Origin of the sequence: Pseudomonas sp. NPDC087342, assembly GCF_044744265.1 — a bacterium.
Lineage (GTDB): Bacteria > Pseudomonadota > Gammaproteobacteria > Pseudomonadales > Pseudomonadaceae > Aquipseudomonas > Aquipseudomonas nunensis.
On the sequence record NZ_JBIUXZ010000004.1, the window covers coordinates 248,236 to 363,578 of the forward strand.

Here is a 115,343-nt window from a genome sequence, read left to right on the forward strand (position 1 = left end):
CCATGGAAATAGTCGGTAAAGTAGGAGTGATCTCCGTTGAAGATGGCTCGGGCCTGGAAAACGAACTGTCGGTTGTTGAAGGCATGCAGTTCGACCGTGGCTACCTGTCCCCGTACTTCGTCAACAAGCCAGAGACCATGACTGCCGAGCTCGACGGTCCGCTGATCCTGCTGGTCGACAAAAAGATCTCGAACATCCGCGAAATGTTGCCAGTACTGGAAGCCGTTGCCAAAGCCGGCCGTCCACTGCTGATCGTGGCCGAAGACGTTGAAGGCGAAGCCCTGGCGACTCTGGTTGTGAACAACATGCGTGGCATCGTTAAAGTCGCAGCCGTCAAGGCTCCAGGCTTCGGCGACCGTCGCAAGGCCATGCTGCAGGACATCGCCGTCCTGACTGGCGGTACCGTTATCTCCGAAGAGATCGGTCTGAGCCTGGAAAGCACTACCCTGGAACACCTGGGTAATGCCAAGCGCGTGATCCTGTCCAAAGAAAACACCACCGTGATCGACGGCGCCGGCGTTGAAGCTGATATCCAGGCTCGCGTTCTGCAAATCCGTCAGCAAGTGGCTGACACTTCGTCCGACTACGACCGTGAAAAACTGCAAGAGCGTCTGGCCAAGCTTTCCGGCGGCGTTGCAGTGATCAAGGTTGGCGCTGGTTCCGAAGTTGAAATGAAAGAGAAGAAAGCCCGCGTTGAAGACGCCCTGCACGCTACCCGTGCAGCCGTTGAAGAAGGCGTGGTACCTGGCGGCGGCGTGGCACTGGTTCGCGCTCTGCAGGCTATCTCCGAACTGAAAGGCGACAACGCCGATCAAGACGTTGGTATCCAGTTGCTGCGTCGCGCTGTTGAAGCGCCACTGCGCCAGATCGTTGCCAACTCCGGCGACGAGCCAAGCGTAGTTGTCGACAAGGTCAAGCAGGGTTCGGGTAACTACGGTTACAACGCTGCTACCGGCGAATACGGCGACATGATCGAAATGGGTATCCTGGACCCGGCTAAAGTGACTCGTTCGGCTCTGCAGGCAGCGGCTTCCATCGCCAGCCTGATGATCACGACCGAAGCCATGATCGCCGAGATCAAGGAAGAAGGCTCGGCTGGCGGCGGTATGCCAGACATGGGCGGTATGGGTGGCATGGGCGGCATGATGTAAGCCAGCCTTACCCCTGTATTAAAAAACCCCGCCTGCGAAAGCAGGCGGGGTTTTTTATTGTCAGTCAAAAGGTGTGTTGTTTTTGATGGCCTCTTCGCGGGCAAGCCTCGCTCCTACAGGGGGTCGCGCTGAACCTGTAGGAGCGAGGCTTGCCCGCGAAGACGTCAGCTCAGACGCTGACAGGTTCTGCCTTGCCAACCCGCTCAACCTTGGATGCCGGTCGATACAGGATGTAGTAATACGACCCCAGGCAAATCAGCCAGCAGAAAATCGCCGTCCACACATTGTGCGAGAAGAAGTGCGCGCCCTGCATCATCCGGCTGATCGAGAACACCGTGCCGAGCGCCGCAGCGAAGATAAACGCCTTGCGCGCCAGCCGAGGGCGACGATCACGCAGCACGAAGAACAGCGCAAACAACGTGAAACCCGTCGCCGCATGCCCACCCGGCCAGCAACGACCAGGTTTGTCGGTGTGCGGACGCGGGCTCAGCAGTTCACTGTAGGTTTCGTGGCCGCCGAACTGTTCCAGGCTCCACGGGCATTGCACCGCCGTCACCACTTTCACCGGGGTAACAAAAGAAGTCGCCAGGCCCAAGGACAGCACCAGGCAACCCAGCTCCCGTTTGAACGGCTTGAGTTTCTCGACGAAAAACGAACAGATAAACCCGATCACCGCAAACACCGAGAACGCGATGACCACTTGCTTGGCCTTGTCGTGCAGGATGTTTTCCAGGAAGTAACTGTGCCGGCCGATGAAGTCACCGGCCGCCGGGTCATAAAAATACCTGGCCAGGTCCATGTCCAGGTCGGTCAGTTCGAGCAGCACCAGAACGATCGCCGCAATGGCGGGAACCCCGAGGCATACCCAGAAATTGAGTGGCCGGGAGACGGGGCGAACAGCGGTTGATGACATGGTGGATCCTGAGCATGGGAAAAAGCCCCGGGGCATCAGCCCGGGGCCATTCGGTTAACGTACGCTGACCTGGGGCGTGCCCTCCTTGGGCGCTTTCCAGCCAAGCAGCTGTTGCTTGAAGCCATAACTGACGGTTTGGTATTTGGTAATAGGTAATGGCGCGAGTTGTATTGAAGAAGTCCATTGGCTTCGGGATTTTCGCCGGGCCACTGTCGTCAGGTTGTGAACCGATAGTGAAAAACTTGTTAACACGGTCAATTGGTTGAACGAATGGATGGATGCAGTCTTCGGGCCTAGCCGTGCGCTCAGCTTGGCCGTAAGCTGCGCGAGCCGAAGATGGCCGTTACTGTGTACGGAGGAGTGCCCATGCGAATTTTATTGGTTGAAGACAACCGCGATATCCTCGCCAATCTGGCCGATTACCTGGGGCTCAAGGGCTATACCGTGGATTGCGCGCAGGACGGCTTGTCGGGATTGCACCTGGCGGCCACCGAGCATTACGACCTGATCGTGCTCGACATCATGCTGCCCGGCATCGATGGTTACACCCTGTGCAAACGCCTGCGCGAAGACGCCCGCCGCGATACGCCAGTGATCATGCTGACCGCGCGGGATCAACTGGATGACCGGTTGCAGGGCTTCAAGTCCGGCGCCGATGATTACCTGATCAAGCCGTTCGCCTTGTCCGAACTGGCTGCGCGCATCGAAGCGGTGATGCGTCGCGCGCAGGGCGGCGGTCGGCGTGCGCTGCAGGTCGGCGACTTGAGCTACGACCTCGATACCCTGGAAGTGACCCGCGAAGGCCGTTTGCTCAAGCTCAACCCGGTCGGCCTGAAACTGCTGGCGGTGCTGATGCAGAAAAGCCCCCATGTGCTGCGCCGCGAAATCCTCGAAGAGGCCTTGTGGGGCGATGATTGCCCGGACAGCGACAGCTTGCGCAGCCACGTTCACCAACTGCGTCAGGTGATCGACAAGCCTTTTGCCAAACCTTTGCTGCAAACCGTGCACGGTGTGGGTTATCGCTTGGCCGAGGGCCGAGATGGAGTTTAAGCAGAGCCTCGCTCAACGGATCATCATCGCCTTTGCGCTAATGAGCGCACTGGTGGCAGGGGCCTTCGCCATGGGTATCGTGGCGACCGTGCACCTGGTCGAAGAAAAGCTGATTTCGGCAGGCCTGGGCGGTGACTTGCAACGCCTGCTGCTGATGGACAGCGTCACGGACTGGAGCCATCGCCCGGAACCGGATCAGTTGTTTTATTTCAGCGGCGGGCCAGGGGACTTCGAACTGCCCAAGGATCTGCGTCATCTGGATTCCGGTTTCCACGAAGTGTTTCGTGAAAACCTGTCGTACCACGCGATGGTCGAAATCGTCGATGGCCGGCGCTATGTGCTGTTGCAGGATCAGAGCGATTTCGAAGAGCGTGAGCGCGTGCTGTTCGCCGTGGTGCTGGTGGGCTTCGTGCTGAGCCTGGCACTGGCGGTATTTCTCGGCTGGATCCTGGCACGCAAAGTCATGGCGCCCGTGGTGCGACTGGCTCGACAGGTGCGGCATCGCGATCAGTTATTGGGTTTGGCGCCGCCATTGGCGCCGGATTATGCCGCTGACGAAGTGGGCGAACTGGCGGTGGCCTTCGACGCCACCCTTGGCCGTTTGCGCCAGGCGTTGACCCGTGAACGCCTGTTCACCAGTGACGTCAGCCATGAATTGCGCACGCCGCTGATGGTGCTGGCCAGTTCCTGCGAGTTGCTGCTGGAAAACCCTGGCATCGACCAGCGCGGTCGGGCCCAGGTCGAGCGTATCGCCCGGGCCTGTGAGGAAATGCGCGAACTGGTACAAACCTTCCTGATGCTCGCCCGCGCCCAGCGTGAAGACGCCAGCATGTCGCCACAGCAGACCATCAGTCAGGTCGCCGACGGGCTGCTGTGTCTTTGGCGCGAGCCAATCGAGTACAAGGGCCTGGCCCTGAATTTCGAACCGGGCATTCCATCGAACAACCGCTACAACGCGACGCTGCTGCATGCGGTGATGGGCAACTTGCTGCGCAATGCGCTGCACTACACTGAAATCGGCTTCATTCGCCTGACGCTGACCGACACCGGGTTTATGGTCGAGGACACCGGCGTCGGCATCCCCGAGGAAAAACGCGAGGCGATGTTCGAGCCTTTCGTGCGGGGTAACGAGAAGCGCGGCGAAGGTCTGGGGCTGGGTCTGTCGCTGGTACAGCGGATCTGCGAGAACCAGGGCTGGACCGTCAGCCTCACCACCATGGAGCCCAATGGCTGCCGCTTTGAAGTGGAATTGGGTAAGCCTCGGGTCTGACCAGGTAAAAAGATCGCAGCCTTCGATTCCTGCGATCTTTTTGTGGTGGCCCTGCGCTATCATCTGATCCCTGTAAAACGTTGAAATACTTCACCGTTTTACTCAACGAAGTTTTCACAAAGTCATGACCTGACGCTGACACGGCGCTACCTAACGTAGGTGTCATCAGCAATTCAGGAGACTTTGATGATGGCAGGCCCGATCAAACTGGATTTTTCCGAGAAGTACGACGATCAACATGCGCAAAAATATTTGCGCAAGCATCAGGATGGTCTCGGCCGTCGATTGTCCCATTGGCGTGACGAACAGTTGGCCCGCAAGGCTCTGACCTTGGCAGGTGACCCTGGGTTGGTCCTCGATTTGCCATGCGGCGCGGGGCGTTTCTGGCCGTTACTGGCGCAAAAGCACAACCGCGTGATCATCGGAGCCGACAACTCCGAGTCGATGCTGAAGATCGCCACCCAGGCCCAACCCGCCGAAGTGGTGAAACGGGTACAACCCTTGCACACTTCTGCATTCGACATTGCTTTACCTGATAACGCCGTCGACAGCATTTTCTGCATGCGTTTGCTCCATCACATCGGTGAAGCCGAGCATCGACTGGCAATTTTGCGTGAGTTCGAGCGGGTCACCCGTGACAGCGTGATCCTTTCGCTGTGGGTGGACGGCAACTTCAAGGCCTGGAAACGCAAGCGCGCCGAGAAAAAGCGCGGGCAGGAAGGTTACCAAAATCGGTTTGTGTTACCGGCTGTTACGGTTGAAAAGGAATTCGAACAAGCGGGTTTCCGTATTCAGGAACAACTCGACTTCATACCGCTCTACGCCATGTGGCGGGTTTACGTATTACGCAAGAGGTAACAGGATGGCAGTGCAATATGCAGCAGAAACGGAAGTCGCTCCCCAGGACCGCTTCGACTATTTCTGGAATCAGCGCGGTGAATGGGTAGAAGAACCCAACGTTCGTCGCGGTGGTGAAAGTGGTGTGCAGCGCGTCAGGAGCACCGACGGACAGCTGCTGTATGCAAAGCGTCAGACCGGGCATATCTATCGCAGCTGGCTGCACCCCTTCGGCCGGCCGACGGTGTTGCGCGAGCGTGATGCGCTGATTGGTTTGACGGCACTGGGTGTGCGGGTACCGGAAATGGTGTTCTGCGGCGCCCAACGCGACCCTGTACACAAATGGCGCGCCTTGCTGGTCACCAAGTCCCTGGACGGTTTCGAAGAAATCGAACACTGGTACGCGGGTGGCGGTCGCGAGCGTCACGGCGAAGCGGTTCACGAGCGCGTCCTCAAGGAACTGGCCGAGAATCTGGCCCGCATGCACAAGGGCCGCTGGCAGCACAGCTGCATCTACATCAAGCACGTTTTCGTGCGGGTCGCCGGCGAAGGTGAGGCCGCCACGGTTGAAGTAGCATTGATCGATCTGGAGAAATGCCGCCAGCGTTTGACTGCCCAGCGCGCCGCCGCCCATGACATGAAGCAATTGCGTCGCCACTCGTCGTTCAGCGATACAGACTGGAAGAATCTGGTCTATTTTTATGAGACGGCGTTTGGCAGCGCTATCAAGGGTTTATAGCGATGAAACTCGAAATTGCACGAGGTGTGTTTCTACTAGGAGCCTTGGCAGTTGCTTCATTGGCGGTGGCGGCTTGGGAGCAGCCCCGCACGCAAGTCCTCAGTGCAGTGAACGGTGACGCTCACTGCCCGTTGCCACGGGTTGCCAAAGCAACCGTGGCGACACAACCTGATCATGACTTGTTGCTGTTCATGTTCGGACTATCACAAGGATTGAGGCCGCAAAGTTGAACAGATTGAAGCCAAAATAAAAGGCCTCGCAGATGCGGGGTCTTTTTTTTGCCCTATTCGGCAACAACAGAGAACCAATGTGGGAGCGAGCTTGCTCGCGATGAGGCCATGACATTCAGTATCAATGTTGGCTGATCTACCGCTATCGCGAGCAAGCTCGCTCCCACAGGGTAAACGGTGGTGTCAGGGTTTATCGGGCTTGGCCAGTAGCGTGTAGATGCACGGCAACACGAACAAGGTAAACAACGTCCCGATCGACATCCCCGTGGCGATCACCGTGCCGATGTCGAACCGGCTGACGGCACCCGCACCCGTCGCCAGAATCAGCGGCACCATGCCAAACACCATCGCTGCGGTGGTCATCAACACCGGCCGCAAGCGGATGGCCGCCGCTTCTTCCACGGCTTCCCGGGGCGTCAAACCCTTTTCCTTGCGCAGTTTGTTGGCGAACTCGACGATCAGGATCCCGTGTTTGCTGATCAGCCCGATCAGCGTCACCAGCCCGACCTGGGTGTAGATATTCATGCTCGACCAACCGAGGAACAGCGGGATCAACGCGCCACAGATCGACAGCGGCACGGTGACCAGAATCACCAGCGGGTCGCGGAAGCTTTCGAATTGCGCCGCCAGCACCAGGAAAATGATCGCCAGCGCCAGGGCAAATGTCACCCACAACGCACTGCCTTCCTGGACGAATTGTCGCGACGTGCCACCGTAGTCAAAGGCAAAACCCGCCGGGGCTTCTTCCTGAGCGATCTGGCGCACGACTTCGATGGCCTCGCCCATGCTTACCAGCGGGAACCCGGTCACGGCCGCCGCGTTGAGTTGCTGGAACTGGTTCAGCTGCCGTGGTCGCGCCCGGTCGGTGACGGTGATCAGGGTCGACAGGGGCAGCAGTTCGCCCGCGGTGTTCTTGACGTAGTAGTTGTTCAGCCAGTCGGGGTTATCCCGGTAAGCCCGCTCGACCTGGGCGATGACTTTGTAGCTGCGTCCTTCAATAGTAAACCGGTTGATCTCCGCCTCACCAAGCAGCGTCGCCAGCGTGCCGCCGAGGTCCTGCATCGACACACCCATCTGCGCCGCTTTGGCGCGGTCGATATCCACCACGACTTCCGGTTTGTCGAACGCCAGGTCGATATCGACGAAGGCGAACTTGCCGGACTCGAGTGCGCGCTTCTTCACCCGGTCCGCGACGTCCAGCAGCGACGCGTAATCGTTGGCGGTGTTGATGATGAACTGGAACGGCAGGCCTTCACCGGTGCCCGGCAAGGACGGCAGGTTGAAGCCGAAGATCTGCAAACCGGGAATGTTCCCCAGCCTGGCCTGGACCTCGGGCAGGATCTGCATTTGCGTGCGGCTGCGCTCGTTCCACGGTTTGAGCAGGAAACCGCCGATACCCGATTGCACGCCGTTGAAACCGTTAATCTGGAACGAGGAGTAGTACTCGGGAAACTCCTTGAAGATCTGGATGAACTCGTCGGTGTAGGCGTTCAGGTAATCGAGGTTGGTTGGCTGCGGCGCGTTGGCCATCATGAAAATGATGCCCTGGTCTTCGTCCGGCGCCAGTTCCGACTTGGCGAACTTGAGAAACACCGGGATCAGGCACAGCACGATCACTGCGAACACCAGCACCACCGGCCGGGTATTGAGCGTGCCGTGGAGCATGCTCTGGTAGCGGCGCTTGAGGCTTTCGAAGATCAGGTCCAGGCGATGGGCGAGGCCACTGGGGTTTTGATCGTGGCGCAGCAAAAAGGCGCACATCATCGGCGACAGGGTCAAGGCGACGATGCCCGAGATCACCACCGCCCCGGCCAGCGTCAGGGCAAACTCCTTGAACAGTGCCCCGGTGAGCCCGGTGAGGAAACCAATCGGCGCATACACCGCCGCCAGGGTGATGGTCATGGACACCACCGGCATGGCGATTTCCCGGGCGCCTTCAAGGGCAGCGTCCAGCGGTGTCTTGCCTTCCTCGATGTGCCGGTGAATGTTTTCCACCACCACGATCGCATCGTCCACCACCAGCCCGATGGCCAGCACCATCGCCAGCAGGGTCAGCAGGTTGATCGAATAGCCCATCATCTGCATGAAGAACATCACGCCGATCATCGACAGCGGGATGGTCACCACCGGGATCACCACCGAGCGCAGGGCCCCGAGGAACAGGAACACCACGACAATCACGATCAGCACGGCTTCGAACAAGGTCTTGATCACCTCGTTGATCGAGGCCTGGATAAACAGCGTGGCGTCGTAGGCGATTTCACTTTTCAGGTTGGGCGGCAACTGGGCTTCCAGCTCCGGCATGATCTTGCGCACTTCCTTGATCACGTCCAGCGGGTTGGCGCCGGGTGTTGCCTTGATGCCGATGTACACCGACGGCGTGCCGCCGAACGAGCTGATGGCGTTGTAGTTTTCGGCGCCCATCTCGACCCGCGCCACATCGCTGAGCAATACGCGGCTGTCGCCCGAGACCTTGAGCGGAATCGCGGCGAAGGCCTCGGCGGATTTGAGTTCGGTGTTGGCGTTGATGCTGGTGACCACGTACTCGCCTTTCACTTCGCCAGCAGCGGAGAGGAAGTTGTACTGGCGCACTGCGTTAGTCACATCGCTGGCACTCAGGCCGAAACCGGCGAGTTTCACCGGATCGAGCCACAGGCGCATGGCAAACACCTGGTTGCCGAGAATCTCGGCTTCGGCCATGCCGGGCAGTGTTGCCAGTTTTGGCTGGATGACCCGGGACAGGTAATCGGTGATCTGCGGGTTGTTCAATTCCTTGCTGAAGTAGCTGATGTACATCAGCGCCGAGGCGTCGGCGGCTTCCTTGCTCAGCACCGGGTCTTCGGCGTCCTGGGGCAGCTTGTTCTTCACCTCGTTGGCCTTGGCCAGCAACTCGGTGAACAAACGGTCGCTGTTGGAGCCGATGCGCGCATAGATCGAAATCACCGAGAAGTTCTGGCGACTGACCGAGGTCATGTAGTCGATGCCCTCGGCGCTGGCCAGACTCTGCTGCATCGGTTGGGTGATGTACCCCTGGATCGTTTCGGCGTTGGCTCCGGGGTAGGCGGTGGTCACCGTGATCAGGGCGTTTTCCATTTGCGGGTATTGGCGCAGTGGCAGCTTGCTCCAGGCCTGGAAGCCCAGCAGCACAATCAACAGGCTGACCACGGTGGCGAGCACCGGGCGGCGGATGAACGGATCGGTAAAAGCCATGAGGATTCCTTGATCAGTCAGTACGTGGCTGACTGTTCTTATCGGTCAGGGTCTTGTCGTCGCTGATGGCAATGTGGGCGCCGTTGTCCAGTTTGATCTGGCCGGCGGTGACCACTTGTTCGCCGCTCTGCACGCCTTTGTTGATCATCACCAGGCCATCACGGCGTTCGCCGGTTTCGATGAAGCGTCGCTCGGCGATCAGGATCGGTTGGCCCTTGTCGTCTTTTTCGACACTGCCGTCCTCGGCTTTCTTCTGCCCGACCACGTACAGCGAGTTGCCGTAGAGGGTGTAGGTGATCGCGCTTTCCGGTACGACGATATGCTGTTGCGGGTCCGGCAGCATGACTTGCAGGCTGGCGAACATCCCCGGCAGCAACTTGCCATCCGGGTTGGCCAGCGTGGCGCGGACCAGGATGTTGCGGGTGCTGTTCTCGACCTTCGGGTTGATCGCGCTGATGGTGCCGGGGAAGTTCTGCGTCGGGTAGGCCGAGACGATGACCTGCACGGGTTGGCCGAGAGCGATCTTCGGCACCGATTGCTCGGGCAGGAAGAAGTCGACATAGAGGCTGCTGAGGTCTTGCAGGGTGGCGATCATCGTGCCGCTGGCGAGGTAGTCACCGACGTCCACCTGACGAATGCCGATGGTGCCGCTGAAGGGGGCGAGGATGCGTTTCTTCGCCAGGGACGCCTTGAGCTGATTGACCGTCGCCTTGTTCTTTTGCAGTTGCGCCGAGAGCCGGTCGTACTCGCCTTTGGAGATCGCCCGGCTGTCGACCAATTGACTGCCGCGACCGAAATCCAGCTGCGCCAGACCGAGGTCAGCCTGGGCGGTTTCGAGCAGGGCGCTTTCGACGGCGCTGTCCAGTTGCAGTAGCGGTTGCCCGGCCTTGACCTTCTGCCCCGACTCGAACATCAGGTCCTTGACCGTGCCCGAAATCTCCAGGCTCAGGTTCACCCCTTGCAGCGCCTTGAGCGTGCCAACGGTGGGCAAGCGCATTTGCCACGGCTGTTCGGAAGCCGTGGCCACGGCGACGCTGATGGGCGGTTTCGGCTTGGAAAAACCCTGGATCATCGTGTAAATCGAAAAGGCCTTGTAACCGCCCAGGGCCAACACGATCAGCAACACAACACCCAACATGATCAGCATGCGGCGACGCAGCATATTTCCACTTCCTTGGAGAAAATCAGGCGAGACAGGCGGGAACATTACTCCGAGTGGGAAGGGGAATCCAACTGGCACTTATTACAGATAGTAATACGGCGTACACAAAACCTGTGGCGAGGGGGCTTGCCCCCGTTCGGCTGCGAAGCAGTCGTCAAACCATTGCACGCGGTGTGCCTGTGACACCGCAATCGCAGGTTTTGGGGACGCTTCGCGGCCCAACGGGGGCAAGCCCCCTCGCCACAGGTTGAGTCCAACACTTAGGGGGGAATCAGATCAGGTGCAGGTGGTTATCCCAAAGCCCCGCCGGCAGCTCCAGCGGTTTTGCAACCAGATCTGTCTGACGGCAATCGTAGTACCGGCAACGGCCCTGGCCCGAGGTCACGACGAACCCGTCCGCCACCGCACCGACTCCGGCGCAGTCCGGCAACGGCGCATCCAGGCGCACTTCGCCGCTGTCCAGGTCCCAGATGAAAAAGCGATTACCCCGTGGCGCGGTCAACGCGACCAGCCGCAGTTCGCTGTGCACTGCGACGCTGGCGGTGTAATGCCCCATGGCCTGCAACTGATGCTCCGGCACCGGGAACGCCACGAACGGCTGGCCCGGGCGCTTGATCGCCAGCAACTCCGACGACTCATGGGACGGCCCCATGAACTGCTGGCTGGCGAGGATCGTGCCGTCGCTGGCAACCCCCAGGTGACGCACGCTGTTCATCTGTTGAGCGAGGGTTTCCTTGCTCAACAAGGTGCCGTCGCGCTGCATCAGCACCAGGCTCGGCTCCATGGCGTTAAGGTTCATCTCGACCCGGCTTTCGGCCTCGGTGCGAATCCCGCCGTTGGCCACCACCAGGGTTTCGCCGTCGGGCATCCACGACACCTGATGCGGGCCGACGCCGTGTGTAGGAATCTCGCCGCTGTGGATAAGTCGTTCACCTTCGAACTTATACACACCCAGCAAGCCGCGACCCGGATCGCTGGTGTCGTTTTCGGTGGCGTACAAGAACTCGCCATCCTTGTGAATCACCGCGTGCCCATAGAAATGCCGGTTCGGCTGCGACGTCACGGTTTGCAGCAGCGTGCCGTCGCGCAGGTCGATCAGGTAACTTTCGGTGCCCGGACGCCGCGCGACAAACAGCGCAATCGCCAGCGTCGGGTGATTGATGATGTCGTGGCAACGCTGGCCGACCTGGGTGGCGAATACCCGGGTGCCGTCCAGCCGATAACCGACGGCGTAATGCTTGCCGTCAGTATCGTCCCGCGCCGACAGCAGCAGCGGGCTCTGATCCTTGCGCTTGAACAGCGTCCAGCCGCCCAGTGTCACTGCTCCCAGCAGCAAACTACCTAAAGTCAGAGCCTGACGTCGCAGCATGGCACTCGCCCTCATCAGTCACCGTCGTTGGCGTTGAAGCCCAGTTGGATGCCCAGCGCCTTGGCCAGTTCGCCTTCGTGCAGGCGATGGACGACGTTGAGGCTGTCGTAGATATCGTTGAGTTGCTGGCGACCGGCATCGTCGTTGAGCATTTCGGTGAGCGAGCGCTGGTTGCTGGCGAACAGCTTGAGCGAGGCAGCGTAGGCAGCGTCGATCTTGTCGGCCAACGGTTTCTGCTCGCTCGGCAACAGACCGCGCAGGCCTTTGTTGTCGACCCCGACCCAGACGGTTTTCGCCGCAGCCAGGCTGGCTTCCAAACCTTGCAGCGACGACTGGCTGCGCCACGCATCAGCCTGGAACGGCTGTGGAATACCTTTGGTCTGGCGACCCATCGGCGTGCCGAGTTTTTTCTTCAGGGTGTCCAGCGCCGTTACCTGAACCCGCAGCAGATCGGCGATCGCTTCGTGGGAATCGGCGTAGCGTTGGTTCGGGAATTTGCTCATCTGCGCGAGCATGCCGTCGTTGGTGTTCCAGCGTGACAGGATCTCTTCGGCCAGTTGCTTCTGACGTTCGCCAATGGCGGTCAGCAGCGGGCAGTACTTGGCTTTCTGCGTGGCATCGGCCATGTCGATCTTGCTGTCGAACAGGATGTATTCGTAGGCCGACAGGCCCTGAACCACCACGCTCGATTTGGCCAGGGCCGCGGCATCGATCTGCGGCTGGGCGGTGACCAGTTGCTCGACTTGACGGCCGACCAGGTTTTTCTTGTCCGGCCAGAACTGCACTTGCCATGCACGGTTGCCCTCGGCCAGCGGCCCGATCAGCAACGGTTGCAGCTCGGCCCAGGCTTTCTGCGCGTGCAGGAAATCGGCGCGGGCGGTGTCCAGGTCTTCTTTGCCTTGGCAGTAGGCGAGGGCGCTGACAGCCAGTTGGCGGTCGGCTTCGACCCAGCGGCTGTAGGTCGGCAGGATTACTTGCTTGGCGATGGCCGCTGAGGTGACGGCTTGCGGATCCTGCGGTGAACAGGCGCCGAGGGCGAGCGCTGCAAGGCTGGTGAACAACAATTTGGGACGGAACATGTCGGGCTCCCGATTCTTTTAAGTGCTTAGAGAGAATTCAAAAACGCCAGCAACTCACTGCGCTGCTCGGCATTGAAAGACAAAACCTGTTGCTGCGCCGCGCTCGCTTCGCCGCCATGCCAGAGCACGGCTTCAAGCAGGTTGCGGGCGCGGCCATCATGCAAAAACTGGGTGTGGCCACTGACCGCTTGCGTCAGGCCGATGCCCCACAACGGCGGAGTGCGCCAGTCGCGGCCGCTGGCCTGGAATTCCGTGCGGTTGTCGGCAAGGCCGTCGCCCATGTCATGCAGCAGCAGATCGCTGTAGGGGCGAATCACTTGATTGGCCAGTTCAGGTTCGGCAGCGTTGGCGGCGGTGGTGTATTTCGGCGTGTGACAGGACTGGCATCCTGCCTGGAAAAACAGATTCTTGCCCGCCAACACTTGCGGCGTGCCGACATCGCGGCGGGCCGGGACGGCGAGGTTACGGCTGTAAAACAGCACCAGTCGCAGAATGTTGTCGCTGACTTCCGGCTCGCCGTTCGGGCCATTGCCATTGGGCGCCTGTTTGCAGGCGGTTTGCGCGTCGGTGCAGTCATCGAAGGGCCGCAGGCTGGTGCTCAGGCCCATGTCACCCGAGAACGCGTGAACATTCTGTTGATTGAGGTTGGGCTGCCCGGCCTTCCAGCCGAAGCGGCCGAGGACGGTTTTTTGCTGGGCGTCATCCCAGACCTTGTTCGGGCGTCCGGCGATGCCGTTCTTTTCTTTGGCCTGGGCTTCGGCGTTGGCCAGGATCGCTTCGTCGGGGATCGCTTCGAGCAGGCCGAGGCCGATCATCGGCGGTGCAACCCGTGCCGAGAAACGGGTATCGGGGTGCATCGGGCCGTAGCCCAGTTGCGTGATCTGCAAGGTCGGTTTACGCAACTCGACTTCGGTGCCGTCCTTGAAACGAATCGGCACCGGCGTGTAGTCGACCCGGACCTTGCCTTCCGGCGCGACGCCGGGCACCGACATGTCCTGCAACTGACCGCCGTAGACCGGCTCGGGCACCACCCCCAAATGCTCGATGACTTTGGCGTAGACCGGCGCATCGGGAATCGACAGGCGCACCAGCATCGACACCGCGTTATTGGCGTCCGGCGTCGGCGGATGACCGCGACCGTCCTTGATGTGGCAGTTCTGGCAGGCATTGGTGTTGAACAACGGGCCGAGGCCATCCCGGGCGGTGGTGGTCGACGGGGCGATTACCCAGGGGCTGCGGAAAAAGCTGTTGCCGACGCTGAAATCCACCCGCCGTGACGGCGGCAGATTGGCCGAGGGCAGGGAAAACGCGTTCTGGTCGGTCTTGCGCACCGTCGCGCTGCCACCGGACCGCGCTTCACCGGGTTCGGCCTGGGTAAAACGCGGGGCGTCATCGCAGGCACTCAGGCCCAGGGCCATGAACAGGGTGCACCAACGAAGAGGCAACGACAGCATCAGGTTTCCTGAAAGACGAGCAAAACAAGGGCGCAAAGTCTAACAGGGCGGGGGAAATTGAATAAGAGGAATTATCGTTTGGTTGATGTGGGACATGATTTCCCTGCCCATCACAATTCACCTGTGGGAATGCAATCCAATGTGGGAGCGAGCTTGCTCGCGATGGGGTCATCACAGTCGACATTGATGTTGAATGTGCGACCGCTATCGCGAGCAAGCTCGCTCCCACATTTTTCCAGTGTGACATCCGATTTTGTGGTCGCCATCAATCCCCTGTAGGAGCGAAGCTTGCTCGCGAAGGCGGTGGGTCAGTCAGCAACAATGTTGAATGTGAGGCCGTCTTCGCGGGCAAGCCTCGCTCCTACAGGGGGGGCGGGTATGAAAAAGGCGACCCGAAGGTCGCCTTTTTTGTCACTCAGCCAGCGTTGATCAGAATTCGTGATCAGCGTTGTCCGGGTTCAGGTCGCTGATGCCCAGTTTGCCAGCGGCTTGTTCGATCGAACCGGTCTGCTTGACCAGCGACGCGATGGCGTCACGTACGATCTGGTTGCCCGCGGTGTTACCGGCGGCGATCAGTTGGTCGTAATGCTCACCCTTGTTGGCGTGATCGACCATGACCTGGATCTTGGCTTCGGTGGCGGCCAGATCAGCTTTCAGGGCGGTGTCGGCAGCCGGGTCGGCCTTGGCCACCAGGGACGACAGGCTCGCGCCGGTCATTTTGGTGCCGTCGACGCGGGTGTATTCGCCCAAGTACACGTTACGCACGCCTTTGGCATCGTAGAAGTGCGAGTTGTGGGTGTTGTCGCTGAAGCAATCCTGTTCGTCTTCCGGGGAGTTGGCTTCAAGGGAAACCTTCATGCGCTCGCCCGCCAGTTCGCCCAGGGATAGGCTGCCCATGCCGAACAGCATTTTGCGCAGGCCGGTTTCGGCTGGCTCGGTTTCCAGGGTGGCGCGGTAGTTGTCGGCCACGTTCGGCTTCCAGTTACCGACCATTTCTTCCAGGTCGCTGACCAGCAGTTGGGTCACGGACTTCAGGTAGGCACGGCGACGATCGTTGTGACCGCCGGTTGCGCCTTTGCCTTCCAGGTAGTCGGAAGCAGGACGGTTGCCGGCGCCTGGGCCGGTGCCGTTCAGGTCCTGGCCCCACAGCAGGAATTCGATGGCGTGGTAGCCGGTAGCGACGTTGGCTTCAGCACCACCCAGCTCGTTCAGGCTGGCGAGTTTTTCCGGGGTGATGTCTTTGACGTCGACCTTGTCTTCGCCGACCTGAACTTCAGTGTTGGCGATGATGTTGGCGGTAGCGCCCGGGTTACCCAGTGCGTGTTCGTAGGATTTGTCGACGTAGTCGATCAGGCCTTCGTCCAGTGGCCAGGCGTTCACCTGACCTTCCCAGTCGTCGATGATGGTGTTGCCGAAGCGGAACACTTCGCTCTGCAGGTAAGGAACGCGAGCAGCGACCCAGGCAGCCTTGGCGGCTTTCAGGGTGTCGGCGTTCGGCTTGGCGAGGAAGGCGTCGACGGCGGTTTGCAGGGTTTTCGCGGTAGATTCGGCATCGCTGTAAACGGCGAAGACCATGTCGGCGTAATGCGCGACCACGGCTTTGGCGGCGGCTTCGTCGACTTTACCGGCGGCGGCTGGCGCAGCAACCGGGGCCGCAGCGGTGGTGCTGGCGGCCGGCGCAGGCGTTGGCGCAGCGGCGGTCTTGTCTTTGCCTTCACCGCAACCGGCGAGGGAAATAGCGATGGCCAACAGACTGGCGGTAGCCAGAGGCATACGAATCATGGCGAACATCCTGCTTCGATAGGGGGTGGAATGGCGCCGGGGGCGCGCAAAACTGCGACATAATGCAAATCTTTCGCATTATGTGTAAAGGGTTGTGCTTGGAAATATTTCGTATTTAGCGGATGGAAGTGTTGTAGATCAAAAGATCGCAGCCCTGTAGCAGCTGGCGCAGCCTGCGTTCGGCGGCGAAGCCGTCGTAAAATCAGGCGCCTCGGTGTATCAGGCAGACCGCAGCGCCTAAATTTACGACGGCTTCGCCGCCGAACGCAGGCTTCGCCAGCTGCTACATAGGGCCGTTAGAGGATGGCGGCGTTACTGCGCTGGGCCTGCTTTAGATAAGCGCTCAACTCCCGCGCCGGCAGCGGTTTGCTGTAGTGGTAACCCTGACCTTCGTGGCAGCCTTCGGAAATGATGTAGGCCTCTTGCTCGGCGGTTTCCACGCCTTCGGCAATTACCTGCATGCCCAGGCTCTTGCCCAACTGGATGATCGCGCGAACGATGGTTGCATCGTCGTCGTCATCGAGCAGGTCCTGAACGAAGCTCTTGTCGATCTTGATCTTGTCCAGCGGCAGACTTTTCAGATAACTCAGCGACGAATAACCGGTGCCGAAGTCGTCGATGGCGATCAGCGCGCCGGAGCGACGCAGGCTCAGCAAATGCTGGGCGGCGGTGCTGATGTCTTCCATCAGGCCGGTTTCGGTGACTTCCAGCTCCAGGCTGCGCGGCGGCAGGCGATAGATCTGCAACAGGTTGTTGACCACTCGTGGCAACTCGGCGTGGTGCAGCTGCACGGTCGACAGGTTCACCGCCATGCGCAGGTCGGCAAAACCCTGGTCATGCCAGTCGCGCAATTGCTTGCAGGCCTGATCCAGCACCCACTCGCCGATGGCAATGATGGTGCCGTTCTGCTCGGCCAGCGGGATGAACAGGTCCGGCGGCACCAATCCGTGTTCGGGATGCTGCCAGCGAATCAACGCCTCGACGCCGACCACCCGGTGATCGCGGTAGCTGATCTGTGGTTGGTAGACGAGGTAGAACTGGTCGCGGATCAGTGCGTCGCGCAGGTCTTTTTCCAGTTCGCGACGCCGGCGCATCTCGCTGTCGACGCTGGCGATATAGAACTGATAGCGGTTGCGCGAGCGAGTCTTGGCCAGGGTCATGGTCTGCTCGGCTTTTTGCAGCAACTTCTCGGTGCTGTCGCCGTCCTCGGGGAACAGGGTGATGCCGATGGTGGCGCGCAGGCGGATTTCCTGATGATCGAGGGCAAACGCCGCTTCCAGGTCATCGAGAATGCTTTGGGCCAGTTCAGCCGCTTCGTAGGGTTGTTCGATGTCGGCCTGGACTAGCGCAAACTGGTCGCCACCGAGACGGGCGAGGGCGCCGAGGCGACCGCTGTGGGCCCGCAAGCGATCGGCCAGGGCCAGCAGCAGTTGGTCGCCGGTCTGGTAGCTGAATTGTTCGTTGATGCCCTTGAAGTCGTCGAGACCCACGACCAGCACCGCGACCCGGCGCTGCAGTTTGCCGGCGTCCACCAGGATCTTGTCCAGTTGCTGCTGCAATTGCTGGCGGTTCGGCAGGCCGGTGAGGAAGTCGTACTGGGCCATGCGCAGCAGGCTGTTTTCCGCTTCGTGGCGCAGATGCGTGTTGCGCTCGATGGACTCGAGCAACTGGTTGGCGGTGTTGATCCAGATCCCCAGCTCGTTCTTTTCGTGGCCCTTGAGCTGCGGAATCTTGTGTTCGCTGGGGCGGTCGGGGTTGATTTCGGTCAGGTGCTCGATGATCCGCGACAGCGGCTTGGTCAGCAGCCAGTGGTAAACCAGGTACAGCACCAGGCCCATGGCGAGGGCGCGCAGCACCCCGGAAATAAAGATGATCACCGAGCTGACGATGAAACCCTGGCCATAAGTGGCGGTGTCGAGGGTGATGCTCAGGTCGCCGTAATACTCGCTGTAGGGCCCGCGACCCACCAGTTGGGTGGTGAAAGTGCGTTCCTGGCCAAGGATCAGGTCGGTCAGCCAGCGGCTGTTGGAATGCTGCAGCTCGCGGGATTTTTGCGCGAGCATGGCTTCATTGGGGTGGCCAATGGAGGCCTGGCGCACGGCATCGTCCTGGAACAGGCCTTCGATCACCTGCATGCCCATCTCCCGGTCCAGGCTGTAGACGGCCTGGGTCGAGGGGTCGCGGAACATGTCGAGGATGCGTTGGGCATCACCGGCCACGGCCTGGCGTGTTTTATAGGCATCGAAAACGATCTGCGCGCAGCTCAAGACCACGCCGACGATCAATGCCGACAGGAGCACGACCCGGAGCAACTTCACCGACAAGCTGTTCTTGAGTTCCAGCTTCAAAGGGTTATTCCTTGTTCCGTGCGGGTAGCATCAAGTTGCCATGAGTATTGGCAATCCCGTGATGGCAGTCAAAGGGACAATTCAGCTCAGGGGATTTTGCCTGTAGCTTGGCCAATATGCTGGGATTTTGAGTGTTTGTCCTATTTGTACTGTGTCGGTAGTTTTGGCCTTCAACTTGAGGAGGTTCGGGAGTATTTTTCCTTTGGGTTGATGTTAGTCCGCTGTGGCTTGGGGGCAAGGCGCTCCTGTCTGGTTTCATTGTAGGAAATTGCGATTGGTCGCTTGGGGCTTGGCGGCCTCTGGGCCGACCATGTTTTGGGTGGTTTGGGGGGATATCCGTTGCTGCGGTTAGGGCTGCTGGCGGTTTCGCCCTTACGGCGAGTCCCTTTGGCAAACGCCCCAAAGGAACCAAAGGTCTTGCCCCTGGCGTCCGGCCCCTCGCTTAGGCTCGGCGTGCCTTCGTTCCGGTATTCATCTGGGGGCATCGCCTACGGTCGGCTTCGCTTCGACCTCCTCTCGATGTGTTCGACTTCGTCGAACGGCGCTGCGCGCCTGCCCCCCAGATGAACACCTCCTCTCAGCCTCCCGAAAGGGGCGGGTGGAGCAAGATCAATGGCAGGCGAGCTAACGCTCGGCCTTGAGTGGTTAGGAGCGGTGCGCGGTGTGGGTTGGGCTGCTTTTGCTTCTGTAGGAGCGAGGCTTGCCCGCGAAGGCGTCCTGACAGACGACCAATCTCTCCCGAATGCCCTCGATCAACTTGTAGGAGCGAGGCTTGCCCGCGAAGGCGTCCTGACAGACGACCAATCTCTCCCGAATGCCCTCGATCAACTTGTAGGAGCGAGGCTTGCCCGCGAAGGCGTCCTGACAGACGACCAATCCCATCCCGGATGTACTTTGATCAATTTGTAGGAGCAAGGCTTGCCCGCGAAGGCGCCCTGACAGACGACCAATCCCATCCCGGATGTACTTTGATCAATTTGTAGGAGCAAGGCTTGCCCGCGAAGGCGCCCCGGCAGACGACCAATCCCATCCCGGATGTACTTGGATCAATTTGTAGGAGCGAGGCTTGCCCGCGAAGGCGCCCCGGCAGACGACCAATCTCTCCCGAATGTACTCGTTCAAATGGTGGGAGCGAGCCTGCTCGCGAAGGCGTCCGCACAGGCAACGAATAGGTCTGTTTAAACATGGGTGAAAAAACCAGACCTTTCCCACGAGGTTTTCAGGTTGCCCGTAGGAAGCGGGTTGAATAACCTTTTGGGTGTCGCTGAAAACTCAGCGATCGGGCGTGAGAACCCGGCAACTTATGGTCATACAGCACCCGTACACGCATAATTGCCGCCAGCTTATCCTGTCGTAAATGCGTTATGGCGGCTGTGTGCGGGCAGACTTCGGTCTGGTCCGGGTGTCCATAACCGGTTTCTCACCCCGCACATAGCTGCCACCTCTCCACCGCGTGAGAACGGTAAGTGGTGGCCCTTAACGCGTGAGAATTTTTATGGATAAATTAATCCCAGACCCACCCTACAAACCCGACTCCATGTTCAATGTCTCCCTGGACAAGAACATCGAATCCCTCTTGGCTCACGCCTGTGAGTCGTTAGCCTCGGCGAATGTCATGGCCAATGATTTCGCCTCCTTCCTGAGCGGCTCCCAGCGCAGCACGGCGCTGGGTATTGCGCAGGTGGTCATGCTGGCGCAGCTGGCCGTTAACCGGGCGTTGGATATTGTCGATCCGCAGGATTAGGCATTTCGTCAGGTAAACCGCGTCATCGTTCTTCGCGGGCAAGCCTCGCTCCTACAGGGGAATACATCCCAAATTGTAGGAGCGAGGCTTGCCCGCGAAGGCGTCCGACCAGGCAACACCTTTCCAACGCCCATAAAAAAACCCGACCTAAGCCGGGTTTTTTTGGGTATCGATCTTAAGCGGTGAAGGTTTTGCCTTCGAACTGCTCAGCCACGAATTTCCAGTTGACCAGGTTCCAGAACGCTTCGACATACTTCGGACGAACGTTGCGGTAGTCGATGTAGTAAGCGTGTTCCCAGACGTCGCAGGTCAGCAGCGGGGTGTCGCCGTTGGTCAGCGGGTTGCCGGCGCCGATGGTGCTGGCCAGGGCCAGGGAACCGTCAGCCTTTTTCACCAGCCAGCCCCAGCCGGAACCGAAGGTGCCGATCGAGGTTTTGCTGAATTCTTCTTTGAACTTGTCGAACGAACCGAACGAAGCGTTGATGGCTTCAGCCAGCGCGCCGGTAGGTTGACCGCCGGCGTTTGGCGCCAGGCAGTTCCAGTAGAAGGTGTGGTTCCAGACCTGAGCGGCGTTGTTGAAGATACCGCCCGAAGAAGATTTAACGATCTCTTCCAGGGTCTTGCCTTCGAACTCGGTGCCTGGCACCAGGTTGTTCAGGTTCACGACGTAGGTGTTGTGGTGCTTGTCGTGGTGATATTCCAGTGTTTCCTTGGAAATGTGCGGCTGCAGGGCATCGTGTGCGTAGGGCAGCGGCGGCAATTCGAAAGCCATGATGATTCTCCTAATCAGGTCAGTTGCGGTGAGCGCAAGGCCGATCACGGGCGGCCAGACAAGCGCCGGGGAGTTTGTACTCTTTGCGGCGCATCGAACCGGATCATAGCACCGGGGGTGCGGCATAACCACGCAACAACTGTGTGGAATAGAGGTTCCAGAGCCTTTTGGAATAAATCACGCACTGGTGATCAGTTGGGCTGCTACGGTGAACATCATCACGGCCACCAACAGGTCGAGGATCCGCCAGGTGCTGGGCCGTGCGAGCCACGGGGCCAGCCACGCGGCGCCCAGCGCCAGGGTGAAAAACCATAACAATGAAGCACTCGCCGCGCCGACCACATAGGCGCCCGGTTCGGTCTGTTGCGCGCCGAGGGAGCCGATCAGCAACACCGTATCCAGATAAACGTGCGGGTTCAGCAGCGTTACCGCCAAGGCGCTGAGCAACACTGCCCTCAGCGAGCGCACGGTCTGGTTTTCGCCCTGTTCAAGGCTCTGTTTCGAGCAGGCCCGACGCAGCGCCTGGCTGCCGTACCAAATCAGGAATACCGCGCCGCCCCAACGGGCCACCGCCAGCAGCGTCGGATTATGCGCCAGCACCGTCGCCAGACCGAACACGCCTGCGGCCACCAGCAGCGCATCGCAAACGACGCACAGCGCCGCCACCGGCAAGTGATGTTCACGGCGCAGACTTTGCGCCAGCACAAATGCGTTCTGGGTGCCGATCGCCATGATCAGCCCCGCCGCGACCAACAGGCCGTTTACATAGCTTTGCCACATAAGTTTCTACTCCGCGTTGGCTGCCAGGTCCCGCAGCACTTGCATGGCGCGTTCGGCATCGGCCTGACCGACGAACAAATGGTCGTGGTAGTAGCCGGCAATCACGTTGCAACTGATTCCGGCCTTGCCCAGCGCCGAGGCGAATGCGGCAGTCAGGCCCACGGCTTCGAGGGCGGAGTGCACGTTCAAGGTGATCCACGCGGCGACGTAGTCGAAGCTGAAACCGGCCTGTTCGGCGTGGGATTTTTCCAGAATGACCGTCAGGCCTTCCTGTTCGCGAAAGCTGCCGATGATCTCAAGCTCTGTAGGCAACTTGCCGTCGGGCAGGGTGCAAAACACATATTCGCCGGCGTTGAGTTGCGGGCTCATGCTGCGCAGCAGGGTTGCCAGTGAAGTTTCGCCAGCCATGTTGGTATTCCTTGTTCAAGAGTTCTTGCTGGCCATTCTCCGGCGCGAAGCTGTATAAGAAAAACCAATAGTGCTGATCGCTCATTAGGAAAACTGATGTTCGACTATAAATTGCTTTCTGCCTTGGCCGCCGTGGTCGAGCAGGCCGGATTCGAACGTGCCGCCCAAGTGCTGGGTTTGTCGCAATCGGCGATCTCCCAGCGCATCAAGTTGCTGGAGGCGCGGATTGGCCAACCGGTGTTGGTGCGGGCGACGCCGCCAGCGCCGACTGAAATCGGTCGGCGTTTGCTCAACCATGTGCAGCAGGTGCGCCTGCTTGAACGGGATTTGCTGACCCTGGTACCGGCGCTGGATGAAGAAGGCCTGCCCGAACGCCTGCGCATTGCCCTCAATGCCGACAGCCTCGCCACTTGGTGGGCCGATGCGGTGGGGGATTTTTGCGCCGAGCAGCATTTGCTGATGGACTTGGTCGTCGAGGACCAGACCGTGGGCCTCAAACGCATGCGCGCCGGGGAAGTGGCGGCGTGTCTGTGTGCCAGCGAACGCCCGGTGGCCGGTGCCCGCAGCGTGTTGTTGGGCGCCATGCGTTACCGGGCGCTGGCCAGTCCGGCGTTCATTGCCCGGCATTTCCCCCAAGGTGTGCGTGCCGAATTATTGCCACGCACCCCGGCGCTGGTGTTTGGCCCGGACGATTTCCTGCAGCATCGCTACCTCGCGTCCTTGGGCGTGGACGGCGGTTTCGAGCACCATTTGTGCCCATCGTCCGAAGGCTTTATCCGCCTCACGGAAGCCGGGCTCGGTTGGGGACTGGTGCCGGAGTTGCAGGTGCGCGAGCAACTGCAACGTGGTGTTTTAGTGGAGCTTTTGCCAGATAAGCCAATCGATGTGCCGCTGTACTGGCATCATTGGCGCAATGGCGGTCAGCTTTTGGGTTTACTCACTGACCAATTGGTACGTTCGTCGAAGCAATGGCTGGTGCCGTTGGACTGACGGGCAGCGTCAAGACTCACGCATTACGCAAAACGAAAGACATCGGAGCTTTAAATGAAAATTCTGGTCACCGGCGCAAGCGGCTTCATTGGCGGACGCTTTGCGCGTTTCGCCCTGGAGCAGGGCCTGGACGTAAGGGTCAACGGTCGCCGGGCCGAAAGTGTCGAGCACCTGGTGCGCCGAGGCGCCGAGTTTATCCAGGGTGACTTGAGCGACCCGGAACTGGTACGGGGCCTGTGCTCGGACGTCGACGCGGTGGTGCATTGCGCCGGCGCCGTCGGTTTGTGGGGGCGTTATCAGGACTTTCACTTGGGCAACGTCCAGGTCACCGAAAACGTGGTCGAGGCCTGTTTAAAGCAGCGGGTTCGACGTTTGGTGCATTTGTCGTCGCCGTCGATCTACTTTGATGGCCGCGATCATCTGGGCCTGACCGAAGAGCAGGTGCCCAAGCGCTTCAAGCATCACTACGCGGCGACCAAGTACCTCGCCGAGCAAAAGGTCTTCGGCGCCCAGGAGTTCGGCCTCGAAACCATCGCCCTGCGTCCGCGTTTCGTCACGGGCGCCGGTGATATGAGCATCTTCCCGCGCCTGCTGAAGATGCAGCGCAAGGGACGTCTGGCGATTGTCGGCAACGGCCTGAACAAGGTCGATTTCACCAGCATGCAAAACCTCAACGAAGCGTTGCTCAGCAGTTTGCTGGCCAGCGGTTCGGCGCTGGGCAAGGCCTACAACATCAGCAACGGCGCGCCGGTGCCGTTGTGGGATGTGGTCAATTACGTGATGCGCAAAATGGACGTCCCACAGGTCACGCGCTACCGTTCCTACGGCCTGGCCTACAGCGTTGCGGCGCTCAATGAGGGTGTGTGCAAACTCTGGCCTGGGCGTCCCGAGCCGACGCTGTCGCGCCTGGGCATGCAAGTGATGAACAAAAATTTCACGTTGGACATCAGCCGCGCCCGGCATTATCTGGACTACGATCCGAAAGTCAGTCTGTGGACCGCCCTCGATGAGTTCTGCGGCTGGTGGAAGGCGCAGGACATTCGCTAAGTGGCGCCGGACCTGTCCCGACACTGAACCGAGTGCAGGGTTGAGGGTCAACCCATGCGGCTGTGGGGGGTATACTTCGCCGCATCAAGCCATTACCGAGTTTCACAAAGGTTGCCTCAATGTCCATGCGTAACGATGCCAACGACGACTTCGACGATGTACCGAGCCTGCGTGCCGACCCCCTCGATGACGACGATTTCCCGCCGACCGTGCGCACCACCGTGCATTCGCGGCCAGCACCCGTGGTTAAAGTCAAAAGCGCCAGCACCGGCCCGTTGTGGGCATTGGTCGGCGCTTTGTTCTTTGCGTTCGCGGGCTTGGCCTGGTGGAGCTTCCAGCAGATCTCGCTGATGGAGCAGCAACTGGTGGCGACCCAGGAAAGTTTCGCGCGGATCAGCGAGGAAGCGGCGGGGCGTTTGCAGGACATTTCCGGCAAAGTTGTCGCCAGTCAGTCCAACGTCAGCAGCGACAGCGAAGCGCTGAAACTGCAGATCAAGCAACTGGAAAGCAAACTTCAGGATCAGAGCCAGGCCCAGCTGGGCGTGGTCGGTCAGACCAGCGAGCTGGACAAGCGCCTGGCCCAGATGACTGCGCAAACCACCGCGCAAACCGCTGCCAACACGCAGTTGCAGACTCAGGTCAAAACCCTGAGCGATGAACTGACGGCCCTGAAAAGCGCCCCGGCCGACACCAGCAAAGTCGACGCCGAGCTGAAAAACCTAAATGCCGATATCGCTGCGCTGAAGAAACAGGGCAACCCGACGGCGGCGATTGATCGCCTGGAACAGGAAATCGTCGTGCTCAAAAGCGAGCAGGACAACCGCCCGGCCGCCGTCGCCCCAAGCGCCGCCAACACCGCCGAGTTCGACGCCTTCCGCGCGCAGACCACGCGCAACCTCAACACCCTGCAAGCGCAGATCCAGAACCTGCAACAACAGATCAACGCCCGGGCGAAATAGCCCGGCATACCCACTTGTGGCGGGCAGGCTTCTGTGGCGAGGGAGCTTGCCTGTGGCGAGGGGGCTTGCCCCCGCTGGAGTGCGAAGCACTCCCCAGCAGAGTGTCAGGCATACCGCATTCTCAGGGTTTACGACTGCTTCGCAGCCGAACGGGGGCAAGCCCCCTCGCCACAAAGGCCTGCGGCACAACCCGCATACCACGCCCTCCTGAATACCCATACATATCCCCAACCCGTCTACGCTCTTGAAACATCAACAAGAACGAGGGATGCGCTATGGGGTTTGTGCATAAGATGGCCTGGCTGGTGGGGATGCTGTTGCTGAGCCTGGGTCAGGTTCAGGCGGCCACCGCGCCGAAGGATGACAGTCAGGCCGCCCGGGCCTTGCTGGAGAAAGCCCTGGCGTACTACCACGACAACGGCGACAAGGCCTTCGCGGCGTTCAGCCGTCAGGGCGAGTTCGTCGACAAGGACCGCTACGTGTTTGTGGTCGACACCAAAGGCGTGATGCTCGCCAGCGGTGGGCCGTCCTCGGCGTTGATCGGCCGGGATGTGTCCGAGATGCTCCCACCGGATATGCAGAAAGCCTTCAAGGACGCCTTGAAAGTGCCGGAAGGCAACGGCATCCAACAGGCCGAATACCGTTGGCAGAACTGGGCCGACGGCAAGGTCGAACGCAAGCATGTGTTCTATCAGCGCATCGGTCAGCGAATTCTGGCGGTCGGTTACTACGTGCCCCGCGCCTCGGCGGAACAGGCGATGGCTTTGCTGAATAAAGCGGCCATTGATTTGGGCAAGGACGAGAAGGGCACACTGACGGCGATCAATTCCCTCAAGGGCGGGTACTTGCAGGACGATCTGTATGTGTTCGTGGTGGACCTGGATAACCAGCGCTACGTTGCCCATGGCACCAATTTGCGACTGATCAATACCGACTTCAGAAAGGTCAACGACCCGGAAGGCAAACCGGTGGGTGAGCCGATTTTGGCGTTGATCGCCAAGCAGGATCAGGGTGAGTACGCCTATCGCTGGAAGAATCCGGTGACCGGGAAGGTTGAGGACAAGCATGCTTACCTGAAAAAGGTTGGGCATTTCCTGGTGGCTGTCGGGTATTACAGCCCTTGATTTGATGGTGTCGGTGATGACGCCTTCGCGGGCAAGCCTCGCTCCTACAGGTTGATCGCATACTCCTGTAGGAGCGAGGCTTGCCCGCGAAGGCCGCGACTCGGTCTAACTACCGAACCTTATCCTCGCGCCCGCGCAACACCTTGTTCGGCATCGCAATCGCCGCCGCTAACCCCAGCAACGACACCGCCGCGCTGACCATCAGCAAATGCCGGAACGTCAGCAACAACTCTGCACGCAAGGCATTCTGCGCATCCCCCGGCGCGGCGTTCAAACCATCCAGCAACACATTCCCCGAATGCCCCTCGCCAATCAGTGTCGAGCCGCTCAAGTGGGCGAAGCTCGAATCCTGCAACAGCGCGAGCAACAGCGCCGACATCAATGCCACCCCCACCGCGCCGCCCAGCGAGCGGAACAGGTTGGTGGTGCTGGTGGCGACGCCGATGTCCCGTTGCTCCACCGAATTCTGCGTCCCCACCAATGAGGTCGGGAACTGCATGCCGCTGGCGATCCCGCTGAGCAACATAAACAGGCTGCTGAGCACAAACGCCTGGGGCGCACTGAACGCCATGCCGAGAATCGAGAGCGGCATCAACAGCGCGCCGGTCAGGATCATCGGCTTGTAGCGCCCGGTCACTGAGGTACGACGGCCGGCAAAATAAGCGCCGATCGGCAAACCAATCGCCAGTGGCAGCAGGTGCAACGCGGCGCTGTCGGCCCCGGCGCCGGTGACGCTCTGGAAGCGCAACGGCATCAGCACGATCAACGAAATCGCCTGGAAACTGGTGAAGAAAATCGTGCACCAGCAAAAGATCGCGTTGCGGTTGGCGAACAAATGCATCGGCAGCAACGGCTCCCGCGCTCGCCGCTCATGCCAGACGAACACCGCCAATACCAACACCGCGCAAGCGAGCAACCCGAGCACTTCGGCGCTGCGCCACGAATGGCCTTGGCCAACTTGGGTGATGCCGAGTAACAGCGCGGTCAAGCCAATGATCATCAGCACCGTGCCGAGGTAATCGATGATCGGTTTGCGCTGCGGCACTGGCAGCCCCACCAACGTTCGATTGGCCACCAGCCACGCGCCCAGGCCCAACGGCAGGTTGATCAGGAACACCCAGCGCCACGACAGGTATTCGGTCATGTAACCGCCCAACACCGGCCCGGCGACGCTGGCCACCGCGTACATGCTGCTGAAGTAACCCTGATAACGACCGCGCTCCCGGGGTGGGACGATGTCGCCGATGATCGCCTGGCTGACCGAAATCATCCCGCCGGCGCCAATGCCCTGAATGATCCGCGCCAGCACCAGTTGCTCCATGCTCTGGGCCATGCCGCAAAAGAACGAAGCGATGGTGAACAGCCCCATGCCGAACAGCATCAACTTGCGCCGACCGTACAGGTCGCCGAGCTTGCCGTAGATCGGCACTGCCACCGTCATCGCCACCATGTAGCCGGAAATCACCCAGGCCAGCAGGCTGACATCCTTGAACTGCGCGGAAATCGCCGGCATCGACACGGCAACGATGGTTTGGTCCAGCGCACCGAGAAAGATCGCCAGCATCAGGGCGATCAGCACGCTGCGAATGGCCGGTTTGGGCGTGTCAGGCTGGTTCAGATTGGTCACGGTAAAACCTGCGGGCAGTGATTGTCCCGCAAGAGGCAAGGCGAGCGGGATAGTGCTCGCCAGTGTAAGTCGGTAGCAGGCTATTCGATAGCCTCGTATGGAAGTCCGACGTAATTTTCTGCAATGGTTTTTCGGCCGGCTTCGGAGTTGACGAAGTAGTCCAGCTCCGAGGCGCTGATGCGCTGGGCGAAAGCATCGTGCTCGTCGAAGCGGTGCAGCATCGAAGTCATCCACCAGGAAAAGCGCTCGGCTTTCCAGACTCGGCGCAGGCAGATGTCGGAGTATTTCTCCAGCAAGTCCACGCGCCCGTCGCGGTAAACCTTCAGCAGAATATTGAACAACGTGCTGACGTCGCTGGCGGCCAGGTTCAAGCCTTTGGCGCCGGTCGGTGGGACGATGTGCGCGGCATCGCCGACCAGAAACATGCGTCCGTATTGCATTGGCTCGACCACAAAGCTGCGCAGCGGCGCGATGCTTTTTTCGATGGACGGGCCAGTGACCAGTTTGTCCGCCAAGGCCTGTGGCAGGCGGGATTTGAGTTCATTCCAGAAACGCTGATCGGACCAATCTTCGACCTGCTCCTCGGCCGGCACCTGAAGGTAATAGCGGGTGCGGGTCGCCGAACGCATGCTGCACAGGGCAAAGCCCCGTTCGTGGCGGGCGTAGACCAGTTCTTCGTGGACCGGCGGAGTGTCGGCCAGAATCCCCAGCCAGCCGAACGGATAAACCCGTTCGAACACCTTCAGGCTCTCGGCGGGAATCGACTGACGCGCCACGCCATGGAAACCGTCGCAGCCGGCGATGTAGTCGCAATCGAGGCGATACGTCTCGCCGTCCTTGTCGAAGGTGACAAAGGTTTCATCGGTTTTCATGCCGTGGGGAACGACATTGCTCGCTTGATAAATTGTCTGCGCGCCAGCGTCCCGACGGGCGGCCATCAGGTCGCGGGTGACTTCGGTCTGACCGTAGATCATTACGGTTTTGCCGCCGGTCAAGGCCTGCAGATCGATGTGCACCTGGCGACCGTCGAGGGCCAGGTCGAAGCCGCCATGCACCAACCCTTCGGCGTCCATGCGCTGACCCACGCCAGCCTGGCGCAGCAGCTCTACCATGCCTTGTTCGAGGACGCCGGCGCGAATTCGGCCGAGCACATAATCGGGTGTCTGGCGTTCGAGAATGACGGTGTCGATGCCGGCGTTGTGCAGCAATTGGCCGAGCAATAAACCGGACGGACCGGCGCCAATGATGGCGATTTGGGTTTTCAGCGTTTTCATTGTTTTTATGACTCGCAAGCTTCACGCGACCAGGGCCGGTGAATAATTTTTATGGATCGAGTGCTTGCATTTTTCCCTCGCGAGTCTGTCAATTGAAGGTGAAAACTGAGCCGATACCTGTACATTCTGCCAATCGGTGCGATTATCGCCCCGTCTACCTCGAGGCCTGGATTGAAGTGATGAACAAGCCTGACCTGCCTTCGATTCCGGTGTTCAAGCTCTACGGTGAAAGCCTGGACTGGCCGACCCCCGACTTGTTGCACTGTGAAACCATTTCCAAACGCAGCCGCGAACATCAATGGGAAATCAAACCCCACCGCCACGCTGATCTGTGCCAATTACTCTTCGTCTTCAAAGGTCAGGCAGAGCTTGAAATCGAAGGTAAACGCACACAACTGACCGAGCCGGCGATGCTGATCCTGCCGCCGCTGTCAGTCCACGGTTATCGTTTTTCCGAGGACGTCGAAGGATTTGTCGTAACCCTCGCCGCGCCGCTGGTGGCGCATTTGCAGTCACAACTGGGCAATTCGGTGAATGCCCTGGCCCAGGCCGAAAGCTATCCGGCGGGCAAGGACAGCGAGTACCTGAACAGCCTGTTTGCCGCGCTGCAAAGCGAATACACCGGCCATCAACCGGCCCGGGAAATGCTCATGCATTCCCTGGTCAGCGTGATCATGGTCTGGGTCAGTCGCCAGGTGCTCCAGCGCCGCAGCGCCACTCAGCGTCCGCAGCGGGCGCGGGAATACCTCAACGGCTTTATTCAACTGGTGGAAGAGACCTACCGCCAGCACGTCAAGGTCGAGGACCTGGCCCATCGGCTGGGGATTTCCGTGTCCCACCTCAACGGCACGTGCCGAGAGCTGGCGGGGCAACCGGCGTTGCAGATCATGCATGAGCGGCAGTTGCTGGAAGCCAAGCGCCTGCTGACCTATACCAGCATGACCATTTATGAAATGTCCGACGTGTTGGGGTTTTCCGATCCGACCAACTTCACGCGTCTGTTCCGACGACGGGTGGGGATCTCGCCCAAGGCCTTCCGCGACCGCTTGAAGGCCGATCAGGACAACGAGGCCTGACGGGCTGCGTTAGCGCAGGGCGTTGAGGGTCGCGTTGTGGGGAATGCAGCGCTCGTAGTTGCAGCTCGCAAACTCACGGGGCAGGTTTCGCAACTGCTCGACCCGCCAGGCAGCGGTGCCATACAGCGCCAGCGTCGCCGCGCAGGTGATGAAAATGGCGAGGTATCTTCTTGTTCTGATGTTCATGGCGTTGACCTCTGAACGAATACCCTTGGGTACTTACATTCAGCATAGGTCAGCGCTCATGAGTTGCCAGCCAGTCGGGTTTTGTATGTGCCGTGATATTCAGAGCACTGATGAACCCCTGTGGGAGCGAGCTTGCTCGCGATAGCGATTGTTCAGTCAACATTGATGTCGACTGGCCCACCGCTATCGCGAGCAAGCTCGCTCCCACAGGGGATTTGTGTGTTTAGAAGGATGGCATTCATTCCACCAGCCAATTGTGGGAGCGAGCCTCTTACAGTCCTATATCCCAGGCAGGTTCTTCAGGGAATCTGAGCACCAGGAAGTCGAGCATGCTGCGCATTGTCGACGGCATGTGCTTGCGGGAGGCGTAGACCGCGTACATGTTCATCTGCCGTGGTTCGGCATGGGGAAGCAGGCGTATCAGTTCGCCGCTGTAGATGTGCACGCCGGCCTGGTAGCTGGGCAGCATCGCCACGCCGGCACCGGCCATGGTCGCGCGCAGCAGGGTGCTGGCCTCGTTGGCGCTGATGTTGCCCTGCACCGGCACCGACACCTGCTCGCCGTCCTGTTCGAAATGCCAGAGGCTTTTGCCGAAGTAGGAGTGGGTCAGGCAGTTGTGCTGGCTCAAGTCCTCGACCCGTTGCGGCGTCGGGTGTTCTTGCAGGTAAGCCGGGGAGGCGCAGATCACCGAGCGGCACACCGTCAGTCGGCGGGCGATCAGGTTTGGGTCCAGGTCGTTGCTGGTGCGGATCGCCAGGTCGATGCGCTCGTCCACCAGGTTCACCGTGCGGTCGATCATCTGCATGTCGATGCTGACGCCGGGGTAGCGCTTGACGTAGTCGGCCATGGCGTCCGCCAGTTGTGCCTGGCCGAACGAGGTGCTGACGCTGATGCGCAGCAGGCCACGGGGCGCTTCGTCCGGTTCGCTGATGGCGGCTTGCATGTCGGTGGACAGATCGAGCATCTGCCGACAGCGCGGCAGGATTTCGCTGCCCGCCGCCGTAAGGCTCAATTTGCGCGTAGTGCGGTGCATCAGCCGGGCGCCGACCCAATCTTCCAGTTCCGCCAGATAGCGCGACACCACGGGCCGTGACAGGTCCAGGTGATCAGCCGCCGCCGACTGGCTGCCCAGGTCCACCACCGCGACAAACACTTGCATTGCTTGAAGCCGATCCATGATTTGCCCACTTTTAGAAACAAACTATGTTCCAGCATCGCATTTTTTGTACCGAGTTTGGCAACTAAGCTCTGTGCCCATCGCCAAGCACGGCATTTGGACAACGGAGCTACAGATGATCGGTTTCACCGCACTCAAGCGCATTCTTCTGGCAACCGCCACCCTCGGTTTCGCGGCCCACGCGGCAGCGGCCTCGACCCTGACGCTGGATGTCTACAACCCCGGCGACAAGGCGATCTTCCCGGTGACCTCGGTGCTGGTCAGCGGCGAGAAAGACGCGATTCTGGTGGACGCGCAATTCGGTAAATCCCAGGCCGAGCAAGTGGTGCAGAAGATCCGCGCCAGCGGCAAGCAACTGACCACCATCTACATCAGCCATGGCGACCCGGATTACTACTTCGGCCTCGACACCCTGACCACCGCGTTCCCGAACGCCAAAGTGCTGGCCTCGCAGCCGACCGTGGATCACATCAAAAAAACTGTCGAGGGCAAACTGGCGTTCTGGGGCCCGAAAATGGGCGCTGACGTGCCGGCCAAAACCATCGTGCCGGGCGTGCTCAAGGGTGACAGCCTGCTGCTCGAAGGGCAGAAATTGCAGGTGATCGGTCTGGACGGGAAGCAGCCGGATCGCAGCTTTGTGTGGATTCCGTCGATCAAGGCTGTAGTCGGTGGTGTGGTTGTCGCGGAGAACATCCATGTGTGGATGGCCGACACTCAAACCGCGCAGTCCCACGCCGATTGGCTGACGACGCTGCATGCGATCGAAACCCTGAAACCGACAACCATCGTGCCGGGTCACTACCTGGGTGAGAGCGCTCGGTCCCTGGCGGCTGTGAAGTTCACCGCCGAGTACATCAAGGCTTTCGACGAAGAAACGGCCAAGGCCAAGGATTCTGCTGCACTGATTGCGGCGATGAAAAAACGCTACCCGAGCCTGGGCGAAGAAAGCTCGCTGGAGCTGAGCGCCAAAGTCGCGAAGGGCGAGATGAAGTGGTAACCGGACTTAGTGATTGAAGGGCTTTTTGTGGCGAGGGAGCTTGCTGTGGCGAGGGGGCTTGCCCCCGTTGGAGTGCGAAGCGCTCCCCCTGCATTCTTTCAGTCATTCCGTATCTAGATGTTTTGCGACTGCTTCGCAGCCGAACGGGGGCAAGCCCCCTCGCCACAAAGGTTTCGTTGTTCACACGCTTCACATATCCCCAAACTGGAGAACGTCATGAGCAAAATCGCAATCATCGGTGCCACCGGTCGTGCCGGTAGCCAACTGTTGGAAGAAGCCCTGCGTCGCGGTCACAGCGTTACCGCCATCGCCCGCGACACCTCGAAAATCGGCCAGCGTGCCGGTGTGGTCAGCAAGAATGTCGATGCCCTGGATGCCGAAGCGCTGCAAGCCGCGGTCGCTGGTCATGATGTGGTGATCAGCGCTGCACACTTCTCGACCCTGCCGGCCAGCGCCGTGATCGGGCCAGTGAAAAAGGCCGGGGTTAAGCGTCTGTTGGTGGTGGGTGGTGCCGGTTCGTTGTTGCTACCGAATGGCGGTCGCGTGATCGACAGCGAAGGTTTCCCGGAGGAGTACAAGGCTGAGGCCAGCGCTGGCGCGTTGTTCCTGGAAAATCTGCGCAAGGAGCAGGAACTGGACTGGACGTTTGTGTCGCCGTCGGCTGAGTTTGTTGAGGGTGAGCGCACCGGCAAATTTCGCATCGGCAAGGATGATTTGCTGGTGAGTGCGCAAGGGCGCAGCTGGATCACCTTCGCCGATTATGCGATTGCGCTGCTGGATGAAGTGGAAGCGCCGAAGCATTCGCGGCAGCGGATTGCGGTCGGTTACTAAGCGACTGATGGACGCTAACTTGTAGCAGCTGGCGAAGCCTGCGTTCGGCTGCACAGCAGTCGTAAACCCGTTATCTACGGTGTTTCTGACATACCGAGGTGAATGGTTTTACGACTGCTGCGCAGCCGAACGCAGGCTTCGCCAGCTGCTACAGGGGGCTTCGGTTCAGCGGGCTTGAGCCTGCTCCACCAACCACCCCAACAATTCCTGCAACTTCGGTGAAGGTGCGGGCTTCTGCGGCAATACCAGGTAGTACCCCAACCCGGTTTTCACCTTCAATTCAAACGGCATGACCAGCCGCCCAGCGCTCAGATCGTCGCCGATCAACGACCAATCCCCAATCGCCACACCCGTCCCTTGAGACGCCATCGACATCGCCAGATCCAGCGTCTCGAAGTGCTGACCCTTGCTGACATTGTTCAAGTGCACATCAGCGCTGGCCAGCCACGCCTTCCAGTCCCGTTCGTCGCGGGTGGGATGCAGCAGCATGTGTTGTTCCAGATCTTCCGGCGCCTGCAACGGCACCGGTCCTTCGAGATACGGCTTGGAACACACCGGCGTCAGTTGCTCGTCGAACAGCCGATGGGACGCCAGTGACGTCTCCGGCGGTACGCCGTAAATCACCGCTGCATCGAACTGCTCGCGATGAAAATCCACGCCATGGCGCACCGTTGTCGTCAGTTCAACCGGCACGTCCGGGCGTTCCTTTTGCCATTGCATCAGGCGCGGCAACAACCAGCGCATGACGCAGGTCGGGGCCTTGAGTTGCAGGGTTTCGCGCTTGGCGCCGATCTGTTCCACCGCCTCGCCGATCAGGCCGAAAATCTGCTGCACCCGTGGCAGCCACTCACGTCCTTCAGCGGTTAAATCGAGGCCGCGAGCCTGGCGGATAAACAACTCATAACCCAAATGATCTTCCAGCCCGGCGATCTGCCGGCTCACCGCGCCTTGGGTGATGTGCAACTGCTCGGCGGCCCGGGTGAAGTTGCAGCACTGTGCCGTGATCAGAAAAGTGTGCAGGGCGGGCAGGGGAGGCAGTCGTTTCATGAGGACCCAAGGTATGACGTGAGGACATGGCTAGTATGACTTTTTATCCATTGTTGCGGCTACGTGTCGCCCGTTCCAATGAGGCCATCCCTGGGCTTGCCTTCGCATCATAAACACTGCGCAGGCCCGGCGTCTCAAACGAACAAAAAGGGCAAAGACATGGCGACGTGCGGCGAAGTATTGGTCAAGTTACTCGAAGACTACGGGGTCGAGCAGGTGTTCGGCATTCCGGGGGTGCATACCGTTGAGCTGTATCGCGGGCTGGCCCGTTCGAGTATCAACCACGTCACCCCGCGTCACGAACAGGGCGCCGGTTTCATGGCCGACGGCTATGCGCGCACCAGCGGCAAACCGGGCGTGTGCTTCATCATTACGGGTCCTGGCATGACCAACATCACCACGGCGATGGGCCAGGCGTATGCCGATTCGATCCCGATGCTGGTGATCTCCAGCGTGCAGACCCGCAACCAGTTGGGCGGCGGTCGCGGCAAGCTCCACGAATTGCCGAACCAGAGCGCATTGGTCGGCGGCGTGGCGGCGTTCTCCCACACCCTGATGTCGGCGTCGGAATTGCCGGGCGTGCTGGCCCGTGCATTCGCGCTGTTCCAGGCCGGTCGTCCGCGCCCGGTGCACATCGAAATCCCGTTGGACGTGTTGGTCGAAGAGGCCGACGACCTGCTCGCCAGCGTCCCGGTCAACATCGACCGCGCCGGTGCTGCGCCGAGCGCCGTGTCGCGCATGACCGAACTATTGGCCGGCGCCAAACGCCCGCTGATCCTCGCCGGTGGCGGCGCCATCGACGCCGCCGCCGAGCTGACGGAGCTGGCTGAATTGCTCGACGCGCCGGTCGCACTGACCATCAACGCCAAAGGCATGCTGGAATCCAACCATCCGCTGCTGATCGGCTCGACCCAAAGCCTGGTCGCCACTCGCGCCCTGGTGTCCGAGGCCGACGTGGTGCTGGCGATCGGCACCGAGCTGGCCGAGACCGATTACGACGTGACCTTCGCTGGCGGTTTCGAAATCCCCGGCAAACTGCTGCGTGTCGACATCGACCCGGACCAGACCGTGCGCAACTACCCGCCGCACGTGGCGCTGGTGTCTGACTCGCGCAATGCCGCCCAAGCCTTGCTCAGTGCCTTGTCCCACAAATCCCTGGCCGAGCGCCGCAACGATTGGGGCCAGGTGCGTGCCGCGCGTTTGCGTGAAGAACTCGCCGCGTCCTGGGATGCGCCGACTTTGGCCCAGACCCGATTCCTCGAAACCGTTCTGCACGAACTGCCGGACGCGGTGTTCGTCGGCGATTCGACCCAACCGGTGTACACCGGCAACCTGACCTTCAACCCCGAGCGTCCGCGCCGCTGGTTCAACTCGTCCACCGGTTACGGCACCTTGGGTTACGCCTTGCCGGCAGCGATTGGCGCCTGGCTCGGTGGCAGCGTTGAGGGCGGTTCGCGTCCTCCTGTTGTGTGCCTGATCGGCGACGGTGGCCTGCAATTCACCCTGCCGGAACTGGCCAGCGCCGTGGAAGCGCGCACGCCGGTGATCGTGCTGCTGTGGAATAACCAGGGCTACGAAGAGATCAAGAAGTACATGGTCAACCGCGCCATCGAACCGGTCGGCGTGGACATCTACACCCCGGACTTCATCGGTGTGGCCAAGGCCCTGGGTTGTGCGGCCGAAGCGGTCAACGGCGTCGAGCAACTGCGCAGCGCCTTGCGTGCCGCCACGGATCGCCAGGGCCCGACCCTGATTGAAATCGATCAGACCCAGTGGATGAAGGCGGTGTCTAAATGAGTTTTCCAACCACCCTCGACGGCCTGTACATCGACGGCCAATGGTCTGCTGGCCAAGAACACTTGCGCGTGATCAACCCGGCCACCGAAGCCCTGCTGACCACCGTAAATGGCGGCGATGAAAACGCCGTCGATCAAGCGGTTCGCGCCGCGACTAATGCGTTCAGCGATTGGTCGAAAACCACCGGCACCGAACGCGGTGCGATTCTGCGCCGCATCGCTGCTGGCGTCGCGGCGGGTCGCGAACAACTGATGCATTTGCAGTCGAGCAACAACGGCAAGCCACTGTTCGAAGCAGCCATCGACGTCGATGACGTGATCGCCACGTTCGAGTACTACGCCGGTCTGGCCGAAGGTCTGGATGGCAAGCAGGACAGTAATGTCGAATTGCCAACCGACGACTTCAGCGCACGCCTGCGTCGTGAGCCGTGTGGCGTCGTCGGCCTGATCGTGCCGTGGAATTTCCCGATGGTCACCACCGCCTGGAAACTCGCCCCGGCCTTGGCTGCCGGCTGCTGCGTAGTGCTCAAACCGTCGGAAGTCACGCCGCTGCCGGAGCTGGAACTGGCGGCGATCATCGCCGAGGCCGGTTTGCCTAAAGGCGTGTTCAACCTGGTCTGCGGCACCGGTTTGGCGGTTGGTGCGCCACTGTCCGCTGACCCGCGCATCGCCAAGATTTCCTTCACCGGCAGCAATGCGGTGGGCGTTCAAGTGATGCAACGCGCCGCTGAAAGCGTGAAAGGCGTGAGCCTGGAACTGGGCGGTAAGTCCTCGCTGCTGGTGCTCAAGGACGCCGACCTCGAACTGGCTGTTGAAGTCGCTTGCGGCGGCGGTTTCTTCAATGCCGGGCAGATGTGTTCCGCCACAAGCCGTGTGCTGGTCGCCGATGAGCTGGCGGATGAGTTCCTGATTCGTTTGCAGGCCCGTGCCGAAGCGATTCGCGTGGCCGACCCGTTCGACCCGAACGTGGAAATGGGCGCGCTGGTCAATCAGGCGCAATACCAGCGCGTGCTGGGCCACATCGATCGCGGCTTGAGCATTGGCGCCAAGCTGATTTGCGGCGGCAATCGTCCCGCCGATCTGCCACGCGGATATTTTTTGCAGCCGACAATCTTCACCGAAGTGCCCCTCGACAGTGCGCTGTGGTGTGAAGAGATTTTCGGGCCGGTGATTTGCGTACGCAGTTTTGCCTCCGAAGCCGAGGCGATTGCCCTGGCCAACGACAGCCAGTTCGGCCTGGTGGCCAGTGTGGTCAGCCGTGACGCCGAAGCCGCGGATCGGGTCGCCAACGCCCTGCAAGCGGGCCTTGTGTGGATCAACGCGCCGCAAGTGATCTTCCCGCAGACCGCCTGGGGTGGTTACAAGCAGAGCAGCATCGGCCGCGAATTGGGGCCGTGGGGCTTGCAGGCTTTCCAGGAAATCAAACACGTGATTCGCGCCGTCTGACGGCACGAAAAAGGTCAGTGTATGCCTCGTATCGAGGCATGCACTGGTGTCATGGCTTCGATGAGTTTTTATCGATAGTCAGCTGTTTTACACGACCTCAGGATGAACTCACTGGTTCTGCCAAGCCCCCGAAAATACGAGGGATAGCGCTGATCCGGCCGCGCGGATGCAACAGTTTCGACCTGCCTTATACCTACAAAAACAAAGGGAGTCCGTAATGGGCGAGCATGATCTGAACAGACGTCAATTCATCAAAACCGTGGGTGTGGCCTCGGTGGCAGCGGCGGCCATGAGCTTGCCCTTCGTCAAGGCTAACGCCAGCGACACACGCTTCCAGGGCAAGACCCTGCGTTTGCTGACCTGGTCCGATGACACCGGGCTGGCGGCACTGCGCAACATCGCGGCGACTTTCGAAGCCAAGTACGGCTGCAAGGTTATCGCTGACCGCACCGGCAGCACCTCGGAAATGGTCGCCAAACTCAAGGCCGGCGGTGATCGTCCGCAGTACGACATCATCACTTTGGCCGGCGTCGGCGCCGAAGGCCTAGCCGCCGCCGATTTGCTGGAAAAACCCGACCTCAACCGCATCCCCAACCTGGTAGACGTGCCGGAGAAATACCGCACCGGCGCCAACGGTCACGGCATCGGTTACCTGTTGTGGTGCAATAGCCTGGTCTACAGCACTCGCACCCAGACCGAAGCGCCAACCAGCTACGCCGCGCTGTGGGATGCCGAACTGGCGCCGAACATTTTCTTGCCGCCGCCGAACTGGACCGAGGCGATGGACCTGATCATCATCGCCGCCAAACTGGCCGGTGGTGACGAACACAACATCGAGCCGGGCTTCAAGAAACTCGCCGAGTTGAAGGATCGCGTCGTCACCTTGGGCGAAAACCCGAACCAGATTGCCGAGCTGTTCCGCACCGGTTCCCTGGACATGGGTGGCCTCTACGCCCCGGCGTTTTTCCCGAAACAGATCCGCGATCCGAACTACGGCCTCGGCGCCACGTTCGGCATGAAGGAAGGCTTCTACACCGACCTGATGCTCTCGGTAATGCCGAAGAATCGTCCGGGCGACACCGACCTGGCCTACGCCTTCATCAACCACTCGCTGGACCCGCTGGTGCAAGGGAAGATGGCTGAAGACATCTACAACGGCCCGGTCAACGCCAAGGCAATCATCTCCGCTGAAGCGCGCAAGAGCCCGTTCATCCTTACGCCAGAGCAGATTGCCGACAAGGCGATCATGCACGACAACGCCTTCCTGGCCACCGTGCATGACCAATGGATTCGTCGCTACACGGAAATCTTTTCTTCCTGATCGAGTGGTGAACGCAGGTTCTTCAACCACTGAAGATCCCTTGTGGGAGCGGGCTTGCTCGCGAATGCAATCTGTCAGTCGCCATGGATATTGACTGACCCACCGCTTTCGCGAGCAAGCCCGCTCCCACAAGGAGATGGAGGTGGATTCAAGGGCTGTGTTTGCCAGCTGCTTTCCATTGACGAGACCCTTGCTATGGAACACCAACCACATCTGACTCATCCGGTCGCCGTCGCGCCAGCGCCTTCGCGCCGGGGTGTGTCGCCGACTACCCGCGCCTGGCTATTCCTGTCGCCGTCGATGTTGTTTCTCGGCGTGTTGATTGCCGCGAGCCTGCTGGTGCTGCGCATGAGCGTCGGCACCAAGGGCGCGGAGTGGACCGGGTTCAGCCTGGCCAGTTACGCGCAGTTGCTGGAACCCTACTACCTCAAATCCCTGATGCTGACCCTGCGCCTGGCGTTGTTCAGCGCGGTGATTGCGGTGCTGTTGGCGATCCCGGTGGCCTACACCATGTCGCGGCTGACCTCGCCGTTTGTGCGACGGATTTTCCTCGCGGCGGTGCTGTTGCCGCTGCTGGTCAACCTGCTGCTGCAAAGCTACGGCTGGCTGGTGATTCTCGGCCCGGCCGGGATGCTCAATCAGGCGTTGTTGGGCCTGGGCCTGATCAAGCGACCGATCATGCTGCTGTACAACCAGAACGGCGTGTTGATGGGCCTGGTGCAAACCGCGTTCCCATTGGCCGTGTTGCCGATTGCCAGCGCCATGCGCGGTGTGGCGCGGACCTATGAAGAAGCCGCCGCGACCCTCGGTGCCAGTCGCTTCCAGGTGTTCCGTCAGGTGGTGTTGCCGATGAGTCTGCCGGGGATCATCACCGGCGCAACGTTGGTTTTCGCCTACAACGCCAGCAGCTTCGTCGTGCCGTTGCTGCTCGGCGGTCGTCGCGTGCCGATGCTCGCGGTGATGGTGCATGACCAGATCGCCCCGCTGATGAACTGGCCCGCCGCGTCCGCTGCCGGTGTGGTGCTGATTGTCACGACGCTGGCGATCATGACCTTGTCCGAATACATCACGGGCCGTCGTCGGCGCATGCTGGAGGCTTCGCAATGAGTACGTTGACCAAGAAACGCTATGGCCTGCTGCCGGGTGAAACCGGCAAGTTCGCCGGCATCCTCTCAGGCTTCATTTTGCTGCTGGCAGTGCTGCCGATCCTGACGATGATCGTGATGTCGTTCAGCGGCGCGTCGAACCTCGACTTCCCACCCAGCAGCTACAGCCTGCAATGGTATCGCGCGGCCTGGCACACCTTCGTCTCTCCGGACGCCAGCGATGTGCTGAGCCTCGGCAAAGCCATGACCACCAGCCTGATGGTGGCGTGCCTGACCATGGTCTTCGCCACGATCATCGCAGTGCCGGCGGCTTATGCGCTGACCCGTTGCGAGTTCCGTGGTAAAGCCGTGGCCCTGCAATTGATGTCGCTGCCACTGGTGTTCCCGATGGTGGTGTTGGGCCTGGCGTTGCTGCTGGTGTTCGACAGCCTGCCGTTCCAGATCACCACCTCGCGACTGGTGATTGCCCACGTGATCCTGGCGTTGCCATTCGTGGTGAAAAACTGCACGGCGGCGATGCTCTCCATCGGCAGCGAAGTCGAAGAGGCCGCGCAAATGCTCGGCGCCTCACCGACCCGTGCGATTGTCGATGTGGTAGTGCCGCTGATGAAATCGGGGATTCTAGCGGGGATGCTGCTGGCGTTCATCGTCTCCTTCAACGAATTCACCGTGACCTATTTCCTCTACACCATCGACGTCATGACCGTGCCGATCTGGATGTACAGCCGCACCGTGTCTTCGCTCGACCCTACTGTTTTCTCGTTTGCCGTGCTGATCGTGCTGATCGACTTCGTCCTGATTTGGGCGCTGGAGAAGTTAGTCGGTGAAGGTGGCGTTTCGTTCTAATTTCTTGAGGTGATTTATGTCTGGTCTGATTCTGGAAAACGTCGAGAAACATTACGGCTCGGCCTGCGCGGTAAAGGATGTAAACCTGCATTTGCCCGAGGGCAAACTGGTGTGTTTCCTCGGCCCGTCGGGCTGCGGCAAAACCACCTTGCTGCGGATGATCGCGGGGCTCGAAACCCTGTCTGGCGGCGAGATTCGCCTGGACGGCGAGGACATCGGCCACACCCCGGCGCACCTGCGTAACTTCGGCATGGTGTTCCAGTCGCTGGCGCTGTTCCCGCACATGACGGTGGGGGAGAACATCGCTTACCCGCTGAAACTGCGCGGTGTGAGCAAGGCTGATCAGCAGGCGCGGGTGGTGGAATTGCTTGAACTGATTCAGCTGAAGGAAATGATTGATCGTCCGGTGGCGAAACTCTCCGGTGGCCAACGTCAGCGCGTGGCGATTGCCCGGGCGATTGCCTCGCACCCGAAAATATTGCTGCTGGATGAGCCGCTGTCAGCGCTGGATGCGAAGTTGCGTGAGTCGATGCAGGTGGAAATCCGTCAACTGCAACAACGCCTGAACATCACCACGATCATGGTGACCCATGATCAGCGTGAAGCCATGACCATGGCGGATATCGTGGTCGTGTTGGGTGAGCACAAGGTGCAGCAAGTGGGCACGCCGATTGAGATCTACCGGCACCCGGCCAATGAATTCGTCGCGGACTTTATCGGCTCCGGAAACATCTTCCCGGCCACCGCGCTGGGCAATGGCAAGGTTGGATTGCCGGGTGGCGATGCGCTGGAAGTGCCGATCTGCAGCAGCATTGTGGTCGGGGAGAAGATCAAGATGCTGATTCGCCCGGAAGACTTGCAACTGTCGCATCCGCAGGCCACGGCGGGGAATCGCTTGCTGGGCAAGGTGACGTTTGTGCGGGACATCGGCGCGACGATCGAGACGACGGTGGAGTGTTCCGGGGTGTCGTTTACCGCGTTGAGCACGCCGTGTCAGGGGTTTGGGTTGAGTATCGGGAATCCGGTGTCGGTGACCCTTCCGGCCGAAGCCTGCCGAATCCTTAGCGCCTGACGTTAGAGGTGTGGGGTTTTTACTGGCCCCATCGCGAGCAAGCTCGCTCCCACAATGGATCGGTGTACGACTGACCCCTGTGGGAGCGAGCTTGCTCGCGATGAGGCCGGTCGTTACACCGCAAAATCCGGATCAAACCGTCAACCGCAACCGCGCCAAATCCCTTAATGGCGGCGCGCCGAACAACCGGCTGTACTCCCGGCTGAATTGCGAAGGACTTTCATACCCCACCCGATACCCCGCCGCCGACGCTTCCAATCCTTCGGCCAGCATCAACCGCCGCGCCTCCTGCAAGCGCAACTGCTTCTGATACTGCAACGGACTCATCGCCGTCATCGCCTTGAAGCGGTGATGCAGGGTCGACACGCTGAGGTTCACTTCCTTCGCCAGATCATCGATGCGCAGCGGCTGTTCATAGTGGCCGTTGAGCCATTTGATCGCCTGGCTGATCCGATGGCTCTGGCTGTTGGCGATGGCGATTTCATACAGGCGATGGCCCTGCTGGCTGCGCAACAGGCGATACAGGATCTCGCGGCGAATCAACGGTGCGAGCATTGCGATGTCTTTCGGGGTGTCGAGCAAACGCGCCAGGCGCAGCACGGCGTCGAGCATCGCCGCGTCCAGCCGTTCCACGTACAAGCCGCGCCCGGTGGGGCGGGTGGGTACGCCCATGGGGCCGGCGTCGGCGATCAGCGCGGTGATTTCCGCCGGGTCGATGTCCAGCCGCACGGCGAGGATCGGCTCTTCGGAGGTGATCGTCACCACGCGTCCGCTCACCGGCATCGACACCGACACCACCAGGTAATTGAGCGGGTCGTAGGTGAAGACCTCGTCGACCAGCCGAACTTCCTTGCGCCCCTGGGCCATGATGCACAGCGCCGGTTGCGCCAGTCCCGGAGAAAACTGGTGGGTCTGGCTGTAGCGGGACATGAACAGCGAGCCGACGGCAGTCGCATAATTGCCATCCTCCGTCGTGTTGCGGCGGATGATCGCGGCCAGTTCCTCGCGCTGTTTCTCCATGTCGGCGTCCAGCGGGGCTTCAAAGTGATCGAACGACGACATGCAGGGACTCCTCGTTGAGGCGTTGTTGATGGGGCAGAGCTTAAGTTTGTGCAATCGAGGGCGGTAGACACATCCTGCCTGATGCTTGCCTGATTCTGCACTGGGTTGTATCGAGGCGTTGCCCTGGCAGTGCCGACGGGCTGAAACTTGCTTGAAACCGCTGTGTCATCGGTGGGACATGTCTGGGGCTGCGTTTCAGGCCGGTTTAGCCATCCTCGCAGGATTGTGCAACAAGCTGGCAGGAATCGACTAACGGCTTACCCTTCGCGCCGCCTAACCTTGGATCCTGTCGCAGCCCGTCCCTGGCTGCCACGCAACTCCTTGGGAGGGTTGAACATGTCTACGCAAATTCCCGTCAGCCATATGGCCTTCGTGCGTGCCCGCTCCGGTCGTTCGGCGGAACTCGGTGCACGCCTGAGCGCGTTGATCGAGCCATCGCGCTCAGCCAGCGGTTGCCTGAGCTTTGCCCTGCAACACTCGCAATGCGATCCCGACCTGTGGCTGGTGTCCGGCTTCTGGACCCATCAACAGGCCATGACCGCATATTTCAGCACCCCCGCCATGCAGGTTTTCGCCGATCTGGTGCAGGACTTGGTGGTCAACAGCCTGGATTTCCACACCTTCAAGGATGTTTCGGCGGCCCAGGCCCTTGGTCAGACCAAAGCACAGGTGCACAAACTGGTCGGTTGAGGGTTTAATGGCTGCATTCTCAATTAGCCAGGATGCGCGACATGGCACGCAAAGCCTTTGAAACATTTGAAGCCGTATCTGCCGTAGTACCCCGTGAAGGCGGTTATAACGCCGCAATCGCCACCAAGGCCATCGGTGGCACCGGTGCACCACGTTTTAATAAAGTGCTTGAAGAGCAAACCTTCACGACTGCTCGCGATGCCGATGAAGCGGCGGCGTTGGCGTTGACTAAGCTCAAAGGCGTCAGCGAAGACGGCGATTTGATCTGGTAGTTACTTTTTCGCCCCTGGGCGGTACATCTTGAACAATGCCTCTGGCCCCAGCTGAAAGTAATCCGCCGGCCCGCCGCCGCGCAGAATCGGTTCTGCCGCGGCGGTGTCGTACACCCCATCCTTCAACAGCCACTTGGCGATATGCACGGCGACCACTTCGCCGAGAATCAGCCAGCTCGGCACCACATCCCCGTCCGCACGCTGCAACTGAATGATCTGCGTGACCTTGCATTCGAAGGACACCGGGCTTTCAGCGACCCGTGGCACCTGAATGATGGTCGAGGCGACTGGCGTCAACCCGGCCAGTTCGAATTCGTTGGTTTCGGGTGAAACCATGGCGCAGCTCTGGTTCATCTGCTCGGCCAGTGGCCGGGTAGCGAGGTTCCAGGCGAACTCACCGGTCTGCTCGATGTTGTTCAGGCTGTCTTTGCGCCCGACACTGGAAAACCCAATGATCGGCGGAATGTAGTTGAACGCGTTGAAGAAGCTGTAGGGCGCCAGGTTCAGGTGGCCGTTGGCATCTTGTGAAGAAATCCAGCCGATGGGACGCGGGCCGACGATGGCGTTGAACGGGTCATGAGGCAAGCCGTGGCCGTTGGCGGGTTCGTAGTAGTGGATGTCGTCGGGCATGTTGGGGATTCCTGGGGCGGTGTTCGAGTGGCAGCCATAGTGCAAGGCATGTTCGGTAAATTCCAGTGTAGGAGCGAGGCTTGCCCGCGAAAGCGGCGGCACATCCAGCGTAGATGTGTCAGGTCAGCCGCCTTCGCGGGCAAGCCTCGCTCTTACAGGGGGATGTGGTGGTGTTGGTATTTTGGCTACCTCAAAAACGACTAAGCCCGGCCGAAGCCGGGCTGTTCAATTCCTCCAGGTGTTAACCGATAGCACCCGCGGTGCCGGTTTTATCAAAGCCGTCAGCGGCGATCGCGCCAGCGGTGCCGGTGTGATCGAAACCGTCCGAGGCGACAGTGGCCGAGTGGGTTTGCTCGATGGCAGCGGTGGCGCCAGAGATGAAGTCCGCCGTGCCGGTTTTGTCGGAACCATCGGCAGCGTAGGTGTTGGCCGCCAGTACGGTCAGGGCCAGGGCGAGGAACAGTTTGGTTTTCATGATAATTACTCCAGCTTCGTTAAAGTTGATTTAAAACTCCAGCTTCAGGCTAAAAGGTATCGATTAAGTCGATGTTAAGGCCGCTAGATGTTCGCGCTTTCGGGGCTTGAGCGGGCGTATCGCAGTTAATCGATCAGACAGGGACAGGATGTGTTTAGAGCATTAACCGATGATTAATCCCGGATAACAGTTTTTTCATGTCCCAGGCCTTGGTGGTTTTGGGGGCTGCAATGGATATACGTGGGGCATTGGGGGGTGGATGCGCGGGGGGCGAAAGATTTTTGCTGGAGGGAGCTTGGCTTTAGATCGAGGTGTGGCCTTCGCGGGCAAGTCGGGTCGCCGCATCGCTCGCTCCTACAGGGTTGAGTCGCTCACAAAATGTGTGAACGACATAAAACCTGTAGGAGCGAGGCTTGCCCGCGAAGAGGCCAGTACAGCCAATACAAACCTTGCTGTCAGTCCGTCTCGATCCGCGAATGCTTGCGGGTGTCTTTCATGGTCACGTACACCAGCAACGACACGGCGATGCACGCGGTGACATACCAGTAGTAACCGGTTTCCATGCCGATGCTCTTGAACCACAGCGCGATGTATTCGGCGGTACCACCGAAGATCGACACGGTCAGCGCATACGGCAGGCCGACGCCCAGGGCACGGATCTCGGTCGGGAACAGTTCGGCTTTGACCACCGCGTTGATCGAGGTGTAGCCGCTGACGATGATCAGCGCCGCCATGATCAGGAAGAACGCGCCCCACCAGGTCTGGATGGTGTGCAGGGTGGTCAGGATCGGCACGGTGAACAGTGTGCCCAGTACGCCGAAGGCAATCAGGATCGGCCGGCGACCGACCTTATCCGACAAGCCGCCGATGATCGGTTGCAGGCACATGAACAGGAACAGCGTGGCCGCCGAAATGCTGGTGGAGTCGGTGATGCTCATGCCGACGGTGTTCACCAGGTATTTCTGCATGTAGGTGGTGTAGGTGTAGAACGCCAGGGTGCCGCCCATGGTCAGGCCGACCACGGTCATCAGCTCTTTTGGGTGGCGCATCAGCGTGCGCATGGCGCTTTCTTTTTTCTCTTTCTTGACCTTGTTGAACGACTCGGTCTCTTCCATGCCACGACGCAGGTAGAGCGCGACCACCGCACACAACGCGCCGATGGCGAACGGGATGCGCCAGCCCCAGGCGTACAGCTGTTCGGTGGTCAGGGTCTGCTGCAGCACGATCAACACCGCCAACGCGATGAGCTGGCCGGAGATCAGGGTCACGTACTGGAAGCTGGAGTAGAAGCCGCGACGTTCCTTGGTCGCCATCTCGCTGAGGTAAGTCGCCGAGGTGCCGTATTCGCCACCGACCGAAAGGCCCTGCAGCAAACGGGCGAACACCAGCAGGATCGGCGCGCCGATGCCGATGGTTTCATAGTTGGGGCTCAAGGCGATCAGCAGCGAGCCGAAGCACATCAGGTACACCGAGGCCATCAACGCGCGTTTACGACCGGCGCGGTCGGCGTAGAGGCCCATCAGCCAGCCACCGATCGGACGCATCAGGAAGCCCACGGCGAAGATCGCGGCGGTGTTCATCAGTTGCGCGGTGGAGGAACCGGCGGGGAAAAACGATTTTGCGAAGTACAGGGAGAACGCGGCGTAGACGTACCAGTCGTACCACTCGACCATGTTGCCGACGGAGCCGCTGAAGATCGATTTGATCCGGCTGGCGGTGGTTCTTTCTTTGGCAGGCGCGACGGCCGACCCGAGGGGCAGGGCGTTGGAGTTATCCATTGAAGGATCCTTCGTTTAATTGTTTTTGTGGAGCGCGAGTTAACGCAGCCTGCAGGGGCTATAGCAGGAGGTGTGCCAAGGGGAGGAGGGCCGGTTTAGAGGGGGTGGCGGATTTTTATGAGCGGAAATCCGCTTATTGCTTGAGAGTGGTGAGCGGAAAATTGCTCATTTAGTTCAGGAGCTGCTTTGGCTGTACTGGCCTCTTCGCGGGCAAGCCTCGCTCCTACATTTGGAACGCATACCCCGTAGGAGCGAGGCTTGCCCGCGAAGGGGCCCGCACAGGCACTGCAAAAATCAGATGTCCTGCAAAAACATCTCCCGAGTCAGCCCGTGCCGCTGCAGCTTTTCATTGAACGTCCGACGCGGCAGTTGCAGCTCTTCAAGCACCGCTTTCACATCGCCCTTATGCCGGGTCAACGCCGCGCGCAAGCAATGGGCTTCAAACGCTTCCTGCTGCGCCGCCAGCGACTGGCCAGGCTCAATCCCCGCCGGTTCCGGCTCACCCAACCCCAGCACCTGACGCTCAGCCACGTTCGCCAGTTCCCGCACATTGCCCGGCCAGTCGTGGCTCAGCAGATGGCTCAGTTGTGGGCCGCTCAACGGCGGGAAGGTCCGGCCCAGGCGTTCGGCGGCGTTCTGGGCAAAGGTTTCGAACAACAACGGAATGTCTTCCCGGCGCTCGCGCAACGGCGGCAGGCGCAATTCGGCGACGTTCAAGCGATAGGCCAAATCCTCGCGAAAACGTCCGGCCCGGGCTTCGTCGAGCAAGTCGGGTTTGGTCGCAGCAATGATCCGCAAATCCACCCGAATGCTCTGGTTCGAGCCCAGCCGTTCGAGCTTTTGCTCCTGCAACACCCGCAATAACTTGACCTGCTGGGCCAGGGGCATGCTTTCGATTTCATCGAGGAACAGCGTGCCGCCATCGGCGTATTCAAGCTTGCCGATGCGCTTGCCCGAAGCGCCGGTGAACGCGCCGCTCTCGTGACCGAACAGCTCGGCTTCGAACAACTGCTCGGGAATCGCCGCACAATTCAGCGCCACAAACGGCTTGTCCGCACGCGGGCCGAAGTCGTGCAGGCAACGGGCAACCAATTCCTTGCCGCTGCCGGTTTCGCCACGGATCAACACGTTGACCGGCAGCGTCGCCAAATCCAGCACTTGCCGACGCAACGTCTGCAAGCCACGGGACACGCCAAGCAGCGTGGCGTCAAGTTTGGCGCGGTTGTCGGCTTGCACATGCAGGGCACGGTTTTCCAGGACCAACCGACGCTTTTCCAGCGCCCGGCGCAAACTGCCAAGCAAGGTTTCCGGGCTGAAGGGTTTTTCCAGAAAGTCGTAGGCACCATCGCGCATCGCTTCGACGGCCATCGGCACATCGCCGTGGCCAGTCAGCAAAATCACCGGCAAGTCGGGATCGCGGCGCTGTACTTCGGCCAGCAGTTCCAAGCCAGTCATGCCGGGCATGCGCACGTCGCTGAGGATCACTCCGGGGAAATGCGCCGGCAGTTGCGCCAGGCATTCATCGGCGCGACTGAACAACTGCACGTCGAAACCCGACAGGCTCAGCCACTGTTCGACGGCACTGCGGATGCTGCTTTCGTCGTCGACCACGATCACTGAATTCAGCATGAGACGGGCTCCTCCAGATCAATCGGCAAGGTCAGGGTGAACACTGCGCCATTGTCGTGGTTGTCGGCCGACAGGCGTCCGCCGGATTCATGCGCGATGGCAAACGATACCGCCAGCCCCAGGCCCAAGCCATCGCCCACCGGTTTGGTGGTGAAGAACGGATCGAACACGTTCGGCAAGTGTTCCTCGGCAATCCCGCCACCGTTGTCGGAAACGCTCAGACGCCATAATTGCTCATCGGCTTCGAGGCGGATTTCCAGGCGTTTGCAGGGTTTGTCGTGCACCGCGTCGAGGGCGTTGCGCAGCAGGTTGATCAGCACTTGTTCGAGACGAATCGCATCGCCACGCACCCACGCCGGGCGCGTCAGGTGCAACACCGTGCTGACGTTTTCATCCCGCAGGCGTGCGTCGAGCAACTGCAAGGATTGATCAACCACCGCCGCCAGATCCAGCCGTTCGCGCAGGCCGCTGGGGCTTTTGCGGGCGAAGGTTTTCAGGTGACCGGTGAGCGCCGCCATGCGCGTGAGCATGTCGTCCACCGGTTTCAGTGCTTTGTAGGCGTCATCGACCCGACCGTGATCGAGCAGCAGCCGCAGCGTTGCAAGCTGCATGCGCTGGGCAGTCAGCGGCTGGTTGATTTCATGCGCCAGCGCCGCCGACATTTGCCCCAGTGCCGCGAGTTTGGCCGATTGCACCAGACCGTCCTGGGCAGTGCGCAGGTCACGGGTGCGTTCTTCGACCAGTTGCTCGAGTTCCTCCCGGCTGCGCTGACGCATTTTCGCCAGGCGCCAGCGCTGGTTGAGGAACAACAACAGAAACACCAGCGCCAGCCACGATCCGGCGGCGGCGAGGCCGGCATTGCGGCTGTCTTCGAAGGCGATTTGCGGGCGGCGCAACAGGTGCAAGGTCCAGCCTTCGGCGGGCAGCGGCAGGGATTCCCACAGGTAATCCGCCGTGCCGTCGGGGCCATCGACCCGCGCCAGATCGCTGTTGTCATCGAAGCGCCGCACCGATTGATACTTCAGCGGCGTCAGCGGTTGCTTGTCGTATTGACGGGTGGCCTTGAGCTCGGCGTGATCGCTGTCACTCAGCGGTTTCAACTGCCGATAACGCCAGCCCGGCTGGTTGGCGATGAAGATGATTCCGCGCGCATCGCTGACCAGCAGGGTATCGGTGCCTTGACTCCATTCGCGCTCAAGTTCGGGGAATTCGAGTTTCACCACCATGGCGCCGAGGAACTCGCCGTTGTCCCGGGTCACCGCGCTGGACAGGAAATAACCGGGAATCCCACTGGTGACCCCGACCGCATAAAAACGCCCGGTGCCCTGGGTGCGGGTCTGGCTGAAGTAGGGGCGGAAGCCGTAATTGTGCCCGACGTAACTGCTGGGCAAACGCCAATTGCTGGCGGCCACGGCCAGGCCGGTGTGGTCGAGCAGTTCCAGGGTCGAGGATTGCGCGGCGCCGTTGATCTTTTCCAGTTTGCGGTTCAGCAGGTCCTGCTGTTCAGGACTCACAGCGCCATCGAGGGCCGAACGCAGTTCCGGGTCAAGTGCCAGCACGGCGGGCAGGGCGCGATAGCGGTCGATCAGGGTGTGCAGGGAATTGGCGTACAGCGCCAGTTGCTGGTTGGCGCGGGCCGCGTCGTCTTCCAGAGCCTGGCGTTCGGCGTGACGCATGGCCAGACCCGCCGCCAGAACCGCACCGGCAACGATCAGCAGGGTGTAAAGCGTCAGGCGCAGAGTCCGGGAAGTCGCAGGCATGGCGTCGTAAACAGTCAGCAATACGGGCGCGCACGATAGCATGCCGTATTGCTGGTGCCGTCTGTCGAGACCCGTTACTTGAACCTGGAATCGATGTTTCGCCGGGCATCGAGCCTGCCGACCAACTCTCTACTACGTCCGATCCTCGCTTTTACCTCGTGCGTCAAACGCTCCAGCGGTTGGCGGTGAATGCGCTGATAGCGCTCGGGTGATTGAGCGATGGCGTAGGGGTTTGGAACAATGTCCGCCGGGTTGACCACATTGGTTTTCAACGCGTCGAAACCGGCCTGAGCCTTGGGCAGTTCTGTATCGATGTAACTTTCCCAGTCATCCAGCAGGGCATTGAATTTTGCAATTTTCATCGGGGTCATACCGGACAGGGCTTCGTTGGCTTCGGCCGCCAGCAGAAACCCTTCCATCATCTGCCCGACACCGCCCACATACGCGCCTATCACTTTGCCCAAGGCAATCGTCGAAAATGCATAGGGCGAGGTATCGATACTGTCGTCGCTGGTAATGTTCAGGCCTTCTTGAATGGCGGCTACGTTCATGGTCGATGTGCGCGGAACAATAGGGCGAATGAGGGCCGGTCTTGCCTGTTGCGTGTGCAACCCTTCAGCCGTTGAGGCCGCGATGTTGCCGCCGACTATGTTATTCACATCCCCCAGTTCGCTGTGGACGACCGAGCCCGTTACTCCGGTCAATTGCAGACCGGCGTTGAATTCAATCGCTGTCGTGAAGGCCAGATTGGCGGTATTGGCCAGCATGCCTTTAGTGACGGCGTTGGGTTTGAAGGTGTCGCGGGTCCACAGGTCCTTGAACGCTTGCCAGGCCGAATCGCTGACCGGTTTTGGCTCGTCAACGAATAGGCCGTTGAGTTGCGCAATGAAGGTAACGGCCTGTTGGTTTATTCCTGAAAGCGTTCGGGCGTAGTCATCGATTTGTTGCTTGTACGCAGTCTCGGTGCGGTTTTGACCGTTGTCATCGAAAAACCTCAGTGGATTATTCCCCACGAACCCATACAGGTTCAGCCCATCCACGGTTCCGCCCGGATCGACACTCACCCACCGCTGCAACCACGGCGCGTAATAGCGCGCGCCGTAGTAATACAACCCGCTGACATCCATCTCCTTGCCCGAATAACGAATGGTTTTGTAATCGGCCTGCACCTGTGACGTCGCCGCCCACCAGGCTGTACCGCCAAAGGGGTAGTAGATTTCCCGGCTGATCAGCGCGCCGTTGCGGTCCAGTTCAAGAGTGCTGGAACCCAGGTGATCGTCGAGGCCGTATCGCAACTGATCTTTTTCGATGCCGGCCGGTTGGCCGCTGACCCAATGCAGGCAGCGCACGTTGCCGGGCAGGGTGATCACGTGCAGTTCTTCGCTGTTATCCAGGGTGCGAATCTCAAGGCCCGACAGGTAGCGTACTTGCCGAACATGGCTCGTGGAACTGGCCTGGGTCACCAGCCGTTTACTGACCCGCGCCCCCTGACTGTAAACATAGGTTTCCTCGTCATGCGGCCCGCCGCTCCGTTCGACCAGCCGCGCCACCGCCAGTTGATCGCGGCTGTTCCAGGTCAGCGGTTGGCCTCTTTGCAGGGATCGAAAATTCCCGTGGGCATCAAACAGATCGTCGAACACCGGCTCGGGCTCGCCGGCCGTCCAGCGAACACCGCGATTGCTGCCGGGGGCGATGCGCGTGATTTGGGTGTGATTGTTGCCTTCGCGCACATGACGCAGCAGTGTCAGGTTGCTTGCCGAATCGTATTCATAGTGCTGCACATAGTTATAGAGACGACCCGTATCGATTGGCGTGGCCACGGGAGGCAAACCCGGATGCAAATGGGGGGCATCGGCTTCGAAACTACTGGCGCTGGTCAGTTGATACAGCGAGTCATACGTGAAGGATCTATGACCGTCGACATGCTGGTTGGTGAAATAGACCTCGGTGAAGCCATGGTCTTCAATGCGGGTGATGTTGCCCACCCGGTCATGGAAATACTCGAAGTCTTGCAGCGGTGTTTCCGTGTTCTTTTGCGCTTTCAGCCGAGTAAGACGTCCATCGGCCGGGTCGTAAGTCCAGTTACTGATCACGCTATTACCTGCGAGCTGTTCGATGATCTGCCCGGCGGCGTTGTATTGCGCATCCGTGAGGATGTCTTTCAACGCAGGGTCCGAGGCAAGCTGCAAACCGACCTGCTTGAGTTGCGCGGCGATGTCATAACGCAGCTGTTGCCGATGCCCGCCAGCATCGGTCTGATCCAGCACCGCACCGAGCGGGCTGAAGGTGCGGCTGCTCAGGTACGTCTTGCCATCGGCAAACGCTCGGGTATCACGCAGCGCCTGGCCTTGCAGGCTATAGCTGTCGAAGCTCAGGCGACCGGAAGGGTCGACCTGCTCGATCATCTGCCCGCGTAGATTGTTTCCCGACTCGGCTGAGCCCTCGGCATAGGTGAAGCGCTCGACATTCGGCTGGGCGTTTTCCTCGACGGCGGTGACACGCAATTGCTCGTCGTGGGTGGTTCGCCAGTGATTGCCCCGTTGGTCCCAGCGTTGCAGCACCTCGCCGGCCACACCGGCCAGGCTCAAGCGCCAGCCGCCGTCGACGCTGTCCACCTGCACGCCTTCGCCGCCTAGTCGATAGTGTGTGCGGAGATTGGGTTTCGGTGCGGTACCGAAGAGCCTGGGGTCCCATTGTTCGATCGGCCGGCCAGGCACGTCATGGTGCTGGCGGGTGATGAGCGATTGTGCCGCTGTACCTGCCACGGTACGCAGGTACGCCACCTGGCGAACGGGCAGGCCGCGACTGTCATTCACCACCAGCGAAGGTGTGTGCCAATTCACCGTGTTCATGGCTCAAGTGCCTCGCTGTCGTTGAAATCATGACTGGCGCGATACCACGGATGCAGGGTTTCGAAAGACTCGTAGCCTTTGGCGCTGATCACTTTGGCCGGGCGGCCCAGCGGGTCGTAGAACTGCTGGTCGTGATAGCCAAACTGGCGGAAGGACTGGTTGCGCACATAGCCATGGGTATTGCAGAAATAGGGACGGAATACCCGCGTCACCGCGCCCTTGTTGTTGTATTCAACGCGTTCGCTGATCCGCCAGCGTGGGTCCGCGTGTTTTTCCAGCGGCTGGCCGTCCACCAGTTCCAGTTCGAGGTTGGCATCGACGCTGTAGGCGATCCCCGGTTCGACTTTTTGCTGGGTTTGCAGCGCCCGGCCAAAACCGTCCACGCAGGACTTGATGATCTGGATCTGCTGCAATGGATCATCGGGGTAGCGGTCGGCGGTCAGGACCACGCTGTGCACCGGTTCGCGGGGCGTTGCGTGAATCATTTCGTTCAGCGTCTGCAGGGCCGAAGTCCGGGACTTGAGGCAGGCCAGGCGCACCCGAGCGCTGGCGCGGATATGCAGGCTCGGCAACACAAAGCCTTCCGCGATCCAGCCGACCAGCCAGTCAGGTGTCAGCCGCACGGATGCGTCGAGTTGGCCCATCCAACTGAACAGGTCCTTGCGCAGTACGCTGGCGGCTTTTTGCAGCGCGGCCGGTGGGTTGTCGATGGCCGGCCCCGGGAGCGGTGATGCGGGGCGAACGTGTTCACTCAACGGCCTGAATCCGACAGGCACGCCGTCTTCGGTGCCGTAGAAACTGATGGCGAGCGGTTGGCCGGACGGTTCGTAGAGGGCTTCCTGAACATTGTCGTTGGCGTCGATGATGCGTAGCGGTAACAGCGCGTGATAGTCGTATTCGACGCGGCTGGCGCAGCCGTCCGGCAGCTCGACCCGGATGACCGCCATGCGGTAGGCATCGTATTCGGCCTGGGTGAAACCGTGGCTTCTGGTTTCCCTGTATCGGCGTACGTTGTAGAAGTCGCCCAAGTCGCCGTATTCGGCGAACGAATAGAGTGCGGACCACAGGTTTTTCTTCTGGTCTTCTTCCGCATCCGGTTCAAGAAACAGCGGCATGGGCGCGTAATCGATCTTCGCCAGTTCTGCCCGAATGTCGAACGGTGCGGGCAGCACGTCGTAAGCGCTGAGCGCGGTTTTATCCAGTTGCGCGATTTCCTGGGGGGCGGCCAACGCTTCGAATTCTGCGCTGCCGTCCGGGAGTAACGTGGCGCGATCAAGGGTTTTCAGATAGCGCTGCACCGATTGCGATGTCAGTACCCGCCCGTTGTTCCAGTCAGTGCTGTTGTGATGTTCGAGCATCGACTCGTAGCTGATCTTTCCCGGGTTGAGTCCTGACGGCAATGAACCCTTGGGCAGTTTCAAGGCGTTACTGCGCTGCCGATACGGCAAGCCCAATCGCCAGGCCTGGGCTTCGGTCAGGTGAATGAATTCGACGCGGGTTTCGCTCAGGTAATAAAACTGCTGGGCGGGGTCATGGGCGTCACGCCACCAGGCTTGCTCATCCGCGTCGTCGAAGGGCGGCGTGTCGACTTCGGTACGACGTCGCGCGTAATGCAGGGTCAGCGTATGCACCGGCAGACCAAATTCATCCTGGGCCAGGGTGATGTCATGTTGGCAAAGCGGGTCATCGATGAAGCGTTCGTACTGGTAGCTGATGGTTTCCAGCAGCGAAGGCAGCAGGGTCCCGTAGGGTGAATGCGCATCTTTGATCCGCAGTTCCCGGACTTTGTAACGGTGTTCTTGAACCTGATAGGGCTGGTCGTCGTTCAGCGCATAGGTTTCCGTGCGCAACACCGAGCCGGCGAGGGCCCGGGCGATTTCGCGGCGGGTGGCTTCGTCCGCTGGCGTCACCGGTTCATCGAAACCATCGCTGGCGTGGTAGCGGCAGAACAGCGTATCGCCCAGCGGCCACGCCTCTGAATCATTCTTGAAAGCGCCTTCGCGGGGCATGTCCACGTCCCGTCCGGTATGGAACCAGGTGCAGACCAGCGCTGGCGCGGTAAAAGCCTTGTCGTCTTCGTCGTGGCTGGCTTCGCTGTCGGTCTGGCACACGCGGCCGAAGCCGCGCAATTCCCGTTCGAAACCGTCGTAGTTCGCCTGGGAAAAACGAATTAACTGGGTGAGTTCGCCGCCGGTGATTTCGTCCTTCTGGGTTTGCCGTGTGACCACCTGGACCGGAAACGGCAGGTACGACACCGGGAGCATTTTGAGTTTGAGCAGTTGAGCCTTTTCGTCCAGCCACTCCTGGGCAGAGCTGCGATAGCGCACTTCGGTGCTGCAACCCATATTGTTGTTGCTACCGCTCAGCAGGTAAGGCCGGGCGTGGACAAAATCATAGCGCCAGTGCCGAGGCTTGATGTGCGGCACCGTCAGGATCAGGCTGGCGCAGCCCAGGCCTTGCAGGTCGGCGAGGGTGACCTGGCACAGGTTGTCGTAACGCACCCCTTCGGGCCATGACACCTTTAGCGGAATTTGCTCCAGGCCATTGCCGCCACGGTTGTAGTAGATGTCGAAACCGTTGCTGTTGAGGTAAATCAGCGACGGCGCGCCGCAGCCGTCCAGGTCGGCAATGCGCACCCGCACGGCATCGAATTCGGCATAGCTGAAGGGCAGGGCGCTCATCACAAAACCCCGGCCAAATCGCCCGTGACCGAGGTTCGGCCAGCATTTGATTTCATTGTGGCGAATGCGGCACAACTCGCTCATGTCGCTGCCGAGCATATTGCCGAGAAATACCAGCTCTGTAGGCGAGTCGCTGAACAGCGGCAAGCGGTCGTCATCCGCGTCATGGGGCACGTCCTCGCCTTTGGCAAACCCGTGTTCGCGGCGGTTGGCGTACAGGCGCACGCTCTTGGGGCCAATCAGCGCCAGGGAGCTGAGGCCGTCGCCGGATAAATCGCCCATCTGCGCCAACGTGTGGAAAAACTCCACCGGGAACGCCTCGAACGGGATGAAACCGGACCAACTGCGGTCCGGGTTGAGGGTGTGAAAACCGCTCGCGCCCGGTTGGGCGATGATCCAGTCGAGGCGCCCGTCGCCGGTCAGATCGGTCAGGGTTTGCAGCACCGGTTTGTTGCTATCGGCGCGCGGCAGTCTGCTCAGCAACGTCCACGGACCATAGGCGACATCATCACCGTTTGACTCTGCACGCAACGGTTCGCGGTAATACCAGGCCTGGTCGTAGTGGCACACAAATCCCGGTAAACCTTCGCCGAACAGATCGACACATTGATAGCGTTGCCCGTTCTCAAGGCCGGGCATATTGTCGAACGCAAAAAATGTCGCCGGTTGGGGATTGAGTTCGAACGCCGAGTAATCGAATTCCACCGGTGGCAGGTTTTCCACCATGCCGCTCGCGTCATACGCCTGATAGTGCGCGGCCACCAATTGGCTGTAACCCAGCGAAGTGGAGCGGTACTCCAGTAACAGGCGTCGGACCAGCGCCGGTGTTGCCTCCAACTCTTCGGGGAAGTGATGGAACATCAACACCTGATGACACAGGCGCCGGGTGCCCACTTCGAAGCCATCACCGTAGGTGTGAAACGGATCGCTGCGAACCAGCCACTCGCCCGGTGCGCTAAACGGTGGTTTTTGCTCTCGATCGAGGGTGCGTTCGCCGTAGTCGAACACCAGATGAAAGTGCCACGCCGCCGATGCCTGTGCGTCCCAGCCATACAAATGAGCGCTGGCCTCGACGTTGCCATAGAGCACGCGATGCAGGTAACGCTGGGCTCGGTAGTCGTGAGGCTGGCCGGGGGGTTGATTCGTGTCCTCGGACTTGTATTCGTAACCGATGTGCTCGCCACGGGGGTTCAGGCTTTCCTGCAATAGCCAGGAGGCCACGTTTAGCGGGTTTTGCGGGTCGGTGATGCGGGCGGTTTCGGCTTTGCCAAAAAGGTGCAGGCTGCCGTCGCTACCGTGCACCAGCCAGAACCCTTGAGGGTTGTCGCCAGAACGCCACAACTCGATCAGCTCGAAGCCTGTTTCAACGCGAGGGTAATAACGCAGCACGCTGTGCGGGCCAATCATCAAACCGCGGTATTGGGTTTCGATTCGCCACTTGATCGCCCCTTGTGCATCGCGTTCGGGGCGCCACTGCTGACCATCGTGGCCGATGATCGCGTCGTCTACGGCATAGCGCGGCACACCCTTGTTGGTCTGGCGAGAAATGGCAGCGTTGTTCACACCCCAGCCGATCCCGAAGGGGCCGTTGCCGGCCTGGCTGTTGTAGCTCAAGGTCAGGCCGGGATCGAAACCACGTCCAGAGGAAACCGGCAGCGTCAGCTCGAACGAGGCACTGCCGGTGAAACCGACCGTGCCGCTTTTGCTCACCATGGCAATCGAGGCGTTTCTGGAAATGGAGGGCGTGGTAATGCTCAGCGACGCTTGGTCTTCCATTTTGTTGATCCTGTCCCGTCGCGGCAAAAGGTTTCGCGGTGGGTCAACGCTATCAAGTTGGCGGCGTTGCGTAACCTGTCAGATATGACAGGTGGGGGCAGGTTTTCTAGAACGAATGGGGTGTTGGGCGAACTTGTTTATAACGATCAACACTGAACCCCGGTGGGAGCGAGCCTGCTCGCGAAGAGGTCGTGTCAGTTGACATCAATGTTGAAGACATACCGCTTTCGCGAGCAGGCTCGCTCCCACAGTTGGTTGTGGTGATTTATCGACCTGCAAAAAAACGGCCGGATCATCTGGGGAGATGACCCGGCCGTGTCTGGAAGGGGAAGCGCTTACTGCACTTCTACCGCCAGGCTTTCACTGATCTTTTGCTGCCAGATGGCAGGACCGGTGATGTGTACCGACTCGCCCTTGCTATCAACCGCAACGGTCACCGGCATGTCTTTCACGTCGAACTCGTAGATGGCTTCCATCCCCAGTTCGGCGAACGCCACGACGCGGGATTTCTTGATCGCTTGCGCTACCAGGTAAGCCGCACCGCCAACTGCCATCAGGTACACGGCTTTGTGGTCCTTGATCGCTTCGATTGCGGTCGGGCCGCGCTCGGATTTGCCGATCATGCCCAGCAGGCCGGTTTGTTCGAGGATCTGACGGGTGAACTTGTCCATCCGCGTCGCGGTGGTCGGACCGGCAGGCCCAACTACTTCTTCGCGCACCGGATCAACCGGGCCGACGTAGTAGATGAAGCGACCTTTCAGGTCCACCGGCAGGGTTTCACCCTTGTTCAGCATCTCGACCATGCGCTTGTGCGCGGCGTCGCGACCGGTGAGCATCTTGCCGTTGAGCAGGACAGTTTCGCCCGGCTTCCAGCTCTGCACGTCTTCCGGGGTCAGGGTGTCGAGGTTGACGCGACGGGCCGACGGGCCGGCTTCCCAGACGATTTCCGGGTAGGCGTCCAGCGGTGGCGCTTCCAGCGAGGCCGGGCCGGAACCGTCGAGCACGAAGTGCGCGTGACGGGTGGCGGCGCAGTTCGGGATCATGCACACCGGCAACGAAGCGGCGTGGGTCGGGTAATCCATGATCTTCACGTCGAGCACGGTGGTCAGGCCACCCAGGCCCTGGGCGCCGATGCCCAGTTGGTTGACCTTCTCGAACAGCTCCAGGCGCATCTCTTCGATACGGTTGGACGGGCCGCGCTTTTTCAGCTCGTGGATGTCGATGGATTCCATCAACACTTCCTTGGCCATCACCGCAGCTTTCTCGGCGGTGCCGCCGATGCCGATGCCGAGCATGCCCGGTGGGCACCAGCCGGCACCCATGGTCGGAACGGTCTTCAGAACCCAGTCGACGATCGAGTCGGACGGGTTGAGCATGGCCATTTTCGACTTGTTCTCGGAACCGCCGCCCTTCGCCGCCACGTCCACTTCCACGGTGTTACCCGGAACGATGGAGTAGTGGATCACGGCCGGGGTGTTGTCCTTGGTGTTTTTACGAGCGCCCGCCGGGTCGGCGAGGATCGAGGCACGCAGGACGTTTTCCGGCAGGTTGTAAGCCTGGCGCACGCCTTGGTTGATCATGTCGTCCAGGCTCATGGTGGCGCCATCCCAACGCACGTCCATGCCCACACGGACAAACACGGTAACGATGCCGGTGTCCTGGCAGATCGGGCGGTGGCCGGTGGCGCACATGCGCGAGTTGATCAGGATCTGCGCCATCGAGTCACGGGCCGCTGGCGATTCTTCGCGCAGGTAGGCTTCGTGCATCGCCTGGATGAAATCCACGGGGTGGTAATAAGAAATGAACTGCAGGGCGTCGGCAACGCTCTGAATCAGGTCGTCTTGCTTGATCACGGTCATGAGTCGCGCTCCTCTAAAAGACGGGAACATTCAATAAGGTGCTTGCAGCTTGGGTGCATCGGTCGGTTGCAAGCACCTTTACAAGGCACGCCGGGGCTGCTGGCGCGACGCTAAAAAGGCGCGGCAGTATAACGCGCCTCGGTTCCGGGCACACCCGCCGACAGTCAATCGTTGGTCGTATAGGGTGGGCGTTGACGGGATCGGGTTGCCATATCTGGGATCCACCCCTCACCCCAACCCTCTCCCCAGAGGGGAGAGGGTGAAAGGGGGCCGATCTTCATGCTGTTCAAACCTGAGTTCGACTGGATTTTCAGATCGATGTAGCTCTAAGAACAACTCGATCAGTCCCCTCGCCCCTTTGGGGAGAGGGTTAGGGAGAGGGGTCGATATCATGCTGTGAATACCTGCCCAGACATACAGAGGGCCATGCTTTTGACGCCATTTTTCCGCTCCAAAATTGAATGGTCATTTATCGGTCGCGCCACTAAAGTGGCAATCGGCCTGTAGAGTAGGATTCTCTTTCAGCCTCTTTTCCTTCGGTGAGTCATCGATTGACCCATAACGCCATCCAGCGCCTGTTGCTCAAACGTTTTGCCCTCGCGGCCGGCACCTATGCCCTGGCATTGCTGCTGCTGTGGCTGGCGTTTTTCACCGGTCACTACGATGTGCCCCTGGCCGGCGTTGCCGTCGGCAGTGCGTTGGTGGTCATCAGTCAGGCGGCGTTGTTCGCGGTGTTCTACAGCGGTTGCAACCTGCGTTTTGCCGACCCCAGCCTGACCGAAGTTCAGGTGTTGCTGGGCCTCGCTTGGCAAACCTGGCTGATCGCCCATCTGGACGAGGCCCGTGGCGCGTTTCTGGTCTTCTATATATTGATTCTGCTGTTCGGCCTGTTCCATCTGTCACGCCGTGCCTTTGTGCGGTGTGCGTTGCTGGTGTTCTTCAGTTTCAGCGCCATCACGCTGTGGGAGGGCTACCATTTCCAGTTGTCCGACCCGGCCCTGTCGTTGTTACAGGTGTGCGTGCTGTTTATCGTGCTGGTGTGGCTGGTGCTCTACGCGCGTTACGTCCAGGCCTCGCGCCAGCTTATGCGCCAGCGACGCTTTGCCTTGCAGGCCCACCAAGACACTCTGCGCGGGATGATGCGCCAGCTCGAAGACCTGGTTGCCACCGACGAACTCACCGGGCTGTTCAACCGCCGCCATTTCCTGCGCCTGGCCTCGCGCGAGCTCAACGCCATGGAACCTGGCGTGGTGCACGGCCTGGCGCTGATCGACCTTGATCACTTCAAACGCATCAACGATGTACACGGGCATGCCGCCGGCGATCAGGTGCTGCAAGCCTTCGCCGGGGTGGCCACGGCCTGCCTGCGCGAGGGCGATGTGTTGGCCCGTTACGGCGGCGAAGAATTCGTGGTGTTGCTGCCTTACTGTGACGCCGAACGCCTGACGTCCTGTTGCGAGCGACTGCGCATTGCCTTTACCGATGTCGAGTTGTTCGGCCTGGACGTGAGCAACCTCAGCCTGTCCGCCGGCATGACCTTGCTGGAGTTGGGCGACGACCTCGACGACGCCTTGCAACGTGCTGACCAGGCGCTGTACCGCGCCAAGCGCGATGGCCGTAATCGCTGCGCCGCCGCCTGGGAGAACGTCGATGCCTGAGTTGCGGGTCGGCGAACGCCAATGGTCGGTGGCGGCGGGCAGCAACCTGCTGGATGCCTTGAATCAGAACGGCGTGGCGGTGCCTTATAGCTGCCGCGCCGGTAGTTGCCATGCGTGCCTGGTGCAATGCGTGCAAGGCTTGCCCAACGACAGTCGCCCCGATGCCTTGAGTGCCGAACAGCGTCAGCAAGGCTGGCGTCTGGCCTGCCAGTGTTCGGTGGTCGAGGACTTGCAGGTGCACACTTTCGACCCGCAACGGGACGGAAGCCCGGCTGAAGTTGCCGCTGTCGACTGGCTCAGCGCCAACATATTGCGGCTGCGCCTGATCACCCAACGCCCGCTGCGCTACGGCGCCGGCCAGCATTTGGTGTTATGGGCTGGCAACGTGGCGCGGCCGTATTCCCTGGCCAGCCTGCCGGACGAAGACCGCTTCCTGGAGTTTCACCTCGATTGCCGCCAGCCCGGCGAATTCAGTGACGCAGCGCGCCAGTTGCAAATTGGCGATTCAATCCGCCTCGGCGAATTGCGCGGCGGTGCGCTGCATTACGACGCCGACTGGCACACCCGACCGTTGTGGCTGATGGCGGCCGGCACCGGTCTGGGCCCGTTGTTCGGTATCTTGCGCGAAGCCTTGCGCCAGGATCACCAGGGCGCTATCCGCGTCATTCACCTGGCCCATGACGCCAGCGAGCATTACCTGGCCAAACCCCTGCAAGCCATGGCCGTGGGCCGGGAAAACCTCACGGTCGAACTCTGGACACCGGCCGAGTTGCCGCAGGCGTTGGCGCAACTGCGGCTTGTCTCCCGGCAAACCCTGGCCTTACTCTGCGGTGCCCCCGACAGTGTCGACGCCTTTGCCAGGCGCCTGTACCTGGCGGGGCTGCCGCGCAATCAACTGCTGGCCGACGTGTTCCTGCCGCGTGGTTGAGCGCTGATCGTTTAACCACGCGAGATTGCCCATGACCGAAGCCATCCAACTTGAACGCGAGCGCGGTCTGCTGACGTTGCGCCTCAATCGCCCGGACAAGAAAAACGCCCTGACCCGCGCGATGTACAGCCGCTTGGCCGAAGCGCTGAAGCAGGCCGACAGCGACCCGGAAATCAATGCCGTGCTGATCACTGGCAGCAGCGAATGCTTCACCGCCGGCAACGACATCGCTGACTTCATCCAGCAACCACCGAGCAGCCTCGACAGCCCGGTGTTTCACTTCATGCTCAACCTGCTCGAATTCAGCAAACCGGTAATCGCCGCCGTGGCCGGTGCGGCGGTGGGGATTGGCACCACGCTGTTGCTGCATTGTGATCTGGTCTACGTCAGCCGCGATGCGCGGTTGCGCATGCCGTTCGTCAATCTCGGGTTATGCCCGGAGTTTGGCTCCAGCCTGATCCTGCCGCGTTTGCTCGGCCAAGCCAAAGCGGCGGAGTTGCTGTTACTCGGCGAAGGTTTCACGGGAGAACAAGCAGCGGCGTGGGGGATTGCCACCGAAGCGTTGGGCAGTGGCGAAGCGGCACTGGCCAAGGCGCGGGAGATGGCGTTGAAGTTTGAAGCGTTGCCGACCGAAGCGGTGCGCATCAGCAAGCAATTGATGAAAGCCCCGGATCGGGAATTGCTCCGCAAGGTCATCGAAGAAGAGGGCGCGTTGTTCACCCAGCGGCTGCGCTCGCCGGAAGCGATGGCGGCGTTGTCGGGGTTTATCAATCGGCATTGAATGTGCGGTGATGCGGCTGGCCTCTTCGCGGGCGAGCCTCGCTCCTACAGGGTTATGTGAACGCTGAAGATCCACTGTAGGAGCGAGGCTTGCCCGCGAAGACGGCAGCCCAGACAACACTTTATGCCAGGAACCGCCGAAACCACTGATGATGGATGAGCAGCAAACGCCCATCGGGTTGTACGGCTATCTTTCCGGAGTCCTGGAACGTCGGGGTGGTAGCGAAATAGTCTTCTTCACCAAACTCCTCATCACGATCACCGCTGAGGGTAAATCGCCCTAGGCTGATGTCCTCAATGACGGGCTCCGAAAAAGAGTTGGTGGCATAGCCCAGTACATTAAGGCGTTCTCGGGTCGCCACGGCATCTAACCATTGAATGCCTGCATACGGTACGGTGGTCAACACCGGGCCATGACCCTGATTGAAGTCCGGGTTGGTTTTTCCATCCACGGTAAAAGATCCCAGCACCGCAGGCGACTGCTCAATCGCTGGATAGCCGCCGGTCAGGTAAATGTTCTGGCGGGCGTCCTGAATGACCGCGCGAATATGCGTGCGCTTGCCTTCGATCACCAGCAGCGCATATCCCTGCTCGCCGAAGAGCTCGCGACCTTCGTTGCCATCGTCAAGTTGACCCTGTGCGTTGTAACGCGCGGCGAAACCGAAACTGCGCTCTCGCGGGTCAGCGGTACCACCGACGACGATTTTGAAATCGCCCGGGCTGCCGGTGACGTTCTGCACAAGGATGCCGTAGATGTCGACATTGGCTGTCGGGCCGCTGACATCCACGAAACCCTGGGTGCCAAACGAATCGTCCAGGTGACCTTCGCGAGTGAGACGGGCCAGTCGCGTGTCGTTATCGCTTGAGATCGCCACCAGGATCTTGCCATCCGGCTGCGGGGCACTGGTGACATGGCCAAACGGGTGACCGCTGTCCATGTCCTTGAACCGGATGACGGTGCGACCTTCAGTGCCAAAATCGAGGTCGGGTTCACCATTGGCGTTGAAGCGTGCGAGGCCGACGAAATGCCGAAAATTGCTGCCCAGTGGCATGCAATCGCCAATCACCAGAATCCTGCCATCCGCGATCAGGTGAATCTGTTCGGGAATGTTGCGGTCAGCGTTGCTTTGAAATTGCCAGGTCGCATAGCCGGATCCATCGCCACCGAACGCGAGGTTGGGGCCGCCGTGACCCAGGCGTTTGGTCAAGACGAAGTCGGACCCCTTGTGCAAGGCGACGAAGCTGCTGTCGTTACTGCCAGTGCTAACGGCGCTGGTTTGCCAGTCGCTGTCGCCGGCGGGGTTCAGGTCGACGACGCCATTTTCACCAAATGAACGATCGGGTTTACCAGCGGTGTTATTGGGGCTCATGGTCCTGCTCCTTCTCTCGAGATCCGTATTCAGCGCCCCGGCCCGGGGCCCGTCTACTGTCAAACCTGACAGTAGACAGGCTCCCGATTTCGCGATTTTCCCGAATCGCGGACGAAAAAAAGCCCCGCCATTCACATGGCGGGGCTTTTGCGTTTCAGCGGTCTGTCACTCAGACCATCGGGTCGCCAACGTGCAGGATTTTCATGCCGTTGGTGCCGCCGATGGTGTGGTAGCTGTCGCCCTTGGTCAGGATGACCCAGTCGCCTTGCTCGACTACGCCGCGCTTGAGCAACTCGTCCACTGCGGCCTGGCTGACTTGCTCAGGCGGCAGCGATGCCGGGTCGAACGGTACGGTGTAGACGCCACGGAACATGGCCGCGCGGGCCTGGGTTTCGCGGTGCGGGGAGAACGCGTAGATCGGCACCGAGGAACGGATGCGCGACATGATCAGCGGCGTGTAGCCACTTTCGGTCAAGGCGATGATCGCCTTCACGCCCGGGAAGTGGTTGGCGGTGTACATGGCCGCGAGGGCGATGGACTGATCGCAGCTTTCGAAGACCTTGCCGATACGGTGGCTGGAGGTCTTGCTGGTCGGGTGCTTTTCAGCGCCGACGCAGATACGCGCCATCGCTTGCACGGCTTCCAGCGGGTACAGGCCGGCAGCACTTTCGGCCGAGAGCATCACGGCGTCGGTGTAGTCGAGCACGGCGTTGGCCACGTCAGAGACTTCGGCGCGGGTCGGCATCGGGTTCTGGATCATCGACTCCATCATCTGGGTCGCGACGATTACAGCTTTGTTATGGCGGCGTGCGTGCAGAATGATTTTCTTCTGGATGCCCACCAGCTCGGCGTCGCCGATTTCCACGCCCAGGTCACCACGGGCAACCATCACCGCATCGGACGCCTTGATCAGCGCATCGAGGGTGTCGTCGTCGGCCACGGCTTCGGCGCGTTCAATCTTCGCCACCAGCCAGGCAGTACCGCCGGCCTCGTCGCGCAGTTGACGGGCGTATTCCATGTCGGCGGCGTCGCGCGGGAAGGACACGGCGAGGTAGTCGACTTCCATCTCGGCGGCGAGCTTGATGTCGGCCTTGTCTTTTTCAGTCAGGGCTGGAGCGGTCAGGCCACCGCCGCGACGGTTGATGCCTTTGTGGTCCGACAGCGGACCGCCGATCAGTACGGTGCAATTCAGTTCGGTGGCGGTGGCGGTATCGACGCGCATGACCACGCGGCCGTCGTCGAGCAGCAGCTCGTCGCCTACGCCGCAGTCCTTGACCAGGTCCGGGTAGTCGATGCCGACCACTTGCTGGTTGCCTTCGGTCAGCGGATGGCTGGTGGAGAAGGTGAACTGGTCACCGATCTTCAGCTCGATCTTCTTGCCGGCGAATTTGGCGATACGGATTTTCGGACCTTGCAGGTCGCCCAGCAGGGCAACGAAGCGGCCGTGCTTTGCGGCGAGGTCACGCACCAGCTTCGCGCGAGCCTTGTGCTCGTCGGGGGTGCCGTGGGAGAAGTTCAGGCGGGCGACGTCCAGGCCAGCCAGAATCAGCTGTTCGAGAACTTCCGGCGAGTTACTGGCCGGGCCAAGGGTAGCGACGATTTTGGTGCGACGGACGGACATGCATAGACTCCTGAGTTCAAGCGCTGAGTGAGGCTACTATGCTCTCTGGTTGTAGTCATTGTTCATGTGCACTACTTATTCGTTTCTTTCTTTAAACGAACATTCCTGAAGATTTCCGCCAACGGGTCGATACAGAGCTCAAGACAGGAGAACCCCCATGCGATTCGTGCTCATTGCCGCCCTTGCCATCAGTGCCCTCAGTGTCACGGGCTGCACCCGTTGGTCGATGAACCATCATTTGAATAACGCCTACAGCGCCTATGACCGGGGCAATTGCGAGCAGGTGATGCTCGAACTGTCCAAGGTCGATCGCGCCAGCCGTGCCCGGCCTTATGTGCGACCGGAAGTGTCGATGATGCGCGGTCAGTGCCTGGAACGGCAGAAGCTGTTTATCGACGCTGCGCAAACCTACCAGTACATCATCGCGTCGTACCCGCAAAGTGAATACGCCTACCGTGCCCGTGCGCGGCTGGAGACTTTGGAGTCGCTGGGCCACTATCCGACTCGTAGCGCAGCAGCGGTGGTGCGGCCGACTCGCTTCTGATGATAGATCTCATACAAAGTCTGCCTGGCTGTATAGGGTGAGCTATAGTCGAATAAACCGGTTTTAGAGCCTTGCCTTTAAACCGACGTAACACCTGCGACTGGCAGCGGTAGACGTGGCGGCGGCTTGCATGGACTGTCACACCGGAAGCGGGGAGAGCGTGCCCATCCTGCCTGTATAAAGAGCAGAAGGCCCGTTCCGAAGCATTAGTGCGGCTCTGCTTAAGAGCCTTGCGTAGCGAATTCAGCATGTTTACCGACCGCCGGATCGAGCGGCATCAACTGCCGTATTTTCTGAAAGTGTTCAACAGCGTCACCGACAAACCCATTGGTTTTCTGGGCAATGTTTCAGAAGACGGGATGATGCTCATCAGCCAGTTGCCGATGATGATTGGCGCTGACTTCGATTTGCGCCTGAAAATCCCCGCCGGTGATGGCTGCATGCAGGTCATCGACTTGCGGGCCCGTTGTTTGTGGTGCCATGAAGACGCGACCCCTCACCACTACGACGCCGGGTTCAGCCTGCAACGGGCACCGCCGGAGTATGGGCAACTGGTGAGTGCATTGCGCCAATACTTCAGTTTCCAGCCGTTGCCTGCTTCGGCCTGAGGGGTGTGGTGTTGCTACTATTGCCATCGCGAGCAAGCTCGCTCCCACAGTGGTTTGTGTTGATCACAACCTGTGTGACCAGCCCCGATCCCCTGTGGGAGCGAGCTTGCTCGCGATGGCGTCAGTAGAAACAACTCAAATCTAAAGGCTAGACCCCAGTTACCGCCGGCTCACTCGCAAGCGTCTTCTCCACCAGCAACAACCCCATCTCACTCAACTGATAAATCGCCATCGCCAGGTGCCGTGGCTTGTCTTCCAGGCTTTCGGCCAGGTCGAGCAGCAGGATGTTGACCGAAGAAAAGGTTTCGTAGGTCTGGATGGTAATGGCCTGGGGATTGGCTTTGGGGGAGACGGTGAACATCTGCATGGCTCGATCCTTTGGCGCGTGCAAGTGGTGAGAATTGGGTTTGAGGTAGTGATCGAGGGCGCGGTCGGCCGCCTCGCGGAATTTCTTTGCATCGAGGGTGGCCGAAAACGAGTCCGTTTTCGGCGGATTGGGTGTTGCTTTGAACATAGTTGTGACCTCTGGATAGAGCTGCCACCGACTCGCGACTAAACGAAGGGTGGCGGCTGTACACAGGTTAGTCGACCGGGAGGTTCACGAAAACCGGCGCGCCCGAGGGCGCCCTGTGCACAGCCACCATAACGTTCAGGAAGGGGGATAGGGACATCCCGACCGTCTGGTGGAACAAGTGCAATTTCCATGAACCTCCCGGGCGACTAAACCCGATCGCTGCCAATCAGCGACACGGATCAAGTTACGGGGCAGGCCAAAAGTGCACAAGCCGGCCGATTCTGGCGTAGCTGTAGGCAATGGCGCAAGGCTTTGTAGGCCTCAAAAAGCGTGGGAAAAATCCGTAGGACCATTCGTCTGAACTGTCAGTTTTTACAGGTATCGGAGCAGGCAATACCCGGATTTAAATGGCTTCAACGAAAAGGCAAACAAGCCCACGTTGGAGAGCCTGAAAATGTCGGACCAACCAGACGAGGCCGAGCCGCCAGTCGAACAGTTAGCTGAAACGGATCCCCAGCTTCGGCCACTAAAGAATCCCGTGACCGGACGCGCCATTGCTCAAGAGTTATTTCTGGTCGTCGGGCCTGACGGACAAAGCGATGGCGACCGTTCTGTGGAGGTGCACTATTACAGTGTGCGGCACGGGTTTATGTTCAGCCAGACAGCAGACATCACCAAAAAACCGTTTGAGGTGAGCGTTAGACAGCTCCTGCCTGAAGGTGAGTGCTACATCCACTACAGGTATCGCACCAGCGTCTGGTCTTACTGGTATTACTCCGGGCGGTTTTACGTGATGTGGCCGGCACGCATTACCCCACCCAGTAGTTCCATCAGCTATGACCCCAACCCCGTTCTTTCAGGCAGTGGCCAGCCGGGCACGTATGTCCAGTTATATCGGCTCAGGTCCAGTGGTGAGGTGGACACCGTTATAAGCACTGACATGTTGATCCCCCCGAACGGGGGATGGAGTTTACGAGTCAATTTCAATTTACTGGAGGGCGATAATCGGATAGTGGCCTGGCAGTGGGTCCTCGGAACTCAGTACGGGTTGATGAGCGCAGAAACAACAATTGTGTACTTTCGCAGGCCCGTCATCACTGCACCGACGGCCAACCAGATCGTCGCCAGTCATCAAATCGTCTTCAAAGGCACAGGGCATCCAACATCGACAATCACTGTGGTCAACGCAGCTAACCACTATGACGCAATCAGCGAAAGCACGACTGTCGCTGCAAGCCGGGCATGGGAAGCCCGCGCCAAAGCATCACCGCTGCGATCCAGCGGTGTCTTGACGGTCGAGGCGCAGTACCAGATGACGGGTGTGCCCCATGGTTATTCACCTGCGCTGACGTTCAAAGTGTTAGGTATTCCCACGCTGACCACCGCTGCCAGTGAACAGGAAACGACCTTTAATCTGACTGGCGCCAATGGTTTATCGGGTTCCATTGTTAACATCTACATTGACCGCAGCACCACGAAGGTGGGGCAAAGCGGTGTGCTTACCGGTGCGACCTGGTCGGGGACGGTCACTCTACCGCCGGGTCCTGCGGGATTGGTAGCCGAGCAAAGTCAGGCGGGCGTGACTTCCGAGCGAAGCGCCCCGATCCTGTTCAAGATCCGCCCGCAAAAACTCACTACCGTCACTGTGACTCCTCTGCCCAATCAACAGGTGAGGCTTTCCGGTAACGGCTTCAACGGGGCCACCGTCGAGTTCTCCTACGTCAGCGGACCAGGCTCACCACCCGTGCCGCCCGCGCCAGTCGCAACCGGGAACTGGCAGACCACTGTCACGAACTGGACCCCGGGTAGTTATACCTTCTCGGCCACCCAAAAAGTGTCCGACGGCGCCGGTGGCTGGATCTCTTCGCTGCCGTATCAGTTCACCTTCACCTGGGCGATGCCCGATCCGACCGATGTGACATATTCCGTGGCGGACTACACGCCCACGTTTTCCGGCAACGGCTACACCGGCGCTACCGTGCTGATCAAAAAGCAGGGCGGGGCCGAGGCTGCACCGGATGCCACGGTGGTGAACGGTCGATGGTCGAGCAAATCTGCACAGGTGTGGGGGCCGACGCTCAAGCAACTGGTCCACTTGAAGCAACGACTGGGCGGGCAGGAATCGGCGAACTGGGTCGAGATTTCAGTGACCATCACGCCACTCGCGCCCGTCATCACCAGTCTGGTGGACAACGAGATGTCGCCCACGCTCTCGGGAACTTGTTGGCCGGGGGCGGAGGTCAATCTGGTCTTCAGCGATAACGCTACCGTCAACAGAGCGGTCGTGACCAATGGCACCTGGACCTATAGACGCACAACGCCGTTTGCCGCGGATGTCGTGCACACGGTGACCGTGACCCAGACCGCTGCCACCCTGAAATCGCCGCCCACGCAACGGACCTTCTCGGTTTTCAAAACGCTGCATCAACCGGTGATTACACCGCCGCCTGCCCCCGAAGTGGGAAGGGATTTGACGGTGCGGGGCACCCAGGGTGTCGCCGGGGCGACGATGCAACTGCGCGACGCACAATTTCAGTTGCCCCTGGGGCCGGCCAAACCGTTGACCCGTGACGGTGACTGGGACATCGCCCTGGCAGGGCTGGAGTTCCGCGAGTACACCATTGACGCGCAACAGACACTCGGTGTCCAGGCGTCCGAGCGCAGTGACATGCACACGTTCAAAGTGGTCGTGCTGCCACCGGATATCCAGGTGCCGGCACCGGGCGGTGACCTGCCGCGCACGGCGACGATCTCGGGCACCGGCATGCCGGGCGCCGTGGTGGATGTCTGGCTGCAAGGGCAGGCGCAGCCCGTGCTTAGCGGCTTGCCGGTGCGCAGCGACGGGCATTGGGAAGGCAATGTGACTCTGGATATTGGCCACCAGACCCTTTGGGCCACACAAATCTTCGACAACAAACTCTCCAGGGACAGCCCGCCCCAGACCGTTCGCGTGGTGCCCGCCGCGCCGTATATCGAAACCCCGGCCGCTAACGAATTGGTCGGACGGCGCACGGTGGTGTCCGGGTTCGGCTATCCGGGCGACCGGGTGGCGGTGGCGTTTGCCCATACACCGCTGGAAGAGCTGGCACGCGGCCTGGTGCTGGACGATCGCACCTGGTCGGTTGTCGTGAACCTGACTCATTCAAGCGGCAATACCGCGTTGATCGCCGTGCAGTGGCGCCAGGCGTTCAACTCCGGCGCATCAGCGCGCCGGGAAATCCAGCTCGGCACCTATCTGCCAGGGATCACTGCCCCCGCGCCAGGGCAATGGGTGACTCATCCGGTGGGGTTCGCAGGCACAGGGCTGTCGGGTTCAGGCAGCGTGTCGAGCTGGTTCAACCCGGACCTGAAGTGGCAGGTAAACATTGGGGTGCCTGGCGGCCGCTGGCAAGGCACGGCGAATACGCCACTGCCCCAGGGCGGGAATTGGGTCAGGTTTCAGCAAACTATCGTTGACTCGCCCAGGCCCACCACGCCCTCGGACTCGGTCGAAAGCGAACGTTTCGAAGTCGCACAAGGAGACAGGCCATGACGGACTCCAGGGTTTCACCCTCTCTGCAACTGTTTGAGCAGGTGTTCAGTGAAGAAGACCAGCGCGAAAAATATGCTGACTTGAATGCCTACCTCGAAGCGGGCGGGTCGGTGTTCCCGTTGGTGGAGAAGGGCGTGACGGGGTTGGTGCGCGATTTTGGCCTGAGTGTCAGTGATGCCCAGGCGTACCTGGGGCGGGCCAACGCCTTGGCGATCCATGTGCGGCGCCAGTTTATCGAGCAGCGCCTGGCAGGCGAAAACACCCCGTCGTGGCAACCCGCGAGCGGGCTGTTGTCTCTGGTCCCGGGACCGAGTTACGGCAGGCTATTCCCCAACGACTTCGAATCGAAGTGCCCGCCGGATGCCCTGGAGTCCTGGTTCTCTCCCGTCGCCTACCTGATCGAATTGCTGCGGTGGATTCCAACGCGCATCGAGCCTGTGGGCGACACGACAAAAAAACCATTGATGGCGCGGCGTACCGACCTTGCCCAGTTGGTCATCGACTACAACGCGGTGCATCAGGCGGTGTCCTCGGTGGACATCATCGTGCCGGTGCTGGAAACCTTTATCAAAGCGCACGCCAGCCACATCACGGACCTCGAAGACGCGATGATCCAGGCCCGCTACCCCAACGGGCTGCCCTATTACCAGAGTTGGGCAACAATCGATTTTGTCGCCGGGAAAAATGGCTTGTCGGTTGGCGATTTCGCGCATCAGGCGGACCTCTCTTTTCCGTATTTTCTGCAACCCAATGCCTGGGCCAGTCATGCCGGGCGGGCGCTGCTGCATGCGTCCCGGTTGGGGCCTTATCAACGGCAAATGTTGACTGAGGCGCTGTGGTCCAGCGAGAACACTGTTGAAAGAACACTGTTTTACCAACGCAGCTTCGGCACCAATGACATCTCTTGGCAAAACCTGAATCAGGTGCCGTTTTTTTGTGAACGGACCAAACTCGACACCTTGGGGCTTGAAGCGTTGTTGTCGATTCAAAGCTTTGCGCCGGTACGTTCGGCCAATTTCCGTCCTTCAGGCAACCCACCGGCGGCGCCAGCGAATGGTCTGGATTCAGGTTCGGTTTACCTCAATGGCGGCGGGGCAACGCCCATCGATATTCTTATTCCCGAGGGTGGAGGGGCGATCACTCACCGGTTGACGGAGGATGTGAACAAACCCGTCCGCTACGACCGCATGAATCGCAAGCTGCGCCTGGACAACTGGCTGCAACAGCCACCGGAGCAGGTGGATGCGTTGCTGATGGCGGCCATCCGGGCCGAAGGCACGGCGCCTGGGCTGTTGATATCGGAAAACACCGTGCAGGCCTTGGGCCTGTTTCAATTGTTGCGCGAGCACCATGGCTGTATGGCCGAGGACTTCGCGGCGTTTATTGGCAATATGTCTGTTTATGGTCGCGGCGAAGAGCTGTCGCAGTTTGATCGCGTCTTTAACGCCCAAGGGGACATTCGCGAGCCGTTGCGGCTGGATGACGGCGAATTTGCCGCACTGCCGCCGGCGGGTCAGCCATCGCTGACCATCAGTCAGCTCTGTAATGGCCTGAGCATCGACCTGCGCACCTACCAATATCTGGCGCTGGCGATTACTCAAGCCCACGGACGTACCGATATGTTGGCGCGTACGCCGTCGATCATCTCGAGTTTCTTCCGGTTGGTGAAACTCTCCAGGCTGTTGCAGATCACCCCGGCTGAAGGGGTTCTGATGTTGCTGCTATTGGGCGGCGAGCCCTGGCTCAATGCCCTGGCCGGAACGCCAACAATCAATAAGGACCCGGTCCAGGGCCCGCCCGATGTGCTGAACATTATCGTGGCCCTGCAGGCGTGTGTGGCGTGGTGCAAGGGGAGTGATTTGCCGGTGCTGTGGATGTTGCAGCAAGTGGCGCCGCCGGTGGGTACGGCCGCCGCTTCCGCCGATGATTTGCAGTTGTTCGGCCAGGTGCGCAATTTGATTTCTGGCGCGCTGTTTTCCAACGCCCTGTTGCTCGCGGCGACTGTACCGCCGCTGGCGGGCGGTCTCGACTGGCTGGATCTGCTGGGTTCTGTGGTGGACAGCGATGGTTTGGTGTTGAGTCCGCAGGGGATCATCGAGGCCGAGTATCCGGCGTTTGCCCGCCTGCGACTGGAGATCGCGGTCAGGGATGGCCTGGGAGACGGCGATGCGGTGGAACAGGCTGCCATCGTCGAAAAAATGCTCGCAGTGCTGTTGCAGGCCCGGGGGGTGCAGGCTTCGGTGGTCAAGGAGAGCGTGGCGGTGTACGCGGGCCTTGAGTCGGGCCTGGTGCCTGCGGTACTCGAGTGGTCGAATCTCTCGGTTCATCAATTGCTGCGTCAGGTACTTGACCGCACGGAGGGCCTCGAGACCGCCACTTTGCACCAGCCACCCGAGGACGACGCTGATCCTTTGCTCATTCTGTTGGCCGATTTGCGCAGGCGCAGTGCGGTGGTCGTGGAACTGGAATTGAGTGCCGACCTGCTCAGGGACTATCTGGACTATGGCTACAAGGCCTGGCTAGGGCAGGAAGATAAATACGCGTTTACGTTGAGCACGCTGTATTACCTGACGGTTCTTACCCGGGCATTTGCGATGAGCGACCAGGCGCAATCCAGGTTGCTGGACTATCTGCGCGAGGTCCACGTTTTGCCGGACCCCCTCGGCGGTGATGCCACGGAGCTGGCGCGACGGGTGTCGGCCATTCGCCTGGCGGCTTTTTTTGGCTGGAGCGTTCAGGACGTTCGCGAGTGCGCCAGCCGGGTCGACGATCAGCAGATCATCCGCAACCTGCGGCACTTGGATCTGCTGATGCGCGTCCGGGTGCTGGCGAAGCGCAGCGGTATGGATGCCCAGACCATTTTCATGCTGGGCACGCTTCCCGGGAGCCTGAATAAACCCGTCTATGACGAGGCTGCCCGGCATGCGTTGCTGAGTCTGTCGGACGTTGCTGCGCCGCTGATTGCCACCCCGGACGACGCTCAGGAACAGACGGTGAAACTGACCTGTGTCGTGGACAACTCCCAGGTAGTGGCGGGCAAGGCCGACGAGAAAGCCACTTTCACGGTGACCCTCACCGACCTTGGGAACAATCCGTTGAGCGGGGTCAAGGTGTACTGGCAAGCCAGCCTGGGTCGTGTTGAAACGGTCGCTACCGGGGTTAATGGCGTGGCGAGGGCGGAGTATCGCCCCGGCAAGGTCATGGGCACGGATACGCCACTCTTCTGGCTGGACCTGCACGAGAAACATCACGCTCCGCGCATTGAAGTCATCGCCGATTACACATCGCTGGAATTTCCGGCCGGGTACAAGTCACCGGTGCCGCTGGGCACGGTGCCGGTAGGTCAAGAAGTCGAGCTCTACGCCATGCTCAAGGACCGCTACAACAATTATGGCCAAGGCATGCTCGTGACCTGGAACAGTTCGCCGGTGGGCGGTTCCCCCGCGCAGCCGATGCTGATTATTCGGCCCGGCTCGACTTTCACCGACCGGGAAGGCTACTCCCGGGTGTTTGTTTCAAGCCCCACGGGCGGAACATTTGTGGTCAGTGCGTTGAGCCAGGCCAGCGAAAATCAAACCACGTTTGAGCGCATCACCTTTGCTCAACCTGATTGAAAACCGACGACGGGCAGGCGCGCGTGTGCGCCACCGGTTCATTGCGCAGGAGAACGGGTCATGGATAGTAAGCAGATTGCGGGTTTGCTTGAACAGCGTCGTACGGCGCTGGTCGAGTTTTGCATCGGGCAAGTCAAAAAGACCGGGGCCAATCCCGAATTCGACTTCCTGAGAACCCCGGCGGATTTGTTCGAACTGCTGCGCATGGACCCGCTGGACAGTTACCCGGTACAGAGCTCCTGGGTTGCCGAAGCGACCGGTTGTGCCCAACAGTTCATTCATGCGGCCTATCGCAAGCTCGAGCCGGGTTATGAGACGAAGCAATTCCCGACACGGGATCTGGAGGACTGGGAGCTTTACAGCAATTACCCCGATTGGGCGGCGGTGCAGCAGATCACCCTTTACCCGGAAAAATTCATGCTCCCCGAGGTGCGGCAGCGCAAGACCAGCCTGTTCAAAGCCCTGGAGAACAATCTGAATCAAACCCGGTTGAGCACGGATTCGGTGCAACTGGCGTTGCAGGAGTACCTGCAAGCCTTAGAGCAGACCTGCAACCTGGACGTGATCAGTGGCTACATCGACGGTGCTTCGGCGGCCAGCGCGGATTATTACTTTATCGGCCGGCAGCGGGTGGCGCCGTATCAATACTTCTGGCGCAAGGCCGAGGTTGAACTGGAAGCCACCAGTGATGCCATCAACCCGGCGGCGTGGGGTGAATGGCAAGCGATCGAGGTGCCGGTCGCCGAACAGGTGCTGGATGCCCGGCCAGTGTTCTGGGGCGGGCGTTTATGCCTGGTCTGGGCCGAGTGGCGTCCAGAGGTGAAAAGTAAAGACGGGGGTGAATATGCGCCGAATCAACTGGTGATCAATCTGGCATTCATGATGCAGAACGGTCACTGGTCGGCACCGTTTGTCCTGCACAAGTCCGAGCCCGCGAATGATGTTTCCCAAGGAGCCCGGCTGATCGCGACGGTGTGGGTGGATGCGGATCATCCCAAGGGCAAATTGGGGGTGTTGCTGACCAACCGTGCGCCTGTCGGTGAAGCCGCACCCGCCAACCCGGTCGATGTTTACCTGTGGCGCAATGTGCTGCTGCGCACGCTTGAATCGGACGGCTTTGTTCTGGAAGCTTTGGCCAGTTTTCGTTTTGTCAGCCGCGATACCTTGCAACATCCGCTGCTGCATCAGAGCCCTCTGACTATCGTGGAGGCGACCGACCCGCCCGGTAACCTGACCGCTTACTACTCGTTTCAGGCTGTGGTGCTGCGCAATCCGGACGGGCAGGATGTTCTCGTCGTCAGGGGTGGGTGTGACAAGAACACCGTGGCTAACACGCCTCCTCAGCGGGATTTCGATCTGACGATGGCCAGTCCGTCTGGGGGCGACCCTGCCCCAATCAAAGAAAACCGGCCCACCAGGGGAGACTGGCACACTGCTTTGATGGGGGTGAAACGGCCCGCCGGTTCATTTACCACCGCCACGTCCTTCACGTTCGGGGAAACCACGGCCGCCGGTGCCGGACGCAAAAAATACGTGGTAACGGCGCCAGCTTTGCAATCCTTTGCCGCGCCGCGGCTGGAGAAACCCGAAGCCAATGATGCGCAGTTTCTGGCGCTCAACCAGCCAGGGTTCACGCTCAAACACGTACGCCTCAACTCGTTGTTCGGACCTGAACTGGTGCAGCGCGGCAACATTTCCATCGATGCGGTGCTGGATTGGGAGACTCAGTTTCTCAAGGAGCCGAACCCGGCCTCGGACCCTATCGAAGAAGAAAACGGCCCGTTTGACGGCGCCAATGGTCTGTTTTTCTGGGAGATGTTTTTTCATCTGCCCCATTTGGTGGCGTCCCGTCTTCGCGCCGAAGATCGTTATCTGGAAGCCCAGAAATGGTTGCACTACCTGTTTGATCCCCTGGCACTGCCAGATTCGACCACCACACCGGCCAAACCGCTTTACTGGCGTTGCGGGCCATTGCGGCCGCGCCTCGACGATACATTCGCCAACCCGGGCTATGAGGCGCTTGCACCGACCGATCCGGATGCCATCGGCTATTCGGCGCCGGTCCATTTGCGCAAGTGCATCTTTATCGAATACGTCAACAACCTGATTGCCTGGGGTGACTGGTATTACCGCCAACTGACACGCGACAGCCTGGCGGCGGCGAAGTTGTGTTACGTCCAGGCCGAATTCCTGATGGGCAAGGCGCCGTCGTTCAACGCGGTCAACCGTTGGCAGACGACCACAGTCGCAGACCTGCTGCACCAGGCTTCCTCGCGCCCGGAGCTGGAGGCTTTCGAGCAAAACCTGGTCGTCGACCTGGGCAAACTGCCGGTCAAGGCCAAGCAGCCGCCCTTGCTCGGTCTGTTGGCCAACGAGCCTTTTGTCCAGCCGATCAACGAACAGTTGCTCGCCATGTTCGAGCTGCCCGGCAGGCGTTTGTACAACCTGCGCAATAACCTGACCCTCGATGGCAAGCCGCTGCAAATCCCGCTATTCAGCCCGCCAACGGACCCCAATCAATTGTTGCGCGATCAGTTGGCCGGGGGTGTCGGTTCGCCCCGGCCAATGGGCGGGCAATTGTACGTTGGGGCCTTTCGCTGGTCGGTGTTTCACGACGCGGCGATGGGTGCCGTGCAGACGTTGCAGGAATACGGCAATCAGGTGCTGAGGCTGCTTGAGCAACGGGACCGTGCCGAAATGGAGGAGATGCAGCAAAACCATTTGGTGGAGCTTGGTGCATATGCGCAAAGCGCGCAGGAACAGGCGATTGCCCAGCTGGAGGCGAATGTGACCGCGCTGGGGCAGAGCCGGACGCTGGCGCAAGAACGGGCAGCGGCCTATGCGGCACGCTATGACGAAAATATCACCGCCGTTGAATACGACGTCATGGACACGCTGCAGTTGGCCAAACAGATGAGCATCTCGGCCAAGGCGATCAAGGGGGCCGGCGCGGTGATTGCTTCGCTGCCGAATATTTTCGGCATGGCCAACGGGGGACATCGCGGGGAAAAACTGGCCGATGCCATCGTCTACGGCCTGGACCTCGGTGCCGATCTGCTGCAAATGGACGCGGAAAAAAAGGCGACCACCGAAGCCTACCGCCGTCGGCGCGAGGACTGGGGCTTGCAACGGGATCAGGCGCTGGCGGAAGTGCGTGCGATCGATGAGCAAATCACCGCGCAGAGCCATGCGGTGACCGCCGCCAAAACCAACCTGGAACAAACGCTGAAGGCCAACAGCCAGACATTGAAGCTGTACAACTTCATGAAGAAGCGCTTTACCAACGCCGAACTGTTCGGCTGGCTGCTGGGCCAGGCCAAGGCGCTGCACTATCAAGCGTATGACGCGGTGGTCAGTTTGTGCCTCAGCGCCCAAGCGTCATTGAGTGCAGAAACCGGTGACTATGACTCGCAACTGCCGTTGCCGCAGGTCTGGCAGGACAACCGTCATGGCCTGATGTCGGGGAATCACTGGCATGCCTATTTGACGCGCATGAAGAGTGAATACCTGCAACGTTTTGAACGACGCCTGGAGTTGATCAGGACGATCTCGCTGCGCCAACTCTTCGATGACCCTGTCGATCCGCAGCTCGGTTTCAGTAGTTGGCAATCTGCCGTGATCGAGCTTCAGCAAAAGGGCAGCCTGGAGTTCCGGTTCACGCAGTTGCTGTTTGATCGCGACTATCCCGGACACTACTGCCGGCAGATCAGCGCGATAGACGTCTATTGCCCGGTGGTGGCGGGGCCGTTCGAAAATGTCAAAGCCACGTTGCTGCAAATCACCAGCATGACCGCCACCAGGCCGTCGGCGCGTTCGGTGGAATATTTGCACCAGCCCGATGGAGCTGTAGCCCCGGTCGATGTGCAGTTCAACCTGCGCAGTGGCCAGCAGATCGGCTTGTCGGTGGGCATTGCCGACGCGGGCATGACGGCCCGCAAACCCGACGAAGGTTTGCTCAACCCCTTTGAATGCACCGGGGCGGTTTCGCGCTGGACGCTCAATTGCCCATGGCCGGGCAAGGCACCGCAACAGGCCATGCTGGCATCGCTGACGGACGTCATCGTGGAGGTTCGCTACACCAGCAAGGTGGGTGATCAGACCTTCAGGCGCAAAGTCGAAGAGCTGGTCAATGCGGCTGAATCACGCGCACAACTGCGCATCGACAAAGGAGCAGGCGATCATGCGTGAGCCCGTCATTCTGGCCAATGAGAGCCTGCTGCGTAACGGTGATTTCCTCGAGCAATTCGATGACTGGGTCAGGGGCCCGGTCAACAGGAATTGGCTCAGTATCAACGTCGATTGGTACGAGGGGGAGCGAATCCCGTACCTGACCGCCCAGAAGGGGGCGTCGGTCAGCCAGGACATGAAAGTGCCCACGGCGCTACGGGCCGAAGCCTGTTATTTCCTGAGTTTCCTCTGCGAGACACGGCACAGCGAGCCGGGCCGGATGGTCGTCGCGCTGCTCGGCAGCCCGGATGAACAGGTGATTCTGCTGCCGCGTGGCAATGCCCGTGATCCGGTGGCGGATCAGGCGCGTCTGGACGCGGGACTGCCGCTGGATCTCATCCCCACCCACTATCGGGAGGAACTGACGTTACCCCTCAAGAAGGACGACGTGATTCGCGTCAGCGTGTTCAGCCCCGCCAATCAGCCCGGTGACGATTCATCGCAGATTTGCATCACCGCGATCAGGATCGATGTGTATCTGGAGCCTTTGGTGCTGCAACAGCTGACACTCGATGACGAGGTTTTGCCACCTGATCGCGTGCTGTATGTGTGCCAAGGGGCGGTGGATATTGACGCCCACCGGTTTGACTTTATCGCGCAACCGGGTAACCCATGGGGCGATACCCAGGCCGCATTGACCAGTGACGACAACCCGGACGGCAGGATTGTCGCGACACCGGAATGGGGGGTTAACAAACTGCCGGGTCAGGCCTGGAGCCTCAATTGCCCGGTGACCGTCAGTGACCAGCCAATGAGTTTCTCCATGAGCCTGGTCAATCAATTCACCGCTGAACCTTACCCGGTCAGCGTGTCGTTCGGGCATCACCGGCTGGTGTTTCGTGACCTGCTGGAAGCCGCTTACTTTCCGGTACTTGAACGCTCCCAGAGCGTGCGGCTCGGGGTCCGGGTGGCGTCGTATTACACCGGACAGTTCCTCGACGGGCGAACCGTGAACTGGACCCTTGAAGGTCAGGGCGTATTGGGGGCCGTGCTGACCGATGAGCAGGGTTGGGCGTATTGGGATTTTCAGCCGGCGACGGCTGGCCTGCACTCGATCACGGCCTCGGTCGAGAGCCTGTATTACGCCGCAGGGCAGATCACCCAAACGCTGACCGTTAAGGTACTGGCGACGGATCCGTGGAAAGGAGTGCTTGCGGTCATCGAGGGCAGTGAAGCGCCCTGGAACGAAAAAACCGGTTACCCCAATCGTGGCTCTGATTATCCGGTCCGGCTGAAGCTGCCGGTTGACAGCCCATTGTGTGGCACAGATCTGTCGTTGCACTGGGAAGGCGATTCGCCGGACCGGTTCGGGGTGCGTGTCAGTCCGGAACTTGAACAGTGGGTGCCGGTGGTGGGTGTCGAGCTTGAGTGGATACTCAGTTGCGAAGATCGTCTGGATGGCAAATTCGAGCTCGTGTTGGGTTGTTCGAAGCTATTGCATACTTCCAGTGGCAAGCCGATGTCGCTGGCGCGCAACCTGGTCAAGATCGGGAAAGTGCGTGAAGCGAACAAGTCACCGATCGTCGATGAACAGGAAAGTGTGCTGCTCAGGGTGCAAGTGGTGCATGTGCTGGTCAGCGACAACGGTGATCCGGTCGTTAATGCACTGGTTGAGTGGGAGGGACCCAACGGTACGGTTTCGACCGTATCCGGTGCCGGCGGCTGGGCCAGCGTGCTGGATACGCCGCGCCAGGCCGGCAATTACACGGTTACGGCCAGGGTCAGGGCCCATGAACACATGCAACCGGTCGAACACCCGTTTGCGGTGACCGCGGTGGCGACCAGCCAGTGGAAAGGGCAGGCGACGTTTCAGCTGGACAACGTCGAGGTCGATCTGGCCGTGGTCGGGGTGGCTTGTCAGCGTGGCACGTCGCACGTCTTTCGAGTGACGCCGACGGCCGGCAGCCCGATCCAGGGCAAACCCATGACGTTGGCTTTCAGCGCTCAAGAGCCGGGCCTGGGGCTGACCATCGGTACGCCAACGGCCACTGCGGCCGGTGGCTGGGAATGGCCCATCCGTTCGGTGGCCGGCACCAGTAGCAGCGGGTTGTTCGAGTGGCTGCTGAGCAGCACCGGGCTGGCGCAAACCCGTTCACTGTCGGGGCGCCTGTTGTCCCAGGACCTCGCCGATGAAGCGCGGATGGTCCTTGATCAGATTTCGGCACTGATCGGCGGCCAGACCTTTTATCCGTGTCTGGGCGCGCATCATCGCTTGAACATCTTGCCCAACGCGCTGAGTCCGTTGGTTGGCCTGTCGGCACGATTGAAATGGTCGGGGATTTCGGCGGGTGAGCTCAATGCCACCGTCGAGCCCGAACTGACTGTCGCGCAGGTCATCGACGACGGGGGCGCTCGGTGGAACCTGGATTTCACCGCCAGTGATAAACGTGGCCAATTCGCGCTGGCGCTGGAATTACCCCAGCTCAACAGGTCGACTGAGGCCAGCGCCATGGACCTGGGCGATCACAAACTCACGATCACGGCAATGCGCGAGTCGGCGGTGACCCCGGTCGTGTCCCAGGACAGCGCCTGGATGTGGTTGCAGGTGTTCTCGGCGGTGACCGGCAAACCGGTCGGCCAGGTGCCGGTGACCTGGACCACGGGGATGACCCCGGCGCAACGGCTGACCGATGCCGAGGGTTGGTCCGGATTTGCCCTGGCCCCGACCGTTGCCCAGCCCCATGAGGTAGAGGCATGTGTGTTGAGCCCCTATGACGATTTTGTCGAGACCCGCAGCATGACCGTCAACGTGCTGCCGAGCGATCCGTGGCAAGACCTGAGGGTCAAATTTGACGGCCAGCCCGCGCAACCTTGGGGTACCAGGACATACTTCCCGCGACGCAAGGGCGAACACCGCATCGAGGTGCTGGTTGAACAGGACAGTCCGCTTTTCGATCATGACCTGACGCTCGGTATGACGGGAACCGGCCCGACGGCCCTGGGCTTGATGTTTTCCAATGCGACCCTTGGCGTGCCTCGCTGGTTTTCCTCGGAGGGCCTGGTCTATGACTTCAAGTGCGATGACCTGCGCGACGGCAGTTTTGCATTGCGCCTGGCCGCGACGAAGTTATCGCGGCTGTCACCGGCCAATGCCTTCTCGTTGGGCGTGGGTTCGCAGGTGTTGAAAATCAGCTTTGTCGGCAGTGCGCTACAGACGCTCGACTGGGGGCAGGTATTGTATGAGCGGGTGACCGTGGTTTCAGCCATCAGCGGCAGGCCGGTAGTGGGGCAGACAGTGACGTGGAATATTCCGGGGCAGGACGTCGTCGAAAGCCGGACCGATTTTTATGGTGTGGCCAAGCTGCGGTTCAAACCGAAGACCGCCGGGGCCGGGGTGTTGACGGCAAAGGTGGGGGATGAGTTGTACTCGGAATCGGTGTCACTGACCTACCAGGTCAACGAGCCACGCGAGGTCAAATCCCTGACCAGCGCCAGTGCCAGCGGTTATCCGGGGGAAGAGGTCGAGGCCCAGGTGGTCATCGTGTCGGCCCTCACCGGACAACCCCTCAGTGCCGTCGAGGTGATGTGGGAGTATGAAGGTGCAAGGCTTGCCCCTACGTCCACCGATGCCGAGGGCAGGGCCATCGTGCGCTTCAGGCTTGGGGAGCCGGGGGACACGCTGTTGAGTGTGGCGGTACGTGGTGGGGAGGTTGGTTGGGATGGGGCATCGTTGTTGTTCAGGGTGGACCCTGCGCCAGCGGAGCTGGCCAGGTTTTCATCGATCACCGCCAATAAAAATCCGGTCGACAAATTCGAGTGGATGCGGGTGACGGCGAAAGTCGAGTCGATACGGGATCAGCGGCCATTGCAGGGAATCACTGTGTTTTGTTCGATTGATAATGGCAGCGAGGTGCAGCGTGTCACGAACGATCAGGGGGAGATTTCTCTGGAAAACAGTTTCCTTACCCCTGGGGACGTGTATTTCTCCCTCAGAATCCAAAACTATAACGGTGCAGTGCATGGGCAGTACTTACTGGTTGTCCAGTAGAACGGTAAACCGAATGGTGTAGACACCCGCCGTGGTGGGGATATGACGGGGGTTAAAACATCCCCGCTTTCTTCCAGCTCAAGTATTGCGTCACCAGCGTCGTACCCAAGTCTGCGGGCCGCGCATCGAGCATCGGCACACCATTCGCACTCAACCGCTCATGCAGTTCGGCCCTTGCATTCAAGTAATCCACCGTGCCGCAATACATCAACGCTTCAGGCAAGGTTTGCACCGGCGCTTGGCGCAGTTCGTCGAGGGTGTCTTCGCGCAGGCTGGCCACCATCACCCGGTGCTGTTGCCCAAGGCGTTGCACGGCGTTGAGCAGTTCATCGTCATCTTCATCGCGCAGGTTGGTGACCAGCACCACCAGTGACCGGCGTTTCTGCCGCGCCAGCAACTGGCTGACGGCGGCCTGATAGTCGGCGGGGCGCTGGGTGTTGTCGAGGTCGTAAACGCCGTTGAGCAAGACCTTGAGCTGGCCTGGGCCTTTGACCGGGGCGAGGTAGCGCGGTTGATCACAGGCAAAAGTACTCAGGCCCACCGCATCGCCCTGGCGCAAGGCCACGTAGCTGAGCAGCAGGCAGGCATTCAGCGCATGGTCGAAATGGCTGAGTTCGCCGTCCTGGCTGCGCATCCGTCGGCCGCAATCAAGCATGAAAATAACCTGCTGGTCGCGTTCGTCCTGGTACTCCCGGGCAATCGGTGTGCGCTGGCGGGCGGTGGCTTTCCAGTCGATCTGGCGCAGGCTGTCGCCTTCGCGAAATTCACGCAACTGGTGAAACTCCAGCCCCAGGCCTCGGCGCTGGCGCTGGCGAACGCCGAGCTGGCTCAGCCAGTTGTCCACCGCCAGCAACTGGCCGCCGTAGAGGCGGGCGAAGTCCGGGTAGACGCGGGTGCTGTCGGTCGCGGTCAGCAAGCGTTTGCCGGACCACAGGCCCAGTGGGCTTGGCAGGTTGATTTCGCAATGTTCGAAGGCGAAGTGCCCGCGCCTTAGAGGCCGCAGGCGGTAGCGGATCAGGCTGCGCTGGCCGGGTTGCAGTTCGACGGCTTGTGGCAGGTGTTCGACGCTCAGGCCGTCGGGGGCGTGATCGAAGATCTGCACGTTCAGCGGCTGGGCAAAATCATGCTCAAGCTCTAACTGCACTTCGCCCCAGCGGCCAAGCGCCAGACCGCCGGGCATTAACCGTTTGAGGCGCGGCGAAGGCAGGCGCTTGAGACGGATGGCGTCGTAGACCGCCAGTACCAGCAGCGCCAGCAACAACGCCCAACTGATCGATTGTAGGTTTTTCGGCATCGCGATATCTAGCGCCCGCAATGTTCCCAGCGCGATGCCCAGGGCGAGCAGGACGGATAGCCAGATCAGCAAGAGGCGAGAAGGCTTCATAGGCGCGCGCTTTCTGTGGCGAGGGAGCTTGCTCCCGTTCGGCTGCGCAGCAGTCGTAAATCTGCTGAACCTGAAATTTTGCGGCCGCTTCGCTGCTCAGCGGGAGCAAGCTCCCTCGCCACAGGGGTTGTGTACATGGTGGCGATCACAGGCGCGGTGCCGGGACTTGTTCGAGCATCTGGCCCAACACCTGATCGACGTCCAGCCCTTCAATATCCAGCTCCGGTGCAATCCGTACGCGATGGCGCAACACCGCCAGTGCACAGCCCTTGATGTCATCCGGGATCACGAACTCGCCACCACGCAACAACGCTCGCGCCCGGGCACAACGCACCAGCGCAATCGAGGCGCGTGGCCCGGCGCCGAGAGTCAGGCCGGGCCAGGTGCGCGTGGCGCGGGCCAGGCGGATCGCGTAGTCGAGCACCTGTTCGTCGAGGGGCAAGTCGCTGGCGATCCGTTGCAGCGCCATCACGTCCTTGGCTTGCAGCACGGTGCGCAGTGGCTGCACATCAAGCATGTCGGCGCGGGTCGAACGGGTGACCTGGCGCACCATGTCCAACTCCTGCTCGGCGTCGGGATAGTCCATGCGCACCTTGAGCATGAACCGATCCAGTTCGGCTTCCGGCAGGGCGTAAGTGCCTTCCTGTTCGATCGGGTTTTGCGTGGCGAGCACCATGAACGGTTGCGCGATCGGCAGTGCCCGGCCTTCGAGGGTGACCTGGCGTTCCTGCATCGCTTCAAGTAGCGCGGCTTGAGTTTTCGCCGGTGCGCGGTTGATCTCGTCGGCGAGCAACAGGTTGGTGAACAGTGGGCCCTTGCGCAGTTTGAACTGCTCGGTCTGCAGGTCGTACACCGCATGCCCGGTGACGTCGCTGGGCATCAGGTCCGGGGTGAACTGGATACGTGCGAACTCGCCCCCGAAGCAGCGGGCGAGGGCGCGGACCAGCAAGGTCTTGCCCAGCCCCGGCACGCCTTCGAGCAATACATGGCCACCGGCAATCAGCGCGGTGAGCACGTTATCGATCACGATGTCCTGGCCGATCACGGCTTTCTGCAATTCGCTGCGCACCGCCTGGGCCAATTGGCTGGCGCGCTGACGTTGCTGGGCGGCGTGGTTGGGTGTGCCGGGCTCGATGTCACTCATAAGGCATTCCTCAAGGTTTGCAGGTGGGCGACCTGACGGCTGAACTCAGCGCTGGACAGCCGCTGTTTCGGGCGCGGGCTCAGGGCCTGGCTGATGGCGCGGGTGGGTTGCCGGGTCAGGCGCGCGAGCACCAGCCATTGTTCGGCAACCGCCAAGTGTTCGAAACCGGGATGACGGCGGCGGGCACGGCGCAAGATGTCTTGCTGCAAACCGTGCAACAGGCTGTCCTGCCCATGGTGGCGCAGCATGAAATCGGCGCTGGCGCGCAGATGTTCCTGAAGTTGGCGACGGGCTCGCGGGGCCGGTTGCAGCAACGGGCCATGGCGCACGCCGACGTGCCAGCAAGCGAGGCCGATCAGCGCGGCGAGGGCGACCAGCGCCTGGGGGAAATACCGCAGCAGTAAGGTCAGCAGTGAATCGTGATCGGTGTTGTACAGCAGCGTCACGCTAGTGTCGGCGTTCAAGTACCAGAGCAGCCAGGCATTGTCGTATTGCTCGATGGCCGGGGCTTTCCACAGGTCGGCGTCGGTGACCACGGTGATCGAACCGAGGCCGTGGTTCAGTTGCATCATGTGCGTGGCCTTGCCACTGTTGGCCCAGGCCTGTGCGAGGTTCTTCGGATCTTCGAGATGGAACGCGGTGTCGAAACTGACGTAGGCAGGGGCGTCTTCGTCTTCCAGGTAGAGCTTGGTCAGGTTCGGATAAGGATCGGGGTCTGGATCGGGGGGTAGGTCCTTGAGGTCTTTGCTCAGGGATTGATGCAACTGCACCCGGTCGAGCAGCAGGTCATTGCTCTGGCCGGTTTTCTCATCCCACAACGACTCTGCGACAAATACCAGGCGCCCGCCGGCGCGGGTCCAGTTCAGGACCTGATCGATCTGGCGCGGGGTCATGTTCGAGCGGTCGCCGAACAGCAACAGGCTGTGCTGGCGCGGATCGATACCGGGCAGCACGTCGAGGCTGTTGGCGTGGGTGACAGGCACAGCGTGTTTGCGCAGAAACTGCTCCGCCGCCAGATACGGGTTGGCTCGGGCTTCGGGGGAGGGGCCGTGATCGACGATCTCCTGATAAGGAGTGGCCTTTAAGTACAGATAAAAGCACAACGCGCCGAATAGCACCGCGAGCACCGCGCCGAGGACCTGCCACCCACGCCGGTTCAACGGGCGGCTCCCGGATTGAACAGCGCGCGCCAGCCGTCACAGAGTTCCTGTTGCAACTGCGCTGGCGGCAGGCGATGCCCATAGGCCAGGTTCTGCCAGTGGCGGGTCAGGGTTTGACTGAAGGCCAGCAACGCCGGTTGCTGCAGTTGCCCGATGCGTTCCAGCACCTGGCCTTCGGTGTCGGCGTCTTTCAGGGGCAGATTGAAGTCATGCAGCAAACGACTGAGCAGCGCCCGATATAGCAGGCCGAGGGCCTCGCGAGGGTTGGTCTGCCAGAGCGCTTCGGCACTGGCGGCGACATCGGTGGGCAGGGTTTCGTGATGCACGTCCAGCCCGAACAGTTGCTTCGGCGCCGGGCGTTCCACCTTGTGGCGCCGGGTTGGCCGGCGGCTGACAAACGCTTGCAACCAGTCGCGATAGCGCCAGATCAATAACCCGATGGCCGCGATCACGGCGCCCCACAGCAACACTTCGATCAGCGTCGCCAAGGCACCGAAGCGAGGGTTGTCCAGCAGCCGCAGCAGCGCCTTCAACCATTCGGGCGTGGTGCCGTCGTCCGTTTTGGTCTGAGTGGCGGGTTTGTCTTCACCAAAACGATAGCGAGTGACGGATTCCTTGTTCTTGAACGGCGGCTGCTCAAGGATCGCCTTGATGCTGTCACGGGACGCCTGACTGGTCAGGGGTTGGTCCAGCAGACGTGGCGTGTCCGGCGAAATCACCGGCTCGGCGGCCCAGACGCTTTGCGCTGTCGGCATCATCACCAGCACCGCCAGCAACAGGGCGACCGCCGCGCTGCCCAGACGCTGGCGCATCCGGCGGAATACCAGTTCGATGTCCCAGGCTTCCAGCACCGTGCGCCGGTTCAGGTAGAGGCTGAAACCGCAGGCCACATAGATCGGTTCCCACACCACCAGCACCAACGCGTAGAAGGCATTGGTCAGGTGTTCCAGCCAGCGCCAATCGTGAGTAGTCGCGGCGATGAGGGTTTGCCAGTCCCAGTCGAGTTCGATCTGTTGCGGCAGCAGCAAGTAGAACAGCACCATCATGCCGATCCACAAGGCGCTTTCCAGGTGTACGCCGATGATCGTCAGCCACTGCGCGGCGCCAGCGTTGCGTTGCAGCAGCACGCGCAAGCGTTGTTGGCGGGCCGTGCCGTCCAGGCCTTCGAGTTGCACCACCGGCATCAGGAAGCTGCGGCTCAGGCTGAGGCGGCGCCAGGTCAGGCTGGCCAGCAATTGCGGTTTGAGCAGTCGTGGCCATTCGCGCAGCGCTTGTTTGAGCGTTGGCGTTTCACCGAACAGGGTTTTCGAGAGGATGTACAACGGCAGCCGTTCGAACGCCGGTTTGAGCCACCAGAAAATGAACACCGCCAGTGACGGCGAATCCCACAGCAGCAGGCTGAGCAGGATGAACACCGGCAAGGTCACGATGGCCCAACTGGTCATCAACAACCGGCGATGCCGTTGCGTCAGCAGCACACCGAGGTCCATGGCTTCCCAGGTATTGCGTGGGCGAATCACCACCGTGGCGTCACTCAGGCGCATGGCGAGTCCGTCCGGCGAACAGCAGATACAGCGCCATCAGAATCCAGAGCGCGGCGCCGACCAGGTATTTGGTCAGCGGCGTCGGCGCGGTCATGGATGACCAATAAGCTTCGATAAACGCTGCAATCAGCAGAAACAGCATCACCCCGCAAATCAGCAACACGCTTTTGCGCGCGGCGAAGCGCAACGCTTCGGCTCGGGACAGGCGCCCCGGTGCAATCAAGGCCCAGCCCAGTTGCAAACCAGCGGCGCCGGACAAGGCGATCGCGCTCAACTCGAAAGCCCCGTGACCCATCACAAATGACCAGAAGGTTTGCCCGTAGCCGATGTGGGTCAGGTGCCCGGCCACCGCGCCGATGGTCAAGCCGTTGAAGAACAGGAAAAACGCACTGCCCAGGCCAAACAGCAAACCGCTGGCGAAGGTCTGAAAGGCAATACCGATGTTGTGCATGATGTAGTAGCCGAACATCACCCAGTCTTCGCTGGCCGCCCGTTCGGCCGAACGCCCAAGGTGCCCGGCGACCGGGTCGTACATGCTTTGCATTTCGCTGACCTGATCGGCCGGGATCAGGTTGTAGATCAGGTCCGGGAAGAAATACACCAGCAAACCCATACCGACCAGACTGCCAAAAAACATCAGCCCGGCGGCAAGCACGAAGGGCCACTGTTGGCGCACCAGGCGTGGGAAGCCGGCCAGGATAAACGCCAGCGCGTTGGCCCCCAGTCGGCTGCGATGCCGATAAAACTGTTGATGCCCGCGCAGCACCTGATGCTGCAACGAGTCCACCAGGAAACTGCTGTAACCGCGCTCCCGGGCCAAGGCCAAATGGTGACAGAGGCGACGATAGTCTTTCGGAAAACTGGCGATGCGTGAGGCGTCCTTGCCCCGTTCCAGGCGGTCGAGGATGAGGGCGAATTGCTCCCATTCGGCCTTGTGGCGACTCTCGAAAAGGCTTTGCTTCATGTGGGGCCCAACAAGCCGCGGGCGATGCCGTTGAGTTCGGCCACAGCCCTTGGCGCCGGAACCTGCAACGGTTGGGCGAGGATGCTCGCCAGTTCATTCACTCGTGCCGGGGAGAGCTCGCCCTGGCGTTCGGCAAAACCGAGGACGGCGCGCTGTTCGGTGAGGGTCAGGGCAAAAGTCGGGCGCCGGGGTTGGGCGTCGGGCAGGTCGGGGCGGGTCAGCGGTTTTTCGCTGTAGATCACCAGCGTACCGGCGGCAATGTCGCCCAGGCGTTTGAAGGTGGGATGTTGCAGGCAACTGATGGCGCCTAGGAAGTAGCCGAACGGCAGCAGGTCGACAAAACGCAGCAGGTTGCGCAGCAGCGAGGCCGACCAGCCAACCGGCGTGCCGTCGTCCTGTACCACGCGCAGGCCCATCCACTGCTTGCCCGGCGAGCGGCCCTGGTTGAACACTTCGAACAACACCATGTACCACCAACTGACCCCGAACAGCAGGATCGAGCCCAGCCCTGCACCGAGTTTGCCGAGAAACGCCAGGACGAAAAACAACAGACCAAGGATCAACCCGCGCAAACCAAGGTCGATGCTGAACGCCAGTGCACGGACCATCAACCCGGCCGGACGCAGCGGCAAGTCGATACCTTCCGGCGTTTCGACTTGATACCGCGTGTCCAGAGGCGGGGACAGCGTCGCTTTCCTTGGCAGTGCTGTGGTCTCGAGCATGGGCAACCTGAGTGATGTGGCCGGATCGGGATTCAATGTCTGTCCGATGCTAGCAGCCTCTCGGGTGAAAACGACATAACTATGTATTGCACGATGCAAGGCCGTAAATGATTGAATGACAAGATGACTGGCCGCAGCGACTGGTCTGCGCCTAGACTTCGCCGGTCTTCAGTTCAGGAATAGCCCGTGACCTCCATCTTCTGGTACGACTATGAAACCACTGGCATCAACCCCCGTTGCGACCGCCCGCTGCAAGTCGCCGGGATTCGCACCGACTTTGACCTCAATGAAATAGACGAGCCGGTCAATCTGTATTGCCAGCCCAGTGACGACATCCTGCCGCATCCGGCAGCGTGCGCGATCACTGGCATCACGCCGGGTCGTCTGGCCGAACAAGGCTTGAGCGAAGCCGATTTCATGACCCGGGTGCATGCCCAGCTTGCGGCCCCCGGCACCTGTGGCGCCGGTTACAACACGTTGCGTTTTGACGACGAGATGACCCGTTACAGCCTGTATCGAAACTTTTTCGATCCGTATGCCCGCGAGTGGCAGGGCGGCAACAGTCGCTGGGACCTGATCGATGTGGTGCGCGCTGCCTATGCCTTGCGCCCTGATGGCCTGGCCTGGCCCACGGACGACGAAGGGCGGGTGACGTTGAAGCTGGATCGCCTGACGGTCGCCAATAACATCGATCACGGCAATGCCCACGAAGCCTTGTCGGACGTACGAGCGACGATTGCCCTGGCCCGTCTGGTCCGGGAAAAACAACCGAAGCTGTATGACTGGCTGTTCCAGTTGCGCAGTAAACAAAAGGTGATGGATCAGGTTCGGCTGTTGCAACCGATGGTGCACATTTCCGGGCGATTCTCGGCGGCGCGCAGTTTTGTCGGTGTGGTGTTGCCTTTGGCCTGGCACCCGCGAAACAAGAACGCACTGATCGTCTGTGACCTGCACCTGGACCCCCAGGGCTTGCTCGACCTGGATGCCGAGACGTTGCGTCAGCGCTTGTATACCCGCCGTGATGATCTGGCGGAAGGCGAGCTGCCGGTACCGCTCAAACTCATTCATATCAATAAGTGCCCGGTGGTGGCACCGCTGTCGGTACTTCGTCCTGAAGATCAGCAACGGCTGGGGCTGGATATGGCGCTATATCAGGCGCGGGCACTGCGGCTAAGTGACGCACAACAAGTTTGGCGAGATAAAGTCATGGCGATTTATGCCAGCGAAGATTTCGCCACGAGCCAGGACCCGGAGCAACAGTTATACGATGGATTTATCGGTGATCGGGACCGGCGTCTATGTGAGCAAGTCCGGGCCTCTGACCCAGTGCAATTAGCGCAACAACAATGGCCGTTCGATGATGAACGTTTACCGGAATTATTGTTTCGATATCGCGCACGCAACTTCCCCGATACGTTGAATTTCGAAGAGCAAGAACGCTGGCGGATGTTTTGTCAGCAACGTTTGTCTGCTCCTGAGTGGGGGGCGCCTAATACCCTCGAATCTTTTGCGCAGGCGACGGCTCAATTGACGATAAGTGCTACACCGTTTCAGCAACAGGTACTCAATGAATGGCAGAATTATGTCCAGGCATTACGCAAACGTTTGAGTCTTTGAATTCGAATGAAGTCGCCTGAATGCCAGGCATAAAAAAACGCCAGCATCAGCTGGCGTTCTTTTTTGTCACAGAACCGGTCTGCGACAGGCGTGCGGCTTAGCCCAGCAGGGTAGCCCAGCCTTCAACCACGTCACCGCCCCACTTGGCTTTCCACTCTTTCAGAGTTTTGTGGTTGCCACCTTTGGTTTCGATGACTTCGCCGTTGTGCGGGTTTTTGTATTGTTTAACTTTGCGAGCACGCTTGGTGCCGGTAGTTTTTACTGCGCCGCCGCGTGGTGCTTTGGTTTTGGACTCTGGATCCAACAGCGCGATGATGTCACGCAGGGATTTGGAGTATTCACCCATCAGGGTGCGCAGTTTGCCTTCGAATTCCAGCTCGGTTTGCAGTTTGTCGTCTTGGGACAGATTCTTCAAACGGGCTTGCAGCTCTTTGATAGCTTCTTCGGTGGCGCGGTATTCGTTGATCAAGGACATTGAGGACTACCTTATGTAGGTCGCGGGATGGCAGGGACAGTGCGGCAATAATAGTCAGGCTGTTTCATCAAGTAAACATTTAACCGGAGTTTATTTAATTTAGTTGCGGTGAGTCCGTCACAAATTTGATGTGTTGTTAAATACTGTCAGGGGAATCAACACAGATATTCACAATTGATCTCTTGAAGATGGGCTGCAAGAACACCATCGCGCGTGCCGGGGGCGCGACCAAAAAACTGCGGCGCTGCACGGCGTGCAGATCAGGACGTCATCAATACTGCAGTTTTGCTGCGCAGTCGCTAGAATGGCGGCCTTTGCGAAGTTCTGGAGTTTGACCCTCATGCGCACTTTTCGGCTGGTGATTGCTTGCCCGGACCGCGTCGGCATCGTTGCTAAAGTCAGTAACTTTCTGGCGTCACATAACGGCTGGATCACTGAAGCGAGCCATCACTCGGATAATCTCAGTGGCTGGTTCTTCATGCGTCACGAAATTCGTGCCGATTCGCTGCCTTTCGGCCTCGAAGCCTTTCGCGAAGCGTTCGCGCCGATTGCCGAAGAGTTCTCGATGAACTGGCGCATTACCGATACCGCGCAGAAAAAACGCGTGGTGTTGATGGCCAGTCGTGAATCCCATTGCCTGGCGGACTTGTTGCACCGCTGGCACAGCGATGAACTGGACTGCGAAATTTCCTGCGTGATTTCCAACCATGATGACTTGCGCAGCATGGTCGAGTGGCACGGCATTCCTTACTACCACGTACCGGTCAATCCGCAGGACAAAGAGCCTGCCTTTGCTGAAGTTTCGCGGCTGGTTAAACAGCACGATGCCGAAGTGGTAGTACTTGCTCGTTACATGCAGATTCTGCCGCCGGAGTTGTGCAGCGAATATGCCCACAAGGTGATTAACATTCACCACAGCTTCCTGCCGTCGTTCGTCGGGGCCAAGCCGTACCACCAGGCTTCCCTGCGTGGCGTGAAGTTGATTGGCGCCACGTGCCACTACGTCACCGAAGAACTAGACGCCGGTCCGATCATCGAGCAAGACGTGGTGCGCGTCAGCCACAGCGACAGCATCGAAGACATGGTGCGCTTCGGCCGCGATGTCGAGAAGATGGTGCTGGCCCGTGGTTTGCGTTATCACCTGGAAGACCGCGTGCTGGTGCACGGCAATAAAACTGTCGTGTTCTAACCACCGCGCAGTTGAAATTCGAAGGGCCTGAGCGTTCAATCGCTTCAGGCCCTTCGCCGTTTCTGCACTGAGGACATTGACCATGGCCGATCCACTGGACAAAGCCACTTCCAAGGCGCCCGCCACATTAGGCGAGGGTTGCTTGAGTCGTTATGACCCGGACGACATGAGCCCGGAGGACGGCACGGAGTTTCCCGGTGCTGCCGAGTTATGGGAGAAGGTGAAGCCGGAGTCCGACGATGAAGGGGTTAAACCCTGAAAAGAACTCCTACGGGGAAACTCATCACACCTGTAGGAGCGAGGCTTGCCCGCGAAAGCGCTGTGCCTGCCAACATCAATATTGAATGTCCCACCGTCTTCGCGGGCAAGCCTCGCTCCTGCATTGGGCTTCAGGCTTGCTTGAACTTCATCAACTTCTTGAGCAGCGGCCGCCCGAGCATTATTAAAAACACCGGCCCGCCGACCACCAGATAAAAGTAATACGTCACTGCCCGCCAGATCAGAATCGCCGCCGCCGCGGTGGATTTCCCCACCATCGGTGCCAACAGCGCCGCCGACGTCAATTCCGCCGCCCCGGCACCGCCCGGCAACAGGCTGAATTGCCCCGCACTCAGCGAAAGCATCTGGATCAGAAAACTCCAGGCCCACTGCAAATCCGCCCCAAGCCCGCGCAACGCCAGGTACAACACGCTGTAGCGCAAAACCCAATGCACACAGGTCAAGGCAAAAACTTTGATCAACGTCTGATAAGGCAGCTTCAACGTGTCAGTGAACGCCGCCAGAAAGTGCAGGAGTTTTCGCGCCCAGCGCAGGCGTGTGGTGGCTTTGACATTCAGACGCGCCAGAAGCCGGCCGCTCAGGCGAATCAACAAACGGTGATAACGCGCCACGACCACGCAACTGACCAACCCGCCGAACATCGAGATGGCGCTGACCGTCAGCAGCCATTCCATGCGCTGGCTGAGGTGCTGGAACAACGCGTAAATCAGAATCCCGCTCAGGGCGCAGAGGAAAAACAGCAGATCGCTCAACTGATCCATGGCAAACACTGCGCTGCCCCTGGCCGGGCGCACGCCGTTGCGGGCCAGCAGGGCCATGATGGTTAGCGGCCCGCCACTGCCGCCGGGTGTGGCGCAGTAGGCAAATTCGGCGGCCATTACCACGCCGAGGCTTTTGACGCGGCTGACCTTGTCGCGCTGATCGCCCAGCAACAGGCGCAGGCGCATGGTGTTGACCACCCAGCACAGCAAGATCATGCCGAACATGATCAGCAAACCGCTCAACGGAAAGCTTTGCAGGCGCGACCAGGTTTCGTTGCCGCCCAGCACCAACGGGATCATTACCGCCGCGAGCAGGGCGAGGAACAGCAGAATCCCGCGACTCATGCGGCGCGGCCGATTCGGTCTTGGTGCAGCGTCAGCCAGTTGGCCTTGGTCATTGGCACACGGCCCTCGTCGAGTAAGCGTTTAAGGGTTTGTAGCCAGTAATCGCGGGAAAATCCATGGCGCATGTCCACCGGGTGCAAACCCAGGCGAATCACCGGCGCTTGCTGCCAGCGCTGTTCGCGTTGATCGCTGAGCAGTTTCGACAGCCCGCGGCGCCAGGCACTGCGTGCACTCCAGACCAGTCCCGGAGCATCAATCGGGCTGAAGTCCGGCAAACGATACAGGTGTTGCGAATCGCTGGTGTAACTCAATGGCAGCTGACGCAACGCTTGGCGCGTGCCTTCGCTCATCAGCCAGGCCGGAGCGACGAAGCCCTGCAAGGGCCAACGGTAACGCTGAAACACTTCGATACCGGCGCGCAGGCGGGCGAGCGCTGCTGCCTGGGACAGGCTATAGAACTCGCCTTCGTGGGTGTAGATGCGCCGCATGAACCAGTCTTTAGGCGTGGTGGCCGGCGGACTGTCGTCACAATGAAAGTAACCGTGCAGCGCCAGTTCATCGCCCCGGTCGACACGACCGCTCAACATCCGCCGAAAACCTGGATGTGCCTCCAGATCGTTGTGTTTGTGGAAGTCGGGCACCACCAGCCAGGTTATCGGCACGCCGCCCAAGGCATCGACGGCGTCGACAAAAGGTTGGTAATCGGCCCAGGTCTGCGGCGCCACATCGTGCAGCACCAACAGCAACGCCGGTGGGGGCGTGGACTCAACCATTGGCGGTCAGCGGCCATTGAGTGCCGAGCACGGCGTGATAATGGCCGAGCAGGCTGTTGACCACCGCGTCCCAGGCGTAATGCCGTTCGACATGCTGCCGGGCTTGTTCGCCGAGCGTGACGCTGCCGCGGCTGAACAACTCGCGAACGGCGTTGGCCATGGCCAGTGGATTGTTCGGTGTGCAGAGCAGGCCGCATTGCTCGGTGACAATTTCCTGAAAAGCCCCGGCCGCCACCGCCACCACTGGAATACCACTGGCCATGGCTTCGAGGATCACCAGGCCGAAGGTTTCCTGGTCGCCCGCATGCAGCAGCGCATCGGCGCTGGCCATCAACCGTGCGACTTGCGGCGCCGGGCAGAACTCATCCACCACCGTGACGTTGTCCGGCACCTGCGCCGGCATCGAGGAACCCACCAGCAACAAATGATAGCGAGGCCCCAGGCGACGCATGCAGTTGAGCAGCACTGGCAGGTTTTTCTCCTTGGAACCGCGACCGGCGAAGATCAGTAGTCGGGTGTCTTCAGCAATGCCCAGTTCGGCCCGCAGACCGGGGTCGCGGGCAGTGGGGTTAAAGGTTTGCAAGTCGACGCCCAGGGGCTGCACGAACACATTGCGTACGCCGAGGCCGATCAGCTTATTCGCCATGACCTGGCTCGGCGCGAGCACCCGGTCGAAGTTGCCATAGAGCTTGCTGACGTAGGCCTCGACATTATTGGTCACCCAATTTCCCATGCGATTGCTGACCAGTAATGGCAGGTCCGAGTGATAGAAGCCGATCACTGGCACATCCAGTTGCCGCCGCGCATCCAGCGCCGCCCACGCGGTGAGGTACGGGTCGCCGACTTCGATCAGGTCGGGTTGCAGATCCTGCAAGACATTGCGCCATGGCGCCAAACGGAGAGGAAAACGATAACCCTTGCCGAAGGGCAGGGCGGGGGCGGGGACCTGATACACACCGTCTTGTTCGCTGAAGTGTTTGCCCGGTATCAACAGGCTGTGACGAATGCCCGGCTTTACGCCGAGGCGACGGTGCTTGGCATCCAGATAAGTGCGCACGCCACCGCTCGCAGGGGCGTAGAACATGGTTATGTCCGCGATATGCACGATGAACATCCCTCCGGTCCGGTCCTCTCCCTAGGTTGACCTTTATGAAGGATAGATGTTCGTTTGGGGTTTTGCGGGCGGGGGGGCAGCGAGGTGTTTCGGGGTTTTGCAGACCGCCTTCGCGGGCAAGCCTCGCTCCTACAGGGTTGTGTGATCCCTTGTAGGAGCGAGGCTTGCCCGCGAAGAGGCCCTCAAATACAACCTAAATACGGAAACTGCCCACCAACTGCTTCAACCGCGCCGCCTGCTGTTCCAGGTCCGAACACGCGCGCAACGTCGATTGCAGGTTTTCCACGCCTTCCTGGTTCAGCGTGTTGATCTCGGTGATGTCGACGTTGATCGACTCCACCACGGCTGTCTGCTCCTCGGTCGCGGTCGCCACCGACTGGTTCATGCCGTCGATCTCGCCGATGCGCAAGGTCACGCTGTTCAGGCGTTCGCCGGCCAGGTTGGCGATTTCTACGCTGTCCTGGCTGTGGCGCTGGCTTTCGCTCATGGTGCTGACGGATTCCCGGGCGCCGACTTGCAGCTCCTCGATCATGGTCTGCACCTGTTGCGCCGATTCCTGGGTACGGTGCGCCAGGTTGCGCACCTCGTCGGCCACCACCGCGAAACCACGTCCGGCCTCACCGGCACGCGCCGCTTCAATCGCAGCGTTGAGCGCCAGCAGGTTGGTTTGTTGGGAGATGCTGGTGATCACTTCGAGAATCTGCCCGATGTTCACGGTTTTGCTGTTCAGCGACTCGATGTTGGTGCTCGACGCACTGAGCATGCTCGACAGCTGATTCATCGCCTTGATGCTGCGATCCACCACTTGCTGGCCATCTTCGGCCAGGCTGCGGGCATCGCTGGCCTGGTTCGACGCTTGCGCGGCGTTGCGCGCAATTTCCTGGGCGGCGGCGCCGAGCTGGTTGATCGCTGCAGCCACGCTGTTGGTGCGCGAAGCCTGCTGGTCGGAATTGAACATCGACGAGTTCGAAGCCGCGACCACACGCAGGGCGACTTCGTTGACTTGGCCGGTGGCCGAGGACACTTCGCGGATCGACGTATGAATCCGCTCCACGAACCGGTTGAAAGCGGTACCGAGGACGCCGAATTCGTCCTGGTTTTGAATCGTCAGGCGTTTGGTCAGGTCGCCTTCACCGTCGGCGATGTCTTCCATCGCGCGGGTCATGACGTGCAGCGGCTGGATCAGGATGCGGATCAGCATGCCGAGCAGGGCGATGATGATGGCGACGGCAATCACCGTCGCAATCACCGCCGAGGCGCGGAACTCGCTGAGCATGGCGAAGGCTTTGTCCTTGTCCACGGACAGGCCGATGTACCAATTGACCGACGGCAGGCCTTTGATCGCGGTGAAGGTCACGATGCGGGTTTTGCCATCGACTTCGACTTCACTGTAATCGCTGCTGATGCGCGGGGTATTTTTCGGGTAAGCCTCGCTGAGGGATTTCATCACCAGGGCTTTGTCCGGGTGCACCAGGATCTTGCCATCGGCGCTGACCAGAAAGGCATAACCCATGCCGTCGAAATCCCGGGCGCTGAGGGTATCGATCAAGGTTTGCAGGCTCAGGTCGCCGCCCACTACACCGACGCTTTGTCCGGCCTTTTTCGAGGCGGTGGCGATGGAAATGATGGTCTGGCCGGTGGCCGCGTCGATATACGGTTCGGTCAGGGTCGCCGTGCTGCTGCTTTCGGCGCCTTTGTACCAAGGGCGAACCCGTGGGTCGAAGCCGTCAGGCATCTTTACATCCGGGCGGATGCTGAAGTGGCCGGTGGCGTCGCCGAGGTAGGACGCCATGAACGTCGACGTCAGGGCTTTCTGTTCAAGCAGGCTGGCGACGGTGGACTGTTCAGGGTTGATGGCGATGTTTTGCGCAAGGTTGTCGATCAGCAGGATGCGACCGGTCAGCCAGGTTTGAATGTTACTGGCTGTGACCTCGCCCATTTCGTTGAGGTAGTTGTCCAGGTCTTCGCGAATCGCATTGCGTTGCAAATAGTCGTTGTACAGCGTGAACGAGGCAAAGGCAGCAATGACGATCAGGGCGGCGGCAAGCAGTATCTTATGGCTGAAGCGCAGATTTTTATTCATGGCTTGGGGTGTCCGCTAAGGTCTTATATGTCCAAGGCGTGCTTTTATAAAGACGCGCAAAATGGGCAGTGTTGAAATCAAGCTGATATTCCGTCTCTCCTTAAGGGACTACCGAGGCTCTTTTCAGTCGTGTTTCTCACTTCTTTTTATCGGCCGTGAAGGATCAAAGATTAACCATGGGTGACAAAATGCCTGACTCATCGCAACTCGTTCTCGGTGCTGACCAAGCCGGGCAGCCGATCGCCCAGGCCATGCGCCTGGCGAACCGTCACGGTCTGGTCGCGGGCGCCACCGGCACCGGCAAGACCGTCACGTTGCAGCGCTTGGCCGAAGCTTTCAGCGACGCCGGCGTGGCGGTGTTTGCCGCCGACATCAAGGGTGACCTGTGTGGTCTGGGCGCCGCCGGCAACCCGCAGGGCAAGGTCGCCGAGCGGATCGCCGGGATGCCGTGGCTGAACTACAAACCCCAGGCGTATCCCGTGACCCTGTGGGATATTCACGGCGAGTCTGGTCATCCATTGCGCACCACCCTGAGTGAAATGGGCCCGCTGCTGATCGGCGCCCTGTTGGAATTGAGCGACAGCCAGCAGTCGGCGCTGTATGCCGCATTCAAGGTCGCGGACCGCGAAGGCCTGTTGCTGCTGGACCTCAAGGATTTGAAAGCGCTGCTCAATCACCTGCGCGACAACCCGCAATTGCTGGGCGACGACGCGGCATTGATGACCACCGGCTCCAGTCAGGCCCTGCTACGACGCCTGGCGATCCTGGAGCAACAGGGCGCGGAAGCCTTGTTCGGCGAACCGGCGCTGCAACTCGAAGACATCCTGCAACCGACCGCCGATGGCCGCGGGCGCATTCACTTGCTCGATGCCAGCCGTCTGGTGCACGAAGCGCCGAAGGTCTACGCGACGTTCCTGCTGTGGCTGCTGGCGGAGTTGTTCGAGCAACTGCCGGAACGTGGCGATGCGGACAAACCGCTGCTGGCGTTGTTTTTCGACGAAGCGCACTTGTTGTTCGCCGACACCCCCAAGGCGTTGCAGGAGCGTCTGGAGCAAGTGGTGCGGTTGATTCGCTCCAAAGGTGTCGGCGTGTATTTCGTCACCCAGTCCCCAGGCGACTTGCCGGACGACGTGCTGGCCCAACTCGGCCTGCGGGTCCAGCATGGCTTGCGGGCATTCACCGCCAAGGAACAGAAATCCCTGCGCGCGGTGGCTGACGGCTTCCGGCCGAACCCGGCGTTTGACGCCTTGTCGGTGTTGACCGAACTGGGAATCGGCGAGGCGCTGGTCGGCACCTTGCAGGACAAGGGCACGCCGGAGATGGTCCAGCGGGTCTTGGTCGCACCGCCACAATCGAGGATCGGGCCGTTGACCGAAACCGAACGCACCGTGTTGATCGCCGGGTCGCCGTTCAAGGGGCGTTATGACAAGCCGGTTGATCGTGAATCCGCGTATGAAGTGTTGATGGGGCGCAAGGGCCTGGCGCCGGAGGCTGACGCGACACCGGGTAAACCGGCGGCAGAAGAGCCAAGCTTCACTGACAAGGCCGGGGAATTCCTCGGCACGGCGGCGGGGCAGGCACTGAAATCGGCGATGCGACAGGCGGCCAATCAATTGGGCCGACAGTTGGTACGCGGGTTGATGGGGTCGCTACTCGGTGGCAGCAAAAAACGCTAATCCCCTGTAGGAGCGAGGCTTGCCCGCGAAGAGGCCCTCAAGGGCACCAAAAGCTTCGCGGGCAAGCCTCGCTCCTACGGGATTCGGTTATTCCTTGGGTTTGGCGTGCGCCGCAAGACGCTCCAGCGCCGCGCGCAAATTCGGATCACTGATCCCGTCGGCCGTCGCCTGAATGGTCGCACCCGCATCGCTGGACAGACTGATGGTATGCCCTGCTGCGCCTTGCTGGACGGTCGGTGGTTGCACCTTGAACAGAATCCGGGTCAGGCTGGCAAACTCATCGAACAACTGCAATTGCCGTTGCAGGCGCTTCTGCTGGTAACGCAGGCGTGTCGCCCAATGCCCATCGGTGACAATCAGCAACAAACTGCCTTCGCGCCACGAAGCCACATGACAGTGCTCACGCGCGGCAGGCTGCAATTGGCTTTCCACCAGGCGTTGTAAATGACCCAGGCGTTGAGCTTGGCCGAAAATGGCTTTCAGCGGTTTGGCTTCGCGAAGCAGAACGGCGGGTGCTCTGGCCGTGAGAGGGCGAAATGCCATGATCAGACACCTGAAGTAACAGAGCCGCCATGGTAGCAGAAAGCACCCGATGCACCTGACCCATTGCTTTGCGAGCGCTTTACCCATTAAATCAACAAGTAACTTCTACCGTGAATGGGTTGAAGTTCAGCAAAAAGCCCTTATTTTAAGTGAGCCCCGTAACAGCGCAGTGCATGCATCGTGGAATAACGCCACTTTCCTCACCATCGTTTCCGGGTAGAATGCTCGTTCGCATGCGGCCATGAGGGCTGCACGGGCGACTCACGGGGCCGCCCTCCATCCCTTTAGTGTGGAAGATCCTGCCGATATGTTTGCGCCTTTGTTAAAGAAACTTTTTGGAAGCAAGAACGAGCGTGAAGTCAAACGCATGCTCAAGACGGTGCAACTCGTCAATGCCTTCGAAGAGCAAATGGTGGCCCTTTCGGACGATCAATTGCGTGCCAAGACTGATGAGTTCAAGGCTCGCATCGCCAAAGGGGAAACCCTCGACAAGCTGTTGCCAGAAGCCTTTGCGGTCGCCCGCGAAGCCGGCAAGCGCGTCATGGGTATGCGTCACTTCGATGTCCAGCTGATCGGCGGCATGACCTTGCATGAAGGCATGATCGCGGAAATGCGTACCGGTGAAGGCAAGACCCTGGTGGCAACACTGGGCGTTTACCTGAACGCGCTGTCCGGCAAAGGCGTGCACGTTGTTACCGTGAACGACTACCTGGCCCGTCGTGACGCCAACTGGATGCGTCCGCTGTACGAATTCCTCGGCATGACGGTCGGCGTGGTTACCCCATTCCAGCCGCCGGAAGAAAAACGCCTGGCTTACGCCGCCGACATTACCTACGGCACCAACAACGAATTCGGTTTCGACTACCTGCGCGACAATATGGCGTTCAGCATGGAAGAAAAATTCCAGCGCGAACTCAATTTTGCCGTGATCGACGAAGTCGACTCCATCCTCATCGACGAAGCCCGTACCCCGCTGATCATTTCCGGTCAGGCTGAAGACAGCTCCAAGATGTATGTCGAGATCAATAAACTGATCCCGCAGCTGGAACTGCACGTCGAAGAAGTCGAAGGCGAAGTCACCAAGGCTGGCCACTACACCGTCGATGAGAAGACCCGTCAGGTCGAACTCAACGAAGCCGGTCACCAGTACGTCGAAGAAATGCTGACCCGTATCGGCCTGCTGGCTGAAGGCGAAAGCCTGTACTCGGCGCATAACCTGGGCCTGCTGACCCACGTTTATGCCGGTTTGCGCGCGCACAAGCTGTTCCATCGCAACATCGAATACATCGTGCAGGACGGTCAGGTTGTACTGGTCGACGAACACACCGGCCGTACCATGCCGGGCCGTCGTCTGTCCGAAGGCCTGCACCAGGCCATCGAAGCCAAGGAAAATCTGAACATCCAGGCCGAAAGCCAGACTCTGGCTTCGACCACGTTCCAGAACTACTTCCGTCTGTACAACAAGCTGTCCGGCATGACCGGCACTGCAGACACCGAAGCGTTCGAATTCCACCAGATCTACGGTCTGTCGGTGATGGTTATCCCGCCGAACAAGCCGCTGGCGCGTAAAGACTACAACGACCTGGTGTTCCTCACCGCGGACGAGAAATACGCCGCGATCGTGGCCGACATCAAGGAATGCATGACCCAGGGCCGTCCGGTGCTGGTGGGTACTGCAACGATTGAAACGTCGGAACACATGTCCAGCCTGCTCGTGAAAGAAGGCATCGAACACAAGGTTCTGAACGCCAAGTTCCACGAAAAAGAAGCCGAGATCATTGCCCAGGCCGGTCGCCCAGGCGCACTGACCATCGCCACCAACATGGCCGGTCGTGGTACCGACATCCTGTTGGGCGGTAACTGGGAAGTGGAAGTGGCTTCGCTGGAAGACCCGACACCTGAGCAAATCGCCCAGATCAAGGCCGACTGGCAGAAACGTCACCAGCAAGTGCTGGAGTCCGGCGGCTTGCAGGTAATTGCTTCCGAGCGTCACGAATCGCGCCGTATCGACAACCAGTTGCGTGGTCGTGCTGGTCGTCAGGGTGACGCCGGTTCCAGCCGTTTCTACCTGTCGCTTGAAGACAGCCTGATGCGCATCTTCGCCTCTGACCGGGTGAAGAACTTCATGAAGGCCCTGGGTATGCAGTCCGGTGAAGCGATCGAGCACCGCATGGTGACCAACGCCATCGAGAAGGCCCAGCGCAAGGTTGAAGGTCGCAACTTCGACATTCGCAAGCAATTGCTCGAGTTCGATGACGTCAACAACGAACAGCGTAAAGTGATCTATCACATGCGTAACACGTTGCTGGCCGCCGACAACATTGGCGAAACCATCGCTGACTTCCGTCAGGACGTGCTTAACGCTACCGTCAGCGCGCACATTCCACCGCAATCGTTGCCTGAGCAGTGGGACGTTGCCGGTCTGGAAGCCGCGTTGCAGAGCGACTTCGGTGTGGCGTTGCCGATCCAGAAATGGCTCGACGAAGACGATCACCTGTACGAAGAAACCCTGCGCGAGAAGCTCATGACCGAGCTGCTGGCGGCGTACAACGAGAAAGAAGAGCAGGCGAGCGCCGAAGCGCTGCGCACCTTCGAGAAGCAAATCGTTCTGCGTGTACTCGACGACCTGTGGAAAGACCACCTGTCGACCATGGATCACCTGCGTCACGGCATCCACTTGCGTGGTTATGCGCAGAAGAACCCGAAGCAAGAGTACAAGCGCGAGTCGTACACGCTGTTCTCCGAGCTGCTGGATTCGATCAAGCGCGACTCTATTCGTGTGCTGTCCCACGTTCAGGTTCGCCGCGAAGATCCGATCGAAGAAGAACAACGCCTGCGTCAGGAAGCCGAAGCACTGGCCGCCCGCATGCAGTTCCAGCACGACGAAGCGCCGGGTCTCGAGCAACCGGAACTGCTCGGTGAAGAGGTCGATGTCGCCCTCGCCACCGCACCGGTACGCAACGATCAGAAGCTGGGCCGTAACGAACTGTGCTACTGCGGTTCGGGCAAGAAATTCAAGCATTGCCACGGGCAGATCCAGTAAAACCCGTTTCAATCGCTGAAATACCCGCGCCGCGACCGGCATCAACCGTCGCGGCGTTTTGCCATTTAAACCTACCGTTCTTCCTGAAAGCGGTGCAGACATCATTTATTAAGGAGCGCATTCATGGCTGTTGGTCTTGGTCCTTTGCCAACGTTGCACCCGGTTGCCGGTTTTGAACTCGGTATCGCTTCGGCCGGCATCAAGCGCCCGGGGCGCAAGGATGTCGTGGTCATGCGCTGTGCCGAAGGTTCCACCGTCGCGGGTGTGTTCACCCTGAACGCGTTTTGCGCCGCGCCCGTGATCCTGGCCAAGCAGCGTGTGCAAGGTCCGGTGCGTTACTTGCTGACCAACACCGGAAATGCCAACGCCGGCACCGGTGCACCTGGCCTGGCCGCTGCGGAGCGCACCTGCGCGAAACTCGCTGAACTGACCGGCGTCGATGCCAGCCTGGTGCTGCCGTACTCCACCGGTGTGATCGGCGAGCCGCTGCCGGTCGAGAAAATCGAAGGTGCGTTGCAAGCCGCTCTTGATGACCTGTCGATCAACAATTGGGAAGCTGCCGCCACCGGCATCATGACCACCGACACCTTGCCTAAAGGCGCCAGCCGTCAGTTCGAGCATGACGGCGTGACCATCACCGTCACCGGCATCAGCAAAGGCGCGGGCATGATCCGTCCGAACATGGCGACCATGCTTGGCTACATCGCCACCGATGCCAAAGTCTCCCGTGAAGTCCTGCAAAACCTGCTGCTGGACGGCGCCAACAAGTCGTTCAACCGCATCACCATCGACGGCGACACCTCGACCAACGACTGCTGCATGCTGATCGCCACCGGTCAGGCTGCGCTGCCGGAAATCACTTCCGCCAGCGGTGAATTGTTCGCCAAGTTGAAGCAAGCGGTGTTCGAAGTCTGCATGGACGTGGCCCAGGCCATCGTGCGTGACGGCGAAGGTGCGACCAAGTTCGTGACCGTCGAAGTCAACGGTGGCGGCAATCACCAGGAATGCCTGGACGTCGGCTACACCGTGGCGCACTCGCCGCTCATCAAGACCGCGCTGTTCGCTTCCGACCCGAACTGGGGCCGCATCCTCGCCGCCGTCGGCCGTGCCGGCGTGCCGGACCTGGACGTGAGCAAGATCGACGTGTTCCTCGGCGAAGTATGCATCGCCAGCCACGGCGCCCGCGCCTCGACCTACACCGAAGCCCAGGGCTCGGCGGTAATGCAGCAGGAAGAAATCACCATCCGTATCGAACTGGGTCGCGGCGATTGCAGCGAAACCATCTGGACCACCGACCTGTCCCACGAGTACGTGAAGATCAACGCCGAGTACCGCACTTAAGACCGAGTCGACCCCATTCGCGGGCAAGCCTTCGCCCTTGTAGGAGCGAGGCTTGCCCGCGAAGACGGACCACCAGACGCTAGAGATTCTGGCCTGCACCCCTCATCAAAAGGTCCCGAACATGAGCCTCCACCTGATCATCGGCGACAAGCTGCTTTCCTCCTGGTCCCTGCGCAGTGCCCTGGCCCTCGAACTGACTGGCGCTCCCTACACCGAAGAACTGATCAAACTCGGCCAGCCAGACACCCGTGAGCGCGTGCTCAAGCATTCGCCGACCGGCAAAGTCCCGCTGCTGAAGTCCGAACATGGCGTCATCGCCGATTCCCTGGCGATTGCCGAGTACCTGGCCGAGCAATTCCCCGACGCCGGCCTCTGGCCCAAGGACACCGCCGCCCGCGCCCAGGCCCGTTCGGCCTGCGCGCAGATGCACAGCGGTTTCTTTGCCCTGCGCAGCAACATGTCATTCGACCTGAGCCGCGACGAAGCGCTGCCATCGATCCCGCCAGAGGTTCAGGCAGAAATCGAGCGCATGCTGGCGTTGTGGGCTGAATGCCGCGCCACGGCGACCGAAACCGGCCCATTCCTGTTTGGCCGCGCTACGTTGGCGGATGCGTACTTCGCGCCGATTGCCGTGCGTCTGCGCACCTACCGGGTGAAGTTGCCGGCGGTGGCCGAGGCCTACGTCGAAACCATCTACCAATGGCCAGCCTTCAAGGCCTGGCAGAAGGCTGGACTGGAGGAGGTAGGAAAGTGAAACGAGTACACGTCGCCGCCGCTGTTATCCGTGACAGCGCTGGCAAGATCCTTATCGCGCGCCGTGCCGACACCCAACATCAGGGCGGTTTGTGGGAGTTTCCTGGTGGCAAGGTCGAGGCGGACGAGTCCGTTGAAACGGCTTTGGCCCGCGAACTTCAGGAAGAGTTGGGCATTGTCGTCGAAGCGGCGCGACCGCTGATCAAGGTTCAGCACGACTACCCGGACAAACAAGTGTTGCTGGATGTCTGGGAAGTCTCCGCATTCAGCGGCGAACCCCACGGCGCCGAAGGCCAGCCGCTGGAGTGGGTCGCACCGCGTGACCTGCTGAACTACGAGTTCCCGGCGGCCAACCAGCCGATCGTTGCTGCTGCACGGCTGCCGGCGGAGTACCTGATTACCCCGGAAGACATGGAAACCCCGGCCTTGCTGCGCGGTATCCAGAAAGCGATTGCCGGCGGCATCAAGTTGATCGTGCTGCGGGCGCCTAACGGCTACGACCCTAAATACCGCGACCTGGCGGTGGATGCGGCGGGGCTGTGTGCCGGCAAGGCGCAGTTGATGATCAAGGGACCGTTCGAGTGGCTCGGCGACTTCCCGTCCGCCGGTTGGCACATCACCGCCGCGCAGTTGCGCAAGTACGCGTCGGCCGGTCGACCATTGCCAGCGTCGCGCTGGTTGGCGGCGTCCTGCCATAACACTGAAGAACTGGCGTTGGCCGAGCAGATGGGCGTGGACTTCGTGACCCTGTCGCCGGTGCAACTGACCCAGACTCACCCTGATGGCCAGCCGTTGGGTTGGGAGCAGGCTGAAAACCTGATCGCAGGCTTCAGCAAACCGGTGTTCCTGTTGGGTGGCGTTGGCCCGGCGGAGCGGCAGAAGGCTTGGGACATCGGGGCGCAGGGTGTGGCGGGGATTCGGGCGTTTTGGCCTGAGGACTGATTCTTTGGTGTAGCTAATGGCCTCTTCGCGGGCAAGCCTCGCTCCTACAGGTATCGCGTCGTCCAAAAATTTGCGGACGACACAAATCCTGTAGGAGCGAGGCTTGCCCGCGAAGGCGTCCTTACAAACGGCGACTAAACCTCAGGCTTCGCCGCCGGCTGCCAAAGAATCTCGGCAATCCCCTGACGCTTGGCAATCAACCGCGCCGCCACAAACAACAAATCCGACAACCGATTGATATACGCCAGGCCAACCCCGGCCAGCGGCTCAATCGCATTCAAATGCTGACACCGCCGTTCCGCACTGCGCGCCAGACTACGGCAGACGTGTGCCTGGGCAATCAACGCCGAACCGCCCGGCAAGATGAAATTCTCCAGCGGCCCCAATTCTTCATTCCACAGGTCAATCGCCGCTTCCAGCCGTTCGATTTCAGCGGCATTCAACGCCTGATACACCGGCATCGCCAGTTCACCACCCAGGTCAAACAACCGATGCTGACATGGCGCCAACACCTCGATCACTTCGTTCAAGCCCGGATAAGCGGCGCTTTGCTCTTCCAGCCCGGCCAACAACACACCCACCTGACTGTTCAGCGTATCGACCTCGCCAATCGCCTCGATCCGCGGGTGATCCTTGGGCACGCGACGGCCATCGCCCAGGCCGGTTTCGCCTTTGTCGCCGGTGCGGGTGTAAATCTTCGACAGGCGAAAGCCCATGGTTACCTCGATAGCTGATTGAGTTCTTGGGAGACGAGCGGGGTGCCCGCCAACGGCAGGCGCAAGGTGAAGCAGGTGCCCTGGCCGAGGGTCGATTGCACTTCCATCTGACCCTTGTGGTTGTTGGTGATAATGAAATACGAAACGGACAGCCCGAGGCCGGTGCCCTGGCCAATTTCCTTGGTGGTGAAGAACGGCTCAAAGGTGCGTTTGCGCACGTTCTCGCTCATGCCGATGCCGTTGTCCTCGACCTGGATTTCCGCCCACGGTGGATTGAGCCTGGTGCGCAGGATGATCCGCCCCGGTTCGCGATCGTCTTCGCGTTGATGAATCGCCTGGGCGGCGTTTTTCAACAGATTGAGCAGTACCTGCTCCAATTCGTTGGCCGTGCCCGGCACCGGACCCAGCGCCGGGTCGAACTGACGAATGATCGCCTGGCCCTTGAAGTCGAAACCGATCGCCAGGTCAAAGTCGTTACCGGCGATTTCCACCGCTTGATCGATCAGCGCCGGCAGGTCGCACGGTGCCATCTGGCGGGTGCTGCGGCGACTGAAACTGAGCATGTGCGTGACGATCTTCGCCGCCCGTGCCCCGGCCTGCTGGATGCCGTCGAGCAACTGCGGCACTTCCCGCGCTTTCAGGTACTGGTTGACCGTTTCCAGTTCGACGCCGACGTGTTCGGCTTGCTCGAGGTTTTTCGGCAGGTCCGGCGACAGCCGCCGGCGAATGTTTTGCACGTTGTGCAGGATCGCGCCCAGCGGGTTGTTGATTTCGTGGGCCATGCCGGCAGCGAGGCCGCCGACCGAGAGCATTTTTTCCGACTGCACCATCATTTCTTCCAGGGACAGGCGCTGGGTGATGTCGTCGATCCGGATAACCACGCCACGCCCGGCGCCGCCCATCAGCGGGTAGAAGGTCAGGGCGTAGTGTTTGGCTTCATCGTCCTTGACCCAGGTTACCCGCTCGATCTTGGCCACCGTGTGTTGCTCGACGGTTTGCTTGAGTTGCGGCAGGAACGGCTTGAGCGGTTCGAACGCGAGGAAGATCGGCTGGTTCAGCGCTTCGTCCAGACGCGTGCCGGACAGGGCGCTGGCCTCCTGATTCCACTGGGTGACGTAGAGCTGCTCATCGAGGGCAATCAGCGCTGATGGCATCGAGTCGATGATGCTGTTGAGGTAGTTCTGGAAACCGGTGAGTTTCTTCTCGATCTTGCTCCGCACCTGGACTTCCAGTTCCAGCTTGCGATTGGTGTGACGGGTTTCCTCCGCCAGCCCCTGGGCCTGATCATAAGCAGCCTGGGAGTCGTCCCGAGCGCGTTTGAGCTGCTGCTCACGGGCTTCAATACGCGAAAGCATGGTGTTGAACGCCTCGGCGAGGCTGCCGATTTCATCGTGGTTGCCGCGAGAGGCACGCAGCGCGTAGTTCTCTTCCCGGGTGACCTGCCGGGACAGTTCTTCGAGCTGATGGATCGGCCGGGTGATCAGGCGTTTGATCTGCCGGGCGATTACCAGCCACAGCAACACGCTGAAGATCAGGATGCCCAGGCTCGCGGTCAGGGTGCCGGTGTAGAACGCCACCGGCAGTTCGCTGCTCGCCACCAGCAGCAAATGGCCCGGTTCGGTGCCGGGGCGGGGAAGGGTGATGATTTGATTGCTGCGAAACTCCGTGGCTTGCCACGCTTCGATATGCCGGTAGCGCTCTGGCAGCTTGAGTTTTTCGCCGTGTTGCAACTGCGCCAGGCGCACGCCGTCGCCGTCATACAGCGCCGCTGCGCGCAACGGCGAGTAACTATTGAGTTCGTTGAGCAGGCGCTCGGCGCTTTGCGGCGACTTCAACGCCTCGGACACCAGACTCGGGTTCGACACCAGCCGGCCAATGGTTTGCAGGGCCTGGGGCGCCATGCTTTCCTGGGAAATGTAGTACGCGGCGCTGATAAAGGTCAGGTTGGCGACCAGCAGGACGGTTATCAACAGCACCAGCAGGGCGGCCAGCAGTTTCTGGCCGACAGGGAGGTTTTCGAGGCGCTGGCGCAGTGGCATCAGGTTTATCGCTGCAAAGGAACAAGTGGCCAGCGTAGCCGCTGCTCAGTCGCTGGGCAATCCAAGGCTGTGCAGATGCGCGGTTAACCGGGCCTCCAACTGATTGAGATGCGGCAGATTCAACTGGTGTCGCGCCGCGACTCTGCAGACATGGCCCAATAGATAGCTGATTTCGGTGCGGCGCTGATTGGCCACATCCTGATACATCGACGAGTAATTGGCGGCGGTGGCCTGGATCACCCGCTCGACCTCCTGTTGCAGATGTTCGGCGGCGGCCGGTTGCCCGCAACGCTCCAACAGTTCGGTCAGCTCGGCGCAGAGGGTGGCCACTTCGCAATGATGCTGCTGCAAACCGCCATTACGGCAATCGTGCAGCACGGTCAGCGGATTAATCGCACAGTTGAGCGCGAGTTTTCGCCACAGGCGGGTGAGGATGTCCGTAGTCCATTCGTGAGGAATTCCGGCAGCCGTCAGGTCCTCCAGCCAGATCGGCGCCACCGGATGACCGGCATCCCCCAGCCAGGTGTAACCGTGGCCAGCAAATACCACGCGCCAGTCGCCATCGCGAAACGCGCCTTCAGTGCTCGACGCGCTGATGCAGCGGGCCTCGGGCACCTGTGCGGCGACCGCATCCTGGCTACCGAGGCCGTTCTGCAACAGAATCAGTTCGGAACCGGGGGCAAGGCGCGGCACCAGGCGGGCCACGGCTTGCACGGCGTCGTAGGCTTTACAGGCCACCAGCAGGCGATTTATCGGCTCGTCGCTGTCGGATGTTTCGCCGGGGATCTCATAGAGTTTTGCTTCGCCGTGTTCCACCAGCGTCAGGCCACCGGCCGCCCGATACGCCTGCAAGCGTTGCTCGTCGCGCACAATCAACCGGACCGGAACGCCGGCCCGCGCCAGGCGCGTAGCCCACAAGGTGCCAAGGCTTCCGGCGCCCAGGACATGCCAGGTCATGGGCATCAGCTTTTTGCTCGGATTAAGGCAGGCATGTGAGGCTCGCAGTATCGGTTGAGAAAGACCCGTTATAATGAGCCCGATTTTAACCGCAAGCCAAGCGCGCTCCATCGTGATCGAGCGCGCCTTTTTATTGGAGAAACTACATGCCGTCGTTCGACGTGGTATCCGAACTGGACAAACACGAAGTCACCAACGCGGTCGAGAACGCCGTCAAGGAACTCGATCGTCGTTATGACCTGAAAGGCAAGGGCACCTTCGAGTTCAAGGAAAAGGACCTGACCGTCAACCTGACCGCTGAAGCCGACTTCCAGCTCGAAGCGATGATCGAGATCCTCAAGCTCTCCCTGGTCAAGCGCAAGATCGACGTGCAGTGCCTTGAGGTCAAGGACGCCTACGCTTCGGGCAAGCTGATGAAGCAGGAAGCCGTCCTCAAGGAAGGCATCGACAAGGAGCTTGCGAAGAAAATCGTCGCTCACGTCAAGGACGCCAAGCTCAAGGTCCAGGCCTCCATCCAGGGCGAGCAGGTGCGCATCACCGGCAAGAAACGCGACGATTTGCAGGAAGCCATCGCGGCCCTGCGCGCCAAGACGTTCGACATGCCGCTGCAGTTCAACAACTTCCGCGACTAAATATGTAACGCGGTCCCCTGTGGGAGCGGGCTTGCTCACGAAAGCGGTTTGTCATTCAGCATTGATTTCGACTGACACGTCCTCTTCGCGAGCAAGCCCGCTCCCACACTGCATTGTGCTTAACCTCGGCAGCCCCTTAATGCCGCTTATTGTTCGCGTGCCGGATGGCCGGGAATCAGGAGAAAGTAGATGGATTTGAATACTGAAGTGGACAATCTGGTCAAGGCGTCTCAAGCCTGGATCCCGATGATCATGGAGTATGGCAGCCGTGTCCTGCTGGCAGTGATCACCCTGGCCATCGGCTGGTGGCTGATCAACAAGGTCACGCAAAAGCTCGGTGGCTTGCTGGCGCTGCGTAACGCAGACATGGCGCTGCAAGGTTTTATCAGCAGCCTGGCCAACATCATTCTCAAGGTTTTGCTGATTGTCAGCGTGGCCTCGATGATTGGTGTGGAAACCACCTCGTTCGTCGCAGCCATCGGTGCGGCAGGCCTGGCCATTGGCCTGGCGTTGCAGGGCAGCCTGGCGAATTTCGCCGGCGGCGTGCTGATTCTGTTGTTCCGTCCGTTCCGCATTGGTGACTGGATCGAAGCCCAAGGCGTTGCCGGTACAGTCGACAGCATTCAGATTTTCCACACTGTGCTGCGCACTGGCGACAACAAGACCATCATTGTCCCGAACGGCAACCTGTCGAACGGCATTATCACCAACACTAACCGTCAGCCAACCCGCAAAGTCGTGTTTGATGTAGGCGTGGACTACGAAGCGGACTTGCAGAAGGCCCGTGAAGTGTTGCTGGAACTGGCCAAAGATGAACGCATCCTCGCGGAACCTGCGCCACAAGCCGTTATTTCGACCCTGGGCGACAGTTCGATTACTGTGTCCCTGCGAGTGTGGGTCAAGACGGCGGATTACTGGGATGTGATGTTCATGTTCAATGAACAATCCCGTGATCGGTTGAAAACCGCAGGTATTGATATCCCGTTCCCGCAACGAGTTATTCGTGTGGTTCAGGAAGCACCGGTGAATTGAAGTGAGTGCGACTAATGCCTGACTTAACAGTCAGGCTAATTGAGTAGCAAGCTATCAATTAAGCGTGAGCCGCAGTCAATAAAAAAGGCCCATCCGAAGATGGGCCTTTTTTTGATTACCGCAAACTAACTTTCGGCAATTACAGAACCGACAGCGGGTAGTCGACGATGAAACGGAACTCTTTCACGTCGCCTTCACCTTCGTCAGCGTTAGCGAAGTGCCATGCTTGACGAATACGGAAGGAAAGGTCTTTTGCCGGGCCAGACTGAACAACGTACTTGGCCTCGAAGTTGGTTTCGTTGTGCTTGCCGTCAGCACCGTACAGGCCAGTGTAAGCGCTGCCTGCTGGAGTGTTGGTGCCGTCGATGTCCCAACCTTTCACGTAACGGGTCATGAAGCTCAGACCAGGAACGCCGTACTCAGCCATTTTCAGATCGTAACGGATCTGGGCCGACTTCTCGCCAGGGGCGTTGAAGTCAGAGTACTGGATGGAGTTGGCGAGGAAGATCGAGTCGCCGCCACGGTTGTTCTTGCCGATACCGATGTAGTCGAACGGGGTATCGCCATTCACTTTCTGGAAGGCCAGGGTGATGGTGTGTGCTTTCAGGAAGGTGAGAGCAGTTGCCAGCGAGAACGCGGTGTTGCTGATGTCACCGGCTTTCGCGTCACCGGTGTCGGTGGTGCGATAGATGTTGAAGTCAGTGTTCAGCGAGGTGTCACCACTGATTGGAGTGGTGAGGTTCACGTTCGCGTAGTACTGGTTCCAGATATCTTCCAGTTTGGCGCCATACAACGATGCGGTCAGGTTTTCAGTGATGCCGTATTTGCCACCGAAGTAGTCGATGGTGTTGGCTTCAACGCCTGCGTAGGTTGCGAACAGGCCGCCGTCACGGGAGTTCTTGTCTTGGCTGGTACCCGAGTAGAAGTGACCGGCTTCGAGGTCAAGATCTTTGACTTCGCTGCTCTGCAGTTGGAAACCGCTGGCAGTTTGCGGAAGGATACGGGAACCACCGACTGCGAACACAGGAGCGGTGCTCGGCTGCATGTCGCCGACTTTCAACTCGGTTTTGGAGATGCGGAATTTAATCGCTGCGCCGGCTTTACCCTGGCTGTCGTTAACATCGCGGCCGCCGTTAGCATTAACGGTGTCGCTACGGCTCATGTTACCCGAGCCGGAAGTGCCATCGCCGCCATCCAGTTTGATGGCCAGGTAACCGAATGCATCAACACCAACGCCTACAGTACCTTGGGTGTAACCGGAGCTGAAGTTGCCCCAAATGCCCTGGGTCCAGTCTTTGACGTCGCGGCTGCCATCCTTGTTGTCACGGTTGAAGTAGTAGTTGCGAACCAGCAAGTTCAACGAGCTGTCTTCAACAAAACCTTTGGCTTCAGCCTGGTCACTAACAAAAGGTGCGGCCGTAGCCATTTGAGTACTGGCTGCTGCTGCAACTGCCAGTGCGATTGTGCTCCACTTCATCACGCGCATCGTGATTTGCTCCTTTGGTTTTAGAAGAGTACTGCCGTCCCACCTGTTTTATTATCTGGGCGGCTCTTTCTTTTTGTGTCGGCGCAAACTTATATCACGCCGACAATGTTGGCGATACTTGCGTATCTAACCTTTCAGCTTCTTTACGACCCTGTCGCAAATGGCTTGGTAGATGTCGCAAATTCACTGCCCCGACGCAAGCGGATTGACAACTTTAGCGTTGTTTTCCAAACCTGGAGCACCGGTAAAAAGAGTCCCTGGTGAAACGTTTGAATCTCCATCGGGCAACCCTGCCGCTGTTTTTATTTGCCTTCCAGCTTCCACTTCCAGCGGACGCTTCGTAGGCGATATAGGTGTGAATGCAACAAGCGTGCTCAAATCAGAATTCTGTGTCTGTTTTTTTCTGAAGGCTCGTTTGCAGCTGTAAAAACCTCATAAAACCGGGGGGTTCAAGCGCGTTTTGTTTGCACTTGACGCCATCCATTGCATGGTGTTGCGCCATCATGACAAACGCGCGACCACAAAAAACGTTACCGGTTCACCCCAAAAGTGAGTAATCGGCGGATCCCCGACGCTCTCAGCGTAGACGCGATGTGCGGTTTTGGTGCAAAAAATTTTAATCACTGTACTGAATTCATACAGCGCGGCGATCGGTAGCCTGCGAACAAATGAGTATTTATGGGTCACTTCGGCGTTTTTTGTCACCGCATCGGTTCTGTAATGGTGCGCTCCGCTGAAAAATGTCTCATGTCGGGGCGTGTGTTCAGCTCGGCAAAATTTATTGGGTGGATGGCGGCCAAGGTTCGTCGTGAAGCCTGGGGCATTCGCAGGTATGCTGCCGTCCTGTCGCTTGGCGCGCAGCCTCTATCGAGGGGCGCTAAGCTGAAAATGATGAAACCGGCGGGAGTGCGCTCAGTGTTCGCTTTAGATCCACGACTTCAACAAGACACCTTACCGATCGGGGACTTCCCACTCTGCCGGTTGCTCTTGTCCAACGATTCGAACTATCCCTGGTTCATCCTGGTGCCGCGCCGCGAAGATATCAGCGAGTTGTTTCAGTTAGATGTCGCCGATCAGCAGCAGCTGTGGCAGGAAACCGCCGCCCTGGCGGAAATGCTCAAGGATTCGTTTGACGCCGACAAATTGAACATCGCGGCCCTGGGTAACGTTGTCAGCCAGCTGCATATGCATGTGATTGTGCGCAAGCGCGAGGACGCCGCCTGGCCAGCCCCGGTTTGGGGCAAGCATCCGGCCAAGCCCTACAGTGCCGAGCAGGTCGCGGTGATTCGCGAACGGCTGCGCCTGGTTTTGACCGATCACTTCACGTTTCTGGAGGGCTGAGCCATGAGCCTGGAAGAACGCGTCAACGATCTGGAAAGCCAACTGGCGTTCCAGGACGACACCATTCAGTCATTGAACGATATCCTGGTGACGCAACAGCGCGTGGTCGAGCGCCTGCAACTGCAAATGGCCGCGCTGCTGCGCCGCCAGGAAGAAATGGCCGGCCAGTTCGAGTCCTCCGAGGAAGAGGCCCCGCCGCCGCACTACTGACTCAAAGGCG

Annotated in this window: 87 protein-coding genes and 1 pseudogene; 43 read left to right on the forward strand and 45 right to left on the reverse strand. The window is 60.1% G+C overall.

Annotated elements, in window-relative coordinates; genetic code table 11:
* A partial coding sequence (gene groEL, locus ACIOYV_RS13540; protein WP_401324298.1) for a chaperonin GroEL occupies positions 1 to 1,151 on the forward strand: 1,151 nt, incomplete at its 5' end.
* A 169-nt stretch (positions 1,152 to 1,320) separates the two neighbouring features.
* Here the strand turns inward: groEL and ACIOYV_RS13545 are convergent.
* Positions 1,321 to 2,064, reverse strand: coding sequence for a phosphatase PAP2 family protein (locus ACIOYV_RS13545; RefSeq protein WP_054045161.1), 744 nt, complete (start codon positions 2,062 to 2,064; stop codon positions 1,321 to 1,323).
* Between the two features lie 366 nt (positions 2,065 to 2,430).
* On the opposite strand from ACIOYV_RS13545, the gene colR reads away from it, so the two are divergent.
* From colR to ACIOYV_RS13570, 5 genes are all read left to right on the forward strand, one after another.
* Positions 2,431 to 3,114 carry a two-component system response regulator ColR gene (colR, locus tag ACIOYV_RS13550; RefSeq protein ID WP_054045155.1) on the forward strand — a complete coding sequence of 228 codons (684 nt, stop codon included), beginning with the start codon at positions 2,431 to 2,433 and terminating at the stop codon, positions 3,112 to 3,114.
* The gene (locus ACIOYV_RS13555; protein ID WP_163912435.1) at positions 3,104 to 4,384 is read left to right on the forward strand and encodes a HAMP domain-containing sensor histidine kinase; all 1,281 of its coding nucleotides are present in this window, start codon (positions 3,104 to 3,106) and stop codon (positions 4,382 to 4,384) included. The genes colR and ACIOYV_RS13555 overlap by 11 nt, the downstream gene beginning before the upstream one ends.
* A 189-nt stretch (positions 4,385 to 4,573) precedes the next feature.
* Positions 4,574 to 5,242: a class I SAM-dependent methyltransferase gene (locus ACIOYV_RS13560; protein WP_401324398.1), complete on the forward strand. Its 669-nt coding sequence runs from the start codon at positions 4,574 to 4,576 to the stop codon at positions 5,240 to 5,242.
* A gap of 4 nt (positions 5,243 to 5,246) precedes the next feature.
* A complete protein-coding gene (locus tag ACIOYV_RS13565; protein ID WP_054613682.1) occupies positions 5,247 to 5,960 on the forward strand; it encodes a lipopolysaccharide kinase InaA family protein in 714 nt (237 codons plus the stop codon).
* Positions 5,961 to 5,962: 2 nt separating this feature from the next.
* The gene (locus tag ACIOYV_RS13570; RefSeq protein ID WP_082356595.1) at positions 5,963 to 6,190 is read left to right on the forward strand and encodes a hypothetical protein; all 228 of its coding nucleotides are present in this window, start codon (positions 5,963 to 5,965) and stop codon (positions 6,188 to 6,190) included.
* A gap of 183 nt (positions 6,191 to 6,373) precedes the next feature.
* On the opposite strand, the gene ACIOYV_RS13575 is transcribed toward ACIOYV_RS13570, so the two are convergent.
* From ACIOYV_RS13575 to ACIOYV_RS13605, 7 genes are all read right to left on the reverse strand, one after another.
* Complete coding sequence (locus tag ACIOYV_RS13575; protein ID WP_290023466.1) at positions 6,374 to 9,400, reverse strand: multidrug efflux RND transporter permease subunit; 3,027 nt, start codon at positions 9,398 to 9,400, stop codon at positions 6,374 to 6,376.
* 13 nt (positions 9,401 to 9,413) lie between these two features.
* Positions 9,414 to 10,562 carry an efflux RND transporter periplasmic adaptor subunit gene (locus tag ACIOYV_RS13580; RefSeq protein WP_401324301.1) on the reverse strand — a complete coding sequence of 383 codons (1,149 nt, stop codon included), beginning with the start codon at positions 10,560 to 10,562 and terminating at the stop codon, positions 9,414 to 9,416.
* A gap of 271 nt (positions 10,563 to 10,833) precedes the next feature.
* On the reverse strand, positions 10,834 to 11,931 hold the full coding sequence (locus ACIOYV_RS13585; RefSeq protein ID WP_401324303.1) for a DUF1513 domain-containing protein: 1,098 nt from the start codon (positions 11,929 to 11,931) through the stop codon (positions 10,834 to 10,836).
* A 14-nt stretch (positions 11,932 to 11,945) separates the two neighbouring features.
* Positions 11,946 to 13,010 carry an imelysin family protein gene (locus ACIOYV_RS13590; protein ID WP_054045144.1) on the reverse strand — a complete coding sequence of 355 codons (1,065 nt, stop codon included), beginning with the start codon at positions 13,008 to 13,010 and terminating at the stop codon, positions 11,946 to 11,948.
* Positions 13,011 to 13,036: 26 nt separating this feature from the next.
* On the reverse strand, positions 13,037 to 14,464 hold the full coding sequence (locus tag ACIOYV_RS13595; RefSeq protein ID WP_401324305.1) for a di-heme oxidoredictase family protein: 1,428 nt from the start codon (positions 14,462 to 14,464) through the stop codon (positions 13,037 to 13,039).
* A gap of 429 nt (positions 14,465 to 14,893) precedes the next feature.
* Positions 14,894 to 16,246 carry an imelysin family protein gene (locus ACIOYV_RS13600; RefSeq protein WP_401324307.1) on the reverse strand — a complete coding sequence of 451 codons (1,353 nt, stop codon included), beginning with the start codon at positions 16,244 to 16,246 and terminating at the stop codon, positions 14,894 to 14,896.
* Between the two features lie 296 nt (positions 16,247 to 16,542).
* A complete protein-coding gene (locus ACIOYV_RS13605) occupies positions 16,543 to 18,594 on the reverse strand; it encodes a bifunctional diguanylate cyclase/phosphodiesterase (RefSeq protein ID WP_054045139.1) in 2,052 nt (683 codons plus the stop codon).
* 1,495 nt (positions 18,595 to 20,089) lie between these two features.
* Here ACIOYV_RS13605 and ACIOYV_RS13610 point away from each other — a divergent pair.
* Positions 20,090 to 20,338, forward strand: a complete 249-nt coding sequence (locus ACIOYV_RS13610; RefSeq protein WP_163912451.1) for a DUF6124 family protein — start codon at positions 20,090 to 20,092, stop codon at positions 20,336 to 20,338.
* Between the two features lie 175 nt (positions 20,339 to 20,513).
* Here ACIOYV_RS13610 and ACIOYV_RS13615 read toward each other — a convergent pair whose 3' ends face one another.
* From ACIOYV_RS13615 to ACIOYV_RS13625, 3 genes are all read right to left on the reverse strand, one after another.
* Positions 20,514 to 21,110 carry a superoxide dismutase gene (locus tag ACIOYV_RS13615; protein WP_008034365.1) on the reverse strand — a complete coding sequence of 199 codons (597 nt, stop codon included), beginning with the start codon at positions 21,108 to 21,110 and terminating at the stop codon, positions 20,514 to 20,516.
* 177 nt (positions 21,111 to 21,287) lie between these two features.
* Complete coding sequence (locus ACIOYV_RS13620) at positions 21,288 to 21,890, reverse strand: LysE/ArgO family amino acid transporter (protein ID WP_163912453.1); 603 nt, start codon at positions 21,888 to 21,890, stop codon at positions 21,288 to 21,290.
* Positions 21,891 to 21,896: 6 nt separating this feature from the next.
* Positions 21,897 to 22,298 carry an ACT domain-containing protein gene (locus ACIOYV_RS13625; protein ID WP_401324310.1) on the reverse strand — a complete coding sequence of 134 codons (402 nt, stop codon included), beginning with the start codon at positions 22,296 to 22,298 and terminating at the stop codon, positions 21,897 to 21,899.
* A 96-nt stretch (positions 22,299 to 22,394) separates the two neighbouring features.
* On the opposite strand from ACIOYV_RS13625, the gene ACIOYV_RS13630 reads away from it, so the two are divergent.
* The 4 genes from ACIOYV_RS13630 to ACIOYV_RS13645 all read left to right on the forward strand — a co-directional run bounded on the left by ACIOYV_RS13630 (position 22,395) and on the right by ACIOYV_RS13645 (position 26,418).
* Positions 22,395 to 23,288 carry a LysR family transcriptional regulator ArgP gene (locus ACIOYV_RS13630; protein ID WP_265040586.1) on the forward strand — a complete coding sequence of 298 codons (894 nt, stop codon included), beginning with the start codon at positions 22,395 to 22,397 and terminating at the stop codon, positions 23,286 to 23,288.
* 54 nt (positions 23,289 to 23,342) lie between these two features.
* The gene (locus tag ACIOYV_RS13635; RefSeq protein ID WP_054045126.1) at positions 23,343 to 24,335 is read left to right on the forward strand and encodes an NAD(P)-dependent oxidoreductase; all 993 of its coding nucleotides are present in this window, start codon (positions 23,343 to 23,345) and stop codon (positions 24,333 to 24,335) included.
* A 119-nt stretch (positions 24,336 to 24,454) separates the two neighbouring features.
* A complete protein-coding gene (locus ACIOYV_RS13640) occupies positions 24,455 to 25,294 on the forward strand; it encodes an ATPase (protein ID WP_401324312.1) in 840 nt (279 codons plus the stop codon).
* A 275-nt stretch (positions 25,295 to 25,569) separates the two neighbouring features.
* Positions 25,570 to 26,418 (forward strand): cache domain-containing protein, encoded by an 849-nt coding sequence (locus ACIOYV_RS13645; RefSeq protein WP_401324314.1) that lies wholly within the window; start codon positions 25,570 to 25,572, stop codon positions 26,416 to 26,418.
* Positions 26,419 to 26,527: 109 nt separating this feature from the next.
* Here the strand turns inward: ACIOYV_RS13645 and ACIOYV_RS13650 are convergent, their stop codons facing one another.
* Together ACIOYV_RS13650 and pobA are read right to left on the reverse strand one after the other, a co-directional pair.
* Positions 26,528 to 28,045 (reverse strand): MDR family MFS transporter, encoded by a 1,518-nt coding sequence (locus ACIOYV_RS13650; protein ID WP_054045118.1) that lies wholly within the window; start codon positions 28,043 to 28,045, stop codon positions 26,528 to 26,530.
* An 80-nt stretch (positions 28,046 to 28,125) separates the two neighbouring features.
* Positions 28,126 to 29,310, reverse strand: a complete 1,185-nt coding sequence (gene pobA, locus ACIOYV_RS13655; RefSeq protein WP_401324400.1) for a 4-hydroxybenzoate 3-monooxygenase — start codon at positions 29,308 to 29,310, stop codon at positions 28,126 to 28,128.
* 188 nt (positions 29,311 to 29,498) lie between these two features.
* Here pobA and ACIOYV_RS13660 point away from each other — a divergent pair, with 188 nt between their 5' ends.
* A complete protein-coding gene (locus ACIOYV_RS13660) occupies positions 29,499 to 30,395 on the forward strand; it encodes a helix-turn-helix domain-containing protein (protein WP_054045115.1) in 897 nt (298 codons plus the stop codon).
* Positions 30,396 to 30,404: 9 nt separating this feature from the next.
* Here ACIOYV_RS13660 and ACIOYV_RS13665 read toward each other — a convergent pair whose 3' ends face one another.
* Both ACIOYV_RS13665 and ACIOYV_RS13670 read right to left on the reverse strand, forming a co-directional pair.
* A complete protein-coding gene (locus ACIOYV_RS13665) occupies positions 30,405 to 30,581 on the reverse strand; it encodes a hypothetical protein (RefSeq protein WP_166656028.1) in 177 nt (58 codons plus the stop codon).
* A gap of 271 nt (positions 30,582 to 30,852) precedes the next feature.
* Positions 30,853 to 31,758 (reverse strand): LysR family transcriptional regulator, encoded by a 906-nt coding sequence (locus tag ACIOYV_RS13670; protein WP_401324316.1) that lies wholly within the window; start codon positions 31,756 to 31,758, stop codon positions 30,853 to 30,855.
* 115 nt (positions 31,759 to 31,873) lie between these two features.
* On the opposite strand from ACIOYV_RS13670, the gene ACIOYV_RS13675 reads away from it, so the two are divergent.
* Together ACIOYV_RS13675 and ACIOYV_RS13680 are read left to right on the forward strand one after the other, a co-directional pair.
* Positions 31,874 to 32,755, forward strand: a complete 882-nt coding sequence (locus ACIOYV_RS13675) for an MBL fold metallo-hydrolase (RefSeq protein WP_401324318.1) — start codon at positions 31,874 to 31,876, stop codon at positions 32,753 to 32,755.
* A gap of 216 nt (positions 32,756 to 32,971) precedes the next feature.
* Positions 32,972 to 33,586 carry an NAD(P)-dependent oxidoreductase gene (locus ACIOYV_RS13680; protein WP_401324320.1) on the forward strand — a complete coding sequence of 205 codons (615 nt, stop codon included), beginning with the start codon at positions 32,972 to 32,974 and terminating at the stop codon, positions 33,584 to 33,586.
* 165 nt (positions 33,587 to 33,751) lie between these two features.
* Here ACIOYV_RS13680 and ACIOYV_RS13685 read toward each other — a convergent pair whose 3' ends face one another.
* The gene (locus ACIOYV_RS13685; protein ID WP_054045108.1) at positions 33,752 to 34,633 is read right to left on the reverse strand and encodes a LysR substrate-binding domain-containing protein; all 882 of its coding nucleotides are present in this window, start codon (positions 34,631 to 34,633) and stop codon (positions 33,752 to 33,754) included.
* Positions 34,634 to 34,792: 159 nt separating this feature from the next.
* Between ACIOYV_RS13685 and ACIOYV_RS13690 the strand changes: the two genes are divergently transcribed.
* The 6 genes from ACIOYV_RS13690 (at position 34,793) to ACIOYV_RS13715 (ending at position 42,220) form a co-directional block, all read left to right on the forward strand.
* The gene (locus ACIOYV_RS13690) at positions 34,793 to 36,430 is read left to right on the forward strand and encodes a 5-guanidino-2-oxopentanoate decarboxylase (RefSeq protein ID WP_401324322.1); all 1,638 of its coding nucleotides are present in this window, start codon (positions 34,793 to 34,795) and stop codon (positions 36,428 to 36,430) included.
* Positions 36,427 to 37,875, forward strand: a complete 1,449-nt coding sequence (locus ACIOYV_RS13695) for an aldehyde dehydrogenase family protein (RefSeq protein WP_401324324.1) — start codon at positions 36,427 to 36,429, stop codon at positions 37,873 to 37,875. The genes ACIOYV_RS13690 and ACIOYV_RS13695 overlap by 4 nt, the downstream gene beginning before the upstream one ends.
* A 217-nt stretch (positions 37,876 to 38,092) precedes the next feature.
* Positions 38,093 to 39,196, forward strand: a complete 1,104-nt coding sequence (locus ACIOYV_RS13700; protein ID WP_054045101.1) for an ABC transporter substrate-binding protein — start codon at positions 38,093 to 38,095, stop codon at positions 39,194 to 39,196.
* 195 nt (positions 39,197 to 39,391) lie between these two features.
* Positions 39,392 to 40,303, forward strand: a complete 912-nt coding sequence (locus tag ACIOYV_RS13705; protein ID WP_401324326.1) for an ABC transporter permease — start codon at positions 39,392 to 39,394, stop codon at positions 40,301 to 40,303.
* Positions 40,300 to 41,148 carry an ABC transporter permease gene (locus ACIOYV_RS13710; RefSeq protein WP_054045098.1) on the forward strand — a complete coding sequence of 283 codons (849 nt, stop codon included), beginning with the start codon at positions 40,300 to 40,302 and terminating at the stop codon, positions 41,146 to 41,148. The genes ACIOYV_RS13705 and ACIOYV_RS13710 overlap by 4 nt, the downstream gene beginning before the upstream one ends.
* A 16-nt stretch (positions 41,149 to 41,164) precedes the next feature.
* Positions 41,165 to 42,220 (forward strand): ABC transporter ATP-binding protein, encoded by a 1,056-nt coding sequence (locus ACIOYV_RS13715; RefSeq protein ID WP_401324328.1) that lies wholly within the window; start codon positions 41,165 to 41,167, stop codon positions 42,218 to 42,220.
* A gap of 132 nt (positions 42,221 to 42,352) precedes the next feature.
* Here the strand turns inward: ACIOYV_RS13715 and ACIOYV_RS13720 are convergent, their stop codons facing one another.
* Entirely contained in the window at positions 42,353 to 43,282 is a 930-nt protein-coding gene (locus ACIOYV_RS13720; protein WP_054045094.1) for an AraC family transcriptional regulator, read from the reverse strand.
* 336 nt (positions 43,283 to 43,618) lie between these two features.
* Between ACIOYV_RS13720 and ACIOYV_RS13725 the strand changes: the two genes are divergently transcribed.
* Together ACIOYV_RS13725 and ACIOYV_RS13730 are read left to right on the forward strand one after the other, a co-directional pair.
* Positions 43,619 to 43,972, forward strand: coding sequence for a putative quinol monooxygenase (locus tag ACIOYV_RS13725; protein WP_401324330.1), 354 nt, complete (start codon positions 43,619 to 43,621; stop codon positions 43,970 to 43,972).
* A 41-nt stretch (positions 43,973 to 44,013) separates the two neighbouring features.
* On the forward strand, positions 44,014 to 44,244 hold the full coding sequence (locus ACIOYV_RS13730) for a hypothetical protein (RefSeq protein WP_163912488.1): 231 nt from the start codon (positions 44,014 to 44,016) through the stop codon (positions 44,242 to 44,244).
* Here the strand turns inward: ACIOYV_RS13730 and ACIOYV_RS13735 are convergent, their stop codons facing one another.
* The 8 genes from ACIOYV_RS13735 to ACIOYV_RS13770 form a co-directional block, all read right to left on the reverse strand.
* Entirely contained in the window at positions 44,245 to 44,874 is a 630-nt protein-coding gene (locus ACIOYV_RS13735) for a flavin reductase family protein (RefSeq protein ID WP_054045088.1), read from the reverse strand. It lies immediately after the preceding gene.
* 241 nt (positions 44,875 to 45,115) lie between these two features.
* On the reverse strand, positions 45,116 to 45,349 hold the full coding sequence (locus tag ACIOYV_RS13740; protein WP_054045085.1) for a hypothetical protein: 234 nt from the start codon (positions 45,347 to 45,349) through the stop codon (positions 45,116 to 45,118).
* 455 nt (positions 45,350 to 45,804) lie between these two features.
* A complete protein-coding gene (locus tag ACIOYV_RS13745; RefSeq protein WP_123508574.1) occupies positions 45,805 to 47,127 on the reverse strand; it encodes an MFS transporter in 1,323 nt (440 codons plus the stop codon).
* Positions 47,128 to 47,421: 294 nt separating this feature from the next.
* Positions 47,422 to 48,756: a sigma-54-dependent transcriptional regulator gene (locus tag ACIOYV_RS13750; RefSeq protein ID WP_401324333.1), complete on the reverse strand. Its 1,335-nt coding sequence runs from the start codon at positions 48,754 to 48,756 to the stop codon at positions 47,422 to 47,424.
* Positions 48,750 to 50,516, reverse strand: a complete 1,767-nt coding sequence (locus ACIOYV_RS13755) for an ATP-binding protein (protein ID WP_401324335.1) — start codon at positions 50,514 to 50,516, stop codon at positions 48,750 to 48,752. The genes ACIOYV_RS13750 and ACIOYV_RS13755 overlap by 7 nt, the downstream gene beginning before the upstream one ends.
* Before the next feature lie 74 nt (positions 50,517 to 50,590).
* Entirely contained in the window at positions 50,591 to 53,368 is a 2,778-nt protein-coding gene (locus ACIOYV_RS13760) for an RHS repeat-associated core domain-containing protein (protein ID WP_401324337.1), read from the reverse strand.
* Complete coding sequence (locus tag ACIOYV_RS13765; RefSeq protein ID WP_401324339.1) at positions 53,365 to 57,825, reverse strand: SpvB/TcaC N-terminal domain-containing protein; 4,461 nt, start codon at positions 57,823 to 57,825, stop codon at positions 53,365 to 53,367. The genes ACIOYV_RS13760 and ACIOYV_RS13765 overlap by 4 nt, the downstream gene beginning before the upstream one ends.
* Positions 57,826 to 58,160: 335 nt before the next feature.
* On the reverse strand, positions 58,161 to 59,684 hold the full coding sequence (locus tag ACIOYV_RS13770) for a fumarate hydratase (RefSeq protein WP_054045073.1): 1,524 nt from the start codon (positions 59,682 to 59,684) through the stop codon (positions 58,161 to 58,163).
* Between the two features lie 551 nt (positions 59,685 to 60,235).
* Between ACIOYV_RS13770 and ACIOYV_RS13775 the strand changes: the two genes are divergently transcribed.
* The 3 genes from ACIOYV_RS13775 to ACIOYV_RS13785 are packed head-to-tail and all read left to right on the forward strand — an operon-like array spanning position 60,236 to position 63,051.
* Complete coding sequence (locus ACIOYV_RS13775) at positions 60,236 to 61,342, forward strand: diguanylate cyclase (protein WP_163912503.1); 1,107 nt, start codon at positions 60,236 to 60,238, stop codon at positions 61,340 to 61,342.
* Positions 61,335 to 62,270 (forward strand): iron-sulfur-binding ferredoxin reductase, encoded by a 936-nt coding sequence (locus ACIOYV_RS13780; RefSeq protein WP_401324341.1) that lies wholly within the window; start codon positions 61,335 to 61,337, stop codon positions 62,268 to 62,270. The genes ACIOYV_RS13775 and ACIOYV_RS13780 overlap by 8 nt, the downstream gene beginning before the upstream one ends.
* A 31-nt stretch (positions 62,271 to 62,301) precedes the next feature.
* A complete protein-coding gene (locus ACIOYV_RS13785; RefSeq protein ID WP_401324343.1) occupies positions 62,302 to 63,051 on the forward strand; it encodes an enoyl-CoA hydratase-related protein in 750 nt (249 codons plus the stop codon).
* Between the two features lie 121 nt (positions 63,052 to 63,172).
* Here ACIOYV_RS13785 and ACIOYV_RS13790 read toward each other — a convergent pair whose 3' ends face one another.
* Both ACIOYV_RS13790 and pyk read right to left on the reverse strand, forming a co-directional pair.
* The gene (locus ACIOYV_RS13790; RefSeq protein ID WP_401324345.1) at positions 63,173 to 64,420 is read right to left on the reverse strand and encodes a hypothetical protein; all 1,248 of its coding nucleotides are present in this window, start codon (positions 64,418 to 64,420) and stop codon (positions 63,173 to 63,175) included.
* A 169-nt stretch (positions 64,421 to 64,589) separates the two neighbouring features.
* Complete coding sequence (gene pyk / locus ACIOYV_RS13795; protein ID WP_054045066.1) at positions 64,590 to 66,041, reverse strand: pyruvate kinase; 1,452 nt, start codon at positions 66,039 to 66,041, stop codon at positions 64,590 to 64,592.
* A 157-nt stretch (positions 66,042 to 66,198) separates the two neighbouring features.
* On the opposite strand from pyk, the gene ACIOYV_RS13800 reads away from it, so the two are divergent.
* Positions 66,199 to 66,585 carry a tol-pal system YbgF family protein gene (locus tag ACIOYV_RS13800; protein WP_054045064.1) on the forward strand — a complete coding sequence of 129 codons (387 nt, stop codon included), beginning with the start codon at positions 66,199 to 66,201 and terminating at the stop codon, positions 66,583 to 66,585.
* A gap of 248 nt (positions 66,586 to 66,833) precedes the next feature.
* Positions 66,834 to 67,193 (forward strand): PilZ domain-containing protein, encoded by a 360-nt coding sequence (locus ACIOYV_RS13805; protein WP_163912508.1) that lies wholly within the window; start codon positions 66,834 to 66,836, stop codon positions 67,191 to 67,193.
* Between the two features lie 148 nt (positions 67,194 to 67,341).
* Here the strand turns inward: ACIOYV_RS13805 and ACIOYV_RS13810 are convergent, their stop codons facing one another.
* Entirely contained in the window at positions 67,342 to 67,707 is a 366-nt protein-coding gene (locus tag ACIOYV_RS13810; RefSeq protein ID WP_401324347.1) for a DUF6124 family protein, read from the reverse strand.
* Positions 67,708 to 68,161: 454 nt separating this feature from the next.
* On the opposite strand from ACIOYV_RS13810, the gene ACIOYV_RS13815 reads away from it, so the two are divergent.
* The 4 genes from ACIOYV_RS13815 to ACIOYV_RS13830 are packed head-to-tail and all read left to right on the forward strand — an operon-like array spanning position 68,162 to position 83,068.
* Positions 68,162 to 71,239 (forward strand): hypothetical protein, encoded by a 3,078-nt coding sequence (locus tag ACIOYV_RS13815; RefSeq protein ID WP_401324348.1) that lies wholly within the window; start codon positions 68,162 to 68,164, stop codon positions 71,237 to 71,239.
* Entirely contained in the window at positions 71,236 to 74,853 is a 3,618-nt protein-coding gene (locus tag ACIOYV_RS13820) for a Tc toxin subunit A (protein WP_401324350.1), read from the forward strand. The genes ACIOYV_RS13815 and ACIOYV_RS13820 overlap by 4 nt, the downstream gene beginning before the upstream one ends.
* Before the next feature lie 60 nt (positions 74,854 to 74,913).
* On the forward strand, positions 74,914 to 79,041 hold the full coding sequence (locus ACIOYV_RS13825; protein ID WP_401324351.1) for a neuraminidase-like domain-containing protein: 4,128 nt from the start codon (positions 74,914 to 74,916) through the stop codon (positions 79,039 to 79,041).
* Positions 79,034 to 83,068, forward strand: coding sequence for a hypothetical protein (locus ACIOYV_RS13830; RefSeq protein ID WP_401324353.1), 4,035 nt, complete (start codon positions 79,034 to 79,036; stop codon positions 83,066 to 83,068). Before ACIOYV_RS13825 ends, ACIOYV_RS13830 begins: the two co-directional genes overlap by 8 nt.
* A 52-nt stretch (positions 83,069 to 83,120) precedes the next feature.
* On the opposite strand, the gene ACIOYV_RS13835 is transcribed toward ACIOYV_RS13830, so the two are convergent.
* The 6 genes from ACIOYV_RS13835 to ACIOYV_RS13860 form a co-directional block, all read right to left on the reverse strand.
* The gene (locus ACIOYV_RS13835) at positions 83,121 to 84,452 is read right to left on the reverse strand and encodes a DUF58 domain-containing protein (RefSeq protein WP_401324355.1); all 1,332 of its coding nucleotides are present in this window, start codon (positions 84,450 to 84,452) and stop codon (positions 83,121 to 83,123) included.
* A gap of 145 nt (positions 84,453 to 84,597) precedes the next feature.
* A complete protein-coding gene (locus tag ACIOYV_RS13840) occupies positions 84,598 to 85,596 on the reverse strand; it encodes an AAA family ATPase (RefSeq protein ID WP_401324357.1) in 999 nt (332 codons plus the stop codon).
* Positions 85,593 to 86,756, reverse strand: coding sequence for a DUF4350 domain-containing protein (locus ACIOYV_RS13845; RefSeq protein ID WP_401324359.1), 1,164 nt, complete (start codon positions 86,754 to 86,756; stop codon positions 85,593 to 85,595). Before ACIOYV_RS13845 ends, ACIOYV_RS13840 begins: the two co-directional genes overlap by 4 nt.
* Complete coding sequence (locus ACIOYV_RS13850; RefSeq protein WP_401324361.1) at positions 86,753 to 88,300, reverse strand: DUF4129 domain-containing protein; 1,548 nt, start codon at positions 88,298 to 88,300, stop codon at positions 86,753 to 86,755. Before ACIOYV_RS13850 ends, ACIOYV_RS13845 begins: the two co-directional genes overlap by 4 nt.
* Complete coding sequence (locus ACIOYV_RS13855) at positions 88,287 to 89,264, reverse strand: stage II sporulation protein M (RefSeq protein WP_401324363.1); 978 nt, start codon at positions 89,262 to 89,264, stop codon at positions 88,287 to 88,289. Before ACIOYV_RS13855 ends, ACIOYV_RS13850 begins: the two co-directional genes overlap by 14 nt.
* Entirely contained in the window at positions 89,261 to 89,986 is a 726-nt protein-coding gene (locus ACIOYV_RS13860) for an RDD family protein (RefSeq protein WP_401324365.1), read from the reverse strand. Before ACIOYV_RS13860 ends, ACIOYV_RS13855 begins: the two co-directional genes overlap by 4 nt.
* A 186-nt stretch (positions 89,987 to 90,172) precedes the next feature.
* Here ACIOYV_RS13860 and sbcB point away from each other — a divergent pair, with 186 nt between their 5' ends.
* On the forward strand, positions 90,173 to 91,603 hold the full coding sequence (gene sbcB, locus ACIOYV_RS13865; RefSeq protein WP_401324367.1) for an exodeoxyribonuclease I: 1,431 nt from the start codon (positions 90,173 to 90,175) through the stop codon (positions 91,601 to 91,603).
* 97 nt (positions 91,604 to 91,700) lie between these two features.
* Here the strand turns inward: sbcB and mvaT are convergent, their stop codons facing one another.
* Positions 91,701 to 92,078 carry a histone-like nucleoid-structuring protein MvaT gene (gene mvaT, locus ACIOYV_RS13870; protein ID WP_007933316.1) on the reverse strand — a complete coding sequence of 126 codons (378 nt, stop codon included), beginning with the start codon at positions 92,076 to 92,078 and terminating at the stop codon, positions 91,701 to 91,703.
* Between the two features lie 340 nt (positions 92,079 to 92,418).
* Between mvaT and purU the strand changes: the two genes are divergently transcribed.
* Both purU and ACIOYV_RS13880 read left to right on the forward strand, forming a co-directional pair.
* Positions 92,419 to 93,267, forward strand: coding sequence for a formyltetrahydrofolate deformylase (gene purU, locus ACIOYV_RS13875; RefSeq protein WP_054045042.1), 849 nt, complete (start codon positions 92,419 to 92,421; stop codon positions 93,265 to 93,267).
* A gap of 82 nt (positions 93,268 to 93,349) precedes the next feature.
* On the forward strand, positions 93,350 to 93,526 hold the full coding sequence (locus ACIOYV_RS13880; RefSeq protein ID WP_401324369.1) for a hypothetical protein: 177 nt from the start codon (positions 93,350 to 93,352) through the stop codon (positions 93,524 to 93,526).
* A gap of 130 nt (positions 93,527 to 93,656) precedes the next feature.
* Here the strand turns inward: ACIOYV_RS13880 and ACIOYV_RS13885 are convergent, their stop codons facing one another.
* The 5 genes and pseudogenes from ACIOYV_RS13885 to ACIOYV_RS13905 form a co-directional block, all read right to left on the reverse strand.
* A complete protein-coding gene (locus ACIOYV_RS13885; RefSeq protein WP_401324371.1) occupies positions 93,657 to 94,652 on the reverse strand; it encodes a YbhN family protein in 996 nt (331 codons plus the stop codon).
* On the reverse strand, positions 94,649 to 95,425 hold the full coding sequence (locus ACIOYV_RS13890; protein WP_401324373.1) for a DUF2334 domain-containing protein: 777 nt from the start codon (positions 95,423 to 95,425) through the stop codon (positions 94,649 to 94,651). Before ACIOYV_RS13890 ends, ACIOYV_RS13885 begins: the two co-directional genes overlap by 4 nt.
* Positions 95,418 to 96,539 carry a glycosyltransferase family 4 protein gene (locus ACIOYV_RS13895; protein ID WP_401324375.1) on the reverse strand — a complete coding sequence of 374 codons (1,122 nt, stop codon included), beginning with the start codon at positions 96,537 to 96,539 and terminating at the stop codon, positions 95,418 to 95,420. The genes ACIOYV_RS13890 and ACIOYV_RS13895 overlap by 8 nt, the downstream gene beginning before the upstream one ends.
* A gap of 193 nt (positions 96,540 to 96,732) precedes the next feature.
* Positions 96,733 to 97,497, reverse strand: a complete 765-nt coding sequence (locus ACIOYV_RS13900) for a methyl-accepting chemotaxis protein (protein ID WP_375538741.1) — start codon at positions 97,495 to 97,497, stop codon at positions 96,733 to 96,735.
* 93 nt (positions 97,498 to 97,590) lie between these two features.
* Positions 97,591 to 98,622: pseudogene (locus ACIOYV_RS13905) on the reverse strand (cache domain-containing protein); the annotation flags it as partial.
* Between the two features lie 188 nt (positions 98,623 to 98,810).
* On the opposite strand from ACIOYV_RS13905, the gene ACIOYV_RS13910 reads away from it, so the two are divergent.
* Positions 98,811 to 100,298, forward strand: coding sequence for a helicase HerA-like domain-containing protein (locus ACIOYV_RS13910; protein WP_401324377.1), 1,488 nt, complete (start codon positions 98,811 to 98,813; stop codon positions 100,296 to 100,298).
* Positions 100,299 to 100,385: 87 nt separating this feature from the next.
* Here ACIOYV_RS13910 and ACIOYV_RS13915 read toward each other — a convergent pair whose 3' ends face one another.
* Entirely contained in the window at positions 100,386 to 100,841 is a 456-nt protein-coding gene (locus ACIOYV_RS13915) for a DUF721 domain-containing protein (protein ID WP_290028171.1), read from the reverse strand.
* A 307-nt stretch (positions 100,842 to 101,148) separates the two neighbouring features.
* Between ACIOYV_RS13915 and secA the strand changes: the two genes are divergently transcribed.
* From secA to ACIOYV_RS13935, 4 genes are all read left to right on the forward strand, one after another.
* Positions 101,149 to 103,884: a preprotein translocase subunit SecA gene (gene secA, locus ACIOYV_RS13920; RefSeq protein WP_163912543.1), complete on the forward strand. Its 2,736-nt coding sequence runs from the start codon at positions 101,149 to 101,151 to the stop codon at positions 103,882 to 103,884.
* Positions 103,885 to 104,007: 123 nt separating this feature from the next.
* Entirely contained in the window at positions 104,008 to 105,225 is a 1,218-nt protein-coding gene (gene argJ / locus ACIOYV_RS13925) for a bifunctional glutamate N-acetyltransferase/amino-acid acetyltransferase ArgJ (protein ID WP_401324380.1), read from the forward strand.
* Positions 105,226 to 105,346: 121 nt separating this feature from the next.
* A complete protein-coding gene (locus ACIOYV_RS13930) occupies positions 105,347 to 105,979 on the forward strand; it encodes a glutathione S-transferase family protein (protein ID WP_401324381.1) in 633 nt (210 codons plus the stop codon).
* Positions 105,976 to 106,920, forward strand: coding sequence for a Nudix family hydrolase (locus tag ACIOYV_RS13935; protein ID WP_401324383.1), 945 nt, complete (start codon positions 105,976 to 105,978; stop codon positions 106,918 to 106,920). Before ACIOYV_RS13930 ends, ACIOYV_RS13935 begins: the two co-directional genes overlap by 4 nt.
* Positions 106,921 to 107,054: 134 nt before the next feature.
* Here ACIOYV_RS13935 and ACIOYV_RS13940 read toward each other — a convergent pair whose 3' ends face one another.
* Genes ACIOYV_RS13940 through ACIOYV_RS13950 form a run of 3 tightly spaced genes read right to left on the reverse strand, consistent with a single transcriptional unit; the run spans position 107,055 to position 110,638 of the window.
* Positions 107,055 to 107,636 (reverse strand): cob(I)yrinic acid a,c-diamide adenosyltransferase, encoded by a 582-nt coding sequence (locus ACIOYV_RS13940; protein ID WP_401324385.1) that lies wholly within the window; start codon positions 107,634 to 107,636, stop codon positions 107,055 to 107,057.
* Between the two features lie 2 nt (positions 107,637 to 107,638).
* Positions 107,639 to 109,675, reverse strand: coding sequence for an ATP-binding protein (locus ACIOYV_RS13945; RefSeq protein ID WP_401324386.1), 2,037 nt, complete (start codon positions 109,673 to 109,675; stop codon positions 107,639 to 107,641).
* Positions 109,676 to 109,720: 45 nt separating this feature from the next.
* Positions 109,721 to 110,638, reverse strand: a complete 918-nt coding sequence (locus ACIOYV_RS13950) for a putative 2-dehydropantoate 2-reductase (RefSeq protein ID WP_401324388.1) — start codon at positions 110,636 to 110,638, stop codon at positions 109,721 to 109,723.
* A 140-nt stretch (positions 110,639 to 110,778) separates the two neighbouring features.
* Here ACIOYV_RS13950 and ACIOYV_RS13955 point away from each other — a divergent pair, with 140 nt between their 5' ends.
* Entirely contained in the window at positions 110,779 to 111,264 is a 486-nt protein-coding gene (locus ACIOYV_RS13955) for a YajQ family cyclic di-GMP-binding protein (protein WP_054045015.1), read from the forward strand.
* Positions 111,265 to 111,453: 189 nt separating this feature from the next.
* Positions 111,454 to 112,296, forward strand: coding sequence for a mechanosensitive ion channel family protein (locus tag ACIOYV_RS13960; RefSeq protein WP_401324390.1), 843 nt, complete (start codon positions 111,454 to 111,456; stop codon positions 112,294 to 112,296).
* A 139-nt stretch (positions 112,297 to 112,435) separates the two neighbouring features.
* On the opposite strand, the gene ACIOYV_RS13965 is transcribed toward ACIOYV_RS13960, so the two are convergent.
* Positions 112,436 to 113,782: an OprD family porin gene (locus ACIOYV_RS13965; protein ID WP_163912555.1), complete on the reverse strand. Its 1,347-nt coding sequence runs from the start codon at positions 113,780 to 113,782 to the stop codon at positions 112,436 to 112,438.
* Positions 113,783 to 114,697: 915 nt separating this feature from the next.
* On the opposite strand from ACIOYV_RS13965, the gene ACIOYV_RS13970 reads away from it, so the two are divergent.
* Both ACIOYV_RS13970 and ACIOYV_RS13975 read left to right on the forward strand, forming a co-directional pair.
* On the forward strand, positions 114,698 to 115,123 hold the full coding sequence (locus ACIOYV_RS13970) for an HIT domain-containing protein (protein ID WP_401324402.1): 426 nt from the start codon (positions 114,698 to 114,700) through the stop codon (positions 115,121 to 115,123).
* Positions 115,124 to 115,126: 3 nt separating this feature from the next.
* Entirely contained in the window at positions 115,127 to 115,333 is a 207-nt protein-coding gene (locus tag ACIOYV_RS13975) for a SlyX family protein (RefSeq protein ID WP_054045009.1), read from the forward strand.
* Positions 115,334 to 115,343 lie beyond the last annotated feature (10 nt).

Coding starts and splice junctions, on each gene's coding strand:
- ACIOYV_RS13545 (WP_054045161.1), bottom strand. CDS start 2,064: ATGTCATCAACCGCTGTTCGCCCCGTCTCCCGGCCACTCAATTTCTGG.
- colR (WP_054045155.1), top strand. CDS start 2,431: ATGCGAATTTTATTGGTTGAAGACAACCGCGATATCCTCGCCAATCTG.
- ACIOYV_RS13555 (WP_163912435.1), top strand. CDS start 3,104: ATGGAGTTTAAGCAGAGCCTCGCTCAACGGATCATCATCGCCTTTGCG.
- ACIOYV_RS13560 (WP_401324398.1), top strand. CDS start 4,574: ATGGCAGGCCCGATCAAACTGGATTTTTCCGAGAAGTACGACGATCAA.
- ACIOYV_RS13565 (WP_054613682.1), top strand. CDS start 5,247: ATGGCAGTGCAATATGCAGCAGAAACGGAAGTCGCTCCCCAGGACCGC.
- ACIOYV_RS13570 (WP_082356595.1), top strand. CDS start 5,963: ATGAAACTCGAAATTGCACGAGGTGTGTTTCTACTAGGAGCCTTGGCA.
- ACIOYV_RS13575 (WP_290023466.1), bottom strand. CDS start 9,400: ATGGCTTTTACCGATCCGTTCATCCGCCGCCCGGTGCTCGCCACCGTG.
- ACIOYV_RS13580 (WP_401324301.1), bottom strand. CDS start 10,562: ATGCTGCGTCGCCGCATGCTGATCATGTTGGGTGTTGTGTTGCTGATC.
- ACIOYV_RS13585 (WP_401324303.1), bottom strand. CDS start 11,931: ATGCTGCGACGTCAGGCTCTGACTTTAGGTAGTTTGCTGCTGGGAGCA.
- ACIOYV_RS13590 (WP_054045144.1), bottom strand. CDS start 13,010: ATGTTCCGTCCCAAATTGTTGTTCACCAGCCTTGCAGCGCTCGCCCTC.
- ACIOYV_RS13595 (WP_401324305.1), bottom strand. CDS start 14,464: ATGCTGTCGTTGCCTCTTCGTTGGTGCACCCTGTTCATGGCCCTGGGC.
- ACIOYV_RS13600 (WP_401324307.1), bottom strand. CDS start 16,246: ATGATTCGTATGCCTCTGGCTACCGCCAGTCTGTTGGCCATCGCTATT.
- ACIOYV_RS13610 (WP_163912451.1), top strand. CDS start 20,090: ATGGATAAATTAATCCCAGACCCACCCTACAAACCCGACTCCATGTTC.
- ACIOYV_RS13615 (WP_008034365.1), bottom strand. CDS start 21,110: ATGGCTTTCGAATTGCCGCCGCTGCCCTACGCACACGATGCCCTGCAG.
- ACIOYV_RS13620 (WP_163912453.1), bottom strand. CDS start 21,890: ATGTGGCAAAGCTATGTAAACGGCCTGTTGGTCGCGGCGGGGCTGATC.
- ACIOYV_RS13625 (WP_401324310.1), bottom strand. CDS start 22,298: ATGGCTGGCGAAACTTCACTGGCAACCCTGCTGCGCAGCATGAGCCCG.
- ACIOYV_RS13630 (WP_265040586.1), top strand. CDS start 22,395: ATGTTCGACTATAAATTGCTTTCTGCCTTGGCCGCCGTGGTCGAGCAG.
- ACIOYV_RS13635 (WP_054045126.1), top strand. CDS start 23,343: ATGAAAATTCTGGTCACCGGCGCAAGCGGCTTCATTGGCGGACGCTTT.
- ACIOYV_RS13640 (WP_401324312.1), top strand. CDS start 24,455: ATGTCCATGCGTAACGATGCCAACGACGACTTCGACGATGTACCGAGC.
- ACIOYV_RS13645 (WP_401324314.1), top strand. CDS start 25,570: ATGGGGTTTGTGCATAAGATGGCCTGGCTGGTGGGGATGCTGTTGCTG.
- ACIOYV_RS13660 (WP_054045115.1), top strand. CDS start 29,499: ATGAACAAGCCTGACCTGCCTTCGATTCCGGTGTTCAAGCTCTACGGT.
- ACIOYV_RS13665 (WP_166656028.1), bottom strand. CDS start 30,581: ATGAACATCAGAACAAGAAGATACCTCGCCATTTTCATCACCTGCGCG.
- ACIOYV_RS13670 (WP_401324316.1), bottom strand. CDS start 31,758: ATGGATCGGCTTCAAGCAATGCAAGTGTTTGTCGCGGTGGTGGACCTG.
- ACIOYV_RS13675 (WP_401324318.1), top strand. CDS start 31,874: ATGATCGGTTTCACCGCACTCAAGCGCATTCTTCTGGCAACCGCCACC.
- ACIOYV_RS13680 (WP_401324320.1), top strand. CDS start 32,972: ATGAGCAAAATCGCAATCATCGGTGCCACCGGTCGTGCCGGTAGCCAA.
- ACIOYV_RS13685 (WP_054045108.1), bottom strand. CDS start 34,633: ATGAAACGACTGCCTCCCCTGCCCGCCCTGCACACTTTTCTGATCACG.
- ACIOYV_RS13690 (WP_401324322.1), top strand. CDS start 34,793: ATGGCGACGTGCGGCGAAGTATTGGTCAAGTTACTCGAAGACTACGGG.
- ACIOYV_RS13695 (WP_401324324.1), top strand. CDS start 36,427: ATGAGTTTTCCAACCACCCTCGACGGCCTGTACATCGACGGCCAATGG.
- ACIOYV_RS13700 (WP_054045101.1), top strand. CDS start 38,093: ATGGGCGAGCATGATCTGAACAGACGTCAATTCATCAAAACCGTGGGT.
- ACIOYV_RS13705 (WP_401324326.1), top strand. CDS start 39,392: ATGGAACACCAACCACATCTGACTCATCCGGTCGCCGTCGCGCCAGCG.
- ACIOYV_RS13710 (WP_054045098.1), top strand. CDS start 40,300: ATGAGTACGTTGACCAAGAAACGCTATGGCCTGCTGCCGGGTGAAACC.
- ACIOYV_RS13715 (WP_401324328.1), top strand. CDS start 41,165: ATGTCTGGTCTGATTCTGGAAAACGTCGAGAAACATTACGGCTCGGCC.
- ACIOYV_RS13720 (WP_054045094.1), bottom strand. CDS start 43,282: ATGTCGTCGTTCGATCACTTTGAAGCCCCGCTGGACGCCGACATGGAG.
- ACIOYV_RS13725 (WP_401324330.1), top strand. CDS start 43,619: ATGTCTACGCAAATTCCCGTCAGCCATATGGCCTTCGTGCGTGCCCGC.
- ACIOYV_RS13730 (WP_163912488.1), top strand. CDS start 44,014: ATGGCACGCAAAGCCTTTGAAACATTTGAAGCCGTATCTGCCGTAGTA.
- ACIOYV_RS13735 (WP_054045088.1), bottom strand. CDS start 44,874: ATGCCCGACGACATCCACTACTACGAACCCGCCAACGGCCACGGCTTG.
- ACIOYV_RS13740 (WP_054045085.1), bottom strand. CDS start 45,349: ATGAAAACCAAACTGTTCCTCGCCCTGGCCCTGACCGTACTGGCGGCC.
- ACIOYV_RS13745 (WP_123508574.1), bottom strand. CDS start 47,127: ATGGATAACTCCAACGCCCTGCCCCTCGGGTCGGCCGTCGCGCCTGCC.
- ACIOYV_RS13750 (WP_401324333.1), bottom strand. CDS start 48,756: ATGCTGAATTCAGTGATCGTGGTCGACGACGAAAGCAGCATCCGCAGT.
- ACIOYV_RS13755 (WP_401324335.1), bottom strand. CDS start 50,516: ATGCCTGCGACTTCCCGGACTCTGCGCCTGACGCTTTACACCCTGCTG.
- ACIOYV_RS13760 (WP_401324337.1), bottom strand. CDS start 53,368: ATGAACACGGTGAATTGGCACACACCTTCGCTGGTGGTGAATGACAGT.
- ACIOYV_RS13765 (WP_401324339.1), bottom strand. CDS start 57,825: ATGGAAGACCAAGCGTCGCTGAGCATTACCACGCCCTCCATTTCCAGA.
- ACIOYV_RS13770 (WP_054045073.1), bottom strand. CDS start 59,684: ATGACCGTGATCAAGCAAGACGACCTGATTCAGAGCGTTGCCGACGCC.
- ACIOYV_RS13780 (WP_401324341.1), top strand. CDS start 61,335: ATGCCTGAGTTGCGGGTCGGCGAACGCCAATGGTCGGTGGCGGCGGGC.
- ACIOYV_RS13785 (WP_401324343.1), top strand. CDS start 62,302: ATGACCGAAGCCATCCAACTTGAACGCGAGCGCGGTCTGCTGACGTTG.
- ACIOYV_RS13790 (WP_401324345.1), bottom strand. CDS start 64,420: ATGAGCCCCAATAACACCGCTGGTAAACCCGATCGTTCATTTGGTGAA.
- pyk (WP_054045066.1), bottom strand. CDS start 66,041: ATGTCCGTCCGTCGCACCAAAATCGTCGCTACCCTTGGCCCGGCCAGT.
- ACIOYV_RS13800 (WP_054045064.1), top strand. CDS start 66,199: ATGCGATTCGTGCTCATTGCCGCCCTTGCCATCAGTGCCCTCAGTGTC.
- ACIOYV_RS13805 (WP_163912508.1), top strand. CDS start 66,834: ATGTTTACCGACCGCCGGATCGAGCGGCATCAACTGCCGTATTTTCTG.
- ACIOYV_RS13810 (WP_401324347.1), bottom strand. CDS start 67,707: ATGTTCAAAGCAACACCCAATCCGCCGAAAACGGACTCGTTTTCGGCC.
- ACIOYV_RS13815 (WP_401324348.1), top strand. CDS start 68,162: ATGTCGGACCAACCAGACGAGGCCGAGCCGCCAGTCGAACAGTTAGCT.
- ACIOYV_RS13820 (WP_401324350.1), top strand. CDS start 71,236: ATGACGGACTCCAGGGTTTCACCCTCTCTGCAACTGTTTGAGCAGGTG.
- ACIOYV_RS13825 (WP_401324351.1), top strand. CDS start 74,914: ATGGATAGTAAGCAGATTGCGGGTTTGCTTGAACAGCGTCGTACGGCG.
- ACIOYV_RS13830 (WP_401324353.1), top strand. CDS start 79,034: ATGCGTGAGCCCGTCATTCTGGCCAATGAGAGCCTGCTGCGTAACGGT.
- ACIOYV_RS13835 (WP_401324355.1), bottom strand. CDS start 84,452: ATGAAGCCTTCTCGCCTCTTGCTGATCTGGCTATCCGTCCTGCTCGCC.
- ACIOYV_RS13840 (WP_401324357.1), bottom strand. CDS start 85,596: ATGAGTGACATCGAGCCCGGCACACCCAACCACGCCGCCCAGCAACGT.
- ACIOYV_RS13850 (WP_401324361.1), bottom strand. CDS start 88,300: ATGCGCCTGAGTGACGCCACGGTGGTGATTCGCCCACGCAATACCTGG.
- ACIOYV_RS13855 (WP_401324363.1), bottom strand. CDS start 89,264: ATGAAGCAAAGCCTTTTCGAGAGTCGCCACAAGGCCGAATGGGAGCAA.
- ACIOYV_RS13860 (WP_401324365.1), bottom strand. CDS start 89,986: ATGCTCGAGACCACAGCACTGCCAAGGAAAGCGACGCTGTCCCCGCCT.
- mvaT (WP_007933316.1), bottom strand. CDS start 92,078: ATGTCCTTGATCAACGAATACCGCGCCACCGAAGAAGCTATCAAAGAG.
- purU (WP_054045042.1), top strand. CDS start 92,419: ATGCGCACTTTTCGGCTGGTGATTGCTTGCCCGGACCGCGTCGGCATC.
- ACIOYV_RS13880 (WP_401324369.1), top strand. CDS start 93,350: ATGGCCGATCCACTGGACAAAGCCACTTCCAAGGCGCCCGCCACATTA.
- ACIOYV_RS13885 (WP_401324371.1), bottom strand. CDS start 94,652: ATGAGTCGCGGGATTCTGCTGTTCCTCGCCCTGCTCGCGGCGGTAATG.
- ACIOYV_RS13890 (WP_401324373.1), bottom strand. CDS start 95,425: ATGGTTGAGTCCACGCCCCCACCGGCGTTGCTGTTGGTGCTGCACGAT.
- ACIOYV_RS13895 (WP_401324375.1), bottom strand. CDS start 96,539: ATGTTCATCGTGCATATCGCGGACATAACCATGTTCTACGCCCCTGCG.
- ACIOYV_RS13900 (WP_375538741.1), bottom strand. CDS start 97,497: ATGTTCAATTCCGACCAGCAGGCTTCGCGCACCAACAGCGTGGCTGCA.
- ACIOYV_RS13910 (WP_401324377.1), top strand. CDS start 98,811: ATGCCTGACTCATCGCAACTCGTTCTCGGTGCTGACCAAGCCGGGCAG.
- ACIOYV_RS13915 (WP_290028171.1), bottom strand. CDS start 100,841: ATGGCATTTCGCCCTCTCACGGCCAGAGCACCCGCCGTTCTGCTTCGC.
- secA (WP_163912543.1), top strand. CDS start 101,149: ATGTTTGCGCCTTTGTTAAAGAAACTTTTTGGAAGCAAGAACGAGCGT.
- argJ (WP_401324380.1), top strand. CDS start 104,008: ATGGCTGTTGGTCTTGGTCCTTTGCCAACGTTGCACCCGGTTGCCGGT.
- ACIOYV_RS13930 (WP_401324381.1), top strand. CDS start 105,347: ATGAGCCTCCACCTGATCATCGGCGACAAGCTGCTTTCCTCCTGGTCC.
- ACIOYV_RS13940 (WP_401324385.1), bottom strand. CDS start 107,636: ATGGGCTTTCGCCTGTCGAAGATTTACACCCGCACCGGCGACAAAGGC.
- ACIOYV_RS13945 (WP_401324386.1), bottom strand. CDS start 109,675: ATGCCACTGCGCCAGCGCCTCGAAAACCTCCCTGTCGGCCAGAAACTG.
- ACIOYV_RS13950 (WP_401324388.1), bottom strand. CDS start 110,638: ATGCCCATGACCTGGCATGTCCTGGGCGCCGGAAGCCTTGGCACCTTG.
- ACIOYV_RS13955 (WP_054045015.1), top strand. CDS start 110,779: ATGCCGTCGTTCGACGTGGTATCCGAACTGGACAAACACGAAGTCACC.
- ACIOYV_RS13960 (WP_401324390.1), top strand. CDS start 111,454: ATGGATTTGAATACTGAAGTGGACAATCTGGTCAAGGCGTCTCAAGCC.
- ACIOYV_RS13965 (WP_163912555.1), bottom strand. CDS start 113,782: ATGCGCGTGATGAAGTGGAGCACAATCGCACTGGCAGTTGCAGCAGCA.
- ACIOYV_RS13975 (WP_054045009.1), top strand. CDS start 115,127: ATGAGCCTGGAAGAACGCGTCAACGATCTGGAAAGCCAACTGGCGTTC.